97 protein-coding genes and 4 pseudogenes (1 of these 101 running past the window's edge) are annotated in these 114,632 nt (G+C 71.9%); 54 read left to right on the forward strand and 47 right to left on the reverse strand.

What is annotated here, in order from left to right:
- The 3 genes from ACIPXB_RS26455 to ACIPXB_RS26465 form a co-directional block, all read right to left on the reverse strand.
- Positions 1-147: helix-turn-helix transcriptional regulator (locus ACIPXB_RS26455; protein ID WP_401454001.1), on the reverse strand; the 147-nt coding region annotated here is incomplete at its 3' end.
- Between the two features lie 141 nt (positions 148-288).
- Positions 289-486: a hypothetical protein gene (locus ACIPXB_RS26460; protein ID WP_401453880.1), complete on the reverse strand. Its 198-nt coding sequence runs from the start codon at positions 484-486 to the stop codon at positions 289-291.
- Between the two features lie 44 nt (positions 487-530).
- On the reverse strand, positions 531-7,742 hold the full coding sequence (locus ACIPXB_RS26465; protein ID WP_401453881.1) for a polymorphic toxin-type HINT domain-containing protein: 7,212 nt from the start codon (positions 7,740-7,742) through the stop codon (positions 531-533).
- Between the two features lie 443 nt (positions 7,743-8,185).
- Here ACIPXB_RS26465 and ACIPXB_RS26470 point away from each other — a divergent pair, with 443 nt between their 5' ends.
- The gene (locus ACIPXB_RS26470) at positions 8,186-13,129 is read left to right on the forward strand and encodes an FG-GAP-like repeat-containing protein (RefSeq protein WP_401453882.1); all 4,944 of its coding nucleotides are present in this window, start codon (positions 8,186-8,188) and stop codon (positions 13,127-13,129) included.
- Between the two features lie 79 nt (positions 13,130-13,208).
- On the opposite strand, the gene ACIPXB_RS26475 is transcribed toward ACIPXB_RS26470, so the two are convergent.
- Positions 13,209-14,972 carry an acetyl/propionyl/methylcrotonyl-CoA carboxylase subunit alpha gene (locus ACIPXB_RS26475; RefSeq protein WP_401453883.1) on the reverse strand — a complete coding sequence of 588 codons (1,764 nt, stop codon included), beginning with the start codon at positions 14,970-14,972 and terminating at the stop codon, positions 13,209-13,211.
- Between the two features lie 388 nt (positions 14,973-15,360).
- Here ACIPXB_RS26475 and ACIPXB_RS26480 point away from each other — a divergent pair, with 388 nt between their 5' ends.
- Positions 15,361-15,852 (forward strand): hypothetical protein, encoded by a 492-nt coding sequence (locus tag ACIPXB_RS26480; protein ID WP_401453884.1) that lies wholly within the window; start codon positions 15,361-15,363, stop codon positions 15,850-15,852.
- On the opposite strand, the gene ACIPXB_RS26485 is transcribed toward ACIPXB_RS26480, so the two are convergent.
- The 5 genes and pseudogenes from ACIPXB_RS26485 to ACIPXB_RS26505 all read right to left on the reverse strand — a co-directional run.
- Positions 15,833-16,438: a Maf family protein gene (locus ACIPXB_RS26485; RefSeq protein ID WP_401453885.1), complete on the reverse strand. Its 606-nt coding sequence runs from the start codon at positions 16,436-16,438 to the stop codon at positions 15,833-15,835. The two genes, ACIPXB_RS26480 and ACIPXB_RS26485, sit on opposite strands and share 20 nt — an antisense overlap.
- A 41-nt stretch (positions 16,439-16,479) precedes the next feature.
- Positions 16,480-16,617 carry a morphogenic membrane protein MmpB gene (gene mmpB / locus ACIPXB_RS26490; protein WP_401453886.1) on the reverse strand — a complete coding sequence of 46 codons (138 nt, stop codon included), beginning with the start codon at positions 16,615-16,617 and terminating at the stop codon, positions 16,480-16,482.
- A 97-nt stretch (positions 16,618-16,714) separates the two neighbouring features.
- Positions 16,715-16,924, reverse strand: coding sequence for an acyl-CoA carboxylase epsilon subunit (locus tag ACIPXB_RS26495; RefSeq protein ID WP_401453887.1), 210 nt, complete (start codon positions 16,922-16,924; stop codon positions 16,715-16,717).
- Positions 16,925-16,943: 19 nt separating this feature from the next.
- On the reverse strand, positions 16,944-18,539 hold the full coding sequence (locus ACIPXB_RS26500) for an acyl-CoA carboxylase subunit beta (protein ID WP_401453888.1): 1,596 nt from the start codon (positions 18,537-18,539) through the stop codon (positions 16,944-16,946).
- A 245-nt stretch (positions 18,540-18,784) separates the two neighbouring features.
- A pseudogene (locus ACIPXB_RS26505) lies at positions 18,785-18,967 on the reverse strand (helix-turn-helix domain-containing protein); the annotation flags it as partial.
- 140 nt (positions 18,968-19,107) lie between these two features.
- Here ACIPXB_RS26505 and ACIPXB_RS26510 point away from each other — a divergent pair.
- The 5 genes from ACIPXB_RS26510 (at position 19,108) to hutH (ending at position 25,241) form a co-directional block, all read left to right on the forward strand.
- Positions 19,108-19,971 carry a biotin--[acetyl-CoA-carboxylase] ligase gene (locus ACIPXB_RS26510; protein ID WP_401453889.1) on the forward strand — a complete coding sequence of 288 codons (864 nt, stop codon included), beginning with the start codon at positions 19,108-19,110 and terminating at the stop codon, positions 19,969-19,971.
- A gap of 181 nt (positions 19,972-20,152) precedes the next feature.
- Complete coding sequence (locus ACIPXB_RS26515) at positions 20,153-21,325, forward strand: adenylate/guanylate cyclase domain-containing protein (protein WP_401453890.1); 1,173 nt, start codon at positions 20,153-20,155, stop codon at positions 21,323-21,325.
- A gap of 28 nt (positions 21,326-21,353) precedes the next feature.
- Positions 21,354-22,223, forward strand: coding sequence for an enoyl-CoA hydratase-related protein (locus tag ACIPXB_RS26520; protein ID WP_401453891.1), 870 nt, complete (start codon positions 21,354-21,356; stop codon positions 22,221-22,223).
- Between the two features lie 208 nt (positions 22,224-22,431).
- Positions 22,432-23,637 (forward strand): diguanylate cyclase domain-containing protein, encoded by a 1,206-nt coding sequence (locus ACIPXB_RS26525; protein ID WP_401453892.1) that lies wholly within the window; start codon positions 22,432-22,434, stop codon positions 23,635-23,637.
- A 65-nt stretch (positions 23,638-23,702) separates the two neighbouring features.
- Positions 23,703-25,241 (forward strand): histidine ammonia-lyase, encoded by a 1,539-nt coding sequence (gene hutH, locus ACIPXB_RS26530; protein WP_401454002.1) that lies wholly within the window; start codon positions 23,703-23,705, stop codon positions 25,239-25,241.
- Between the two features lie 114 nt (positions 25,242-25,355).
- Here hutH and ACIPXB_RS26535 read toward each other — a convergent pair whose 3' ends face one another.
- Positions 25,356-25,697, reverse strand: coding sequence for a hypothetical protein (locus ACIPXB_RS26535; protein ID WP_401453893.1), 342 nt, complete (start codon positions 25,695-25,697; stop codon positions 25,356-25,358).
- Between the two features lie 147 nt (positions 25,698-25,844).
- On the opposite strand from ACIPXB_RS26535, the gene ACIPXB_RS26540 reads away from it, so the two are divergent.
- The 4 genes from ACIPXB_RS26540 to ACIPXB_RS26555 all read left to right on the forward strand — a co-directional run bounded on the left by ACIPXB_RS26540 (position 25,845) and on the right by ACIPXB_RS26555 (position 29,672).
- Positions 25,845-26,147 carry a hypothetical protein gene (locus ACIPXB_RS26540; protein WP_401453894.1) on the forward strand — a complete coding sequence of 101 codons (303 nt, stop codon included), beginning with the start codon at positions 25,845-25,847 and terminating at the stop codon, positions 26,145-26,147.
- 120 nt (positions 26,148-26,267) lie between these two features.
- Positions 26,268-27,536: an Ig-like domain-containing protein gene (locus ACIPXB_RS26545; protein WP_401453895.1), complete on the forward strand. Its 1,269-nt coding sequence runs from the start codon at positions 26,268-26,270 to the stop codon at positions 27,534-27,536.
- Positions 27,537-27,589: 53 nt separating this feature from the next.
- The gene (locus tag ACIPXB_RS26550) at positions 27,590-28,558 is read left to right on the forward strand and encodes a GNAT family N-acetyltransferase (protein WP_401453896.1); all 969 of its coding nucleotides are present in this window, start codon (positions 27,590-27,592) and stop codon (positions 28,556-28,558) included.
- A 601-nt stretch (positions 28,559-29,159) separates the two neighbouring features.
- A complete protein-coding gene (locus ACIPXB_RS26555) occupies positions 29,160-29,672 on the forward strand; it encodes an NUDIX domain-containing protein (protein ID WP_401453897.1) in 513 nt (170 codons plus the stop codon).
- A gap of 3 nt (positions 29,673-29,675) precedes the next feature.
- Here the strand turns inward: ACIPXB_RS26555 and msrA are convergent, their stop codons facing one another.
- From msrA to ACIPXB_RS26570, 3 genes are all read right to left on the reverse strand, one after another.
- Positions 29,676-30,350, reverse strand: a complete 675-nt coding sequence (gene msrA / locus ACIPXB_RS26560; RefSeq protein ID WP_401453898.1) for a peptide-methionine (S)-S-oxide reductase MsrA — start codon at positions 30,348-30,350, stop codon at positions 29,676-29,678.
- Between the two features lie 111 nt (positions 30,351-30,461).
- Positions 30,462-31,547, reverse strand: coding sequence for a DUF4034 domain-containing protein (locus tag ACIPXB_RS26565; protein ID WP_401453899.1), 1,086 nt, complete (start codon positions 31,545-31,547; stop codon positions 30,462-30,464).
- A gap of 207 nt (positions 31,548-31,754) precedes the next feature.
- Positions 31,755-32,861, reverse strand: coding sequence for a hypothetical protein (locus ACIPXB_RS26570; RefSeq protein ID WP_401453900.1), 1,107 nt, complete (start codon positions 32,859-32,861; stop codon positions 31,755-31,757).
- A gap of 77 nt (positions 32,862-32,938) precedes the next feature.
- On the opposite strand from ACIPXB_RS26570, the gene ACIPXB_RS26575 reads away from it, so the two are divergent.
- Positions 32,939-34,099, forward strand: coding sequence for a cystathionine gamma-synthase (locus tag ACIPXB_RS26575; RefSeq protein WP_401453901.1), 1,161 nt, complete (start codon positions 32,939-32,941; stop codon positions 34,097-34,099).
- A 280-nt stretch (positions 34,100-34,379) separates the two neighbouring features.
- Here ACIPXB_RS26575 and ACIPXB_RS26580 read toward each other — a convergent pair whose 3' ends face one another.
- The 3 genes from ACIPXB_RS26580 to ACIPXB_RS26590 are packed head-to-tail and all read right to left on the reverse strand — an operon-like array spanning position 34,380 to position 35,682.
- Positions 34,380-34,718, reverse strand: a complete 339-nt coding sequence (locus ACIPXB_RS26580; RefSeq protein WP_401453902.1) for a hypothetical protein — start codon at positions 34,716-34,718, stop codon at positions 34,380-34,382.
- Complete coding sequence (locus ACIPXB_RS26585; RefSeq protein ID WP_401453903.1) at positions 34,715-35,137, reverse strand: sigma factor-like helix-turn-helix DNA-binding protein; 423 nt, start codon at positions 35,135-35,137, stop codon at positions 34,715-34,717. The genes ACIPXB_RS26580 and ACIPXB_RS26585 overlap by 4 nt, the downstream gene beginning before the upstream one ends.
- Positions 35,138-35,193: 56 nt before the next feature.
- Positions 35,194-35,682, reverse strand: a complete 489-nt coding sequence (locus ACIPXB_RS26590; protein ID WP_401453904.1) for a MarR family winged helix-turn-helix transcriptional regulator — start codon at positions 35,680-35,682, stop codon at positions 35,194-35,196.
- Between the two features lie 167 nt (positions 35,683-35,849).
- Here ACIPXB_RS26590 and ilvA point away from each other — a divergent pair, with 167 nt between their 5' ends.
- Together ilvA and ACIPXB_RS26600 are read left to right on the forward strand one after the other, a co-directional pair.
- A complete protein-coding gene (gene ilvA / locus ACIPXB_RS26595) occupies positions 35,850-37,082 on the forward strand; it encodes a threonine ammonia-lyase (RefSeq protein WP_401453905.1) in 1,233 nt (410 codons plus the stop codon).
- Between the two features lie 125 nt (positions 37,083-37,207).
- Positions 37,208-37,651: pseudogene (locus ACIPXB_RS26600) on the forward strand (ABC transporter permease); the annotation flags it as partial.
- 69 nt (positions 37,652-37,720) lie between these two features.
- Here ACIPXB_RS26600 and ACIPXB_RS26605 read toward each other — a convergent pair.
- The 4 genes from ACIPXB_RS26605 to ACIPXB_RS26620 all read right to left on the reverse strand — a co-directional run bounded on the left by ACIPXB_RS26605 (position 37,721) and on the right by ACIPXB_RS26620 (position 40,105).
- Positions 37,721-38,266 carry a GNAT family N-acetyltransferase gene (locus tag ACIPXB_RS26605; protein WP_401453906.1) on the reverse strand — a complete coding sequence of 182 codons (546 nt, stop codon included), beginning with the start codon at positions 38,264-38,266 and terminating at the stop codon, positions 37,721-37,723.
- A 188-nt stretch (positions 38,267-38,454) separates the two neighbouring features.
- Complete coding sequence (greA, locus tag ACIPXB_RS26610; RefSeq protein ID WP_401453907.1) at positions 38,455-38,952, reverse strand: transcription elongation factor GreA; 498 nt, start codon at positions 38,950-38,952, stop codon at positions 38,455-38,457.
- 109 nt (positions 38,953-39,061) lie between these two features.
- Positions 39,062-39,529, reverse strand: a complete 468-nt coding sequence (locus tag ACIPXB_RS26615; protein ID WP_401453908.1) for a hypothetical protein — start codon at positions 39,527-39,529, stop codon at positions 39,062-39,064.
- Between the two features lie 162 nt (positions 39,530-39,691).
- Positions 39,692-40,105 (reverse strand): DUF4307 domain-containing protein, encoded by a 414-nt coding sequence (locus ACIPXB_RS26620; protein WP_401453909.1) that lies wholly within the window; start codon positions 40,103-40,105, stop codon positions 39,692-39,694.
- Positions 40,106-40,217: 112 nt separating this feature from the next.
- On the opposite strand from ACIPXB_RS26620, the gene mca reads away from it, so the two are divergent.
- Complete coding sequence (mca, locus tag ACIPXB_RS26625; RefSeq protein WP_401453910.1) at positions 40,218-41,105, forward strand: mycothiol conjugate amidase Mca; 888 nt, start codon at positions 40,218-40,220, stop codon at positions 41,103-41,105.
- Positions 41,102-41,341: a hypothetical protein gene (locus tag ACIPXB_RS26630; protein ID WP_401453911.1), complete on the forward strand. Its 240-nt coding sequence runs from the start codon at positions 41,102-41,104 to the stop codon at positions 41,339-41,341. The genes mca and ACIPXB_RS26630 overlap by 4 nt, the downstream gene beginning before the upstream one ends.
- A gap of 336 nt (positions 41,342-41,677) precedes the next feature.
- Here ACIPXB_RS26630 and ACIPXB_RS26635 read toward each other — a convergent pair whose 3' ends face one another.
- Entirely contained in the window at positions 41,678-45,037 is a 3,360-nt protein-coding gene (locus ACIPXB_RS26635; RefSeq protein WP_401453912.1) for a tetratricopeptide repeat protein, read from the reverse strand.
- Between the two features lie 155 nt (positions 45,038-45,192).
- Positions 45,193-45,324 carry a hypothetical protein gene (locus ACIPXB_RS26640; protein WP_401453913.1) on the reverse strand — a complete coding sequence of 44 codons (132 nt, stop codon included), beginning with the start codon at positions 45,322-45,324 and terminating at the stop codon, positions 45,193-45,195.
- Between the two features lie 454 nt (positions 45,325-45,778).
- On the opposite strand from ACIPXB_RS26640, the gene ACIPXB_RS26645 reads away from it, so the two are divergent.
- Genes ACIPXB_RS26645 through ACIPXB_RS26655 form a run of 3 tightly spaced genes read left to right on the forward strand, consistent with a single transcriptional unit; the run spans position 45,779 to position 49,732 of the window.
- Positions 45,779-47,041, forward strand: a complete 1,263-nt coding sequence (locus ACIPXB_RS26645; protein WP_401453914.1) for a DUF3696 domain-containing protein — start codon at positions 45,779-45,781, stop codon at positions 47,039-47,041.
- Positions 47,031-48,056, forward strand: a complete 1,026-nt coding sequence (locus ACIPXB_RS26650; protein ID WP_401453915.1) for a hypothetical protein — start codon at positions 47,031-47,033, stop codon at positions 48,054-48,056. The genes ACIPXB_RS26645 and ACIPXB_RS26650 overlap by 11 nt, the downstream gene beginning before the upstream one ends.
- 35 nt (positions 48,057-48,091) lie before the next feature.
- Positions 48,092-49,732 carry a DUF262 domain-containing protein gene (locus ACIPXB_RS26655; RefSeq protein WP_401453916.1) on the forward strand — a complete coding sequence of 547 codons (1,641 nt, stop codon included), beginning with the start codon at positions 48,092-48,094 and terminating at the stop codon, positions 49,730-49,732.
- A gap of 497 nt (positions 49,733-50,229) precedes the next feature.
- On the opposite strand, the gene ACIPXB_RS26660 is transcribed toward ACIPXB_RS26655, so the two are convergent.
- A complete protein-coding gene (locus tag ACIPXB_RS26660; RefSeq protein ID WP_401453917.1) occupies positions 50,230-50,796 on the reverse strand; it encodes a Uma2 family endonuclease in 567 nt (188 codons plus the stop codon).
- Between the two features lie 214 nt (positions 50,797-51,010).
- On the opposite strand from ACIPXB_RS26660, the gene ACIPXB_RS26665 reads away from it, so the two are divergent.
- The 5 genes from ACIPXB_RS26665 (at position 51,011) to ACIPXB_RS26685 (ending at position 59,978) form a co-directional block, all read left to right on the forward strand.
- Positions 51,011-53,080, forward strand: a complete 2,070-nt coding sequence (locus ACIPXB_RS26665; RefSeq protein WP_401453918.1) for a thioredoxin domain-containing protein — start codon at positions 51,011-51,013, stop codon at positions 53,078-53,080.
- A 259-nt stretch (positions 53,081-53,339) separates the two neighbouring features.
- On the forward strand, positions 53,340-54,611 hold the full coding sequence (locus tag ACIPXB_RS26670; RefSeq protein ID WP_401453919.1) for a glycosyltransferase: 1,272 nt from the start codon (positions 53,340-53,342) through the stop codon (positions 54,609-54,611).
- A 110-nt stretch (positions 54,612-54,721) separates the two neighbouring features.
- Positions 54,722-56,320, forward strand: a complete 1,599-nt coding sequence (locus tag ACIPXB_RS26675; protein WP_401454003.1) for an ArnT family glycosyltransferase — start codon at positions 54,722-54,724, stop codon at positions 56,318-56,320.
- A 2-nt stretch (positions 56,321-56,322) separates the two neighbouring features.
- Positions 56,323-57,597, forward strand: coding sequence for a glycosyltransferase (locus ACIPXB_RS26680; protein WP_401453920.1), 1,275 nt, complete (start codon positions 56,323-56,325; stop codon positions 57,595-57,597).
- Complete coding sequence (locus ACIPXB_RS26685; protein ID WP_401453921.1) at positions 57,534-59,978, forward strand: galactose oxidase-like domain-containing protein; 2,445 nt, start codon at positions 57,534-57,536, stop codon at positions 59,976-59,978. The genes ACIPXB_RS26680 and ACIPXB_RS26685 overlap by 64 nt, the downstream gene beginning before the upstream one ends.
- Positions 59,979-60,058: 80 nt before the next feature.
- Here the strand turns inward: ACIPXB_RS26685 and ACIPXB_RS26690 are convergent, their stop codons facing one another.
- Positions 60,059-60,913: a hypothetical protein gene (locus ACIPXB_RS26690; protein WP_401453922.1), complete on the reverse strand. Its 855-nt coding sequence runs from the start codon at positions 60,911-60,913 to the stop codon at positions 60,059-60,061.
- Positions 60,914-61,146: 233 nt separating this feature from the next.
- Here ACIPXB_RS26690 and ACIPXB_RS26695 point away from each other — a divergent pair, with 233 nt between their 5' ends.
- A complete protein-coding gene (locus ACIPXB_RS26695) occupies positions 61,147-62,283 on the forward strand; it encodes a hypothetical protein (protein ID WP_401453923.1) in 1,137 nt (378 codons plus the stop codon).
- Between the two features lie 25 nt (positions 62,284-62,308).
- Here ACIPXB_RS26695 and ACIPXB_RS26700 read toward each other — a convergent pair whose 3' ends face one another.
- Positions 62,309-62,992 carry a hemolysin III family protein gene (locus ACIPXB_RS26700; protein ID WP_401453924.1) on the reverse strand — a complete coding sequence of 228 codons (684 nt, stop codon included), beginning with the start codon at positions 62,990-62,992 and terminating at the stop codon, positions 62,309-62,311.
- Between the two features lie 237 nt (positions 62,993-63,229).
- Here ACIPXB_RS26700 and ACIPXB_RS26705 point away from each other — a divergent pair, with 237 nt between their 5' ends.
- The gene (locus ACIPXB_RS26705; RefSeq protein ID WP_401453925.1) at positions 63,230-65,053 is read left to right on the forward strand and encodes a phosphoenolpyruvate carboxykinase (GTP); all 1,824 of its coding nucleotides are present in this window, start codon (positions 63,230-63,232) and stop codon (positions 65,051-65,053) included.
- Positions 65,054-65,252: 199 nt separating this feature from the next.
- Here the strand turns inward: ACIPXB_RS26705 and ACIPXB_RS26710 are convergent, their stop codons facing one another.
- The 4 genes from ACIPXB_RS26710 to ACIPXB_RS26725 form a co-directional block, all read right to left on the reverse strand.
- Positions 65,253-65,876 carry a hypothetical protein gene (locus ACIPXB_RS26710; protein ID WP_401453926.1) on the reverse strand — a complete coding sequence of 208 codons (624 nt, stop codon included), beginning with the start codon at positions 65,874-65,876 and terminating at the stop codon, positions 65,253-65,255.
- Positions 65,863-67,422 (reverse strand): substrate-binding domain-containing protein, encoded by a 1,560-nt coding sequence (locus tag ACIPXB_RS26715; RefSeq protein WP_401454004.1) that lies wholly within the window; start codon positions 67,420-67,422, stop codon positions 65,863-65,865. Before ACIPXB_RS26715 ends, ACIPXB_RS26710 begins: the two co-directional genes overlap by 14 nt.
- A 62-nt stretch (positions 67,423-67,484) precedes the next feature.
- On the reverse strand, positions 67,485-68,669 hold the full coding sequence (locus tag ACIPXB_RS26720; protein WP_401453927.1) for a toxic anion resistance protein: 1,185 nt from the start codon (positions 68,667-68,669) through the stop codon (positions 67,485-67,487).
- A 15-nt stretch (positions 68,670-68,684) separates the two neighbouring features.
- Complete coding sequence (locus tag ACIPXB_RS26725; RefSeq protein ID WP_401453928.1) at positions 68,685-69,758, reverse strand: hypothetical protein; 1,074 nt, start codon at positions 69,756-69,758, stop codon at positions 68,685-68,687.
- Positions 69,759-69,858: 100 nt separating this feature from the next.
- Between ACIPXB_RS26725 and ACIPXB_RS26730 the strand changes: the two genes are divergently transcribed.
- On the forward strand, positions 69,859-70,272 hold the full coding sequence (locus ACIPXB_RS26730) for a hypothetical protein (protein WP_401453929.1): 414 nt from the start codon (positions 69,859-69,861) through the stop codon (positions 70,270-70,272).
- Between the two features lie 63 nt (positions 70,273-70,335).
- Here ACIPXB_RS26730 and ACIPXB_RS26735 read toward each other — a convergent pair whose 3' ends face one another.
- From ACIPXB_RS26735 to ACIPXB_RS26760, 6 genes are all read right to left on the reverse strand, one after another.
- Positions 70,336-73,212, reverse strand: coding sequence for a hypothetical protein (locus ACIPXB_RS26735; protein WP_401453930.1), 2,877 nt, complete (start codon positions 73,210-73,212; stop codon positions 70,336-70,338).
- A gap of 144 nt (positions 73,213-73,356) precedes the next feature.
- Positions 73,357-73,737: a hypothetical protein gene (locus ACIPXB_RS26740; RefSeq protein WP_401453931.1), complete on the reverse strand. Its 381-nt coding sequence runs from the start codon at positions 73,735-73,737 to the stop codon at positions 73,357-73,359.
- Between the two features lie 82 nt (positions 73,738-73,819).
- Positions 73,820-75,031: a pyridoxal phosphate-dependent aminotransferase gene (locus ACIPXB_RS26745; RefSeq protein ID WP_401453932.1), complete on the reverse strand. Its 1,212-nt coding sequence runs from the start codon at positions 75,029-75,031 to the stop codon at positions 73,820-73,822.
- 191 nt (positions 75,032-75,222) lie between these two features.
- Positions 75,223-75,681: a protein-tyrosine phosphatase family protein gene (locus ACIPXB_RS26750; RefSeq protein ID WP_401453933.1), complete on the reverse strand. Its 459-nt coding sequence runs from the start codon at positions 75,679-75,681 to the stop codon at positions 75,223-75,225.
- Positions 75,682-75,732: 51 nt separating this feature from the next.
- A complete protein-coding gene (locus ACIPXB_RS26755; RefSeq protein ID WP_401453934.1) occupies positions 75,733-76,938 on the reverse strand; it encodes a hypothetical protein in 1,206 nt (401 codons plus the stop codon).
- Positions 76,939-77,016: 78 nt separating this feature from the next.
- Positions 77,017-77,565 carry a dihydrofolate reductase family protein gene (locus tag ACIPXB_RS26760; protein WP_401453935.1) on the reverse strand — a complete coding sequence of 183 codons (549 nt, stop codon included), beginning with the start codon at positions 77,563-77,565 and terminating at the stop codon, positions 77,017-77,019.
- A gap of 62 nt (positions 77,566-77,627) precedes the next feature.
- On the opposite strand from ACIPXB_RS26760, the gene ACIPXB_RS26765 reads away from it, so the two are divergent.
- Together ACIPXB_RS26765 and ACIPXB_RS26770 are read left to right on the forward strand one after the other, a co-directional pair.
- Complete coding sequence (locus ACIPXB_RS26765) at positions 77,628-78,104, forward strand: macro domain-containing protein (protein ID WP_401453936.1); 477 nt, start codon at positions 77,628-77,630, stop codon at positions 78,102-78,104.
- A 130-nt stretch (positions 78,105-78,234) separates the two neighbouring features.
- Positions 78,235-78,690 (forward strand): excalibur calcium-binding domain-containing protein, encoded by a 456-nt coding sequence (locus ACIPXB_RS26770; RefSeq protein ID WP_401453937.1) that lies wholly within the window; start codon positions 78,235-78,237, stop codon positions 78,688-78,690.
- A gap of 102 nt (positions 78,691-78,792) precedes the next feature.
- On the opposite strand, the gene ACIPXB_RS26775 is transcribed toward ACIPXB_RS26770, so the two are convergent.
- Together ACIPXB_RS26775 and ACIPXB_RS26780 are read right to left on the reverse strand one after the other, a co-directional pair.
- Positions 78,793-79,593, reverse strand: coding sequence for a hypothetical protein (locus tag ACIPXB_RS26775; protein WP_401453938.1), 801 nt, complete (start codon positions 79,591-79,593; stop codon positions 78,793-78,795).
- An 80-nt stretch (positions 79,594-79,673) separates the two neighbouring features.
- Positions 79,674-79,778 (reverse strand): annotated as a pseudogene (locus ACIPXB_RS26780) (transcriptional regulator); the annotation flags it as partial.
- Between the two features lie 109 nt (positions 79,779-79,887).
- Between ACIPXB_RS26780 and ACIPXB_RS26785 the strand changes: the two are divergent.
- Together ACIPXB_RS26785 and ACIPXB_RS26790 are read left to right on the forward strand one after the other, a co-directional pair.
- Positions 79,888-80,277, forward strand: a complete 390-nt coding sequence (locus ACIPXB_RS26785; protein WP_401453939.1) for an ATP-binding protein — start codon at positions 79,888-79,890, stop codon at positions 80,275-80,277.
- Positions 80,278-80,299: 22 nt separating this feature from the next.
- Positions 80,300-80,647 carry a peptidase inhibitor family I36 protein gene (locus ACIPXB_RS26790; protein WP_401453940.1) on the forward strand — a complete coding sequence of 116 codons (348 nt, stop codon included), beginning with the start codon at positions 80,300-80,302 and terminating at the stop codon, positions 80,645-80,647.
- A gap of 13 nt (positions 80,648-80,660) precedes the next feature.
- Here ACIPXB_RS26790 and ACIPXB_RS26795 read toward each other — a convergent pair whose 3' ends face one another.
- Positions 80,661-81,122 carry a nitroreductase family deazaflavin-dependent oxidoreductase gene (locus tag ACIPXB_RS26795; RefSeq protein ID WP_401453941.1) on the reverse strand — a complete coding sequence of 154 codons (462 nt, stop codon included), beginning with the start codon at positions 81,120-81,122 and terminating at the stop codon, positions 80,661-80,663.
- Between the two features lie 91 nt (positions 81,123-81,213).
- On the opposite strand from ACIPXB_RS26795, the gene ACIPXB_RS26800 reads away from it, so the two are divergent.
- The gene (locus tag ACIPXB_RS26800; protein WP_401453942.1) at positions 81,214-82,272 is read left to right on the forward strand and encodes a LysR family transcriptional regulator; all 1,059 of its coding nucleotides are present in this window, start codon (positions 81,214-81,216) and stop codon (positions 82,270-82,272) included.
- On the opposite strand, the pseudogene ACIPXB_RS26805 reads toward ACIPXB_RS26800, so the two are convergent.
- Positions 82,206-82,634, reverse strand: a pseudogene (locus ACIPXB_RS26805) (peptidylprolyl isomerase); the annotation flags it as partial. The gene ACIPXB_RS26800 and the pseudogene ACIPXB_RS26805 overlap by 67 nt on opposite strands.
- Before the next feature lie 369 nt (positions 82,635-83,003).
- Here ACIPXB_RS26805 and ACIPXB_RS26810 point away from each other — a divergent pair.
- The gene (locus ACIPXB_RS26810) at positions 83,004-83,459 is read left to right on the forward strand and encodes a hypothetical protein (RefSeq protein WP_401453943.1); all 456 of its coding nucleotides are present in this window, start codon (positions 83,004-83,006) and stop codon (positions 83,457-83,459) included.
- Between the two features lie 70 nt (positions 83,460-83,529).
- Here the strand turns inward: ACIPXB_RS26810 and ACIPXB_RS26815 are convergent, their stop codons facing one another.
- Entirely contained in the window at positions 83,530-83,727 is a 198-nt protein-coding gene (locus ACIPXB_RS26815; RefSeq protein WP_401453944.1) for a hypothetical protein, read from the reverse strand.
- A 187-nt stretch (positions 83,728-83,914) separates the two neighbouring features.
- Between ACIPXB_RS26815 and ACIPXB_RS26820 the strand changes: the two genes are divergently transcribed.
- Complete coding sequence (locus ACIPXB_RS26820) at positions 83,915-85,276, forward strand: carbohydrate-binding protein (RefSeq protein ID WP_401453945.1); 1,362 nt, start codon at positions 83,915-83,917, stop codon at positions 85,274-85,276.
- A 99-nt stretch (positions 85,277-85,375) separates the two neighbouring features.
- Here the strand turns inward: ACIPXB_RS26820 and ACIPXB_RS26825 are convergent, their stop codons facing one another.
- The 3 genes from ACIPXB_RS26825 to ACIPXB_RS26835 are packed head-to-tail and all read right to left on the reverse strand — an operon-like array spanning position 85,376 to position 89,251.
- Positions 85,376-86,386: a YdcF family protein gene (locus ACIPXB_RS26825; RefSeq protein WP_401453946.1), complete on the reverse strand. Its 1,011-nt coding sequence runs from the start codon at positions 86,384-86,386 to the stop codon at positions 85,376-85,378.
- Between the two features lie 4 nt (positions 86,387-86,390).
- Complete coding sequence (locus ACIPXB_RS26830; protein WP_401453947.1) at positions 86,391-87,965, reverse strand: amidohydrolase family protein; 1,575 nt, start codon at positions 87,963-87,965, stop codon at positions 86,391-86,393.
- Positions 87,966-87,970: 5 nt separating this feature from the next.
- On the reverse strand, positions 87,971-89,251 hold the full coding sequence (locus tag ACIPXB_RS26835) for an alanine racemase (RefSeq protein WP_401453948.1): 1,281 nt from the start codon (positions 89,249-89,251) through the stop codon (positions 87,971-87,973).
- 148 nt (positions 89,252-89,399) lie between these two features.
- Here ACIPXB_RS26835 and ACIPXB_RS26840 point away from each other — a divergent pair, with 148 nt between their 5' ends.
- Complete coding sequence (locus ACIPXB_RS26840) at positions 89,400-90,149, forward strand: IclR family transcriptional regulator (protein WP_401453949.1); 750 nt, start codon at positions 89,400-89,402, stop codon at positions 90,147-90,149.
- Complete coding sequence (locus ACIPXB_RS26845; protein ID WP_401453950.1) at positions 90,146-90,571, forward strand: RidA family protein; 426 nt, start codon at positions 90,146-90,148, stop codon at positions 90,569-90,571. The genes ACIPXB_RS26840 and ACIPXB_RS26845 overlap by 4 nt, the downstream gene beginning before the upstream one ends.
- Positions 90,572-90,654: 83 nt before the next feature.
- Here ACIPXB_RS26845 and ACIPXB_RS26850 read toward each other — a convergent pair whose 3' ends face one another.
- Complete coding sequence (locus tag ACIPXB_RS26850) at positions 90,655-91,992, reverse strand: M14 family metallopeptidase (RefSeq protein ID WP_401453951.1); 1,338 nt, start codon at positions 91,990-91,992, stop codon at positions 90,655-90,657.
- 109 nt (positions 91,993-92,101) lie between these two features.
- Positions 92,102-93,796, reverse strand: a complete 1,695-nt coding sequence (locus tag ACIPXB_RS26855; protein ID WP_401453952.1) for a chitinase — start codon at positions 93,794-93,796, stop codon at positions 92,102-92,104.
- 395 nt (positions 93,797-94,191) lie between these two features.
- Here ACIPXB_RS26855 and ACIPXB_RS26860 point away from each other — a divergent pair, with 395 nt between their 5' ends.
- The 14 genes from ACIPXB_RS26860 to ACIPXB_RS26925 all read left to right on the forward strand — a co-directional run bounded on the left by ACIPXB_RS26860 (position 94,192) and on the right by ACIPXB_RS26925 (position 105,629).
- On the forward strand, positions 94,192-95,055 hold the full coding sequence (locus tag ACIPXB_RS26860) for a hypothetical protein (protein ID WP_401453953.1): 864 nt from the start codon (positions 94,192-94,194) through the stop codon (positions 95,053-95,055).
- Between the two features lie 112 nt (positions 95,056-95,167).
- A complete protein-coding gene (gene cpaB, locus ACIPXB_RS26865) occupies positions 95,168-95,875 on the forward strand; it encodes a Flp pilus assembly protein CpaB (RefSeq protein WP_401453954.1) in 708 nt (235 codons plus the stop codon).
- Positions 95,876-95,882: 7 nt separating this feature from the next.
- A complete protein-coding gene (locus ACIPXB_RS26870) occupies positions 95,883-97,199 on the forward strand; it encodes a CpaE family protein (RefSeq protein WP_401453955.1) in 1,317 nt (438 codons plus the stop codon).
- Positions 97,196-97,579 (forward strand): TadE/TadG family type IV pilus assembly protein, encoded by a 384-nt coding sequence (locus tag ACIPXB_RS26875; RefSeq protein ID WP_401453956.1) that lies wholly within the window; start codon positions 97,196-97,198, stop codon positions 97,577-97,579. Before ACIPXB_RS26870 ends, ACIPXB_RS26875 begins: the two co-directional genes overlap by 4 nt.
- A gap of 59 nt (positions 97,580-97,638) precedes the next feature.
- A complete protein-coding gene (locus tag ACIPXB_RS26880) occupies positions 97,639-98,172 on the forward strand; it encodes a TadE/TadG family type IV pilus assembly protein (protein WP_401453957.1) in 534 nt (177 codons plus the stop codon).
- Positions 98,169-99,533 (forward strand): CpaF family protein, encoded by a 1,365-nt coding sequence (locus ACIPXB_RS26885; protein ID WP_401453958.1) that lies wholly within the window; start codon positions 98,169-98,171, stop codon positions 99,531-99,533. Before ACIPXB_RS26880 ends, ACIPXB_RS26885 begins: the two co-directional genes overlap by 4 nt.
- Positions 99,530-100,468, forward strand: coding sequence for a type II secretion system F family protein (locus ACIPXB_RS26890; RefSeq protein ID WP_401453959.1), 939 nt, complete (start codon positions 99,530-99,532; stop codon positions 100,466-100,468). The genes ACIPXB_RS26885 and ACIPXB_RS26890 overlap by 4 nt, the downstream gene beginning before the upstream one ends.
- A 34-nt stretch (positions 100,469-100,502) precedes the next feature.
- Entirely contained in the window at positions 100,503-101,393 is an 891-nt protein-coding gene (locus ACIPXB_RS26895; RefSeq protein ID WP_401454005.1) for a DUF5936 domain-containing protein, read from the forward strand.
- Positions 101,394-101,398: 5 nt separating this feature from the next.
- A complete protein-coding gene (locus ACIPXB_RS26900) occupies positions 101,399-102,712 on the forward strand; it encodes a sensor histidine kinase (RefSeq protein ID WP_401453960.1) in 1,314 nt (437 codons plus the stop codon).
- Entirely contained in the window at positions 102,709-103,404 is a 696-nt protein-coding gene (locus ACIPXB_RS26905; protein WP_401453961.1) for a response regulator, read from the forward strand. Before ACIPXB_RS26900 ends, ACIPXB_RS26905 begins: the two co-directional genes overlap by 4 nt.
- Positions 103,405-103,514: 110 nt before the next feature.
- A complete protein-coding gene (locus ACIPXB_RS26910; protein WP_401453962.1) occupies positions 103,515-103,715 on the forward strand; it encodes a hypothetical protein in 201 nt (66 codons plus the stop codon).
- Positions 103,712-104,359: a pilus assembly protein TadG-related protein gene (locus tag ACIPXB_RS26915; protein ID WP_401453963.1), complete on the forward strand. Its 648-nt coding sequence runs from the start codon at positions 103,712-103,714 to the stop codon at positions 104,357-104,359. Before ACIPXB_RS26910 ends, ACIPXB_RS26915 begins: the two co-directional genes overlap by 4 nt.
- A 30-nt stretch (positions 104,360-104,389) precedes the next feature.
- Positions 104,390-104,974, forward strand: coding sequence for a hypothetical protein (locus ACIPXB_RS26920; RefSeq protein ID WP_401453964.1), 585 nt, complete (start codon positions 104,390-104,392; stop codon positions 104,972-104,974).
- Positions 104,975-104,978: 4 nt separating this feature from the next.
- Positions 104,979-105,629, forward strand: coding sequence for an OmpA family protein (locus ACIPXB_RS26925; protein WP_401453965.1), 651 nt, complete (start codon positions 104,979-104,981; stop codon positions 105,627-105,629).
- Here the strand turns inward: ACIPXB_RS26925 and ACIPXB_RS26930 are convergent.
- Positions 105,619-106,158: a TetR/AcrR family transcriptional regulator gene (locus ACIPXB_RS26930; protein ID WP_401453966.1), complete on the reverse strand. Its 540-nt coding sequence runs from the start codon at positions 106,156-106,158 to the stop codon at positions 105,619-105,621. The genes ACIPXB_RS26925 and ACIPXB_RS26930 overlap by 11 nt on opposite strands.
- Before the next feature lie 98 nt (positions 106,159-106,256).
- On the opposite strand from ACIPXB_RS26930, the gene ACIPXB_RS26935 reads away from it, so the two are divergent.
- Complete coding sequence (locus tag ACIPXB_RS26935) at positions 106,257-106,682, forward strand: nuclear transport factor 2 family protein (RefSeq protein ID WP_401453967.1); 426 nt, start codon at positions 106,257-106,259, stop codon at positions 106,680-106,682.
- A gap of 137 nt (positions 106,683-106,819) precedes the next feature.
- Positions 106,820-111,697, forward strand: a complete 4,878-nt coding sequence (locus tag ACIPXB_RS26940; protein ID WP_401453968.1) for a DUF6531 domain-containing protein — start codon at positions 106,820-106,822, stop codon at positions 111,695-111,697.
- A 16-nt stretch (positions 111,698-111,713) separates the two neighbouring features.
- Here ACIPXB_RS26940 and ACIPXB_RS26945 read toward each other — a convergent pair whose 3' ends face one another.
- Positions 111,714-112,292 carry a TetR/AcrR family transcriptional regulator gene (locus tag ACIPXB_RS26945; RefSeq protein ID WP_401453969.1) on the reverse strand — a complete coding sequence of 193 codons (579 nt, stop codon included), beginning with the start codon at positions 112,290-112,292 and terminating at the stop codon, positions 111,714-111,716.
- Positions 112,293-112,441: 149 nt separating this feature from the next.
- Between ACIPXB_RS26945 and ACIPXB_RS26950 the strand changes: the two genes are divergently transcribed.
- Positions 112,442-114,037: an MDR family MFS transporter gene (locus tag ACIPXB_RS26950; protein ID WP_401453970.1), complete on the forward strand. Its 1,596-nt coding sequence runs from the start codon at positions 112,442-112,444 to the stop codon at positions 114,035-114,037.
- Between the two features lie 313 nt (positions 114,038-114,350).
- A protein-coding gene (locus tag ACIPXB_RS26955; RefSeq protein ID WP_401453971.1) for a polysaccharide deacetylase family protein crosses the window boundary here: on the forward strand, positions 114,351-114,632 show its 5' portion. 555 nt of this gene lie beyond the right edge of the window; only the first 282 of its 837 coding nucleotides appear in the window; its start codon is at positions 114,351-114,353; its stop codon lies off the right edge, out of view.

Below are 114,632 nucleotides of genomic sequence, written 5' to 3' on the forward strand. Positions count from 1 at the left end.
ATGAAGGGTCTCCATACGGACTGTTCCGCCCTGTTCCACCTTGCGTACCGTGCCCGGTGACACGCCTGCGGCGTGGGCCAGTTCCTCCTGGCTCATCCCGGCCCGACGTCGGTACTTGCGGACGTTGTCAGCCAGCTCCGTAGTCATCCGCTCACCACCTCCAGCGCCACGGTACGCCGGTAGGGCGTATCAACCGGGGGCTATCCGGCAGATACCCGCCCGGGGCAGTAACTCACACGAAGCCAGAACGGCCCGCCGGGAGTCCGACGGGCCGTCCTGAAGGGCGCGCTAGTAGGTGATTTCCTCTCCTGCCGAATTCCACACCCTGGTCCAGCCGGATGTCACCCCCGGCTCTCCGATGATCAACCGGTCCGGGCGGTGGAGGAACGTGCCGGGCGTCCGACCGTTCCAGTCCGGCCACTCGATGGTGATGCGGTCTCCGGGAGCCAGCACGACTTCATTCGCGGCCGGCTCGAACTGGATCACCAAAGGCTCCGGTCCTTCAGCGACTACATCGAATCTGATCATTGCTACTTCATGTTCTCCAGGTAGAAACCGAGAAGGTCTCGCCGATGCGCTGCGCTGGGGTTCGGTCTACCCACGCCGCGTGCGGCACGGTAGTCGTTCGCCTGGACGATCGCATCGAAGTACTCGTAGAACACCTTGATGTCGTCCCGGGTGAACGTGGAATCGTTCACCTTCTTCAGGTACTTGGGAGTCGCGAACATAAGGCTGTCCGGCCCGTTGTCCCACAGGTTGGCGCCCTCGTGCTCGCCGGTCTTGTGGCGCGGTCCGCGCCCCAGCTCGGTGAGCGTGGTGCCGTGCTTCTCCGCAACGGCGACGGCCGCGTTCCGGGCCTGCTCGGTCAGCTGCGAGACAGTCGGGACCTTCGGGCTCGGGCTGTCTCCCCCTGCGGGGCAGTTGTGGACGAGTGCGCCCTGCTGTCCGGCCACCACGTAGTAGGTGTGGAGGCCCGCGACGGTCAGGTTGAACACCGTCTTCTGCTCGCTCCAGCGCCTGACCTCGACGACCTGAACCCAGGAGCCGGACGAGGTGCGGAGCCAGTCGCCCGCCTTCAGGTCGGTGGCGTCCATCCACTGGTCCAGCGCCGCCGACCAGAACGGGTGGTTCCCGGTGGCCGTGATCTTCTTAGTGGCGTTGCCGGCGAGGCCGTCGGTGTCGATCGTGATCTCAGCCAGATCCTTCTGGCCGCCACTGACGAGGTGCCCGACCACCGGTTGCGCTTCGGTGGCGCCCGCTTCCGCATCCGTGGACACGACTTCGTCGCCGATCTCGACCTCTTCGATCGGCTTCGTCGAGCCGTCGGCCATCAGGACGGCAGTGCCGGGAACGAAGCTGTTCTCGCAAGCGGACGGCTTCGTCGTGTTGCCACCCTTGCGGGGACTGTCAGCCTTCCTCGTCTCGGCGGACTTGGACGACTTGCCGTCACCGTCAGCCTTCCTGGCCTTCTGTGCCGAGGCCTTGCCCTGCCTGGCCGCCGTCGCCTTGGCCTCGTCGGCCCTCTTGGCGGCTGCGGCTGCTGCCTCCTGGGCAGCCTTGCGCGCCGCTGCGGCTTCCTCCTCCAGTTTTCTCGCGCGCTCGGCCGCTTCCTCCATCTGGCGTTTCCACTCGGCCAGGTCCTCGGCGTACTTCGCCATGGCCTGCTCGTAGCGTTGGACGCGCGCCAGGATGTCTCTTGCCAGCGCCAGCTTCTGTGACCAGCTGTTGAAGGCTTCCCACGCCCGGTCCAGGGCCTTCAGGATCCGCTTCGCGCGGCCCGCGAAGGGAAGCGCCGCGTCGAGAGCCAAGCCCGCACAGGCACCCCATGAACCGCTCAGGCAGTCACGGATGTCGTTGTAGCCCGAGACGTCCTTCAGGATGCCGATCGCGACTTCGAGCGCGATGTCCAAGGCGCTCTTGCCCTGGATCATGCGGGCCCAGGCCGCCTCCGCGTCCGTGAAGTCCTTGACCGGCATCACGGGGGGTGCGATCGACAGACCGCTGGGGTCACTGAACGTCACCGGCGAGTTGTTCGCGTAGGCGTACGGGTTCTGCTGCTTGGGTTCGTTGTAGTCGACGATCGGGTCAACCGAGAGGAACCGGCCGGTCGCCGGGTCGTACTCGCGGGCGCCCAGGTGGACGGTACCGATGGACTCGTCGATGTCTCCACCGACGAAGCCCTTCTTGCCCGGCCACACCGACGGGGTCGCGCCACGCACTTCGCCGTACGGCGTGAACTTCCGGCGGGTGACAGCCCCGGTCGAGGCTTCCACCGAGGTGGTCGCCGTGCCGTTCTTGTCGCTCATCAGGTACGACGTGGAGGTCACGCCGTCCTTGACGGTCTTGACCATCACCGGGCCGGCCGGGTGGGCGTAGTAACGCGTGCCCTCCAGCTTGCCCGCAGCGGTCAGCTTCACCTCGGTGCCCGGCAGGTACAGCGTGGTGCCGGTCGCGTCCCGCTTGATCAGGCGGTTGCCGCCGGCGTCGTACACGAAGGACGTGGTGTCCGTGCCCTTGGTGACCTTTTCCAGCTGACCCGACTCGTTCCAGTCCAGGGTCTGGGTGTCGCCCTGAATGGTCCGGGTCCTGGTGTTGCCCGCCGCGTCGTAGGTGTACGACTCGGTGCGCGAACCGCCCGGACCGGTCGTGTCGACCTTCCTCAGCCCGTTGGCTCCGGGCTGGCCGGGGGTGCCGTAGGTGTAAGTGCGGGTGACGTCCTTGGTGAAGTCACCGGTGGGAGAGTGCTGGACCTCCTTGGTGCGGTTGCCCGCCGCGTCGAAGCTGTACGAGCTCCAGTACGGGTTCACCCCGCCGACCTGCGGCTTGGAGCCGGGGCCGGACGCGTTCGGCTGGGCCGCGCAGTCGTCCGTCGCGGTCCAGGCCTCGTTCATCCGGCGCATGTAGTCGTACGCGAAGCACTGCACGTCCGGAACTGCGGTCGCCGACTCCTTGTCGCTGACCTTGAGGATGTTGCCGACGGCGTCGTACTCGTACGACGTGTCGTTGATCGTGACCGGCGACCGCTCCTGGCTGTTGACTGTCCTGGTCAGACGGCGCGTCTGCTCGTCGAAGAAGTTCGTCGTGTAGACCTGGGAGAGGGCCGGGCCCGACTCGGTGCGCAGGACGTCGCCCATGGGCGAGTAGTGGACCTTGCCGACGAAGGTCTTGCCCTGGATGCCCATGACCGTGGGCAGCTCGAAATGGTTGTACTGGATGGTGGTGCGCTCGGCGGGCAGACCGGCCACGGCCGGCTGCATGGTCCAGTTGGTGAGACCGGTGTTCGGCCGGTACCCGCTGCTGAAGGAGTACGTACCCCCAAGGGCACCTTCCGACGACGGGATCGTCACCTTGGTCCCGGTCGGACGGTACTCGGTGTCGTACCCGGTGACCTCCTGGGTGTACGCCTTGCCGTCCACGTAACGCGTCATCGCCACCGGCAGGCCGATGGCACCCGGCAGGGTGTCGTACGTGGTCGACGTCAGCTTCGGACCCGTGACCGAACCCTCGTGCGTGGCGATCACACGGCCGAGTGCGTCGTACTCGGGAGCCACGACCTTGCCACGGGCGTCTGTGACCGACTCGACTCGGTCGCCCTTGCCGTAGACGGTCGTAGCCGTTCCCTTGTCAGGGTCCGACTGCTTGGTCACGCGGCCCCGGATGTCGTACTCGAACGCCCACTTGTCGCCCGCCTGGTTGACGACCGACTCCAGCAATCCGCTCTGGTTGTAGGTGTAGCGCGTGGTGTCGTACGCACCCGTAGGGGAGTCCGACTTGAAGAAGCGGAGCTCCGTCTTGCGGCCCGCGCCGTCCAGGAAGGCCCGGGTCGGGGTCTCGCCCTTCGGCGGGTCGACGGTGATGTTGTCGCCGCCGTACGACGTGGTCGTGCGGGAGGTCTCCTCGCCGAACTTCCGCGAGATCTGCGCGACGGAACGGCCGGAGCCGTCGTACTCGGTCACCGTCGAGGACGGGACCTGGTTGTCCTTCGGGGCGAACTGCGTGCCCGAGGCCTCGCCGGCCGCGTAGTAGCCGCCGTTGGTCTTCCAGAGCCGGCCCAGGCTGTTGTAGAAGGTGTCCGTGATGACGCGGCCGTCGCCCAGGGCCTCCATCTGGGTCTGGCGGATCCGCAGGCTGCTGTCGTAGATGTCGTAGCTGGTGCGGTAGGTGCCGTCGTCCAGCAGGGCCTTGTTGGTGATGACCACCGGCCCGTCGGTGCGGACGTCGTACGTGAAGATGCCGTCCGGCGAATCGCTGTTCGGGTCGCGGTCCGGGGACCAGACCCTCGCAAGGCGCCCGAGGGCGTCGTACTCCATCACCTGGCGGCGGCCGTTGGTGTCCTGCTTGGCCAGGATCGAGCCGCGGCCCTGGTCGGTCTCCGTGGTCTGGGTGTGGCCCGCGTGGTTGGTCGTGACCACCTTGGTGGTGATCTGGCCCGCCGCCGGGGTGTAGTCCAGCTTGGTGACCTTGCCGAACACGTCCGTGGTCGTCTTCGGGCGGCCGTACGCGTCGAACGTCGCGCTGCCGTCCACCTGGTAGGTGGGCGTGCTGCCGTTGTAGCCCGTGAGGGACTCGGTCTGCTTGACGTTGCCGGCCGCGTCGTAGGACATCTTGATGTCCGACGTCACGTCCGCCGGGCGCGCCACCGTGGCGTCACACGCCTTGGCGACCGTCTCCACCCGCTTCTGGCGGGCGATGATCCAGCGCGTCTCGTCCGAGTCGTACTCGTAACGGGTGCAGCTGTCGTCGCCCGGGTCCGCGACGTCGCCCTTGTTCGACACCCACTGCGCGAAGCCGCGGTTGTCGTACTTGGTCTCCATCGCCGTACGGCGCCAGCCGCGGTTGTCGGAGAGCAGGATGCGGGAGCCGACGTTCGTCGTCTGCTGGACGAAGGCCTGCTGCGGCTCGATGTCCTCCTCGGACGTCTCGCCCGGACGGGCACGCGTCGCCGTCGGGCCGTGCAGCCACGGGGTGTACGTCGTCGCCGCCTCGAGGGCCCCGCCCTCGCCGTTGTAGGCCAGGACCTCGCGGGTCTGGCCCGCGAAGAGGCGGTGGTCGTCGAGCTCGATGCCCTCGGAGTCCTTGACCTTGACCGACTTCTTGCCACCGGACGGGCCGGCACGGTCGCCGTCCAGGCCGCGGAAGAACAGGGTCTCCGTCATGGAGCGCTTGTCGGGGGCCTCACCGATGTACGTCCTGACCCGCTCGTAGCCGCGCCACTGCGACCACGTGCGCGTCTTGGGGCGCATCATCTCGGTCTCGTCGTCGTACGCCCACGCAGGCTTGCCGACGAACTCGTACGTGGTGACCCGCGGCGGCGAGTTGCCGTTGCGGTCCTCCTCCCGGACCCAGTCCACGATGTGCTTGTGGAACCAGTCGGTGGAGTAGATCTTGTTCTCGCGCTTGGGGTCGTTCGGGTCCGGGAGTTCGGAGATGACCGGGTAGCAGCGCAGGGTGTTGTTCTCCGGCGAGGCCGGGATCACGCGCGGATCGGCCGCCCGGCACTCGGTGGGCGCGTAGTTCGCGTGGATCGACGAACCGGTCTCGGTGTCGATGACGTTCACGCGGTAGCGCTTGAACGGCGGCTTGCCGTCACCCAGGCCGTCGACGCGGTTGTCGAGCTGCGTGCCGCGGAACTTCACCGGCGGGAGCTCGATCGGCGTGCCGTTCTTGCCGACGTGGCGGATCTCGGACAGCCACAGCGGGTAGTCCGTGCCGTCACCGGTCATCGGGAAGTCCTGGACCAGGTTCCAGGTGTCGACCGGCTTGTGCGCTGAGCCGTTCCAGACGAAGGTGCTGACCTCGGTCAGACGCTTGCGGGAGAAGAAGGTCGGGGTGAACCGGCCCTTGCACTCCTCGCCCGCGGCGCACAGCTGGTCGCCCGGGGTGTCCGGCCACATCTTGGCGATGTTCCAGTCCACCTCCGGCTTCAGCTTCGCCGGGTCGCAGTCGAAGTCCTTGGTCGTCAGGCAGCGCTCGGCGACGGTGAAGTTCACCTGGGCCGGGGCCGGGGCGAACAGGTTGTCGCTGCGCAGACCGTAGGAGACGTGGTCCAGCCAGCCGGACCGGTCGTAGGACCGGGCGGTCGAACCGCCGGCGATCTTGTAGTTCGACCCGTAGTGGTTGACCTCCTTCTGGTACCAGTAGGTCATCGCGTTGCCGCGCGGGTCCACGACGTAGTCGAGGTTCCACCGGTAGGTCTGGTTGCAGACCGCGTCGGCGAACGTCGACTTGTAGCAGGGCTCACCGGGGTGGTTGGCGTAGACCGGGACGTTCCAGGCCGAGTTGGTGAGCGGCTTGCCGTCCGTCCAGCCCGGGACCTTGTTCAGACCGAAGTAGAACTGGATGCCCTGCGGGTTGGTGAACCGCCAGTGCTCACCCTCCTTGTCCCCGTTGTCGGCGCCCTGGAGCAGCTCGACGCGGGAACCGTCGTCCTTGGCCGGACGCCACTTCTTGGTCGTGTCGTCCAGGACGAGCTGGGTGGAGCCGCCGTTGAGGGACATGGTGACCATCGGCGCGCCGTGGCACAGGTCGCCGGTGTCGTCCTTCGGGTTGTTGTACCCGGAGTCCTTGCGCTTGTCCTGGCTGCACGGGACGTAGCCCCGCTCGATGAAGTTCGAGGCCAGGTCCCAGCCGTCGCCGACCCAGGAGGTCTGCTGCTGGGAGGCGTTCGTACGGCCGTCGATCTGCGCGCTGGAGTAGCCCAGCGACAGCGACGGGCTCGGACCGCCCAGGGAGGCGGGGATGTCCAGCGGGTAGGACCACGAGAAGTCACCCGCGGAGCCGCCGGCCTGCCAGGAGCCCGAGGCGCTCAGCGAGGTGGCCTTGTACGTGCCGTTCGCGCCGCTCGCTCCGGGGGAGGCGGCCAGCGTCATCCCGGCCGAGGCGGGGGCGGCGAGACCGGCTGCCGCCGGGGCATTGAGGAACGACTTGCCCACCGGCTTGACGGGCGCGGCCTTGGCCGGCGCGTCGAAGGTGGCGACCAGCTTGCCGGTCTTCGCGTCGTTGCGGGTGCTGACGGGGGTGCTGCCCTGGCACTCGGGGCGCTCCGGGGTGGTCAGCGCACACGTCGGGATCGCCGTGAAGGTCAGCCGGGAACCCCAGCTGCCGCCGTACGCGTTCTTGAAGGCGTTGTAGTCCAGCTCCACCGAGACGGGGGCGGCCGAGGCGCCCGGGTCCGTCCGGTCCACCGAGACGAGGACGCTGTTCGCGAGCCCCGCGCGCTGGGCGACGGCCCGGTCGTGCAGGGCGACGTTCAGCTTGACGTCGGCGGGGGCGGGGGCGGCCTGCGGTGCGGCGTCCGCGGCCGGGGCCGAGCCGTCCGCGGACCGCTTCGCGGCCGCGGGGGCGGCGGCCGGCGGGGCGACCGCGGCGACCGACACCGGGAGGGTGCCGGCCTTGACCGGACGGCCGGCAGCGGAGCCGGCATCCCGGGCGGCGGGCGCGGCGGCCGGGCCGTTAGCCGATTTGAGCTGGGCGGCCGGCGCAGCCGGGGCGTTCGGGAGGCTGACTTCAGCCGATCCCGGCGCGGGCCATGCGATCGCCGGGGCGCCCTTCCACGCCTTCTTCTGCGACTCGGCGGGGCCCGGTGCGGGCTTGCCCTTGACGTTCGAGCCGCTGACCTTGGTCAGCTTCTGCTTGCCGGGCAGCGCGGGCCCGGAGGCCGCTGCCGCGTCGATCGCGGTCAGCCCCGTGGTCATCATGACGACGGCGAGCACCGGTACGGGCCACCGCCAGACACGTCTCAAAGGCGCACGCATGGCGTGCGCCCGGGGTCGTATCAAAATCGAACACTCCCGTTCCTGTTCCGCGGTTCACAGGTTTCCGCGGTAATGGGCAATCCCGCCGAACTTACAGCGCAGGTCGCGGAATCGGGAAAGGAGGGGGCGGCTTCTGAACGGTGGAGCGTCTCTCCATTTGTGCAGGTGAGAGGGGTAACCGGAATAGATGATTCGGAATTATGTATTCCGCGTAAGTGTGTGATAAAGGGGCCTCGGCTGGTGCCGGTCAGGTTCGGGAGGGAAGGGGATTCGGTTCGGTTGTCGGTCCGTCCGGCTGCTACAAATCAATCGAACGGTGGTGATTTTTGTCGCGTGGCTGAAAACCGGCCATCGATGCACTGTTCGACCGATGCTTTTCGGCCGGTCCCCCCCCGGGGGTGCCGCCGGAACCGACACCGAGGACTCAGCCAGTGAGACCCTTCCCGACGCGACCCCGCGTCGCGGGGCCGCCCTCCCGGAGGGCACCCGTATTCATCCTGGCGACCGCGCTGGTCGCCACCCTGGTCGGCGCGATACCCGCCGCCGCGGCGGACCCCGCCGGCTCCGCCGCGAAGTCCGCCGAGCCCGCGTCCACGGCCGCCAAGGCGGACGCGGCGGCCACGGCGTCCGCCGACGCCAAGCGCACCGGCAAGCGCGTTGAGGTCGTCGCGCAGCGCAGCGAGGACGAGGAGGTCTGGGCCAACCCGAACGGGACCTTCACCTCCGAGAAGTCGGTGCTGCCCACCCGCGTGCACCGCGACGGCAAGCTGGTCGCGGTCGACACCGGTCTGCAGAAGCGCAAGGACGGCCGGATCGCCCCCAAGGCGACCCGTACCGACCTCACCTTCTCCGGCGGCGGTGACGCCCCGCTGGTGACGATGCGCAAGAACGGCCGCGACGTCGTCCTGACCTGGCCGCGCCCGCTGCCCACCCCGACCATGGAGGGCGACACCGCCACCTACGCCGAGGTCATCAAGGGCGTGGACCTGCGGGTCACCGCGGACGCCATCGGGTTCTCGCACCAGCTGGTGGTCAAGAACCGGGAGGCTGCGGCCGACCCGGCGCTCTCCTCCGTCACCTTCGGCCTCAAGGGCAACGGCCTCACCGTCCGCAAGGAGGCGAACGGCGAACTGCGCGCCGTCGACCCCGCCGGCCAGACGCTGTTCAGCTCGGCCCAGCCGCAGATGTGGGACTCGGGCGCCACGCAGCAGGCACCCGCCGGTGCCGCCCCCGTGGCCAAGTCCATGACGGCCTCGCGCGCCGCGTCCGCGGACAAGCCGGCCACGCCCGCCCCGTCGGCCCTCTCGGCCGACCCGGTGCCCGCCGTCGACGGCATCGCGCTCGGTACCCGCCAGGCCGACCTCGGCGTGGAGCTGAAGGGCGACAAGCTCACCCTCACCCCGGACCGGAAGCTGCTCACCGCGGCCGACACCGCCTTCCCGGTCGTCATCGACCCGGTGTGGCGCGACGACTGGAAGTCGGCCTGGGCGATCGCCTACAAGCACAACGGCATCGCCGGCTCCGCGGACAAGAGCTACTGGAACGGCGGCACTCTGAGCAAGGAGGCCCGGGTCGGCTGTGCCAGGGACGCGCAGCTCGGCAACTCGGTCGTCTGCGCCAAGACGTTCTTCCAGGTCGGCATGGGGGCTCTGCGCGGCAAGCAGATCCTCGGTGCCACCCTGCGCATCGAGCAGAAGTCCGCGGGCTCCTGGAGCTGCAAGTCCGGTGACATCCAGGTCTGGGACACCAATTCCATCGACACCACCACCACCTGGAACAGGCAGCCCGCCTGGAAGCGGCTGGTGGACTCCTCCGGCCAGTCCTACGGCGGCCGCAACTGCCCGGGCGACGGCAACACCGTCGAGCTGAACGTGACCTCCGCGGTCGCCGACGCCGCCCGCTGGGGCTGGCCCGCCTGGACCCTCGGCCTGAAGTCCGCCAACGACACGGTCGACGTCTCCTGGCGCAAGCTGAACCCGGACAGCGTCCGTATCTCCACCGAGTACAACACCCCGCCGTACCCCATCAACGACCGCTGGTCGGAGCCGTACGTCGCGTGCGAGGGCGGCTACATGGGCACGTCCGACGAGGTCGTGCTGCGCGCCTGGGTCGGCGACGCCGAGAACAACGGCCTCCAGGCCGAGTTCCACTACTGGAAGGCCGACGACTACGGCACGGTGAAGACCCCGAAGGTCCCGGTCGTCAGCGGCAACGCCGCCATGCTGCGGATCCCGGCCTCCGAGCTCACCGGAAGCTCCTACCGGTGGGACGTGCGCGGCGTCGACGACGCCGGCGGCACGGGCCCGTGGGCGGGCCAGTGCGTGTTCAGCATCGACCGCTCCCGTCCCGGCTCGCTGCCCGGCGTGACGTCGGCCCAGTTCCCCTCGGACGACAAGCCCGGGGCGACCCCCGGCCTCGCGCGCACCGAGGGCACCTTCACCTTCGACCCCGGCACGGACACCGACATCACCCGGTACCAGTGGCACACGCTGACCGACCCGACCGTCCGTACCGTGGACGCGACCGGCCCCGGCCGTACCGGGACGATCAAGTACACGCCGTTGGCGGCGGGCCCGCACGGCCTCATCGTCTGGAGCATGGACGCGGCGGGCAACCGGTCCAACGCGAAGGCGTACCGCTACACCGCCAAGCGCCAGCCCACGCGCGACAAGCACGGCGACACCAACGGTGACGGCGCGACCGACATCTGGAGCGTGGACCCGGGCGACGGCCAGCTGTGGACGGTCCCCGGACGCGGCAACGGCGCCTTCGGCGAGCCCCGCAAGGTCGGCAAGCCCGGTAAGGACAACTTCGCCAACGCCACCTCGCTGACCCAGTGGGGCAGCTGGGACGGCGACTTCTACGAGGACCTCCTTGTCCTGCGCCCGGTGCCCGGCAAGCCCGACAGGAAGAACATCTACGTCTACCCGGGCGCCGGCGACAGCGACCTGGCGAGCAGCGACTCGGACCGCCTGGAGCTGCAGGTCTTCGACGACGCGCAGCGCAAGTGGGACCGGGCCGACCAGGTTCTGGCGATCAGCAGCATCGACGACGACGACGCCAACGGCAAGGTCGACGAGAACGACGCCCCCGACCTGCTCGTCAAGGCGGGCACCGAGCTCTGGCTCTACACCGGTACAGCGACCGGCGAGCTCAACGTGAATGGCGGCCCGTACCTGCTCGGCAACGCCGACTGGCAGGACATGACCCTGGCCGCCCCCGGCGACCTCAACGGCGACGGCCTCCCCGAGATCTGGGCCCGCGCCAAGACCACCGGCAAGATCCACCAGTACAACAGCCGCAAGACCACCGACACCGCGGCGCCGCTGGCCATCGACCTTGCCGTCTACGCGGACCCGGCCGTCCGCGCCGGTTCCATCGGCACCGGCTTCACCGGCACCGCCTGGCCGCACCTGACCAGCGTGGGCGACTTCGAGAAGGACGGCTACCCCGATCTGTGGTCCCGTGACACCAGTGGCGTCATCAGCGAGTTCCAGGGTCGCCCGCTGACCAACGGCTCCGTCTTCGGGCCCGCCCGTCAGATCGCCTCCAGCGGCACCCCGTGGACCACCTGCGAGGACGTCCCCTCGGCGGTCTCGGCGACGGCCAAGCACAAGCTGTGCGGACCGATCCTGGCCAAGTTCAAGGCCAAGGGCGGGGTCGCGGGCTTCGGCAAGCCCTCGGGCAACGTCACGGACACCGCCGACGGCGGCCGCTTCGTGCACCTGCGGGGCAACGGCCTCGGCGCCGACAACGCGTCCATCTACTGGCACCCGAGCACCGGTGCCTGGATGGTCATCAACGGCATTCGCGAAAAGTGGATGAGCCTGGGCGCTGAGAAGGGCGTCCTGGGCTACCCGACCTCCGACGAGGACAAGACCTTCGACGAGGTGGGCTGGTTCTCCACGTTCGCCGGTCCGTCCGGCAACGGCGCCATCTACTGGTCGCCCGAGTTCGGCGCCTGGGCGACGTACGGCGGCATCTACGAGAAGTACTTGAAGACCGGCGGGCCGGGCGGCCCGCTCGGCTACCCGACCTCCGACGAGACCGGGCACGCCGACGGTGTGGGCCGCTACAACACCTTCCGCCGCTCCAAGGAGACCTCCGACACCGGATCCATCCACTGGACCCCCCAGACCGGCGCCTGGTCGGTCCGGGGCACGATCCGCAAGAAATGGCTCGAGCTCGGCGCCGAGAAGAGCTGGCTGGGCTACCCGAAGTCCGACGAGTACGGCATCTACGGCGGCCCCCGCGAGGACTTCCAGGGCGGCTACATCCGGCACAACAGCACCACCCACGTGAGCGTCGAGCACCACTTCGGTGACCGGACAGCCGATCAGCGCACCGAGCTCATGGGTGACTTCAACGGTGACGGCCGTGCCGACCTGGCCACGGTGTACGACCACGGCAACGAGACCACCGCACTCTACGTCCAGGCCGCCAAGGCGGACGGTGGGTTCGGGGCACCGGCCCTCGCCTTCAACAGCGGGGCCTGGAACTTCTCCTACGCCAACTCCCAGTGGGTCGCGGGCGACTTCAACGGCGACGGCCGCGACGACCTGGCCGCGCTGTACGGGTACCCCGGTGGCTCCAACGGCATGTTCACCTTCCTGGGCAAGGCCGACGGCACCTTCACGTCCCTTCCGCGCAGCGCCTACACAGGCGCCGGCAACTGGGAGGCGACGAAGGCCAAGCTCACCGCCGGTGACTACAACGGTGACGGCCGCGACGACGTGGCGTTCTTCTACGACCACGGCGGCTCGACCGGTGCCCACACGTTCCTCTCGAACGCGGACGGCACCTTCCAGCACTCATTCCCGAGCTGGCGCTCCGCCCAGGGCGGCTGGTACTGGAACGAGTCCAAGCAGGTGTCCGGCGACGTCAACGGCGACGGCCGCGACGACATCATCGCGATGTACGGCTTCGGCAACGGCACGGTGACCGCGTACACGCTGCTCGGCAAGTCCGACGGCGGGTTCGCCGCCCCGGTCGCCTCCTGGTCCCGTACCCCGGGCAACTGGGACTTCGGGCGGAGCAAGATCACCGCAGGTGACTACAACGCCGACGGCCGCGCCGACCTGGCGGTCATGTTCAACTACGACAACGACCGCGCGGCCCTGTTCACGCTGACCGGCAAGCCGGACGGCGGGCTGAACGAGGACTTCCAGAGCTGGAGCACTCCGGAAGGGGTCTGGAACTCGTCCCTGGCCGGGCTGCCGGTCTCCGGTGACGTCGACAAGGACGGCCGCGACGACATCGCCATCATGTACGACCACGGCGACGGCCGGAGCACGACCAACACCTTCCTGTCCCGGCCCGACGGCGGCTTCCTGCCTCCGAAGCCGAGCTGGGAGGCGGCACCCGGCACCTGGTAGTGCCGGTCGCCACGACTGAATGACACGAAGCCCCCGCCCGGAACCGGGCGGGGGCTTCCTCATGCCGTGCGCTGCGCGATCAGTCCTTGATCTCGCAGATCGTCGCCCCCGACGTCACCGAGCCGCCGACCTGGGCGGTCAGGCCCACGACGGTGCCCGAGCGGTGGGCGTTGAGGGGCTGCTCCATCTTCATGGCCTCCAGGACGACGACCAGGTCGCCCTCGGAGACCTCCTGGCCCTCCTCCACCGCGACCTTGACGATGGTGCCCTGCATCGGCGAGGCGAGGGTGTCGCCGGAGGCGGCCGGGCCGGACTTCTTGGCGACGCGGCGCTTGGGCTTGGCCCCGCCCGCGGCGGCGGTCCGCGCCAGCGTCATGCCCAGCGAGGACGGCAGGGAGACCTCGAGGCGCTTGCCGCCGACCTCGACGACGACCGTCTCGCGGCCCGGCTCGTCCTCGGTCTCCTCGGACGCGGGGGCCACGAACGCCGGGATCTCGTTGACGAACTCGGTCTCGATCCAGCGGGTGTGGACCGTGAACGGGTTGCCGTCGGCGGGGGCGAACGCGGGGTCGGCGACGACCGCGCGGTGGAAGGGGATGGCGGTGGCCATGCCCTCGACGTTGAACTCGGCCAGCGCGCGGGCGGCGCGCTGCAGGGCCTGCTGGCGGGTGGCGCCGGTGACGATCAGCTTGGCCAGCAGCGAGTCCCAGGCGGGGCCGATCACGGAGCCGGACTCCACGCCCGCGTCCAGGCGCACGCCGGGGCCGGTGGGCGGGTTGAAGACGGTGACGGTGCCCGGGGCCGGCAGGAAGCCCCGGCCCGGGTCCTCACCGTTGATGCGGAACTCGAAGGAGTGCCCGCGCAGCTCCGGGTCGCCGTAGCCGAGGGCCTCGCCGTCGGCGATGCGGAACATCTCCCGTACGAGGTCGATGCCGGTGACCTCCTCGGTGACCGGGTGCTCGACCTGGAGGCGGGTGTTGACCTCGAGGAAGGAGATGGTGCCGTCCATGCCGACGAGGAACTCCACCGTGCCGGCGCCGACGTAGCCGGCCTCCTTCAGGATGGCCTTCGAGGCGGCGTACAGCTGCTTGTTCTGCTCGGCGGAGAGGAACGGCGCCGGAGCCTCCTCGACCAGCTTCTGGTGGCGGCGCTGGAGCGAGCAGTCGCGGGTGGAGACGACGACCACGTTGCCGTGGGAGTCGGCCAGGCACTGGGTCTCCACGTGGCGGGGCTTGTCGAGGTAGCGCTCGACGAAGCACTCGCCGCGGCCGAACGCGGCGACGGCCTCGCGGACCGCCGACTCGTACAGCTCCGGGACCTCTTCCAGGGTGCGGGCGACCTTCAGGCCGCGGCCGCCGCCGCCGAAGGCGGCCTTGATCGCGATCGGCAGACCGTGCTCCCGGGCGAACGCGACGACCTCGTCGGCGCCCGAGACCGGGTCCGGGGTGCCGGCGACCAGCGGGGCGCCGGCGCGCTGGGCGATGTGCCGGGCGGCGACCTTGTCACCGAGGTCCCGGATGGCCTGCGGCGGCGGGCCGATCCAGGTCAGGCCCGCGTCGAGGACGGCCTGCGCGAAGTCGGCGTTCTCGGAGAGGAAGCCGTATCCGGGGTGGATGGCGTCGGCGCCGGAATCGGCGGCGGCCTGCAGGACCTTCGCGATGTCGAGGTAGCTGGCTGCCGGGGTGTCACCGCCCAACGCGAAAGCTTCGTCTGCCGCGCGGACGTGCAGAGCGTCCCGGTCCGGATCGGCGTAGACGGCGACGCTCGCGATCCCGGCGTCCCGGCAGGCCCGGGCAACGCGGACAGCGATTTCGCCACGGTTGGCGATGAGCACCTTGCGCACGATGGCTCCCTCCTTGAAACAAGCTGAGTTTAGGGACAGCCGACACGGCCTTTCGACCCGTCTCCAGAGGTGAGCTTGCCCACACAGAGCGTGATTCGAGGCTCGTTCAAGTCTCGAAAACCCTTGTGGCGCCCCAGGTCAGGGGGTTCCCCGACTGCACAGTAACCCCGTCGTGTGGCCAAGGTCTCTGTCTGCCGGAACATCGGGCCGCGCCGAATCTTTGTGGAGTCCCTACGAACGGTCCATCCATTCTTTGCCCTACCGTCCCCGGGCGGCGACCCCAGAACCGCTGCGGAGCCCCGTGTCGCACCCCTTGTCCCCCGGATTACCCGTTAGTAGCCTCCGTGGCGTCACGTCGAACACGCTTGTGTGGAGGGGTGGGGCTGTCGTGCTGCGCAGAATCGTGGCCGGGGTGGCCGCGGCCGTGCTCGTCGCGGAGGCGGCGGTGCTCGTGCTCGTCCACATCGTGCTGGGCGCGACGACCGCGAACCAGTCGATGTCGATCGCGGGCAGCGATCCGGATGTCATGTCCAAGGCAACCTATGTCCTGGGTGCCGGCATGGGCGGCTTCCTGACGCTGTGCGCCGTCCTGCTCGTCGTCGCCGCCGTACGCGACCGCGCGCCCGGCCGCCTCGCCCGCGTCGTCCTGATCGCCGCGGCGGTCACCCACGGCTTCCTGGGGGCCGTGGTGGCCGCCCTGGTCGGCTGGGGCGCGTTCGCCGCCCTGATGGTGATCCTGTGCCTGCTGGTGCTCCTCCTGACGCTCTACCCGAAGCGGGAGCCGGGTCCGGGGCCGGGACCGGAGCCGGGCCCGGGGCAGGCGGCCGGGCCGCCGCCCGGCCCCGTGCCGGGGGTCTCCGTCACGCCCACAAGTCCGTGACCGGCACACCCAGTTCGCCGAGCAGCGAGCGCAGCAGCGGCATCGACAGCCCGATGACGTTGCCCGCGCACCCGTCGATCCCGTCGATGAACGACGCCGACAGACCGTCCAGCGTGAACGCGCCCGCCACGTGCAGCGGCTCGCCGCTCGCCACGTACGCCGCGATCTCCGCGTCCGTCACCTCGCCGAACCGCACCGTCGTGGACGCCGTCGCCGAGACCTGACGCCCGCTCGCGGTGTCGATCACGCAGTGGCCGGTCCGCAGGACGCCGGCCCGCCCGCGCATCGACTTCCAGCGGGCCGTGGCCTCCTCGGCGTCGGCCGGCTTGCCCAGCGCCTCGCCGTCCAGCTCCAGCACCGAGTCGCAGCCGATCACCAGTGCCCCGGCGGCCTCCGGCAGGCCCGCCACCACGCCCGCCTTGGCCTCCGCCAGCGCGAGCGCCAGCTCGGACGGGGTGTCCGCGTTCAGCGCGTCCTCGTCGAAGCCGCTGACGATCACGTGCGGCGACAGCCCGGCCTGCCGCAGCAGGTTCAGCCGGGCGGGGGAGGCGGAGGCGAGGACCAGGGCGCGCGGTTCGGCAGTCATGCCCGTCATCGTAGGGGCCGGATCGGGCGCCGGAACAAGGCCTATCGGATGCCGCCCACGCCCAGGACGTACACCACGACGAGCATCGCGAGCGCGAGCACGACGACCATCCGCCGGAACATGGACTGCGCGTCGCGCATGTCCTTCGGCGGCTCGTTCTTCGGGTCGGACCAGAGCATGCTCCGATCCTGGCCCCGAAGACGCCGGTGGCGCCTGAGTACGGGTACTCAGGCGCCACCCGGACCTCTTCCGGTCCCGAGTGCGTACGGCCGCGCCCTACGCCGGCCAGTACGTACGGCCCCACGCCGCCGGCCCCGGGTGCGGCAGCCGGCGCCGCGCCACCTGGGCCGGATCCGCCCACGCGTCCGCCACCCGGTCCGCGCCCGACGGCGCCGACGCCAGCGCCGCCGCGCGCGCCTGGACCACCGCCAGTGCGGCGGCCAGCTCCTCCGGGGTCGGGTTGCCCTTGACGACCTTGATCACCACAGCGTCCTCCTGACAGGGACTAGAGGGGGATGTTGCCGTGCTTCTTCGGCGGCAGCGCCTCCCGCTTGGTCCGCAGCTGCCGCAGGCCCTTGACGATGTGCGCCCGGGTCTCCGACGGCATGGTCACCGCGTCGACGTAGCCGCGCTCGGCCGCGGTGTACGGGTTGAGCAGCGTGTCCTCGTACTCGGTGATCAGCCGCGCGCGGGTCGCCTCGGCGTCCCCGGCGGCCTCCGCCTCGGCCAGCACGCGCCGGTGCAGGATGTTCACCGCGCCCTGCGCGCCCATGACGGCGATCTGCGCGGTCGGCCAGGCGAGGTTGAGGTCCGCGCCGAGGTGCTTGGAGCCCATGACGTCGTACGCGCCGCCGAAGGCCTTGCGGGTGATGACGGTGATCAGGGGGACGGTGGCCTCGGCGTACGCGTAGATCAGCTTGGCGCCGCGCCGGATGATTCCGTTGTACTCCTGGTCGGTGCCCGGCAGGAAGCCCGGCACGTCGACGAACGTCAGCACCGGGATGTTGAAGGCGTCGCACGTACGGACGAACCGGGCGGCCTTCTCGGAGGCGTTGATGTCCAGGCAGCCGGCGAACTGCATGGGCTGGTTGGCGACGATGCCGACCGGGTGGCCCTCGACCCGGCCGAAGCCGGTGACGATGTTCGGCGCGAACAGCGACTGGGTCTCCAGGAACTCGCCCTCGTCCACCACGTGCTCGATCACGGCGTGCATGTCGTACGGCTGGTTGGCGCTGTCCGGGATCAGCACGTCGAGCTCGCGGTCGGTGTCGCTGACCTCGGTGTCCGCCTCCTCGGGGAAGGCGGGCGGCTCCGAGAGGTTGTTCGAGGGCAGGTAGGACAGCAGCGACTTGACGTACTCGATGGCGTCCTTCTCGTCGCCCGCCATGTGGTGGGCCACCCCGGAGGTGCTGTTGTGGGTGCGGGCGCCGCCCAGCTCCTCGAAGCCGACGTCCTCGCCGGTGACGGTCTTGATGACGTCCGGACCGGTGATGAACATGTGCGAGGTCTGGTCGACCATCACCGTGAAGTCGGTGATGGCGGGGGAGTACACCGCGCCGCCCGCGCAGGGGCCCACGACCAGGCTGATCTGCGGGATCACACCGGAGGCGTGGACGTTGCGGCGGAAGATCTCGCCGTACATCCCCAGCGCGCTGACGCCCTCCTGGATCCGGGCGCCGCCGGAGTCGTTGATGCCGACGAGGGGGCAGCCGGTCTTCAGGGCGAAGTCCATGACCTTCATGATCTTCTGCCCGTAGACCTCGCCGAGGGCCCCGCCGAAGACGGTGAAGTCCTGCGAGAAGACGGCCACCGGACGCCCGTCGACGGTCCCGTACCCGGTGACGACGCCGTCACCGTAGGGGCGGGTCTTCTCCAGCCCGAAGTTGGTCGAACGGTGCCGGGCGAACTCGTCCAGCTCGACGAACGAGCCCTCGTCCAGCAGCAGCGCGATCCGCTCACGGGCCGTCAGCTTGCCCTTGGCGTGCTGCTTCTCCACCGCGCGCGCGGACCCGGCGTGCGTGGCCTCGTCGATGCGTCGCTGCAGATCCGCGATCTTCCCCGCGGTGGTGTGGATGTCGATCGGCTCGGAGGGTTGTGACATCGGGGTCCCGGCTCCCTGCGTGGTGTCAACTGCCTGGTCAATTGATTGACTACTGCTGGCTACTGGTGCGTAGCGTATCGGCGGCCACGTCGCTCGGCAGTGCGGCGTTTGACACACCTGCTGTGGCTTGCTTGGCCTGCCCGGCCCCCTTAGGGAGCGGGTTCCCGCCCTCGCGGGCGGGCCTTCCTGTTTCGCCGCGCGCCGCCCCGACGGGGACGATGATCAGCTCGCGTCCGTACCAGGCCGAGCATCGCCGCGGTCTGCGCGTAGCCGATGCGCTCATGGCGGGACCGGGCCTCCGAGCGGGCGGCGAGTGCCAGATCGTAGACCTTTCGCACACAGCCGAACGTCCGTGACAGCTCCGCCGCCTGGGCATCCGTCGGGTAGAAGCGGAACTTGAACGCACGCTTGACCGAAGAACCTCCCACCGTGGTGGAAGCTAGGGGCAGTCACGATCCGAACACAAACCGGGACGACGTGTCACGCGGGGGCGCGCACCGCGGGCTCCGGTCCGATGGTGCGCTGCCTTCCCGGCCGCCGGCCAGGGTCTCCACGCAAGGGAAATTCGATGCCATCAGATGCCTCAGCCGGACCTTCCGCCGCGCGCTGGTCGAGCCTCGACCGGCCGCCGCTGAACGCCGCCGCCCTCCAGCGGGCGCTCGTCACCCCGGACAGCCTGTGGACCTCGGTCGAGGTCGTCGCGGCGACCGGGTCCACCAATTCCGACCTCACCGCGCGGGCCGCGGAGCTGCCCGAGGGGGCCGTGCTCGTCGCCGAGGAGCAGAGCGCCGGGCGGGGGCGGCTGGACCGCAGCTGGGTGGCGCCGGCGCGGTCGGGGCTGTTCCTCTCCGTGCTGCTGCGGCCCGGTCCCGACGTGCCGCAGGAGCGCTGGGGCTGGCTGACCCTGCTCGCCGGGGTGGCCACCGCGGGCGCGCTCTCCCGGGCGGCCGGCGTCGACACCGCACTCAAGTGGCCCAACGACCTGCTGGTCACCGTGGACGGCGAGGAGCGCAAGGCCGGCGGGATCCTCGCGGAGCGCACCGGGGACGGGGTGATCATCGGCATCGGGCTCAACGTCACGCTCACGGAGGACGAGCTGCCGGTCCCGGGGGCCGGTTCGCTGCTGCTGGCGCAGGCGAAGGTCACCGACCGCGAGCCGCTGCTCAAGGCCGTCCTGCGGTCCCTGGAGCAGTGGTACGCCGACTGGCGGGAGGCCGGCGGCGACCCGGCCGCCAGCGGGCTGCAGGAGACGTACGCGGCCGGCTGCTCGACCCTGGGCCGCCATGTCCGTGCCGAGCTGCCGGGCGGCCGCGAGCTGACCGGCACGGCGGAGGCCGTGGACTCCGACGGGCGCCTGGTCGTCCGTACGGCCGAAGGCGAGCGGGAGGCCGTGGCGGCCGGTGACGTCGTCCACCTGAGGCCGGTGCGGTAGGCGGCCGAAGGGGTGTGCGGGCGGGTCCGGCCCCGGACGCGGGTCCGGGGCGCGGACCCGGGCCGGGGACCAGGGAGTGAGCTACGGCACACCTGCCGTATGGTTTAGGCGATCGGCGGATGATCCCGGTGATCACCCGGTTCGGCAGGGCAGTGCGTACGGAATGGACAGGAGGCGGCCCTTGACCGTCGACGACACGTCCCCCGGGGCTGCTCACGGCCGGGGCTCCGGTTCCTCGGGGCCGAGCACACCCATCGGGCGGGACCAGCACACGCCCCTGCACGAGGTCGACCACACGGCCCACCCGACGGCGGATCCGCTCGCCATCCGGCTGGAGCAGCTGATCCTGGGCGCCGAGCGCCGCTACACCCCGTTCCAGGCGGCCCGCAGCGCGGGCGTCTCGATGGAGCTGGCGTCCCGCTTCTGGCGCGCGATGGGCTTCGCCGACATCGGCCAGGCCAGGGCGCTGACGGAGGCGGACGTACTGGCGCTGCGGCGACTGGCGGGTCTGGTGGAGGCGGGGCTGCTGAGCGAGCCGATGGCCGTGCAGGTGGCCCGGTCGACGGGGCAGACCACGGCACGGCTGGCGGAGTGGCAGATCGACTCCTTCCTGGAGGGGCTGACGGAGCCGCCGGAGCCGGGGATGACCCGCACGGAGGTCACGTACCCGCTGGTGGAGCTGCTGCTGCCGGAGCTGGAGGAGTTCCTGGTCTACGTCTGGCGGCGGCAGCTGGCGGCCGCGACGGGCCGGGTGGTGCAGGCGGCCGACGACGAGGAGATGGTCGACCGGCGGCTCGCGGTCGGCTTCGCGGACCTGGTGGGCTTCACCCGGCTGACCCGGCGGCTGGAGGAGGAGGAGCTCGGCGAGCTGGTCGAGGCCTTCGAGACGACGGCGGCGGACCTGGTGGCCGCGCACGGCGGCCGGCTGATCAAGACCCTGGGCGACGAGGTGCTGTACGCGGCGGACGACGCCCGGACGGCGGCGGAGATCGCGCTGCGGCTGATCGAGACGATGGAAGCGGATCCGACCATGCCGGAACTGCGGGTGGGCATGGCGTTCGGGACGGTGACGACCCGGATGGGCGACGTCTTCGGGACGACCGTGAACCTGGCGAGCCGGCTGACCTCCATAGCGCCGAAGGACGCGGTGCTGGTGGACGGGGCGCTGGCGGAGGAGCTGGTGCGCACGGGGGACGCGCCGCGGTCGGAGAAGCAGGCGGAGGAGGAGGCGGCCGAGGAGGGCGTGGCGCCGCACCGTTTCGCGCTGCAGCCGATGTGGCAGCGGCCGGTGCGCGGGCTGGGGGTCGTGGAGCCCTGGTTGCTGACGCGGCGGGAGCCTAAGATCCCCGGGTAACGTTCGTTAACCGGGGAGGTTCGTCGCCATGTCGGAGCAGCCGAAGCAGCCGCAGCAGCCGCAGCAGCCGCAGCAGCCGGTGCAGTTCGGGGAGCCGGAGCGGCCGGAGGAGCGCTTCGGGGAGTTCGTCGCCGTACGGCGGTTCGCCGACGGGGTCGTGGAGCTGGCGCTGGACCGGCCGAAGGCGATGAACGCGGTCTCCACGCAGATGGCGCGGTCGATCGGGGCGGCGTGCGCGGCGCTGTCGGCGGACGCCTCGGCGCGGGTCGTGGTGGTGACCTCGACGCACGAGCGGGCGTTCTGCGTGGGCGCCGACCTCAAGGAGCGCAACGCGATGTCGGACGCGGAGCTGGTGCGGCAGCGGCCGACCACGCGGGGCGCGTACGGGGGCGTGCTGGAGCTGCCGATGCCGACGATCGCGGCGGTGCACGGCTTCGCCCTGGGCGGCGGCTTCGAGCTGGCGCTGGCGTGCGACGTGATCGTCGCGGACGAGAGTGCGGTCGTGGGGCTGCCGGAGGTCTCGGTGGGCGTGATCCCGGGCGGCGGCGGTACGCAGCTGCTGCCGCGACGCGTGGGCGCGGCCCGGGCGGCCGAGCTGATCTTCACGGCGCGGCGGGTGGAGGCCGCGGAGGCGCTGGCCCTGGGGCTGGTCGACTCGGTGGTCCCGGCGGGCACCGACCGTACGGAGGCGCTGGCGCTGGCCACCCGGATGGCGGCCAACTCCCCGGTGGGCCTGCGGGCCGCGAAGCGGGCGCTGCGGCTGGGCCACGGCATGGACCTGGCGGCGGGCCTGGAGATCGAGGACGCGGCGTGGCGCACGGTGGCGTTCTCGGGCGACCGCGCGGAGGGCGTGGCGGCGTTCAACGAAAAGCGCAGCCCGAACTGGCCGGGCGAATAACCCACCCGCTCGGGCCCGGCCGCTGCGCGCCCCGGGGTCGGGCGTCCGACGGCCGGGCCAGGCCACGCGGCCGGCCGCCGGCCGCCCCGGGGCCGGGCCCCCTGTCACCGCCCGGCTCGGGCCGGGTTGCCGGGCCCGCGGTTGGGCGGGGGCGTCGGACGCCGCGTTCTGTGGCGCCAAAACGGACAAAGCTGCCTAGCCTTGGGTGATGGGAGTGGATGGGCGGCTGCGGGCCGTCGTCGGGCTCGCGCAGGCCATGGCCGCGGCGCGGGCGCCGCGGGACAGTGTGCGGGCCGCCGCGCGCGGGGCGCGGCTGGCCATGGACGGGTCCTTCGCCGCGATCTCCGCCTGGGAGCGGGAACACGGCCGGCTGCGGGTGCTCGTCAACGAGGGCGAGCGGCGCGAGGGCGAGGCGGAGTTCCCCGCCGACGAGTCGTACCCGGTCCACGACTTCCCCGAGATCACCGAGTTCCTGCACGAGCGCTGGGCCGGCGGCGGCGGGCCGCACGCCTGGGTGGAGAGCGTCGTCGACGACCGGCCCGGCCGCCGCGGCGAGACCCTGCGCCGCCGCGGCCGCGGTACGTGCGTCGTCGCGCCCCTCGTGCTCAGCGGCCGGGCCTGGGGCGAGCTGTACGTCGCCCGCGACGAGGGGCTGCCGGACTTCGACGAGGACGACGCCGAGTTCGCGGGTGTCCTCGCCGCCGTCGTCGCCGCCGGCCTCGCGCAGAACGAGCGCCTGGAGGAGGCCCGGCGGCTGGCCTTCACCGATCCGCTGACCGGGCTCGCCAACCGCCGCGCCGTCGACGTACGCCTGGACGAGGCGCTGGAGGAGCACCGGCGCGGGCGGGCCGTCGTGAGCCTCGTCGTCTGCGACCTGAACGGGCTCAAGGCCGTCAACGACACCCTGGGCCACGCCATGGGCGACCGGCTGCTGGAGCGGTTCGGCTCCGTGCTGAGCCTGTGCGGGGCCATGCTGCCCGGCACGCTCGTCGCCCGGCTCGGCGGCGACGAGTTCTGCCTGGTCAGCGTGGGCCCGTCCGCCGACGAGGTGGTGCGCGTCACCGAGGAGCTGTGCGTACGGGCCGCCGAGCTGGAGCTGGGGGAGGGCGTGGCCTGCGGTGTCGCGTCCACCGGGGACCCGATCGGGCCCGTGAAGTCCTCCCGGCGGCTGTTCCGGCTGGCCGACGCCGCCCAGTACAAGGCCAAGGCGGCGCGCTCGGGCAAGCCCGTCGTGGCGGGCCGGGACACCGCCGTGGTGCGGCTCGCCGACGCCCCGCAGCCCGGTACCGGCGAGCGCCGCCGCTTCCGCGGCCGCGGCGGGCCGACTGACGGGCCGACTGACGGGCCGGGGGGCGGGCCGAGCGAGGGGCCGGGCAACGGGCCGGGCGAGGGGGCCCGGTGGCGGAACGAGTGACGGACCAGGCACGTGGCCACCTAGTGACATGAAGGGATTCAGTCCGTAGGGTGCTGAATATGGATATGCACACTGTCGTGGTGGGGACGTCCGGTACCACCGCCGAGGACGTCATCGCCGTGGCCCGTGGCAACGCACGGGTCGAGTTGTCCGCCGAGGCGCTGGCGGCGCTCGCCCGCGCCCGTGAGATCGTCGACGTGCTCGCGGCCAAGCCCGAGCCCGTCTACGGGGTGTCCACCGGCTTCGGCGCGCTGGCCACCCGGCACATCTCGCCCGAGCTGCGCGCCCAGCTCCAGCGCAACATCGTCCGCTCGCACGCCGCCGGCATGGGCCCGCGCGTCGAGCGGGAGGTCGTACGGGCCCTGATGTTCCTGCGGCTGAAGACGGTCGCCTCCGGCCACACGGGCGTGCGCCCCGAGGTCGCCCGGACCATGGCGGACGTCCTGAACGCGGGCATCACCCCGGTCGTCCACGAGTACGGCTCCCTCGGCTGCTCCGGCGACCTCGCCCCGCTCTCGCACTGCGCCCTCGCCCTGATGGGCGAAGGCGACGCCGAGGGCCCCGACGGCACCGTCCGCCCCGCGGGCGAGCTGCTCGCCGCCGCCGGCATCGCCCCCGTCGAGCTGCGCGAGAAGGAGGGCCTGGCCCTCCTCAACGGCACCGACGGCATGCTCGGCATGCTGGTCATGGCCATCGCCGACCTCCAGAAGCTCTACACCTCCGCCGACATCACCGCCGCCCTCTCCCTGGAGGCGCTGCTCGGTACGGAGAAGGTGCTCGCCCCCGAGCTGCACGCCATCCGCCCGCACCCCGGCCAGGGCGCCTCCGCCGCGAACATGGCCGCCGTCCTCAAGGGCTCGGGGCTGACCGGTCACCACCAGGACGACTCCCCGCGCGTCCAGGACGCCTACTCCGTGCGCTGCGCCCCGCAGGTCGCCGGCGCCGGCCGCGACACCCTCGCGCACGCCGCCCTCGTCGCCTCGCGCGAGCTGGCCTCCGCCGTCGACAACCCCGTCGTCCTGCCCGACGGCCGGGTGGAGTCCAACGGCAACTTCCACGGCGCGCCCGTCGCGTACGTCCTGGACTTCCTGGCCATCGCCGCCGCCGACCTCGGCTCCATCGCCGAGCGCCGCACCGACCGGCTGCTCGACAAGAACCGCAGCCACGGCCTGCCGCCGTTCCTCGCGGACGACGCCGGTGTCGACTCCGGTCTGATGATCGCCCAGTACACGCAGGCCGCCCTGGTCAGCGAGATGAAGCGGCTCGCCGTCCCGGCCTCCGCCGACTCCATCCCGTCCTCCGCCATGCAGGAGGACCACGTGTCCATGGGCTGGTCGGCGGCCCGAAAGCTGCGCACCGCGATCGACAACCTGACGCGGATCGTCGCCATCGAGCTGTACGCCGCCACCCGCGCGATCGAGCTGCGGACCGGCCTGGTCCCGGCGCCCGCCAGCCAGGCCGCCATCGAGGCCGCCCGCGCGGCCGGCGTCGAGGGCCCCGGGCCGGATCGTTTCCTCGCCCCTGACCTGGCCGCCGCCGACGCGTTCATCCGTACGGGTGCACTCGTCGCCGCCGTGGAACCGGTCACGGGGCCGCTCGCCTGACGGACGCAAACGGCAGCGCAAACGCGCGGCATACGGCGGAGGGCCGCACCCGTGAACCGGGTGCGGCCCTCCGCCGTTCGTCCGGGCGGCCATCCCGAGGATGGCCGAAAAGCGCTACAGGGCTCGCGCCCGGCGCGCGGAGAACGCCACGAAGGCGGCCCCGATCCCCAGGCACATCGTGCCGCCCAGGACGTAGGGCGTGGTGTCCACGCCACCGGTGGCGGCGAGTGTGAGCTGCGTCTCGTCGGTGGTGGCGGTGGTGGCGGCCGTAGTGGTGGCCGCGGTGGTGGCCGCCCTCGGATCCGCCGTCCCCGCGGGCGCGTTGGCGCTCGCGGGCGCCACGGGGCCGCCCGGTGTGTCACCGGGAGCCGTGGCATTGGCGGAGGGGACGAACCAGAGGGCGCCGAGCAGGGTGGTCGCCCCGAGGGCGGTGAGCAGTGGTCGACGTGCGGACACGGTTCGATCCCCCTTGTGGCAGCAGCGAATTGGCCGTGTGGGCCGATGCTAATGAAAGGGGCGGGTCGCGGGAAAGTCAGGGGTTCCTTCAGGCTTACTCTCCGTCGTATGGACACAGCTGAGACATCACGCTATGTACGGCTTCGGGTGGACTTGGTTCTGGAGGTACCGGATCCGGATGCACTCACCGGAGCCGCCCTCGACCACATCCAGGCCGACGAGTTCATGCCGGACGAGGAGCGCGCCCACGCCGAAGCGGCCGTCCGCAAGGACGAGTCGGAGGCCCTCGCCTACCTCATCGACCCCACCGACCTGGTCGTCGACGTGCCCGGAGTCGAACTCGCGCAGGCGTCGTGGAGTACAGAACCGGTCGAATACGACCCCGAGTCCCTGGAGTGGGACCTGGACGAGGAAGATGGGGTGTTCGAGGAAGAGAGTGACAGCGCCTGACCGTGGGCTGGCCCACATCCGCAGCGGGTGTGGAACCGAACCGGGGTGTTTCCGCGTTGTCAGGACCAGGCAGGGGGCGATGCCCCCTGCCCGGGGATGAGTTTCGGGGTTCCGGCAACGATGGAGTGGCGTGTGAGGACGGACAGCAGGCGGCGGAGGAGGGCCCTCACGGCCGTGTCCGCCGTGCTCGGCGGCGTACTGGTGCTCTCGGCGTGCGGGGGAGGCGACGAGGAGAAGCCCAAGGGCGGCGAGGCCAGCAAGTCCCAGGCGGACGTCGACGCGGCCGCGGCCAAGGACGCCTCCAAGGCCCGTATCACCGTCACGCCCAAGGACGGCGCCACCAACGTCGGCATCAACGACTCGGCCACCGTCGCGGTCAGCGACGGCACGCTCACCAAGGTCGAGCTGAAGACTTCCGAGGGCGCCGCGGTCGCCGGCAAGATAGCCGCCGACGGCAAGAGCTGGAAGCCGGACGCCGCGCTCAAGCGCTCCACGAAGTACGCGCTGACGGCCACCGCCAAGGACGAGTCGGGCCGCGAGGCGCACGAGAACTCCTCCTTCACCACCATCTCGCCCGAGAACAGCTTCATCGGCTCCTTCACCCCCGAGGACGGCTCCACGGTCGGCGTGGGCATGCCGGTGTCGATCACCTTCAACAAGCCGATCAAGGACAAGAAGGCCGTCCAGTCGGCGATCACCGTCACCTCCACCAGCGGCCAGGAGATCGTCGGCCACTGGTTCAACGAGCAGCGCCTGGACTTCCGTCCCGAGAACTACTGGACCGCGAACTCCACCGTCACGCTGAACATGAAGCTGGACGGCGTCCAGGGCGCCCCCGGCGTCCAGGGCGTCCAGAACCGCACCGCCACCTTCAAGATCGGCCGCGCGCAGGTCTCCACCGTCGACGCCAAGACGAAGAAGATGACCGTCACGCGCGACGGCCAGGTCGTCAAGACGATCCCGATCTCCGCGGGCTCGCCCGAGAACCCGACGTACAACGGCCAGATGGTGATCTCCGAGAAGTTCAAGGAGACCCGGATGAACGGCGCCACCGTCGGCTTCACGGACAACGACGGCAAGGGCGAGTACGACATCAAGGACGTCCCGCACGCGATGCGGCTGTCGACCTCGGGCACCTTCATCCACGGCAACTACTGGGGCGCCGATTCGATCTTCGGCTCGGCCAACACCAGCCACGGCTGCGTCGGCCTGAACGACGTCAAGGGCGCCGGCGACCCCAACCAGCCGGCCGCGTGGTTCTACGACAACTCGCTGCTCGGTGACGTGGTGACGGTGACGAACTCGCCGGACAAGACCATCAAGCCGGACAACGGCCTCAACGGCTGGAACATGAACTGGGCCGAATGGAAGGCCGGTTCGGCGGTCTGACGCCCCGAAAAAGGCCCGCGCCGACACCCGGCGCGGGCCGTAGGGTCCGGAGCATGACCATCACACAGCTCTCCGTACCCCCCACCGACCCCGAGGTCGACGCCTGGCTGGCGGTGCTGGACGCCGTCCGGTCCGCCGACCGTCCGCTGTGGCCGGCCCCCTCCCGCGTGGAGGTGGCCGGCCGTTTGCGTGTGCCCTCCGTCCGCGGCCGGTCCGTGCAGTGGGCCGCCGGGGACGAGGGGATCGCGGCGCTGCTGCTGTTCAGCGACGAGGAGAACCGGCACTCCGCCTTCATCGACGTCCTCACCGTCACCCCGCACGCCCGCCGCCGCGGCGTGGCCACCGCGCTGTGGGAGGCGGTCCGCGCCGAGCTCCTCGCCCACGGCCGGACCACCGTCAGCGCGATGATCGACGACGACGGGCCCGGCGAGGCCTTCGCCCGCGCCCAGGGCTTCGCCCCCGTCCTGCCGATGGGCTGGTACGTGCAGCAGGTGCCCCAGGGCCCCACCGGGCCCGGCGACGCCGGCTGGACCGCCCCCGCCGGCTACACCTGCGCCACCTGGTCCGGCCCCGTCCCCGACGCCCACGCCGAGGCGTCCGCCGCCGCCCACAACGCCATGGACGACGCCCCCTCCGGCGACATGGAGGAGATCATCCCGACCTGGAACGTCGAGCGCCTGCGCGCCGTCCAGCAGCTCGTCGTCGACCGCGGTGGCGAACTGCTCACGGTCGCCGCCGTCACGCCCGACGGCGAGCTGGCGGCGTACACGGAGCTGATGCTCCCCCACCCCGGCGCGCACCGCGCCCTGCAGTACGACACCGTGGTCGTCCCCGCCCACCGGGGCCGGGGCCTGGGCCGCGCCGTCAAGGCCCGCATGCTGGCCGGGGTCCGCGGCTCGCACCCGGCCCTGCGCGAGATCGCCACCACCGTCGCCGACGAGAACGGCCCGATGCGCGCGGTCAACGCGTCGCTGGGCTACGTACGCGAGCGCGGGACCACGTACTACCAGCTGAAGCTCTAGGACCGCGGGCCGCGGGCGGTCCTGTCCGGTGCCCGGACCACTCGCGTGCCGCCCGCCCGGTCGTGCAGGAGCGGGCGGTGCGGGCGGTCCCGGTGGGACAGGAGCATGACGATCAGCACGTCGTCCCGATGAAGCAGTCGGCTTGGCACGCGCAGGCCGGGACCGCATGAGCGCCGGCCCGGGTGTGCCCGCGCTGTCAGCCCGGCTGCACGCCATGGAGGCCCGAGGGCTGGCGCAGCTCGGAGAGGCCGCCGCTACTCTGAGGGCTCTGGGCCGGGCACGCAAGGAACTGGCCCGGACGCCCGAGACGCCGCCTTCGTCTTGGCTCAGCCCGTTCGACGCCGCCGCGCTCGCCAGCGAGGCCGCGGTCTCCATGAACGACCTCGGCATGCTGCCCGCGGCCGGCGAGGCCGCCGAAGAAGCCCTCGCCCTGCGTACCGGCAACCGCGCCCGGAGCAGTTGGGTGACCTCGCCCGGCTCTGGAGCCGTACCGCCGGGAACGGGCCGTGGTCGAGTTCCTGGACTGCCTGGAGGCGGTGAACCAGCAGCGCGCGCTGCTCCTCGCCGGGATCGGTGCGCCCCACACCGGAGGTGCTGTCGCATGACCACGCGGCCCGAGCCCGGCACGGCCGAATGGGACCATCTCGCCGAGGGCAACGCGAAACAGGCCCGCAAGCGCGTGTCTGCGGACGTGCTCTTCCGGGACGAGGCCGGGCGCATCCTCCTCGTCAAGCCGACGTACAAGGAAGCGTGGGACCTTCCGGGCGGTATGGCGGAGGCCAACGAGTCCCCGCAGGATGCCGCCGAACGAGAGCTGCGTGAGGAACTGGGCCTCGCCGTTCGTCCGGGCCGACTCCTGTGTGTGGACTGGGTCCCGCCGCACGGTCCCTGGGACGACCAGCTCGCCTTCATCTTCGACGGCGGCACGCTCGACCGGTACCAGAGTGCCGACCTGCGCCCCCGGGACCACGAACTGTCGGAGTGCGCGTTCCTCACCCCGGAAGACGCACTGCTCCGGCTCCCGCCCCGTACCCGGCGCCGGGCCGCACAGGCGCTTCACGTCCTGGCGGGACGGCGGCCCGGCTACCTGGAGGACGGTGAGCCGGGCCGCTGACGCTCACTCCCCGCGCGCCGGGGCGACGCCGATCGGGCAGGAGACGCCCGTGCCGCCTATGCCGCAGTAGCCCGCCGGATTCTTGTCGAGGTACTGCTGGTGGTAGGCCTCGGCCGGCCAGAAGGGGCGCTCCGTGGCGTCGGCCGGGAGGATCGCCGTGGTGATCTGGCCGTAGCCCGAGCCGGTCAGGACCTGCTGGTAGGCCGCACGGGAGGCCTCGGCGGCCGCCTGGTGGGCCGGGGAGTGGGTGTAGACGGCCGAGCGGTACTGGGTGCCCACGTCGTTGCCCTGGCGGAAGCCCTGGGTGGGGTCGTGGGACTCCCAGAACAGCTTCAGCAGCGTGTCGTACGAGACCTGCGCGGGGTCGAAGACCACCCGCACGACCTCCGTGTGCCCGGTCATGCCGGAGCACACCTCCTCGTACGTGGGGTTCTCGGTGAATCCGCCCTGGTAGCCCACCAGGGTCGTCCACACGCCCGGGACCTGCCAGAACTTCCGCTCGGCGCCCCAGAAGCAGCCGAGGGCGAAGTCCGCGACCTCCAGGTGCTCCGGGTAGGGCCCGGTCAGGGGGTTGCCGAGGACGGTGTGCCGCGACGGCACCTCGAACATCGGGGTCGGACGGCCCTTCAGGGCCTGCTCGCGGGTGGGGAGCTCGGGCGTACGGCGGTACGTGAACATGGTTGGCCTCCTCGGTACCTGACAACGGCGGAGGGGGGACCGGGATTCCCCGGTCCGCCCCTGATCCGTCCCTGATCCGTATCTGTTCCGTCCCCGATCCGCCGGGTACCGCTAGCCGCGGGTGCTGCCGCGGGCCGCCAGGGCGCGGGCGCGGTCGAAGGCCGCGACCGGGCCCGCCTCGTCGTCCCGCCACGGCGCCGCGCCGCAGTACGGCCCCAGGTGCCGGAACTGCTCCAGCGCCGCCGCGTGCGCGCCCGCCTCCACCAGGTGGTGCGCGAGCAGGTGCCGCAAGCGTGGCAGGTCCTCGTGGTCCTGCGGTACGGAGTCCAGGCGGCGCGCGATGTCCTCCAGCCGCGCCCGGGCCTGGGCGCCGGACACGCCGCTGCGGCCGGCCCGCTTGCCGGCCTCGCACAGGGCGTCCAGGTAGACGCCCGGCAGCAGGCTGCCGGACGGGGCCTGGGTGACGGCGCGCACCGCGAAGTCGAACATCAGCTCGTCGGAGCCGTGCCACTTGGCGCACCAGTACTGCAGGGCCTGCCAGTGGGCGGCGACGTGGTGCGGGGCGCGGGCGGTCAGGTTCTGCCACAGGTCGCGGAACTGGCTGTGCGAGTACGACATCGCGCGCGAGGCCATGATCATGGCGACCCAGGGGCCCGGGTCGTGCGGGGCGCGGTCGGCGGCCTGCTGGGCGGCGGCCATCGCGGCGGGCAGCATCGCGCGGAACTGGCGCATGTCCGCGTCGGGCACCTGGTGCGCGTACGCGGAGCCGCGGACGGCCCAGGCCTCGTGGATCAGCATGAGCGCGTACACGGTGCCGGCGTCGCCGTCCTCGGGCCGGGCGGTGCGCCAGTCGGTCAGCCACCGGTCGTCACGGCAGGCGATCTGCGTGAGCAGTTCGATCCGCGACCAGCGCTCGTCCCAGTCGGTCCCTGCCGCGTCGACGTACGCGGCGACCGCCGGCCAGTCCCCGTCGCCGGCGGCGTCGACCGCCTTGCGCGTCTCGGCCTCGCGCGCCCCGTCGGGCTCCGGCCCGGCCCGGCGGGGGTCGAGCTGGTCCCGGGGGACGAGTCCGTGGGCGGCGGGGTCGAACCGCGTCCGTATCCACCGCTCCGCGGCGAGGTTGGCGGGTCCCTTGCGGAAGGCCCAGGCCAGGGCGGCGCACAGGAGGGCGAGGACGATGACGAGAGTGACGATCACGGCGGGAATCATGCGGCCTGGATGTCGCTTACAGCAACTCTATTGGCCAGGGGTGGGGGCGGGGTGAGGGTGTGGTGGGGGGTGTGGTGGGGGCGGGGTGGGCCTTACGGCGTCCCGCCCCGGCCCCGTAAGGCCCTACAAGGCCCCGTCAGCCCCGTCAGCCCCGTCAGCCCCGTCAGCCCCGTCAGCCCCGCCACGCCCCGCCCGTTACCCGTGCAGCGTGGCCGGCGTGCCGCCGTTCGCCTCGTAGCCCGCGACCGCCAGGGCGCGGAAGACCGCGTACGCCTCCGCCGGGTCCGGCTGGTGGGTCCAGGGCAGGGCGCCGACGTAACCGTCCACGTGCCGCAGCTGCTCCATCGCCTCCGCCCACCGCTCGCTCTGGACCAGGAAGAAGATCAGCAGGTGCCGGACGTGGGCGAGCATCGGGTCGTCCTGGCGCGCCGTGTGGACGGCGTACAGGGCGCCCTCGACCGCGCGCGTGATGACCGCGCTGCGGAAGAAGCTCTGCACGGTGGTGACCTCCGGCAGGTGCTCGAACACCGCGAACAGCGGCAGCGCCGCCAGCAGCGAGCCCTGCGGGGCGCGCGCCGCCGCCGCGTGCGCGAACGCGTCCGCCTTCTCGCGCGAGCCGTGCCACTTCTCGCACCAGTAGTGCAGCGCCGCCAGGTGCGCGCCCATGTGCTCCGGCGCCCGGTCGATGATCTTGGCCCACAGCGCGTCGAACTCCGCCTCCGGGTACGCCAGACCGCGCGCGATCGCGAGCTGCGTGATGTACGGGATCGGGTCGCCCGGCGCCAGCAGCGCGGCCTCGCCGCTCGCCGTGCGCGCCTCCTCCAGGATGATCCGGAAGTCCGCCGAGGCCGTCCCGGAGGGGCTGCGCCACGCCTGCTGCACCAGCAGCTCCGCGTACACCTGCGCGGCCCCCGCGTCCTTGGGGGCGTCCATGCGCCACGCCTTCAGCCAGGGCGCGCCCACGCCCGGCGACTGCACCAGTTCCAGCGCGGCCGCGCCCGCGAACGCCTGGACGCGCTGCCAGCGCAGCTCGCCCTCGCGCGGGGTGCCCGCCAGCAGCTGTGAGGCCGCCTGCCACTGCCCGCTGCGCTGCACGTTGCCGAGGGCGTCCATCAGGTCCTGGTCCCGCCCGGGGACCCGGATGTCGAGCTGCTCCTGCCGCACGAAACCGTAGTTCTCGGGGTCGGCGGCGTCCGGGCTGCCGGCCGGGACCAGGCGGACGGCCCCGCGCCTACGGCGTATCACCGGGGCGAGGGCGGCCAGCAGCAGGCCCATCGCGATCAGGAACCACAAAATCTCCATGTGACCAGCGAACCAGACGAAGGGGCCGCTGAGCCAACAGGGGGCCCGTTACCGCCCCGGCGATTAGGCTCTGCCCCATGAGCGACGACAGCCACGAGCACCAGAGCTTCGAGACCCGCGCGATCCACGCGGGCAATACGGCGGACCCCCTGACCGGCGCGGTCGTGCCCCCGATCTACCAGGTTTCGACGTACAAGCAGGACGGGGTCGGCGGCCTGCGCGGCGGGTACGAGTACAGCCGCAGCGCCAACCCGACCCGCACCGCCCTGGAGGAGAACCTCGCGGCGCTGGAGGGCGGCCGGCGCGGCCTCGCCTTCGCGTCCGGGCTCGCCGCCGAGGACTGCCTGCTGCGCACGCTGCTCGCCCCGGGCGACCACGTGGTGATCCCGAACGACGCGTACGGCGGCACGTTCCGCCTGTTCGCCAAGGTCGTGCAGCGCTGGGGCGTCTCCTTCGACGTCGCCGACACCTCCGACCTGGCCTCGGTGCGGGCGGCCCTGAGGCCCAACACCAAGCTGATCTGGGTCGAGACCCCCTCCAACCCGCTGCTCGGCATCACCGACATCACCGCCGTCGCCGAGATCGCCCGCTCGGCGGGCGTGAAGCTGGTCGTCGACAACACCTTCGCCTCCCCCTACCTCCAGCAGCCCCTCGCCCTCGGCGCGGACGTCGTCGTGCACTCGCTGACGAAGTACATGGGCGGCCACTCCGACGTCGTCGGTGGCGCGCTGGTGACGGCCGACGCGGCGCTCGGCGAGGAACTGGCGTACCACCAGAACGCGATGGGCGCGGTCGCCGGTCCCTTCGACTCCTGGATCGTGCTGCGCGGCATCAAGACGCTGGCCGTGCGCATGGACCGGCACAGCGAGAACGCGACCCGCGTCGCGGAGATGCTGACCCGGCACCCGAAGGTCACCAGGGTCCTCTACCCGGGCCTGCCCGAGCACCCGGGCCACGAGATCGCCGCCAAGCAGATGAAGCACTTCGGCGGCATGATCTCCTTCCAGGTCCAGGGCGGCGAGGAGGCGGCGGTCGAGGTCTGCAACCGCGCGAAGCTCTTCACGCTGGGTGAGTCCCTGGGCGGCGTCGAGTCCCTGATCGAGCACCCGGGGCGGATGACGCACGCGTCGGTCGCCGGTTCCGCGCTGGAGGTCCCGGGCGACCTGGTCCGCCTGTCGGTGGGCATCGAGGCCGCGGACGACCTGATCGCGGACCTGGCGCAGGCGCTCGGCCAGTAGGCCGCCCGGGCCGTCGGCGGGCCCCGGTGGCCACCCGGCCGGGCCCGGTGGCCGCCGGCAGGACCCGGTGGCCCCGGTGGCCCCGGTCAGCGGGACCTCGGTCGTCGGCTCCACCGCGACGCCGCCGGAGGGGCGGGGCGCCCCGGTCCTCCGGCGGCCACCGGCCCTCCGGCTGCTGCTGCCCCTTCGGCGGCTGCCGGCTGGCAGCGGCCACCGGCCTTCCGGCGGCCACAGCTCTCAGCGGCCACCGGCCTTCCGGCGGCCACCCGCCCTCCGGCGGCTACCAGCCCTCCAGTGGCGGGGCGATCCGGCTCGGTGGTACCTCCCAGGGCTGGACCAGCGCCGCCCACACCGCGAACGCCACGACCGCCGCGAACAGCAGGGTCCACGCCAGCCGGCGCAGGATCCGGCGGCGGCGCAGCAGCCGGATGCCGCGCGCGGCGGCGCCGGCCGCCAGTCCCGCCGGGACCGCCGGGTGCCGGCCGTCCAGCAGCCGCCGTACCTCGGCCTCCCGGTCCGTCCCGCGCCCGCGGCCCGTCCCGCGACCGGCGCCTCCGCCGCCCGCGCCCGCGCCGTTCGCCGTCCGGCCGTTCGGCGCCTCGTCCGTGCCCCCGCTCACACCGCCGCCCCGTGCGGACGTACGCCGGCCATCGCGCGGTTGAGCAGCACCCGGACCCGCTCCGGCGGGACTCCGAGCAGGGCCGCCGTCTGTTCCTCCGCCACGCCCTCGTAGACGCGCAGCACCAGCACCAGCCGCTCCGGCGGCGCCAGTGCCGCCAACACCCCGCCCCGGCCGCGGTGGTGACGCCACGCGTTCCGGGCGAATGCCGCGCACAGCTCCGCGCGCGTGGCGGCGTACGGATCGTCGCCCCGCAGCCGGCGCCAGTCGGCGTACGTGCGCGCCAGCGCGCCCGACAGCAGCCGCCGCGCGGCGCTCCCGTCCTCCTCCGGCTCCGCCGTCAGCAGGGTCGCGACGTGCAGCAGCCGCCCCGCCGCTCCCGCGACGAAGGCCTCGAACTCCCCGTAGAGCTGGTCCACAGGCTCATACTGCGGGTTCGCTCACTACCCGGGTCAAGAGGTGGGGAGCCCTCCGCTCACGAGCTGGGACCGGCCTCCGCGACCGCGCCCATCAGGTCCGACAGCGACAGGTTGAAGCGGGTCAGCAGCGCCGTGAAGGATTCGCGCTCCTGCTCCGTCCAGCCCTCGGTCACGCGCGCCATCAGCTCGCGCCGCGACGAGCGCACCTCCTCCAGCCTCGCCAGGCCCCGCGGCGACAGCGCCAGCACGACCGCCCGCCCGTCCTCGGGGTGCGAGGTGCGCTTGACCAGGCCGGTGTCGACCAGCGGCGCGACCTGGCGGGTGACGGTGGAGGAGTCGATCCCCATACCGCCCGCGAGCGCCTTGACGCCCATCGGACCTTCCAGATCCAGCCGGTTCAGGAGCAGGTAGGCGGCGCGGTCCATCGAGTTGCGGGCCTGGCCGACTCCGCCCAGGCGCGTCTGCTCGGCCCGGCGGGCGAACACCGCCACCTGATGCTGGAGCGCGTCGAGCAGGAGGTCGGAATTGGCCGGGTTGGAGGGCATGGCCGTGGGCTCTCTTCGGGTGGGTCCGACAGGGTTGGGGGACAGAGTACGCCGCTGCGCTGCGGCTCGTACGCCTCGTGCGCCAACTGGTACGGCCGGCGTCCGGCCCTCCTCGTACCGATTCCGTATGGCGAGAACTCGCCCCCGTCGGCTGCGAGACTTGCGGCATGACCTACCGTGTGCCGCGCCCCGTCCCCCAGGTGATCCTCGACGACGTCCGGGGCGCCCAGAAGATGCTCTCGGGCGTCTCGCGGGTGACCCCGATGGAGGGCAGCCGGCACCTGTCCGCGCAGGTCGGCGCGCCGGTGCACCTCAAGTGCGAGAACCTCCAGCGCACCGGCTCCTTCAAGCTGCGCGGTGCGTACGTGCGGATCGCCGGCCTGCGGCCCGAGCAGCGCGCCGCCGGCGTGGTCGCCGCCAGCGCCGGCAACCACGCGCAGGGAGTGGCACTGGCCTCCGCCCTCCTGGGGGTCCGTTCCACCGTTTTCATGCCGGTGGGCGCCCCGCTGCCGAAGGTCTCCGCCACCCAGGAGTACGGCGCCGAGGTGAGGCTGCACGGTCAGGTCGTCGACGAGACGCTGGCCGCCGCGCAGGAGTACGCCGAGAAGACCGGCGCGGTCTTCATCCACCCCTTCGACCACCGCGACATCATCGCGGGCCAGGGCACGGTGGGCCTGGAGATCCTGGAACAGTGCCCGGAGGTGCGCACGATCGTCGTCGGCATCGGCGGCGGCGGGCTGGCCGCCGGGATCGCGGTCGCGGTCAAGGCGCTGCGCCCGGACGTACGGATCATCGGCGTACAGGCGGCGGGCGCCGCGGCGTACCCGCCCTCGCTGCTGGTGGGCCACCCGGTGTCCATCGACGAGCCGGCGACCATGGCGGACGGCATCAAGGTCGGGCGGCCCGGCGACGTCCCGTTCGCCATCATCGCCGATCTCGTCGACGACGTCCGTACGGTCTCCGAGGACGCGCTCTCCAGCGCTCTGCTGCTGTGCCTGGAGCGGGCCAAGCTCGTCGTCGAGCCGGCCGGCTGCAGCCCGGTCGCGGCCCTGCTGAGCGAGCCGGAGCTGTACGGGGCGGGCCCGGTGGTGGCGGTGCTGTCCGGCGGCAACGTGGACCCGCTGCTGCTCCAGCGCGTGCTGCGGCACGGCATGGCGGCGGCCGGGCGGTTCCTGTCGATGCGGCTGCGGGTGGCCGACCGGCCGGGGGCACTGGCCGGGCTGCTGGGGGTGTTGTCAGTGGTGGATGCGAACGTGTTGGACGTGAGCCACGTACGGACCGATCCGCGGCTGGGGCTCACGGAGGTGGAGGTGGAGCTGCACTTGGAGACCAAGGGGCCGGAGCACTGCACCGAGGTCGCGCGGGCGCTGCACAGCGCGGGGTACCGGGTCATGGACTGACCGCCTGACCGCCTGACCGCCTGACCGCCTGACCGCCTGACCGCCTGACCGCTCGGGGCCGGGGCCGTTCCCGCCCGGGCCCCGGGGCCAACGGCGGGCCGGGCAGGACCCGTTGTGCACTGGACGGCGCGGTCCTGACCGGCCGGACCCTGGCCGACCTGGTCCAGACGACGCTCACCCTCGTCGCCCTCGTCGCCCTCGTCGTCGTCGCCCTGATCGTCGGCCGGCGCACCCACACCAGCGCCGGCGAGGTGCTGGCGGGCTTCGCCCTGCTGCTCCTGCTGGGGTACGCGTTCTCGTGGATCGGCGCCCTGATCGGCCTGTCGGTGCGCACGCCCGAGGCGGCGACCACGGGCCGCGCCCACGACGCGGTCAGGTACCAGCGGCCACGGCCCACATCCAGGTGGATGCGGTAGGCCAGCGTTCAGGCCGCCCGCGAGCTCTTCGGCAACCTGCCGCCGGGCTACCCGGTACCGGACGCCTGGCCGATGCAGCACCCCGTGGTGGCATCGGTCCTGTGGTCGGTCCTGATCGTGGTGGTCTTCCGGACCCTCGCGGTCCGCAAGTAACGCTCGGCGACCGCCTGACCCGGGCCCCCGCGCCCGGGCGGGCCGGGTGCGGTGGCTGCGAGGAGGGCGTCAGGGGCGGTCCAGGCCCCACGTCTGCAGGGCGAAGGGCCGGCCCTTCTCCTCCCCCTTGATCAGCGGTACGTCGAGCAGGCGGAAGCCCGCCTTGGTGGCGACCGCGACGCTGGCGGCGTTCTCGGCCTCCAGCTCCAGGATCACCTGCTCGGCGCCGAGCTCCTCGAAGGCGTACGCGGCCATCAGCCGTACCGCCCGCGCGGCCAGCCCCTGGCCGCGGTGCGCCGGGCCGACCGCGTAGCCGATCTCCGTGCCCTCGGGGGCGCGCTTGAGCATCGCCTCGCCCAGCGGGGCGCCGCCGTCGACGGTGATGGCGAGCAGGATGGCCGTGCCCTGCGCCCGCAGCGTGCGGGCCCGCTCCAGGCGGGTGCGGGCGGCGTCGTCGTCGAAGGGGGAGACGATCGGCGTCCAGTACGCGATGTCGGGGTGGTCGAACAGGTCCGGCATCGCGGCCAGGTCCGCCTCCGTCCAGTCGCGCAGGACCAGCCCCTCTCCCGTGAGCTCGATCCGGTCGGGGAAGGGTGACGTGGTGCTGCTGCTCATGGTGGGGGACCTCCCTGGCGTGGTCAGGACGAGGCAGGATAACCAGGGGCGGGCCCCCGCCCGCACCCGGATTTCCGCCGCCGGGACCGCCCGGGACCGCCCGGGACCGCCTGGGACGGCGGCCGGCATGCGCGGAGCCCCCGCCGGACCGGTCCGGCGGGGGCTCTGGCGTCGGTTGCGGGGCCTGGTCAGCCGGTGAAGGGCTTGACGTCCAGGATCTTGACCGAGGCCTTCTTGCCGTTCGGCAGCTCGTACTCGGCGTCCTCGCCCGTCCGCTTGCCCATCACTCCGGTGCCCAGCGGGGACTGGGGGGAGTAGGTCTCGAAGGCCGAGGACGCGTACTCGCGCGAGGCCAGCAGGAACTCCATGGTGTCGTCCAGGTCGCCGTCGAAGGCGATGGTCACGACGGTGCCGGGCGCGACGACGCCGTCGGACGCGGGCGCGGTGCCGACCTTGGCGTTCTCCAGGAGCTGCGTCAGCTGGCGCACGCGGAGCTCCTGCTTGCCCTGCTCCTCCTTGGCGGCGTGGTAACCGCCGTTCTCCCGCAGGTCACCTTCTTCACGGGCGGCAGCGATCTTCGCGGCGATCTCCGTGCGTGCGGGACCAGACAGGTACTCCAGCTCGGCCTTGAGCTGGTCGTACGCCTCCTGGGTCAGCCAGGTGACGCTCTCGCTCGTCTGGGTCACAGGTGCTCCTCGTCGGTACAGGGGACTACGTGGTCGCCGTCAGTGGGCGAAACCACGAGCCTAACAATTCGGGCCGAAAAGGGGGAGGAGACCAGACGTGTGAACTGTGTCAGAGATGCGTATGCACGAGCTCTGCCAGTGCCGCCCGCGCGGGCGGCCCGCTCCGGACCCCGGGCGTGCCGCTCCAGGACGTCCCGCCCATCAGCCAGGCGGCGACGTCGTCCGCGTCTCCGAGCCGGTCCAGCCCGGCGCGCAGGAGGGTCCGCTGGGTGGGGGTGAGGCCGCCCGCGCCGGCCGCCGGGATCCCGTCGGGGAAGGCGCGGGCGCCCAGGGCGAGGGAGATCCGGCCGCGGGTGCCGGACCACGGGGCGAAGAAGCCGTCGGCGGGCGGCAGCAGCCGGGGCAGGACCGCGAGCACCGCGGGGAGGACCTCCGCGAGGTCCGCCGCGCCCGCCACCGCCGCCTCCAGCAGGGTCAGCGGGAACCACGGGTCACCCAGCCACGCCTCGGCGGCGTCCGGGTCGGCCAGCGCGGCCGCTGTTCTGGTGGCGGCCGAGGCAGGGCAGGGCGGTGGCATCGCCCGCCGCGAGGCGGCGCAGCACGCCGGGGAGCGCGGGGTCGGGCCCGTGGCCGCTGTCCAGCGACGCCCAGTCGGTGGCGTCGACCAGCCGCGCGGGATCCGGGAGCTGCGCGGGATCCGGGGGCTGCGCGGGATCCGGAAGATCCGCGGGAGTCACCCTCAGCGGGCCGTGCCGGCCGGCTGGCAGCCGACCAGCTCGATCATCGTCGCGCGGGCCTTGGTCTTCAGGACCACGAGCTCGTCCACGCGCCGGGAGTTCTGGTCGAAGGTGTAGTCGGCGCGGCCGACCTCGTCGTGCGAGCGGTCCTGCGAGCTCAGCGTGCACACCCCGGTGACGCCGGCCTCCTTGCGGACCTCCAGGTGGACCTGCACCTCGGAGTCGGAGACCACCTCGAACTTGATCACCTCGGCGCTCACCGACTGGCCGCCGACGTAGTCCCAGCCGATCCAGCCGACGACGCCGAGCAGGGCGACGCCCAGCACCGAACCGACGATCTTGAGCTTGCGGTCCGCGCGCTCGTCCGCCGACCGGCCGTAACGGCCCTCGGGCAGTCCCTCGCGTACGGCGCTCATCGATCGCTCCTCGAGTCTGGGGGCCGGGCTGGTGCCACCCCGGAATTTTTCCGCCCCCCGATTCGGTCACTATAGAAGCCGACCATCGCGCCGAATCACAGAGGATCCTGTCTTGACCGAGCAGCTTCGACTGATGGCCGTCCACGCCCACCCCGACGACGAGTCGAGCAAGGGCGCGGCCACCATGGCCAAGTACGTGTCCGAGGGGGTGCCCGTGCTGGTGGTGACCTGCACCGGCGGCGAGCGCGGCTCGATCCTCAATCCCAAGCTCCAGGGCGACAAGTACATCGAGGAGCACATCCACGAGGTCCGCGCCAAGGAGATGGACGAGGCGCGCGAGATCCTCGGCGTCGAGCAGGAGTGGCTGGGGTACGTCGACTCCGGCCTGCCCGAGGGCGACCCGCTGCCGCCGCTGCCCGAGGGCTGCTTCGCGCTGGAGGACGTCGACGAGGCGGCCGGCCGGCTCGTAAAGAAGATCCGCGCGTTCCGTCCGCAGGTCATCACGACGTACGACGAGAACGGCGGCTACCCGCACCCCGACCACATCATGACCCACAAGATCTCGATGGTGGCGTTCGACGGGGCGGCGGACACCGAGAAGTACCCGGAGGCGGAGTTCGGCCCGGCGTACCAGCCGCAGAAGCTCTACTACAACCAGGGCTTCAACAAGCCGCGCACGATCGCGCTGCACGAGGCACTGCTGGACCGGGGCATAGAGTCGCCGTACGGGGAGTGGCTGGAGCGCTGGAAGGAGTTCGAGCGCACCGAGCGGACGCTGACCACGCACGTGCCCTGCGCGGACTTCTTCGAGATCCGTGACAAGGCGCTGATCGCGCACGCCACGCAGATCGACCCCGACGGGGGCTGGTTCCGGGTGCCGATGGAGATCCAGAAGGAGGTCTGGCCGACGGAGGAGTACGAGCTGGCGAAGTCGCTCGTCGACACGTCCCTCCCCGAGTCCGACCTCTTCGCGGGCATCCGGGAGAATGCGGAAGCATGAGCGCTACGCAGGCAGCAATCACCCAGCTCGTTCCGCTGGCCGCCGACACCTTCGACAAGAACAAGGTGACGCCCGGCATCCTCGGCTTCCTCGTCTTCGCGGCCCTGGCCGTGGGCGTGTGGGCCCTGATGAAGTCGATGAACCGGCACATGGGGCGCGTGAACTTCGACGAGGCCCCCGAGCCGGCGCGAGCCGGGACCGCGTCGCCGGCGCAGTCGGACGCCACCACCTCCTGACGCCCCGCGGGGCTCCGCCCCGGCCAGCGGGGCTCCGGCCCCCGGCCCGCGGCGTTCGGCCGGCCGTTCAGCGCCTCGGGCGCGCCCATCCAGCCTCGCCGGTGTGTGAGGCGCGGGGTGTGGGGCGGAGCCCCACCCGCGAGCCCGGCCGGCGCCTGAGGCGTGCGGTGGCCTCGGCCACGGCTGGTTCCGGCGGGCGGGGGCGCTGCTCCTGAGCCCTACGCCTCAAACGCCGGCGGGGCCGGCTACGCGGCCCCGGGGCGCGGCCCCGCCCCCCTCGGGCGCCGGCGAAGCCGGTACGCGGGACGCAGGGCCGACGGCGGGGTGTCGTGGCCGTTACGTCGGCCGGGGGACGCCCAGGACCTCGCGGGAGTGGCGGTCCGGGATCAGGGACAGGCGCCAGCCCGGCCAGTCTTCGCCCGGGGCGGTGCCCCGTGACAGGAGCACGCCGAACGCGTCCAGGCATTCCGACAGGCGGCGGTCCCGCGACGGGTGGGGATCCGTCCGCAGGGCCGCCAGCTCGGCGGCGGCCGCGTCGGACCCGGCCGACCCGGCCCCCGCTGCCGCGGACCCTGCTGCCGCGGACCCTGCTGCCGCGGACCCCGCTGCTCCGGACCCCGCGGCCCCGGCGTACGGCAGCAGCGTGCAGCGCAGGAAGCGGGCCCAGTCGCCGCCCCGCCGGTCGTCGTACGACGCGAACAGCCGGCCCGCCTCCTCGCACAGCGCCACCGCCGCCGGCACCCGCCCGTTGCCCGCGTCGATCACCGCCAGTTCCAGGCACGTCCAGCCCTCCCCGTGCGCCAGCCCGATCCGCCGGAAGTCGGCCCGCGCGTCCACCAGCAGCTGCCGCGCGAAGCCGGAGTTGCGCAGGTTCCCGGTCAGCGCCGCCCGCTGGTCCCGGGTGACCCGCCCCGAGTGGTGGCGGGCGCACGCCAGCCCGTACCCGTCCCGCATCCGCGAGAACATCGTCCGCGCCCGCTCCAGCTCCCGCACCGCCGGATCCCGGTCGCCGGACTCCTCCAGCGCCTGGCCCAGGTGGTACAGCGTCCACGCCTCGCCCCGCGCGTCCTCCGCCTCCCGGTGCCGCGCCAGCGCCTCGCGCAGCCGCTCCAGGCCCCCCGCCGCGTCCCCGGCCACCACCCGCGCCCGCCCCAGCTGGGTCAGCGCCCACGCCTGGCCGCGGCCGTCGCGCGTCCGCCCGTACAGCTCCAGCGCCAGCCCCAGCTCCGCCTCCGCCCGCGCCACGTCGCCCGACCGCAGGAACACCTGGCCCAGCTGGAAGTGCGCCCACGCCTCGCCGTGCACGCTCTCGTTCTCCCGGTGCAGTACCAGCGACCGCTCCAGCAGGCCCGCCGCCTCCGACAGCCGCGACAGGTCCCGCTCCACCGCGCCCAGCGCGTGCAGCGCCCACGCCCGGTCGCCCGCCAGCTCCGGCGGCTCCTGGAGGGCGATCGCCTCCCGGATCCGGCCCGCCGCCTCCGTCAGCTGCCCCTGGTGGTGCAGCGTGATGCCCAGCGACACCAGGGCCCGGGCCGCCCCCGCCTCGTGGTGCGCCTCGAAGTACTGGTCCACCACCGACGTCAGCGTCGTGTGCGCCGTGTCCAGGTCGCCCAGCTGGCGCGCCGCGATGCCCGTACGCCACCGCACCGACCGCACCAGCACCCCTTCCTCCCCGGCCCCGGCCCCGGCCCCGGCGCCGTCCCCGTCACCGGCCCCTGCCCCCGCCCCTGCCCCGGACTCTGCCGACGCCCGCTCCACGGCCCGCGCCAGCTCGTCGATCTCACCGAGCCGGTACAGGTCGCCGCGCAGCAGACAGAAGTCGCACAGCGCGCCCAGCAGGTCCAGCACCACCCGCCGGTCCACGCCCTCGGTGTGCCGCAGCGCCGCCGTGATGAAGCTCGACTCCTCCTCCAGCCAGCGCAGCGCCGCGTCGAGCGAGCTGAAGCCGTGCCCGCCGAACTGGTGCGCGCGGGTCGACGTCTTCCCGTCGACCATCCGGATCACGGCGTCCGCGAGCTGTGCGTACGTACGGATCAGCCGCTCGTGCGCGGCCGCCGCCCCCGCCCGGTCCTCGTCGGCCGCCAGCCGCTCCGCCGCGTACGAGCGGACCGCGTCGTGCATCCGGTACCGCTCCCCGCGCACCCGGTCGATCAGCCCGGCCCGGCACAGCTCGTCGAGCCCGCGCCGCGCCGCCGCCTGCGGTACGTCGGCCAGCGCGGCCGCCGCCGCGACGCCGAGCGAGGCCCGCCCGGCCAGCGGCAGCCGGCGCAGCAGCAGCCGCCGCTCCTCCGGCAGCCGCGCGTACGCCCGGCCCAGCGCCTGCTCGAGGGCCCCCTCCGGCGCCCGCACCCCGTCGTCCCCCGCGCCAGCGCCCAGCGGCGCCAGGATCCGCAGAGCCAGCGGCAGCCCGCCCCCGTCCGCCACCAGACCCCCGACCCAGTCCCCGTCCCCCTCCCCCTGCGCACCCTGTTCGCCGGCCACCGCCGCCGCCCGTACCAGCTCCGCCGCGTCCGCCGGCCCCAGCCGCTCCACCGGCAGGTGGTGCACCCACGCCGCCAGATCCGCCGGCAGTTCCAGCGGCTCCCGCGCCGTGACCAGCACCAGGCTGTCCGAGTGCTCCGGAACCAGCGCCCGGACCTGGTCCGCGTCCGAGGCGTCGTCGAGGACCACCGTCACCGGCAGCCCGTGCAGGTGCTGGAGGTACAGCTCGCCCAGGTGCCGCACCTGCTGCTCCTGCGACGACCGCTCCCGGAACAGCAGCTGCTCGCGCGGTGCGCCCAGCCGGTTCAGAAGGTGCAGCAGCGCCTCGCGCGTCGGCAGCGGCGAGAGCCCGCCCGGCGAACCGCCCCGCAGGTCCACCACGCACGCCCCACGGAACTGGTCGCGCACCTGGTGGGCCGCGCGCACCGCCAGCGCCGTGCGGCCCGCCCCCGGTTCGCCGTGCAGGACCACCACCACCGGCCGGGTCCGCGTGCTGGCGCGCGCCGCCCGTACCCACTGCGCGATCCGCGTCAGCTCCTCCCGGCGGCCCACGAACGGCCCGGCGGGCTCCGGCAGCTGCCCGAAGGACTGCTCCAGCGCGTGCCGCCGGCGCGCCTGCGCACTGCGGTCCGACCCGCGCAGCCGCGGCCCCGCCGCCGCCCCCGCCGAAGCCGGCGGCCGCGCGGTGCGCGCCGCCGCCACCAGGCGCTGCTGCTCCAGGAACGGCCGCACCCCCCGTACCTCCAGCGCCGACAGCCACTGGAGCCGCAGCTGCTGCGGACCGCCCGGCTGGCCCAGCGCCCCGGCCCTGCGGTGCGCCGCCGGTACGTGCGCCGCGGTCACCTTCGCCACCGTGGCCGCCGCCCCGGCCACGCCCACGACGGCGCCCGCGGCCAGCGCCGTACCGGAGGCGACGCCCAGCGCGAGGTCCGCCCCGAACGCGGCGGCCGCCGCGACCCCCGTCACCAGCAGCGCCGTCGAGGTGTTCGCCCGCCGAAACGATTCACCCAACGACCGCTCCCCGGCCGCCGCCTCGTCCAGAGCCCGTACGTACGCCTCGTACTCCTCGGCGGCGCTCGCGGCGAGCGCGTCCAGCGCCTCCCGGCCGCGCGCCAGCAGCGCCGCCTTGTCGATCCCCGCGCCGGGCCGCCGCGCCTCCTCCTCCACGGCCCGCACCAGCATCTGCTCGGCCTCGCTCCGATGACTCTCCCGCACCAGCAACCTCCTCCGATCGGGGTCCCCAAGTGTGCGCCGGTGCAGGCCCGAGTGCGAAGCAATCTGAGCTGGATCAGAGGAAGTTGACACACCGATCGCGCTCCCGGGCAGCTGCGGGACAGCCGCCGGGCAGGCGCGGGACGACTTCTCCGTTCCTACACGTCCCCAAGATCGACCGTGACGAGCTCCTCGGCCATACGGCGGATCACGGGCTTCGGCTCGGCCGTCCGGTACATCCGTACCGCACGCTCACGCAACTCCAGCGGGTACTTCCTCGGTGCAGGCATCGACTGGTCTCCTCTCATGAGACCCATCTGACCCTCTGTCACCCATCCCCGCATCTCGGGGGAACCTCAACCCGACACCAGCCGCATCAAGGGGGCCGAGCTGTTGCCAGCCGCAGGCAATGTCGACCGTACCCCTTCCATCAGGTCCAAGGGCGGGCCAGGCCGCAGCCCGGGGGAAGCTGATCGGCCTGCTGCCCTTCCTGGCGCTCAGGCCCACAACCGGGCGGAGCGCCTCTGCCGCCCAGGGGAGGGCTGTTGTGCGGAGGCTGGGGTCCCGTCATCTGGAACTCCGAGGCAGACGTCGGGCATCTCCGTAGGTGGAAGAGCGAAACTCGGGTGCGGAGCTACCACCGTCTGAGAGTATTACCGTGGCTAGGCTGGCGGGCTGCTGTAGCGGTGTTCGCTGAGTTCGGCACGGCCTCGCCAGACATGGTTCGACTGAACGGGAGCCCAGGTGTCGTTGGAACGGTTCTCGCTGGAGAACTATCGCTGCTTCAGGGAGAGGCAGGAGGTGGAGCTTGGAAAGATTACGGTGGTGCTGGGCCGGAACAATTCCGGCAAGAGTGCCGTTGTGCGAGCGCTCCCGCTCCTTTCCCTCGGTATCCACGGCGACTCCCCGTACCCTCTGGACCTCGACCTGATCCAGGGCTTCACTCCTTCGTTCGCCGATCTAATCCATGGCTCGTCACCCCATGGGCACATTCGCCTGGGAGCGTCGATCGGGCGCGAGGACGGCGAGACCGTCAGCGCCACCGCCGAGGTCCAGAACATCGCCAACCAGGGAATGCAGCTGGTCTCCTCAGTGCAGATCTCCTGCGGGACGGAGGTCGCGAACCTCTCCTGGATGCCCGGCATCGACGCCTACTCCCCGGAGAAGCGCGCGTATCTTGTCGACGGCCAGGAGGCTAAAGTCGGATTTCGCGGGCTGCTGCCTGATCCGGCCGACTGGCCGGACTCGGTCGGCGGTGTCAGCGGCGTCACTGGGCTAATTCGGGAAGGTCTCGACGAGATCCGGTATCTGGGTCCGTTCAGGAAGAGCCCGGAGCGTTTCTTCCGGTCTCCGGCCAGAACCCTGGGCAGCGTCGGCTATCGGGGCGAGAGGGCGCTCGGCATGCTCGCCGCGGACGAGGTCTACGGGCGTGGTCTGATCGGCCGTGAGGTGAACACCCTGCTGGAAATCATCCTGCCCGGGTGGCGCCTCGAAGTCACCGACGTCGGCTCCGGGATGTACATCCCCAAGCTGCGTTCCCTGCGCGACCCCGATCTCGTCGTCCACATCGACGACGTCGGCACCGGTGTGGTCCAGTTCCTGCCGATCGTGATCCAGCGGGCCGCGGACCGCGTGGAACCGCCCGCCGGGCCGGTGATTGAGATCGTGGAGGAGCCCGAACTCCATCTCCATCCTTCGGCGCACGCCGCGATCGCCGATCTCTACATCGACGCCGTGCAGGAGTCGCAGGTGCGCTTCCTGGTGGAGACACACAGCGAGAACTTCCTCCTCAGGCTGCGCCGACGGGTCGCGGAGCGGAAGCTGGCGCCGGAAGATGTGAAGATCTACTTCGTCGAGCAGGCGGAGGGGGCTGCCATCCTGCGGAAGATCGAGGTGGACGCCCTCGGCAACCTCGACTACTGGCCGCGGGGGGTCTTCGCGGAGGACTTCGAGGAGGTGCGCGCCCTCGCGGACGCGCAGGCGAATCGGATCGACGATGCGCGTTGAGATTCCCGTCGACCTGCTGAAGGGCCGTCAGGGCGACGAGAACGCAGAGCTCATATTGAAGCTGATCGCGTTCTTCAGGGAGGCGCGGCACGAGTGGGCGATCTCCCCGCGTGATGTGGACGCCGTCCATACGTTCCTGGAGCGTCACCTCCCGGTCCTGGCGCAGAGCTACCTGCTACTCGCGCAGAAGGCGAGCATGGCGCAGGCCTGGGCGCCGCACGAGGGGACCGCGGGCATGGTCAGGGTGACCGGCGAGACGCTCACGGCGGACATCCGTGACCTGGAGCGGCCAGCCGTGCTGGTCGTGGAGAACGCGATCTATGACTGGCAGATGATCGAGGCGCTCGCGCGCCTGCTCGGCTGCGAGGATGTCATCGACGCTAAGGCGGGGAGTCGCCTCGGTGTGTACAACGGAGGTGGCAAGGACGGGGCGACCGTGCACGCGGTCGACCAGGCCGCGCAGTTCTCCCGTACCAAGCGTGTGGTCCTCGTCATCGACAGCGACAGCTTCCACCCCATGGACCGGACCGACAATCACGAGAAGGCCGAAGCCGCGGCCCGCGAAGGCGTGAGTGCGCACGTCCTCAGCTTCCGGGAGATGGAGAACTACATTCCCAACCGGGTTCTGGCCCGGCAGCCGAAGAAGACCGTCGGAATGTCCTCCATGGCCAAGCGCTTGGAGTCCCTCAAGACTTTCTCGCCCGCGCAGCGAGCCCACTTCGACATGAAGCACGGATTCAAGGGGAAGCAGCAGAAGGGTGCCGACCAGAAGGGGCGCCACTCCAAGAAGGCGGGGGCCACCTACGTCATCCCGCCGCGCCACGGTGATCTGTACGACGAAGTGGCGGAGCAGGATCTCATCACCCTCCAGGAGGGATTCGGAACGGACTTGCCGGGCCTGTTCCTGCAAGAGGTGATGCGCGGCGGCATATCGGAGCGGGACCTGGACGGCCTGGGCCCCGGAGCGAAACAGGAATTGCGATCGATGTTCGAAACGATTCGGGGCGTGATCTGAGCATGGGAGACATCGAGGTGGTTAAGGATATCTCCGTGGTGCCGGAGGTTCACTTCCTGGAGCAGGTCCTGGAGCGGATTGCGCAGGGCGAGCTGCGGGTGCCGAAGTTCCAGCGCCCGTTCCTGTGGCGCCCCGAGCAGATGCTCCAGCTCTTCGACAGCATGGAGCGCGGCTACCCGATGGGCAGCCTACTCATCTGGGAGACCACCATGCCGCTCGAAAGCCTCGACACCATCGGTGGGCGCAGGATTCCGCCGGCACCGGAAGGGGCGAAGGTCGCGTACGTCCTGGACGGCCACCAGCGGCTCTCGACGCTCTTCGGCGTCCTCCACCGCTCGGCCGACGCCCCGCGGTCCGCGCGCCAGGAGGACTGGATGTGGTGGGTCTACCGGCCGCTCGTCCGGTCGGAACACGACGGCGTGCGCTACCGCCACCAGAAGAGCGGCGAGCCGGTGCCCAGCCACTACCTCCCCATGCGGTCCGTACTGGGGACTCTGGACTTTCTCGAATACGCACGGACGCTGTCCGACGTCTCCCACTCCCGCGATGAGGCCGACCGCCTCACCAAGGAGAGCGAGCGCATCGCGAAGCGGGTGAAGAACTACAAGGTCTCCGTGGTGCGTATGGAGGGCGGCACTCTCCAGCAGGCCATCGAGGTCTTCTCCAGGATTAACAGCAGCGGCCAGAAGATGCGTCCCGACCAGATGGTCTCCGCACTGACCTACGGGACCATCGGCTCGGAGACGCTCAGCGACAAGATGGAGGAGATCAAGGGGCGGATCGCCGCTTCGGGCTTCGGCGAGATCCCGATCATGACGATCTTCCAGACCGTCCTCGCGCTGTCCGGCGAGGAGGACGTATATGGGGACACCTCCTGGGAGACGATGGCCCGCAAGGTCCAGGGTCAGCTCACGACCGCGGTGGAGGACACCGACCTGATCCTCCAGCAGGTGGTCGAGTTCCTGCGGGAGGAGGTCCGGGTCCCGCTGGCTCGCCTGGTTCCCTACAACATCCAGATCATGCTGCTCGCCGTCTTCTTCCACTTCTCCGACAAGGTCGAAGTGGAGCAGCGGGGCAAGCTTCGGCACTGGTTCTGGACCACGTCCCTGGCGGGCACCTTTGCCGGGTCCACCACCACCCAGGTCCGGAAATTCATTACGGAGATGAAGGCCTTCGCCCAGGGCAAGGGCGGGCTCAGCTACTCCGCTGAGCGGGCCCGTTCCTTCCCCGAACGCTTCGACTTGCGCAGCGCGCGCGTGCGCGCCTACCTCCTCTGGGACCTACAGACGTTCCCGGACCGGAAGAACCTCGACGGCGGCACCGCCAACGTGCTGGAACAGCTGGCGACGGCGCACAGCGAGACCTATCGACACGTCATCACCCAGAGCGGGGTCCCCGGGGCTTCCAGTCCCGCCAACCGGATCGTCATGACGACGCCGCCGGGTGTGTCGATCCGGCAGGCGCTCATCAGGCTCGCGGAGGACGGGCAGACTGACATTCTGGACTCGCATGGGGTCAGCCTCGCGTCCATCGAGCACCTCAAGGCCGACGAGTTCACCGAGTTCATCCTCGCCCGGCAGCACGAACTGGCGGCGCGGGAGCGGCAGTTCATCGAGAGCTTGGGTATCAAGTCGGCAGACAAGGAGGTCGGCGAGGCCGACATCGACACCGAGTGAGGGGCAGCGAGTCCAGGCTTGTGCAGCCTCGAAGGCACAACGCGGCTTTCCTGCCCTGGAGCGGCCAGCATGGCGATCACCACATACCTGAGACCTGCTTGAACCGACCTGGCTGTGCGGGCTGCCTCTCCATCGTCCCGCGCAGCCAGGATCTTCACACGAGCTTCTACGCTCGACTCGTGAGGTCCGCCTACCTTTCCGTGCCCCCCGTATGGCCGCCGACGGTGACGTCAGCCCGTTAGCTTTGATGAACTGCAACTGGATACCAAGACTCGGCTCGCTTCTTTTGGACGGCTGCCCTGTTGGCGCGGCCGTCCGCCCACGTGCCCTTGGGTAGTTCTTGACCGGGCGCGGCTGAACGATCGTGTACGAACTGGAGTCGCATCCGCACGTGGCGAATCTGGTCCGTAGTCGGAGAATGTCCTGATGAGTCCGCGAAGCACCGTGAGGCATGCGCGGACGCTCAAGCGTCGATAGCGAGGCGACTTCTCCGTACCTTACGAGAGCCCAAGATCCACCGTGATGGAGAAAGGTGCGGTGGCCTTCACTGTGCCGGTGAACATCTCGCCGTCCCTATAAGCCTTGGTGGCAGGGTCGAGGACGTAGGTGTAGACGATCGGGACACCGGTGGCGGCCTGTTCGACCCGCCAGTAGAAGGGGATGCCGGCCTTGGCGTACTGGTCCACCTTCACGATCCGGTCGGTGGTCTCCGAACCGGGCGACACGACTTCGACGACCAGGAGTACGTGCTCGGGGCGGGTAGGCGTGAGGTCGATGGTCTCCGCCCGGTAGACGGTGACGTCCGGGCGGCGGTTGGTGAGCGGAACGTCCTGCAGGCGGACGTCGAAGCCCGTGTCCGCGTTCCAGTCCGGGCCCGCGGCGGCGTCCAGGGCATTGGCCAGGACCCGAGCCAGCCGGTTGTGCCGCTTGGAGGCGCTCGGGCTCACGACGACCATCCCGTCCACGATCTCGATGCCGGCGCACTGCTCCTCGGACCAGGAGTCGTACTGTTCGGCGCTGATCTGCGTGTGCATCCAGGCGGGCGCCACCATCTCGGCGGACATGGTGTACCTCCTTCGAGGAGCCTCGGCAGGTCCAGCGCTGCTGCGCCCAGCCTACTGTTCCGAGGTGTCGTGCCGCCCGACCAAAGCTTTGATACCGATTCTGAGGAGAAGGAGCTGCCCACCACGCGATGGCCTGCACGTGCAATTCAGCCGAGCGGGGTGGGCTCGCGAGGGTTTCGCCGGTCGTGCCAGGCGTTGTGAGAGGCTGGGCCGTATGAACCGGCTGGCTGGTGTGACCTCGCCTTATCTGCTTCAGCATGCTGACAATCCGGTCGACTGGTGGCCGTGGGAGGCCGGTGCGTTCGAAGAGGCCCGCCGGCGCGGCGTGCCGGTGTTCCTGAGCGTCGGCTACAGCGCCTGCCACTGGTGCCACGTCATGGCCCACGAGTCCTTCGAGGACGTGGAGACCGCCGCCTATCTCAACGAGCACTTCGTGTCCGTCAAGGTGGACCGCGAGGAGCGACCCGATGTGGACGCCGTCTACATGGAGGCCGTCCAGGCCGCCACGGGGCAGGGCGGCTGGCCCATGTCCGTGTTCATGACGCCGGACCAGGAGCCGTTCTACTTCGGGACCTACTTCCCGCCCGAGCCGCGCCACGGCATGCCGTCCTTCGCGCAGGTCCTCGAAGGCGTGCACACCGCCTGGACGGGCCGCCGCGACGAGGTGGCGGAAGTCGCGGCGAAGATCACTCGGGATCTTGCCGGGCGGCAGTTGAGCACCGGGGACGGCGGGGCGCCCACCGAGGAGACCCAGGCCCTGGCGCTCCTCCAGCTGACCCGGGACATCGACCCCGCGAGCGGCTGGTTCAAGGGGGACACCAAGTTCCCGCCGTCCATGGTGATCGAGTTCCTGTTGCGCCACCATGCGCGGACCGACTCCGTGGCCGCGCTGGAGATGGCGGAGGGGCTGTGCGGCGCGATGGCCCGTTCGAGCCTGTACGACCAGGTGGGGGGCGGGTTCCACCGGTACGTGCTCACTCCCCCCGGTGGTGGGACCTTGGTACCCCACTTCGAGAAGATGCTCTACGACAACGCCCTGCTCTGCCGGGTGTACGCGCACCTGTGGCGGGTCACCGGGTCCGATCTGGCGCGGCGTGTGGCGCTGGAGACCGCCGACTTCATGGTGCGGGAGCTGCGGACCGGGGAGGGTGGTTTCGCCTCCGCGCTCGACGCCGACTCCGCGGACCCGGCCACCGGTGAGCACGCCGAGGGCGCGTACTACGTCTGGACGCCGGCGCAGCTGCGGGAGGTCCTCGGTGAGGCGGACGGTGCGCTGGCCGCCGCGTACTTCGGGGTGACCGAGGAAGGCACCTTCGAGCACGGCGCGTCCGTGCTCCAGCTGCCCCAGGAGGGGCCCGTCGTCGACGGTGCGCGGATGGCGGGCATCCGCGAGCGGCTGCTGTCGGCCCGCGCCGGGCGGCCCGCCCCGGGCCGCGACGACAAGGTGGTCGCGGCGTGGAACGGGCTGGCCATCGCCGCCCTCGCGGAGTGCGGGGCGTACTTCGAGCGGCCCGACCTGATCGAGCGGGCCACCGAGGCCGCCGATCTGCTGGTGCGCGTCCACTTCGACGCCGCCGCCGGGCGCGCCCGGCTGGACCGGACCAGCAAGGACGGGCGGTCCGGCGCGCACGCGGGAGTGCTGGAGGACTACGGCGACGTGGCGGAGGGGTTCCTGGCGCTGGCCGCGGTCACGGGCGAGGGGGTGTGGCTGGAGTTCGCCGGTCTCCTCACCGATCTGATCCTCGACCGGTTCACCGCGCCGGACGGCACGCTGTACGACACCGCGCACGACGCCGAGCAGCTGATCCGCCGGCCGCAGGACCCCACCGACAACGCCGCGCCCTCCGGCTGGACGGCGGCCGCCGGCGCGCTGCTGTCGTACGCCGCGCACACCGGCTCGCAGGCGCACCGCACGGCGGCCGAGCGGGCGCTCGGGGTGGTGCACGCGCTGGGGCCGCGCGCCCCGCGCTTCATCGGACACGGGCTGGCCGTCGCCGAGGCGCTGATCGACGGGCCGCGCGAGGTGGCGGTCGTGGGGCATCCGGAGGACCCGGCGACGGCCGCGCTGCACCGGACGGCGTTGCTGGGGACGGCTCCTGGTGCCGTGGTGGCGGTCGGAAGGGCTCCGTCCGCAGACGCGGGTGCACCGGAGTTCCCCCTGTTGCACGAGCGCACGCTCGTACGCGACCTGCCCACGGCGTATGTGTGTCGGCACTTCGTCTGCGCGCGCCCTACGACAGATCTGGTCGAGTTGGCCGGGCAGTTGGGCACGGTTCAGACCTGAAAAGTCGGGAGTAGCGTCAATTCCGGTTGCTGAAAGGCTGGTTGGGAAACACGTTTTTTATCTGACGGGCGACTGAGGTTCACGTTCTCTGCCTAATCTCGGGGTTCGGGAAGATTTCGCGTACCGAGAACGCGCGCACTGGGGGGTGCGCGTGCTGGGGGAGGCAGGCGCCGGGCCGGGGGGCCCGCAGCGCGTCTCCGGGGGGTTTCAGACGTCGCCGCGCTCCGTGCCGGGCCGCGGCATGCCTGTGGGGGACTTGTTGTACACCTCTGTGTTCGTCGCTGCCGTTTCGCTCGCGCTCTTCTGGATGGCCGCCTTCACGCTGTGGTGGCAGATGCATGCCTGGCGTACGCCGGAGACCCTGGCCGCGACCCGCTTCGACCGTCCCGACGGCGGCGGCCGGCTGGCGTTCTCGCTGCTGCTGCCGGCCCGCCACGAGCAGGCCGTCCTGGAGCACACCATCGAGCGGCTGCTGGAATCCAGCCACCGCGACTACGAGATCATCGTGATCGTCGGCCACGACGACCCCGACACGGCCGCCGTCGCCGAGCGCGCCGCCGCCTGCGCGCCCGAGCGGGTACGGGTCGTCGTCGACCACCACGAGACCAAGAACAAGCCGAAGGCCCTCAACACCGCGCTCCCGCACTGCCGGGGCGACATCGTCGGGGTCTTCGACGCCGAGGACCAGGTCCATCCCGAGCTGCTCGCCCACGTCGACCACGCCTTCCGCGCCACCGGCGCCGACGTCGTCCAGGGCGGGGTCCAGCTGATCAACTTCCACTCCAGCTGGTACAGCCTGCGCAACTGCCTGGAGTACTTCTTCTGGTTCCGTTCCCGGCTGCACCTGCACGCCGAGAAGGGCTTCATCCCGCTCGGCGGCAACACCGTGTTCGTCCGTACGGAGGTGCTGCGCGAGGCCGGCGGCTGGGACCAGAACTGCCTGGCCGAGGACTGCGACCTCGGGGTCCGGCTCTCCTCCGCCGGCAAGAAGGTCGTCGTCGCCTACGACTCGGACATGGTCACCCGCGAGGAGACCCCGGGCTCGCTGGTCAGCCTGCTCAAGCAGCGCACCCGCTGGAACCAGGGCTTCCTCCAGGTCTACCGCAAGAAGGACTGGAAGCAGCTGCCCGGCCGCGGCCAGCGCTGGCTGGCCCGCTACACGCTGATGACCCCGTTCATGCAGGCCGCCTGCGGGGTGATCATCCCGCTGAACGTGGCCGTCGCGCTCTTCCTCGACGTGCCCGTCGGGATCGCGATCATCACCTTCCTCCCCCTGATCACGGCGATGGTGACGTTCGTCTTCGAGATCGTCGGCCTGCACGACTTCGGGCGCCAGTACGGCCTGCGCATCCGCTTCGTGCACTACCTCAAGCTGATCGTCGGCGGCCCCTTCTACCAGGTGATGCTCGCCGGCGCCGCGATCCGCGCCGTCTGGCGCGAGCAGCGCGGCCGTAACGAATGGGAGCTGACCAGTCACGTCGGCGCACACCTCACCGAGGCTCCGCAGACCCGAGAGGACATCCACCAGTGACCGCCACCCTGCCCACGGCCACTGATCCCCAGTCCCAGTCCCCGTCCCCGTCCCAGGACGCGTCCGCGTCCCCGGCCGCCGTCACCACCGGCCACCTCCCGGCCCGGCGGCTGCCCGGACACGGCTCCGCCGGCCCGGCACCGGCCTCCGCCAGAGCCCTGGTGCGGTTCCGCAGCTCACGGCCCGACCTGATCCTGTGCGCCGTCCTGGTCGTCGCCATCCTGCTCGTCCAGGGCTGGAACATCACCCACTTCCCCGCCCTCTCCGACGACGAGGGCACCTACCTCGCGCAGGCCTGGGCGGTCCAGCAGGGCGAGGGCCTGGCCCACTACACCTACTGGTACGACCACCCGCCGCTGGGCTGGATCCAGGTCGCGGCCCTGACCTGGCTGCCGTCGCTGCTGGTGCCCGAGTCCATGACGGTCGCCCCGATGCGGTTCTCGATGCTCGCGGTCTCGGCTGCCAGCGCCGTACTGCTGTACGTCCTGGCGCGCCGGCTGTGGCTGCCGCGCTGGGCCGCCGGGCTGGCGACCGGCCTGTTCGGGCTGTCGCCGCTGTCCGTCGTCCTCCAGCGCGAGATCTTCCTCGACAACCTCGCCGTGATGTGGATGCTGCTGGCGTTCTGCCTGGCCGCCTCGCCCCGCCGGCACCTGTGGCACCACTTCGCGGCGGGACTGGCGGCCGCGACCGCCGTCCTGACCAAGGAGACGATGCTGGTGGTGCTGCCGGCGCTGCTGGTGACGATGTGGCGGCACAGCCACCGTGACACCCGCAAGTTCGCCGTCACCGGCGCCATCACCGCCTGCGCGCTCATCGGGTTCGCCTACCCGCTGTACGCCCTCCTCAACGGTGAGCTGTTCCCCGGCCCCGGCCACGTCTCCCTCATCGACGGCATCACGTACCAGATGGGCCGGCCCGGTTCCGGTTTCATCCTCGACCCCGGCTCCGGCTCCCACGGCGTCTTCCAGTCCTGGCTGTACTACGACACCGTGCTGCCGCTGGGCGGCCTGGCCGGCGCCGCGCTGCTGCTGGTCACCTTCCACTGGTCGGTCACCGCCCGCGCGCTGGCCGGACCCGCGCTCGCCGCCGTCATCCTGGCCGTGGTCGCGCTGCGCCCCTCCGGCTACCTCCCGGCGATGTACGTCATCCAGGCGATGCCCTTCCTCGCCCTGGTCCTCGCCGGCGGCGCCGCCAGCATCACGCACGCCGTGCTGCGCCGGCGCCGTGGCCGTGCCGAGGGCCGCGCCCTGGTGTGGACCCGGTACGCGCTGGTCGCGGTCCTCGCCGCGGCTGCCGCCACGTACGTGCTGCCGCGCTGGTACGAGGGCAACCGCACCGCGCTGACGGCCGACGCCAACGGCCCGTACCGGCAGGCCGCCGACTGGCTCGGCAGCCAGGTCGCCGACCCCGCGAACACCCGCGTGCTCCTCGACGACGCGCTGTGGCTCGACGCCGTCCACCACGGCTTCGAACCCGGCCCCGGCGCCATCTGGTTCTACAAGGCCGACCTCGACCCGGCCGTCACCGCCACGCTGCCGCGCGGCTGGCGCGACATCGACTACGTCGTCTCCTCGCCGACCGTGCGACGGGACGCCGCCACCCTGCCCACCGTCAAGGCCGCTCTGGAGCACTCGACCCCGGTCGCCGTCTTCGGCACCGGCGAGGACCGCATCGAGATCCGCCGGACCGACCCCGACAGCGGGAGCTGACCATGAGCGAAGACCTGCGGACCGACCCCGCCCTCGACGAGGCCGGTGTCGCGGCCGCCGTGGAGGCCGTCGAGCCCCCGGCGCACGGCAGCATCACGCTGATCATCCCCACCTTCAACGAGGCGGGGAACATCCGCGAGCTGCTGCGCCGGCTCCGCTCGAGCATCCCCGCCCACCTGCCCTGCGAGGTCCTCTTCGTCGACGACTCCACTGACGACACTCCGGAGGTCATCGAGAAGGCGGCCGCCGACTGTCCCTTCCCCGTGGCGGTCCTGCACCGCGAACGGGCCGTCGGCGGCCTCGGCGGAGCCGTCGTCGAAGGCGTCAAGCGTGCCGCGTCCGACTGGGTCGTCGTCATGGACGCCGACCTCCAGCACCCGCCGCAGCTGGTCCCCGAACTCGTCGGCGAGGGCGAGCGCACCGGCGCCGAACTCGTCGTCGCCTCCCGCTACATCAGCGGCGGCAGCCGGGCCGGCCTGGCCGGCGGCTACCGCATCGCCGTCTCGCGCGGCGCCACCTGGCTCACCAAGGGGCTCTTCCCGCGCGCCCTGCGCGGTATCAGCGACCCGATGAGCGGCTTCTTCGCCCTGCGCCGCTCCGTGATCACCCCCGAGGCCCTGCGCCCGCTCGGCTACAAGATCCTGCTGGAGCTCGCGGTGCGCTGCCGCCCCGCCAAGGTCGCCGAGGTGCCGTTCGTCTTCCAGGACCGCTTCGCCGGGGAGTCGAAGTCCACGGCCAAGGAGGGCCTGCGGTTCCTGTCGCACCTGGCGGCCCTGCGGACCGCGACCGGGCCCGCCCGGATGATCGGCTTCGGGCTGATCGGGCTCTCCGGCTTCGTACCGAACCTGGCCGCGCTGTGGCTGCTCACGGGCGCCGGGATGCACTACCTGCCGGCCGAGATCCTCGCCAACCAGGCCGGGGTCCTGTGGAACTTCGTCCTCATCGAGGCGCTGCTCTTCCGCGACCGGCGCCGCCATCGCCACTGGGCGGACCGGCTGGGGCGGTTCGCCCTGCTCGCCAACGCCGACCTGCTGCTGCGGATCCCGCTGATCGCCGTGCTCGTCGACCGGTTCGGCATGGCCGTGCTGCCCGCGACCGCGCTCGCGCTGGTCACCACGTTCGTCCTGCGGTTCGCGGCCACCGAGGCGCTGGTCTACCTGCCGTCGAGCCGATACGCCGCCGTACAGCCGAGCCGCACAGAGAGGAAGATCCCATGCGACGTACCCTCCGGCGCCGGGGAGGGCGGCGGGCCGCCCTGCTCGCCGTCGGGGCGATGACCGGGGGCCTGCTGCTCACCGCACCGCAGCAGGCCAGTGCCGGACCGCCCAACCTGCTCACCAACCCCGGCTTCGAGACCGCCGGCGCACCCGGCTCCGACATGCCCTCCTGCTGGTCCAAGTCCGGCTGGGGCGACAACGACTTCACCTTCGCGACCGTCGCCGGCGCCCACTCGGGCAGCAAGGCGATGCGCGTCTCGCTCACCCGGCGCGTGGACGGCGACCGCAAGGCGCTGGTCACCGAGAACGCGGCCTGCGCGCCGACCGTCACCCCGGGCAAGCAGTACGACCTGTCGGCCTGGTACACCTCCGACACCCCCGACGTGTCCGTGACCGTCTTCCGCCGCGAGGCCGCCACGGGCACCTGGACCTACTGGACCGATCTGCAGAACCCGCCGGTCAGCGCGGCGTGGGCGCGTACGGAGGTGCGTACGCCGGCGGTCCCGCCCGGCACCGACAAGATCGCCTGGGGCCTGTCCGTGTACGGGGTGGGCACCCTGACCACCGACGACTACGCGATGGAGGAGGTCGGCGCGGCCCCGCCGACGCCCACCTGCACGGGCACCCCGCAGGAGTGCGCCAAGGGCAAGTGGGAGGTGATCCCGGCCGCGAACCCGGTGCGCTCCATGCACGCGGTGGTCCTCAAGAACGGGAAGGTGCTGCTGATCGCCGGTTCGGGCAACGACATCGCCCAGTTCAACGCGGGCACCTTCACCTCCGCCGTCTACGACCCGGCGAACGGCTCCTTCAAGACCATCCCCACCCCCGTCGACATGTTCTGCGCGGGCCACGTGCAGCTCTCCGACGGCCGGGTGCTGGTGATGAGCGGTAACAAGGGCTACCCGTCCGCCGACGGCACGATCGGCTACCAGGGGCTGAAGGACTCGTACACCTTCGACCCGGCGACCGAGACGTACACGAAGACCAACGACATGAACGGCGGCCACTGGTACCCGTCGGCGACCATCCTCGGCAACGGTGACGTGATCTCCTTCGGCGGTCTGAAGGAGGACTCCACGGGCAACGTGACCGCCGAGAAGTTCTCGGCGGCGCAGCACAAGTGGCTGCCGATGAACGAGGTCAACCAGACCTGGTCGTACTGGGGCCTGTACCCGTCGATGATCCTGATGCAGGACGGCCGGCTGTTCTACTCGGGCAGCCACACCTTCGGCAACGGCACCCCGGGCACCGGCGCCTCCGTCTACGACTACGACGCCAACACCATCACCGACGTGCCGGGCCTGCGGAACAAGGACCAGCGCGACGAGTCGGCGAGCGTGCTGCTGCCGCCCGCCCAGGACCAGCGGGTGCTGACGATCGGCGGCGGCAACAACGAGACCAACCCGGCCGCGAACCGCCTCACCGACATCATCGACCTGAAGAAGCCGAGCCCGGCGTACGTCGCCGGCCCCGACATCCCGCTGGGCCTGGTGGACCAGGGCGCCGGCAAGCGGCCGCAGACCGGCGCCGAGGGCAAGATGTACGTCTCGGCGGTGCTGCTGCCCGACGGCAAGGTGCTGGAGACCGGCGGCGCCCTGCACGACCGGGCGGACCCGGTCTTCGAGGCCTCGCTCTTCGACCCCGTGACCAACACCTACCAGGCCGGCATGGCCACCGACCCGATCCCGCGCACGTACCACTCGGCGTCGTTCCTGATGCCCGACGGACGCGTCATGTCGGTCGGCGACAACCCGGGCAACGGCACGTACAACCACGCCGTGTCGATCTACACCCCGCCGTACCTCTTCAAGGGGCCGCGGCCGCAGATCACCTCGGTGATCGACACGCAGTGGGTGTACGGCGACACCCAGCGGATCACCGTGAACCGGCCGGTCGCCAAGGCGGAGCTGATCCGTCCGGCGGCGGTCACCCACTCCTCCGACCCCAACCAGCGGTTCGTGGACCTGCCGCTGACCGTGGTCGACGACACGACCGTCGACCTCAACGTCACCAGCAACCCCAACCTGGCCCCGCCCGGCTGGTACATGCTCTTCGCGGTCGACGCGAACGGCATCCCGCCGATCGCGCAGTGGGTGCACCTGGGCGGGCCGTCGGCGGCGGCGCTGAGCGTGGCCAACACCGACGCCCGGACCCCGGCCGCCCACGTCCACGAGTTCGCGGACAAGCTGCCGGCGCCGAAGGCCAACCCGGGCAAGCGGGACTCCGTACCCGTGGCGCCGAGCGTCGCGGGCTGCGACCGGCACTACGGCACGGCCAACGTGTGCGTGCCGACGGTCTTCCCGGCGGAGGTCAAGAAGACGACCAGGGCCCGCTGCGACTGGCTGGCCACCCACACGTACCCGGCCCGGATGAAGGTCAACGGCAGCGACCCGCTGCGCCTGGACCCGGACGGCAACGGCGTGGCCTGCGACAAGGCGTAGGCCCCGGCGCACCGGCCCGGGGCGTCGCGTCGGCGGCGTCCCGGGCCGGTCCTCACCTGCCGGTCCTCACCTGCCGGTCCTCACTGGGCCATCACGGGATACGTGCTGCTGTTGTCGCCGGGGTTGATGTCGCCCGCCACCCGCATGGTGGCGCGGATGACGCCCTGGCCGGCCTTGTCCACGTGCGCGAAGACCGGGAGTTCCTTCTTCTCCCCGGCCGCGAGCGTGCCGCCGGTGCAGCGGTAGCTGCGGACCTTGCCGTCGGCCCCGGCCGCGCCGAGCGCGCACGTGAAGCCGCTGAAGATGCCGGGGTCCGGTGGCTTCCTGATCGACAGGGATCCGTCGGTGGTCACGTCGACCACCACGTTCTTGGCCTCCGCACCGGAGTTGAAGTACGGCACCCAGTAGGTGCGGTTGGTGCCGACGGGCGGGTGGAACTCGCCGTTGACCGTGCCCAGCGACGCGTTCTTGGGCGAGCCGGCGGGGTTGGCCGGGTCGGTCCCGGCGACACAGACGTTGTTGCTCCAGCCGCTGAAGTCGTAGGTGTCCCGGGTCGGGATCGCCGGGTCCGTGCGCGGGACCCTGGTCTGTACGGCCCCGCAGTAGGCCACTCCGGGCTTGATGCCGGGCAGGGACTTGGTGACCATCCGCCCCGTCCCGGGCGAGCCGCCGCCGTACCACCTGCGTACCTTGCCGGCTTCGTTGTTCGGATTGTCCTTCTCGAAGACGACCACCCAGAACCCGTCCTCGCCGTCGGTGTTGTCCCTGAACCTGATGTAGGCGGTCGATCCGTCCGTCCAGACGCGCTGCACGGTGGGGGCCGGCGGGTTCCCGGCGTGCGCCGGTGTCGCCAGGCCGGCCGCGAGACCGCAGGTCATTCCGGCCGCCGCGCAGAGCCGGAGGATTCTTCTCGTCCGTGTCGCGATGGACGCCATCGGATGTCCCTTCGGGTGCCCCCTTTCCGGATCTCCCACGCGCCGGGCCCCCGTCCCGCCCCCGACCCCGCTCCTTCCCATGCTGCTCCGGGCCGGTGGCCGTGTCGATCGGAGCCGGTCGCCGGGACCGGCTCGGGGAACCCCAGGGGGGCATCCGCGCGGCAGGGCAAGAGAACCCGTTTGACGGCCCGTCATACCGGGGTGCCGGGCGGCCCCGCTCCTACGCTGGGCCCATGCCCGAGACCGCCGCCCCGGCCACCGTGCGCCGCCGTGTCCTGCCCCGTTGCCGCCGCCTGGCCGCGCTGTTCGCCGGCGGTCTGCTGTGCTCGGCGGTGCTCGCCGCCGCGCCCGTGCCCGCCGCGCCCGTGCCCGCCGCGCCCGTGCCCGCCGCGCCCGTGCCCGCCGCGCCCGCGCCCGCCGTCCCCGTGCCCGCCGTCCCCACGCCGGGCGCGAGCGAGGCCGTACGCATCACCGAGTTCACCCCGCCCACCGCCGGCAGCGGTCCGCTCGGTATCACCGCCGGGCCCGACGGCAACGTCTGGTTCACCGAGAACGGCATCAACCGCGTCGCCCGGATCACCCCGCGCGGGCGGATCACCGAGTTCCCGCTGCCCACCCCGGACGCCTTCCCCGACGACATCACCGCAGGCGCCGACGGCAACCTGTGGTTCAGCGAGCCCTCCCTGAACCGGATCGGGCGGATCACCCCGCGGGGCAAGGTCACCGAGTTCCCGCTGCCCACCGTGGACGCCTTCCCGTTCGGCATCACGCGCGGGCCGGACGGCAACGTGTGGTTCACCGAGAACGGGTCCAACAGCATCGGGCGGATCACCCCGCGCGGCAAGGTCACCGAGTTCCGGCTGCCGACGCCCGACAGCCTTCCGTACCGGATCACGGCGGGCCCGGACGGCAACCTGTGGTTCACGATGCCCTTCGTGAACAAGATCGGGCGGATCACCCCGAAGGGGAGGGTGACCGAGTTCGCGCTGCCGAACCTCCAGGGCGCGCCGTTCAACATCACGGCCGGTCCGGACGGGAACCTCTGGTTCACCGACGGCGGCGGGCTCGACCACGAGATCGTACGGATGACGCGGTACGGAACGGTCACCCGGTTCCCGCTGCCCACCCGCAACGCCGGCCCCATCGGGATCACGGCCGGCCGGGACGGGAACCTGTGGTTCGCGGAGTCCAACCTGGACCGGATCGGGCGGATCACCCCGCGCGGCGTGATCACCGAGTACCCGCTGCCGGGCTCCGCCGAGGGGCGCAGCCCCTTCCACATCGCCCCGGGCCCGGACGGCACCCTGTGGTTCACCGAGCTCATCGGGAACAAGGTCGGCCGGGTCAAGCCCGGCGGCCGGGCCGGCTGACGGCGTACGCGACGTCCCGTACCGACTACGCGTGCTGGTACGCCGCCAGCGCGATGCCCACGAAGTGGGTGATGAAGGCGACCAGCGTCAGCGAGTGGAAGACCTCGTGGAAACCGAAGAAGCGCGGTGAGGGGTTGGGCCGCTTCATGCCGTAGATGACCCCTCCCACGCTGTACAGCAGCCCGCCGACGATCACCAGGACGAGGACGGCGATCCCGCCGGTGCGCATGAAGTCGGGCAGGAAGAAGACGGCCGCCCAGCCCATCGCGATGTAGCAGGGCGTGTACAGCCAGCGCGGCGCCCCGACCCAGAACACCCGGAACGCGATCCCGGCGGCGGCCGCGAGCCAGACCGCCCACAGGAGCGTGCGGCCCGTGGAGTCGGGCAGGAGCAGGACCGTCAGCGGGGTGTAGGTGCCCGCGATGATCAGGAAGATGTTGGCGTGGTCGAGGCGGCGCAGCACCGCCTCCCCGCGTGGTCCCCACGTGCCCCGGTGGTAGATCGCGCTGATGCCGAAGAGCAGGCACGCGGTGAGGACGTACACCGCGCACGCGACCCGCGCCCGCGTCGAGTCGGTGAAGGTCATCAGGGCCAGGCCCGCGACGAGCACGGCGGGGAACATCCCGGCGTGCAGCCACCCGCGCATCAATGGCTTGCCGACGACCGTGGCGGCCGGGGCGTCAACGGCTTCCGAAGTCATGGCGCTCATGCTACCTACGCGCGCGTAGGTTTCCGGGAGCGCACCGAGGGCACATTTACCGATTGTTCGCTTTGCCGAAGATTGACGCGAGTGGCGATGCTCACGTGAGAGGCCCTCTGGACATATGCGCACACGCACCGGATGATCAGATGAGTGCGGTCGGCACCGGATGAGCGGAGCGCGTAGCGTCCGGGTCGCAGCCCCCACGGGGCATACACCAAACAAACCCCTCAACAAGGAGCAATCGTGGCGCGCGACAACGCGGCTCCCACTTCCGTCCCGACGAATCACCCGGGCCTGATCGCCTGGGTGGAGGAGATCGCTGCCCTGACCGAGCCGGACGCCATAGTCTGGTGCGACGGTTCCGAGGCCGAGTACGAGCGCCTGTGCGAGGAGCTCGTCGCCAAGGGCACCTTCACGAAGCTGGACCCGGTCAAGCGCCCGAACTCGTACTACGCCGCCTCCGACCCGACCGACGTCGCGCGCGTCGAGGACCGGACCTTCATCTGCTCCGAGAAGGAAGAGGACGCGGGCCCGACCAACCACTGGAAGGCTCCTTCCGAGATGAAGGAGATCTTCGCGGGGGAGAAGGGCATCTTCCGCGGCTCCATGAAGGGCCGGACGATGTACGTCGTCCCCTTCTGCATGGGCCCCCTCGGCTCCGACCTCTCCGCGATCGGCGTCGAGATCACCGACTCCGCGTACGTCGCCGTCGCGATGCGCACCATGACCCGCATGGGAGCGCCGGTCCTGGAGGAGCTCGGCACCGACGGGTTCTTCGTCAAGGCCGTCCACACCCTCGGCGCCCCGCTCGCCGAGGGCGAGGCCGACGTCCCCTGGCCGTGCAACACCACCAAGTACATCTCGCACTTCCCCGAGACCCGTGAGATCTGGTCCTTCGGCTCCGGCTACGGCGGCAACGCCCTGCTCGGCAAGAAGTGCTACGCCCTGCGCATCGCGTCCGTCATGGCCCGCGACGAGGGCTGGCTGGCCGAGCACATGCTGATCCTCAAGCTCACCCCGCCGCAGGGTGCGCCCCGCTACGTCGCCGCCGCGTTCCCGTCCGCCTGCGGCAAGACCAACCTCGCCATGCTGGAGCCCACGATCCCCGGCTGGACGGTCGAGACCATCGGCGACGACATCGCCTGGATGCGCTTCGGCGAGGACGGCCGCCTCTACGCGATCAACCCCGAGGCCGGCTTCTTCGGCGTCGCCCCCGGCACCGGCGAGCACACCAACGCCAACGCCATGAAGACGATGTACGCCAACACGGTCTTCACCAACGTCGCGCTCACCGACGACGGCGACGTGTGGTGGGAGGGCATGACGGAGGAGACTCCCGCCCACCTCACCGACTGGAAGGGCAATGACTGGACCCCGGAGAGCGGGACCCCGGCGGCCCACCCCAACGCCCGCTTCGCCGTCCCGGCCGCCCAGTGCCCGACGATCGCCCCCGAGTGGGAGGACCCCAAGGGCGTCCCGATCTCCGCGATCCTCTTCGGCGGCCGCCGCGCCTCCGCCGTCCCGCTGGTCACCGAGTCCTTCGACTGGAACCACGGCGTCTTCATCGGCTCGAACATCGCCTCCGAGAAGACCGCCGCCGCCGAGGGCAAGGTCGGCGAGCTGCGCCGCGACCCGTTCGCCATGCTGCCGTTCTGCGGCTACAACATGGGCGACTACATGGCCCACTGGGTCAAGGTCGCCGCCGACAAGGACCAGAGCAAGCTCCCGAAGATCTACTACGTGAACTGGTTCCGCAAGAACGACGCGGGCAAGTTCGTGTGGCCCGGTTTCGGCGAGAACAGCCGCGTGCTCAAGTGGATCGTCGGCCGCCTCGACGGCACCGCCGAGGGCGTCGAGACCCCGATCGGCATCCTGCCGACCAAGGACTCCCTCGACCTCGACGGCCTGGACCTGCCCGCCGAGGACCTGGACTTCCTGCTCACCGTCGACAAGGAGGTCTGGCGCGAGGAGGCCGCCCTGGTCCCCGAGCACCTGAACACCTACGGCGACCACACTCCCAAGGAGCTGTGGGACCAGTACCACGCGCTCGTCGAGCGCCTCGGCTGAGCCGGAACACGCCCTGAAGAAGGGCAAGCCCTGAACAAGGGCCGATGAACGTGGGAGCCCCCGACCAAGCGGCGCCCACCGCTGTGGGAGCCCCCGACCAAGCGGCGCCCACCGCACCACACCCGGCCCGTCCGGCCACGAGCATCCGCTCACAGCCGGACGGGCCGGGTGCCTTTTCCCGTACGGGGCGGCGCCGCGCTCAGGAGCGGCCCCGGTCCTCCAGGTATGTGGTGTGCGTCTCCTGCCGCCGGGCCTCCGCCTCGCGCAGGGTCGCAGCCCACCGCTCCGCCTCCTCCAGCAGGACCGCCAGCTGCCGCTCCAGATGCCGCTCCGGCGACTCCGCGCCACCCGGCAGCCGGTTCCACCAGCGCGTCCGCAGGTAGGTGTCCACGCACTCGGGCAGGTCCTGGCGGATCGCCCGCGACAGCGCGTGCACCGCCTCCGGGTCGGCGGCCACCACCTCCGGCGCCCAGCCGGGGTCGAGCAGCGCGCCGTACAGGCCCATCAGGGGGTCCAGCTTCTGCGACGCCGCCGCCGGCAGCGACTCCACCGCCTCCAGGTACTCCTGGAACCGGCCCAGGTCGTCACGGAGCGCGCCCAGTTGCTCCTCCACGCCCGGCTCGGGCAGGACGGGCACGTCCGGCGGGGCGATCAGCGCGCCCGCGCCGTACAGCCCCGCCACCACCAGCCACCAGAACGGGCCCGCCACCCCGGCCACGGTCAGGCCGAGGCCCGCGACCCCGCCGGCGCAGCCGGCCAGGTTCTTCTTCGACTCCAGGTAGCGCAGGACCGCGCCACCGCCGCCTCTGTCACTGGTAGCCACGGATCTCCTCGAAGGCCCCGTCCAGCGAACCGTTGCCGGAGGTGGCGTCGAAGAGCCGGCCACCGGTCAGTTCGGTGATCTTGGTGAGTTCCTTGCGGTCCGAGTCCCCGAACAGCACCGCGAACACCGGGGTCTTCTTCTGCGCGTCGGGCAGGCCGGCGTAGAAGCGGTCGAACTCCTTGGCGTCGTCGCCGCTCTTGCCGTCCGTCATCAGCACGATCGAGGTGAACGCGTCCGCGTTGCCCTTGCCCAGGTGCTGGTACGCCGCCTTCAGGCTGCCGTACACGGCCGTGCCCCCTTCCGGCTCCAGGGACTTCACGTCGCGGCGGATCCCGTCCAGCGCCGGACCCGGATTGCCCGGCTCGACGACGTGCGTCAGGACCTTCTTCACCTTGTCACCGAACGGCAGCAGCGTCACCTCCTCGCGGTCGCGGAACCGCTCGCCGGTGCCCGAACTCCCCGTACCCGTCAGGTCCGTCAGCGCCGTCTTCAGCCGGCCGATCCGGTCCTCCTCGGACATCGAGCCCGAGGTGTCCAGGACGTACACCGTGCGCGAGGGCCTGCGCAGTTCGTTCTCGTACGACGCCAGCAGCCCGTCGGCGACCGGACGGCTGCCCGGGAACGGCAGCTCGCGCCGCTTGTCGGCGGCCAGCCCCGCCGCCGGGGTCACCCCGGGGACCACCGGGCGGCGGAAGGTCCGGTCGGTGATCGCCTGCTGCGCTCCGGCCCCGCGCAGGTACTCCGTCAGCGCCCGGCCCGACTCGCGGGCCCCCTGCGGCGCGGAGGTCAGCAGCGTCAGCGGGTAGTGCGCGGTGACCACCCCGTCCGTCGGCCGGACCACGGTCAGGTTCGTCTTCGCGTCCCGGTTCATCGACAGCAGCACGGACTCGTAGTTGACGAGGGCGTCGACGTCACCGCGCCGCGCGTACGCGGTCGCCAGCCAGCCCGACGAACCCGAGGTCAGCTTCTGCCCGGTGAAGAACTCCTTCAGCCGCGGGCCCGCCGCCTTCACGTCCGCGTCGGTGAGCGCCGACTGCGCGCCGGACAGCCCCGACGCCACCGAGACCAGCGCCGAGAAACCGGAGTTGGAGCGCACCGGGTCGGTCATCCCGTACGTCAGCTTCCCGCCGGCCACGGCCTGGTGCACCGCCGACCAGGTGACCTCCTCCGGCTTCCAGCCCAGCCGCGCCAGTGCCTCCGGCTTGATGCCCAGCGCCACCGGCGAGGACATCACCGGCGTCTCCGAACTCAGCTTCCCGGCCGCCTCCGGCCGCAGCCGCAGGTAGTCGTTGGACGACAGCCAGATCGCGTCGTACGTGCCGTCGGCCCTGCCCGAGGCGACCTGCTCGACCGCGTCCAGCGTGCCGGTCCAGGTCAGGTTCACCGACACCCCGGTGGCCTTCTTGGCGTCGGCGAGCACCTGGTCCATGTCGGCGAGCTCACTGGAGGCCAGCACCCGCAGGGTGCCCTCCTTGTACGGCGCGCTCTTCGACGCCTCGGGCTTGTCCCCGTCGGGGGACGGCGACGTACAGGCGGCCGCGCCCATCAGGCCGGCGGCGAGCGCGACGGCCGCCGCCAGCCGGCGGCGCACATGCGCGGAACGAGGGCTCACAGGGTGCCGCCTTCCAGGCTGGAGGAGGTGCGGGTGCGGGCCAGGTACGCCGAGGCCGCCTGGAGTTCGCCGGTCAGCGCCTCCACGGTGGCGGCCATCGACTCCGTCGCCTGCACCTTGTACGTGTCGATCGCGTCCAGCGTCTTGTAGATCTGCCCGAACGCCGTCCGCAGCGTCTCGGTGCCCACCGCCGGGTCGGCGGCGATCCGCTGGATCTCCCCGCTCTGCGTGGACAGCATCTCCGCGTTGCCCCGGATCAGGTCCTCGGTCGTCCCGCGCAGCGCGTTGACCTGCTCGGCCACCGTGCGCTGGTTGTCCAGCGCCGCCGCCAGCATCACCGCGATGCGCAGCGCCGAGACGGTCGTGGTCGCGGCCCGGTCGACGCCCTTGATCAGCTCGTCGTTGTTGCGCCGTACGACGTCCATCGCCAGATATCCCTGCGCGCACACCGCGAGCTGGGTCAGCAGGTCCTGGTGCTTCTGCCGGACGGGGAAGAGCACGTCCGCGCGCAGGGCGTCGGCCTGCGCCGGATCGGCGTACTCGGCCTCGGCGACGCGCTGCTCGACGGCCGCGTCCAGCGCCTCGGTGAGCACCGCGTACTCCTGGAGCTTGCCCATGGTCTCCCACAGCCGCGCCCGCTCGGTGTGCAGCGCGGCGTTGTCGCGGCGCAGCTCGTCCTGGCCGCTGCGCAGCGCGCTCACGATCCGGCTGAGCGTGGTCTGCGAGGAGGCGTACTTCGCGACGTGGTCGCGGAACCGGTTGCCGCCGGGCAGCTTCGCCAGCAGCTTGCGCGCCCCCTTGGCGGGCGACTCCCGCGGGTCGAGGTCCTCGACCGTACGGCGCAGCTCCACCAGGGACCCGGCCACGCGCGCCTGCGCGTCGCCGCCCTCGGAGCCCAGCGAGCGCACGGCCCGGTCCAGCATCCGGTTGGAGGCCTGCGCGGCGCTGCGGATGTCGGCGGAACCGAGACCGGCGATCTCGCCGAGGCGGGTGGTGAACTCGGGGGAGCGGGCGTCGAGTCCGGCGAGCGAACCCACGTACTCCCCGGCCCGGCGGGCCATCTCCTCGCGCACCCCGTCCTGCAGCGGGACCAGGCCGGCGGCCTGCTCCTTGCGGACGGGAGCGACGGGCTCCGGGGGGCTGAGGACGAGCGGGGCGTCCCCGGGAGGTGTCAGCGTCATGGTGGTGCGTTCCCCCTAGCCCTTGGCCCGCTGCGCGAGTGCCATCAGGATCTTGACGTTGGGCGTGTTCACCTGGCGGATGCCGGCGAGCTTCTGGTTGAGGAAGCCGGCGTGCGCATCGGTGGCCTTGGCGAACTCGGCCAGCCCGTCCTTGGGGCGGTAGCCGTGCTTGATGGCCAGCTCGCGCAGCTTCGGGTCGGTGGCGAGCAGCGCCCCGAGCTTCTTCGCCGGCTCGCTCAGCGGCACGAAGGTGTGCTCCGTGTTGACGGTGGTGTCCGGGTAGAGCACCACCATGTCGCCCGGCTCCTGCTTCTGCATCAGCAGCGAGGCCACCTGCGACTCGTACGCCAGGATCAGCGGGTCACCGGCGCCGCTTATGAACGCGCGGAACGGGTCGTCGGTGCTCTGCGCGAGCGACCCCTGCACGCTGATCAGCTTGTGCATCAGCGGGGCGGTGCGCTCGATACCGGCGTCGTCGGAGACGATCGTCTTGTTGTTCTGGACGTTGGAGGTCGCGGCGAGGAACAGCGCGCCGGAGTTGGACGTGGTGGGGTCGGTGGTGCGGATGAACACCGTGCCGGCCAGCTCCGCGTACGAGGACGAGCCCGGCAGCTGCTGCCAGGTGCGGCCCTCGGAGACGGCCTTGAGGTAGGGCTCCATCAGCAGGGTGCCGGTGTTGCCGCTCATCTTGACCAGGCCGTTGTCGGCCAGCACCTTCGCGGCGTTGCCGCGGGCGATGACGACCAGTGGCGAGTAGAACGGCTTGGCCGTCTGCGCGCCCTTCAGGTCGACCTTCGCCTCGATCTCGGCGGCCGGTTCGCTGCTGCTGGGGAACGCGAAGCCGTACTTCTCCAGGGGCAGCTGATCCATCGCCCAGGAGCCGGACGTCTCCGTCGTCACGGTGAAGTCCTTGTCGGCAAGGGCCTTCTTGACCTCGGGATCGTCGAAGAACGCCGCCTTCTCCGACCCGATCACACCGTGCACGGTCGTCGTTGCCGTGCCTTCGCCCTTCAGCAGGTTGGTGGCCAGGATGGTGAGAACACCACCGAGCAACACCACCGCGAGGGCAATTCCGAGTATGCGTCTCACGGGTGCAGCGTGCTCGCGGAAACCCACATTCCGCGCTGAGTTGGGTGAACGTCGGGTGACGAGCTCGTCCCACTTCGAAGGCCGGAGGATGATGGGGAACATGACGCACGTGCGTGGCTGGGTGGCGGCGCTGATGGCGCTCGCGGCACTGCTGGTGTTCGGCCCCCTGGGACTCTACCTGTGGGCGAACGGCGGCCCCCGGGAGGCCCCGGGGCCTGCGGCTTCGGTCTCGGTGACGGGTTGCCGAATCGATCCGGCAACCCGCCGGGCGCTGGCCCGGGTCGAGGTGGTCGGCGACGGCACCGGACCGGCCGCGCGCGCCGTACGGGTGAGCTTCCGTCAGGGCGAGAGCGGCCCGGTGACCGAGACCCTGGTCGAAGTCCCGCCCGTCCCCGCGGGCGAGGTCGCCGAGACCGAGGCGATCGGCCCCGCCTGGCCCCGCTGGACGCCGGGCCTGGTGCCGTGGTGCGCGGCCGCGACGACGGACCCCGCCCCGCCGTCACGGGGACGCTGAAAGCCCGGTGCCCGGCCGGATGACCGGCCGGGCACAGAGGTGGGACGCGGGGGCCTTCCGGCGCTAGGAGGTGTAGTAGCCGGCGATGTCGGCGATGAGGTCGACGGCGCCCGCGTTGTTGTAGAAGCTGACCTTCCCGTTCACGACGGGGACGATGACGAGGTTCGGGATGGTCTGCCCGGCGGTGAAGTTGAGGTTGGACGCGGTGGTGCGCGGGGTGCCGTTCGGGTAGACCGACACGTGGCTGGCGGTGGTCGGGTCGGTGGCGGTGACGTTGAGGACGACCGCCGTGACGCCCGACGCCGGGATGCCCGCCGTACCGGTCACCTGGAGGGCGACGCTGGTACCGCCCGCCACCTTGGCCTTCGGCGCGCCGAGGCCCTCACGGGTGTCCATGAGCCGGGTCGGGGCGACGGGCTTGTAGCCGGAGCCCGTGCCGTCGGTGGTGTAGTAGCCGGCGACGTCCGCGATGAGGTCGACGGCGCCCGCGTTGTTGTAGAAGCTGACCTTCCCGTTCACGACGGGGACGATGACGAGGTTCGGGATCGTCTGCCCGGCGGTGAAGTTGAGGTTGGACGCGGTGGTGCGGGCGGTGCCGTCCGGGTACACCGACACGTGGCTGGCGGTCGTCGGCTCGGTCGCCGTGACGTTCAGGACCACGGCCGTGACCCCGGTGGCCGGGATGCCGGCCTTCCCCGTGACCTGGAGGGTGACGTTGGTACCGCCGGCCACCTTGGCCTTGGACGCGCCGAGGCCCTCACGGGTGTCCATCAGCCGGGTGGGCGTGATCGGCTTGTACGTGGAACCGGTGCCGTCGGTGGTGTAGTACCCGGCGACGTCCGCGATCAGGTCCACGGCGCCCGCGTTGTTGTAGAAGCTGACCTTCCCGTTCACGACCGGGACCACGACCAGGTTCGGGATGGTCTGCCCGGCGGTGAAGTTGAGGTTGGACGCCGTACTGCGCGGGGTGCCGTTCGGGTAGACCGACACGTGGCTGGCGGTGGTCGGGTCGGTGGCGGTGACGTTGAGGACGACCGCCGTGACACCCGACGCCGGGATCCCCGCCGTACCGGTCACCTGGAGGGCGACGCTGGTACCGCCGGCCACCTTGGCCTTCGGCGCGCCGAGACCCTCACGGGTGTCCATCAGCCGGGTGGGCGTGATCGGCTTGTACGTCCCCAGGCCGGAGGCCGGGGCCGGCGTCACCGTCAGCGTGCCGCGCGGGTACGAAAAGCCGGCCGCGGTCACGGTGACGCTCCAGTGGCCGGCGGGCGCGGTACGCAGGTCGACGGTGGCCTTCAGCGTGCGGCCGTCGTCGGAGACCGAGGTGGTCGTGGCCGTCAGCGGCGCCGGACCGCCGGTCAGCTGGACGGTGGTACTCATGCCCAGCGCCGTGCCCTGCACGGTGAGGGTGGCGACCGAACCGCTCTGCGCGGTGGCCGGCGTGACCGTCCCGACGCTCACCTCCTCGGGGCCGCAGGGCGCGTAGTCGCAGACGAGCGCGGCGCGGTACGCCGTACGGTCCGTGCCGTCCGGCAGCGCGAGGGCGAACACGCTCCGGTCGCCGGCCTGGCAGCTGTACGGGGACGCGTGACCCGTGCAGAGGTTGCGGCCGGTGTCGTTGTAGAGCGCCGGCTCGGGGGTATGCGTCCCGCCGTCCGTGGCGGTGATCTCGGCCTTGAACGAGTCACCCTGAACGCTCGGCAGGACGGCGCACACGCCGGTGCGCTCCTCGGAGAGCGTGCCGGTGAGCGGGCCGTACCCGTACGCGACCGAGGCCGGCCGTGCGCACTCGGGCCCCGGACCGGACGCCGTGGAGATCCGCCAGGCGTCGAGCTTGTAGGAGGCGGGCAGGGTCCAGTTCTCCGGGACCTGGGTGACGACCTGGTAGCCGGTGGAACCGGTGGCCGAGCACGCCCGGGTCTTCTGGTGGCAGACGATCCCGCCGTTGTCGCTCATGACCAGCTGGTGCGTGGCGTCGAGGGCGTCCCGCGGGTTGAGGATCAGCCGGTCCGTGGCGGCGGCCGTGGTGATCCGGTGGCAGCGCAGGCTGCCGTTCCCGCCGGACGTGCCGGACACGGCCGGGGCGCCGACTGCCGTCGCGGCGGAGGCGGCGCAGCCCTTGGCCGTGGCGGTGACGTCGCGGCGGTCCAGGGTGTGGACGCGCGGGGCGTCCTGGCCCTCGAGCAGCACGGTGTAGGCCTTGCCCTCGGTGAAGGAGCAGCTCGTGAGACCGTCCGTCCGCAGGGACTGGCCGGGGGCGGGGTGGTTGTAGCAGCTGGGCGGCCCGTTGCCGTCGGTGTCGACGAGACTGATCTCGTAGTCCGGCCACAGCTCGTCGCCGTCCGGGCGCGCGTAGCGGATCCGCAGGAGCTCGGAGCCGGAGTGCGCGTCGGCCGGGATGGTCAGGCAGTGCGAGAAGACGCCGTTGCCGGTCTCCAGGCGTACGGCCGCCGCGTCGTCGGCGAAGCTCCCGGCGGGCAGGACCTGGCAGCCGTTGCCGGCCATGTCCGTACGGACGAAGTGCACGCCGTACGGGCCGGTCGCGGACTCGTCCCCGGCGCGCACCAGCGCGCGGAACGGGGCCGTGCCGGTCAGGGCGCAGCCGCCCCGGCTCAGCTCCTGGGCGGTGCACTGGGCGGTGCCGTTCCTGTCGACCACCTCGGCCCGGACGGTGACGCCCGCGCCGCCGCGCGAGGTGAGGGCGGCGATCCGGGCGCCCTGCGGGCTCGGCAGCTCCAGGCAGTGCGTCTGCCCGGCGGTGGCGAACGTTCCCGCGTGCCGGCCCTCGGTGACGGCGACGCAGTCCTCGGCGACCGGCGCGGCCGCGGCGGTGCCCGCCGGCAGGAGCAGGGTGGCGAGGACGGTGGCGAGGACGGTGAGCAGGCCCGTCAGAACGGCGGAAAGCGGACGTCTCGGCGACGCCGGAAACGTTGGCATGAACCCCCCAGGGTGGTGTGCGACGAGCGATGGTCGCACATCGTGCGAGCACGGGTCACAGGGGTATCCACCCAGGTGGGGATGGGTGGATATGGGGGGCGATGGCTCCCGGTCCGAGGCCTCCGCGGCCTCGGACCGGGGCCGTCAGTGGGCGCCGGCCAGGTCGAGGGCGGCGGTGTGCGCGTCCATGCGCTCGGCGGCGAGGATCGCGGCGGCGGTGTCGGCGCGCGAGGCGGCGACCACCAGGGCGCGGGCGGCGAGATCGTGCGCGCGCCGGTGCAGGGCCGCGGCTTCGGCGCCCTGCGGGACGGTACGGCGTACGGGCTGCGCGCCGCGCAGCCGCGCCACCTGGGCGGCGATCTGGCCGCCGGCCTCGTCCAGACCCAGCTCGTCGGTCACGGCGAGCAGGGCGGAGAGGTGCCCGGCGAGCTGGATGTCCAGCTCCTCGCCGCGGCTGCGGTGCGGGTAGTCGGCGCGGCCGCCGCCCATGCGGTGGACCGACTTCGTGCGGATCGGCTCGTACATGGGGATGGCCTCCTGCGTCGTCAGGAGACCATCCTACATTGGATCCGGTCTAAAGTTGAGCTGTATCCGATTGAAGGCCGTATCAGGGCTGGCTGTAACCGTCCAGGAAGGTGCCGATCCGGGTCACGGCATCGGCCAGGTCCGGGGCGGCGGGCAGGGTCACGATCCGGAAGTGGTCGGGCTCGGACCAGTTGAAGCCGGTGCCGTGCACCACCATGATCTTCTCGGCCCGCAGCAGGTCCAGGACCATCTGCCGGTCGTCCTTGATCTTGTAGACGGCCGGGTCCAGGCGCGGGAAGAGGTACAGCGCGCCCTTCGGCTTCACACAGGTGATGCCGGGGATCCCGGTGAGGATGTCGTACGCGGTGTCGCGCTGCTCCAGCAGCCGCCCGCCGGGCAGCACCAGGTCCTCGATCGACTGCCGCCCGCCCAGCGCGGTCGCCACGGCGTGCTGCGAGGGCATGTTCGCGCACAGCCGCATGTTGGCCAGGATCGTCAGCCCCTCGATGTAGGAGGAGGCGTTCTTCTTCGGCCCGCAGACCGCCATCCAGCCCGCGCGGTAGCCGGCCACGCGGTAGTTCTTGGACAGCCCGTTGAAGGTCAGCGTCAGCAGGTCCGGGGCGATGGCGGCGGTGTTGGTGTGCGTGGCGCCGTCGTACAGGATCCGGTCGTAGATCTCGTCCGAGCAGACGATCAGGTTGTGACGGCGGGCGATGTCCGTCAGCCCGCGCAGCATGTCGTCGTCGTAGACGGCGCCCGTGGGGTTGTTCGGGTTGATGATCACCAGCGCCTTGGTGCGGTCGGTGATCTTGCGCTCGATGTCGGCGAGGTCCGGCATCCAGTCGGACTGCTCGTCGCAGCGGTAGTGCACGGCCGTGCCGCCGGCCAGCGAGACGGAGGCGGTCCACAGCGGGTAGTCCGGTGCCGGGACGAGCACCTCGTCGCCGTCGTCGAGGAGTGCCTGCATGGACATCTGGATCAGCTCGGAGACGCCGTTGCCGAGGTAGATGTCCTCGACGTCCAGTGCGATGCCCTTGGTCTGGTAGTGCTGCATCACCGCACGGCGTGCGGACAGCAGCCCCTTCGCGTCCCCGTAGCCGTGGGCGTTGCCCAGGTTGCGGAGCATGTCCTCAAGGATCTCCGGCGGGCACTCGAAGCCGAAGGCCGCGGGGTTGCCGGTGTTGAGCTTGAGGATGCGATGACCTGCCGCTTCGAGCCGCATGGCCTCTTCGAGGACGGGGCCGCGGATCTCGTAGCAGACATTGGCGAGCTTCGTTGACTGGATCACCTGCATGACGGGAGCTTACGGGGCCGGGGGCCCGCCCGCTTCGGCATTCCGGCCGATCGGGCCGTGCCGAAATGTCCAGATTGACGGGACGGGTGGGTGGGGGCGGCGGCCGCCCTTGGAAACGGGGGCGGAGGTGGGCCCGGACCTGCGGAATGCCTGGACGGTGTACGGGCGCCCCGGCGCGGATGTTGCGCTCGTCACGCGGAGGCGTCGGGCGGCCCGAACCGCCGCACGTACCGCGCCTGCCAGGGGGTCTCGACGGCGCGGGGGTGGTAGTGCCGCCGTACGAACGCCACGGCCCGCTCGACCGGCACCCCGTCGAGCACGGCGAGGCAGGCCAGCGCGGTGCCCGTACGCCCCCGCCCGCCACCGCAGGCCACCTCGACCCGCTCACCGGCGGCCCGCTCCCAGACCTCGCGCAGGGCGGCGTACGCCTGGCGATGGCTGCTGGGCACCCAGAAGTCCGGCCAGCGCAGCCACCGCACCTCCCAGGGCGTAGCGCCGAGGTCGGGCTCCCTGCCCAGCAGGAGCAGCCCGAACCCGGGCACGGCCCCGTCGGGCACCCCCCACCGCACCCCCCGCCCCCGCACCAGCCGCCCGGAAGGCAACCGCAACACCCCGGGGCCGGCGGGGTCCCAGGCGTCGGCGGCGGTCATGCGTCCACGGTACGGGGTGAGGGGCGGAGGCGGGCCTTTTCGGTTTCGGGGTCAGCGTTCGTAGTTCGTCAGGACGCAGCCGTCCACCTGGGACTTCTCCAGGCGGTAGCCCGACGGGGCCTTGAAGCCCGGTTCGCAGTTCAGGTAGAGGAACTGGAGCTGGTAGAGGCCGTGGCGGACCGACTTGTCGTTGGTCTCCACCACGATGTTCTCGCCGACCATCAGCTTGCTGACCGTGGCCTTCAGGCGGCCGTCCTTCAGGTCCTCCTGCTGCGCCGCCTTCGCCTTCTGCTGGAGCGTCTTCATGTCGGAGACCGTGCTCAGCCAGTTCAGGTTGTGCGCGCGCCGCTCCCCGCCCAGATCGCCGCAGATCGCCCGGTCCTTGATGCCCCACGCGCTGGGTGCGCCGTCGACGGCCGGGGCGTAGTCGATCGAGCTGACCGCGACCGCGTCGGCGGCCGTGGACATGTTCGTGCAGTCCACGGTGTGCGGGTGCACCAGCTGCTTCAGCTCGTTCAGGCTCGACGCCTTGGGCAGGCCGAGGCTGCCCTGGGCCGGCTGGCCCGGCTTCTCGGAGGCGTCGGGGTTCTGCGGGTGCTCGAAGTTCGGGCTGCCGGAGCCGTCCGAGCTGTTGACGAAGTCGCTCAGCATGCAGTGCTCCACCAGCGCGGCCTCCCGCTTGTAGCCCTCGGGAACCCGGGACATCGGGTTGCAGGTCAGGATCCGCAGGTCCGACCTGGACAGGAGCAGGGCCGTCTTGGTCGAGGTCGGCGTGACGGCGAAGTTCTTGCCGACGAAGACGCGGCTGGTCTGGCCGTACGTACCGTTGCCGGCCGCGATCTTGTCCATGACGTGCTGCTTGTAGCGGGTCTGGAACTCCTTCATGTCCGAGGTCATGTAGAAGATGAGCTCCCCGCGCTCGACCCGGTCGCTGCACACGCCGCGCTGGGTCACCGACCACTTCCCGACCGTCGTGAGGTCGGTGAGGGGCAGGCGCGAGTCCTTCGGGTTCGTGCTCAGGTCCTCGCACGAGACCGTCTGCTGCTGGACGTAGCGCTGCGCGTCGGCCAGGGAGGTGATGCCGTCCGTGCCCGACCCCGCGGCCGCGCCGCCCGCGGCGGCCGGTTGCGAGGGGGCGGCGGCGGGCGTGGTGCCCGGCCTGGCGCCGGGCTCCTTGTCCTCGCACGCGGTGAGCGTGGCGAGGGCGACGAGGGTGGCGGCGGTGGCGAGGGCCCGCTGGATCCGCTGGAGGCGCATGGCTCGCTTTCGTGAGGGACGGGCGTATGGCGTGCACATGCTAGGCGGGGCGGGTCTGCTTGATCAAAGTCCGTGTGCTCAGCGGCCGGTGAGCGTGTACGTCGTCTGCATGAACCCGGCGTCCAGCACCTTCGCGGCGGTGAGCCGCAGGTCGAGGTCGGCGTCGAGCTCGCCGAAGGGGCGGATGCCGGAACCGATCAGGACGGGGGCCGTGGTGAAGGTGAGTTCGTCCAGCAGCCCCTCGCGCACGAAGGTCTGGATCAGCCGGCCGCCGTCGACGTAGACGTTCTCCGCGCCGGAGGCGGTCAGGTGGGCCAGCAGGTCCGCGAGCGTGCGGTGGACGGTGACGCGCTCGTCGTCGGTGGTGAGGGTGGTGCTGAGGACGGCGACGCGCTTGCCCTCGTACGGCCAGAAACCGAAGGTCAGGACCTTCTCGTAGGCCTTGCGTCCCAGGGCGACGGTGTCGATGCCCGCCAGGAACTCCAGGTAGCCCGTGTCGCCGGCCAGCGCGCCGCGCGTGGTGAGCCACTCGATGTCGCCGTCGGGACGGGCGATGAAACCGTCGAGGCTGACGCCGATGCTGACGGCCGTCCGGAACGAGCGGTCGGTGGGGTGGTCGGTTGCCATGGCTGGTCGGCGCCGCCTTCTGCCTCGGAGGGGATGTCAGTGGGAGGTTGGAGGATAGGCAGATGGAGCCGTTGAGAGTCATCCGGGGGGATGCGACGAGTCCCCAGGCCAAAGGGCCGAAGATCATCGCGCACGTGTGCAACGACCTCGGGGGGTGGGGAAAGGGCTTCGTACTGGCGCTGTCGAAGCGCTGGTCCGAGCCGGAGGCCGCGTACCGGGCCTGGCACCGCGGGCGCAGCGGGAACGACTTCGCGCTCGGCGCCGTACAGGTGGTGCAGGTCCGGGCGGACGTGTGGGTGGCCAACATGGTGGGCCAGCGCGGCATACGCACCGGCAGCAGCGGGCCGCCGATCCGGTACGAGGCGCTGGAGCGGTGTCTCGACGCGCTGGCCGGGCACGCGCTGGAGCTGGGGGCGTCCGTCCACATGCCGCGCATCGGGTGCGGTCTGGCGGGGGGCACGTGGGCCCGGGTGGGACCCCTGGTGGAGCGGGCGTTGTGCGAGCGGGGGGTCGCCGTCACCGTCTACGACGTCGGGTGAGGGGAGACGCTGGGGACTGGTATGCGGAATTGCGTGTGGGGGGTGCGGGGCTGTGGAACGATGGCGCCCCCGCTCGGTGACACCGCACTCCCGAGCCGGGCATCTCCGCGCCGCCGAAGGGAACTTCCGCATGCCTTCCGCCCTGCCGTCCGCCGTGACGTCCGCATCCCGCCCCACCCGCCCCACCCGTCGCACGGTCGTGCTCGCGTACGGGTGCATATCCGCCGCGCTCCTGGTCTCCGCCGTCGGCTGCGGCACGTCGTCCGCGCCGAAGGCGGACGCCAAGCCGGCGCCCACGGTCACCGTGACGGCCACCGCCACCGTGACGCCCGAACCGGTGGCTCCCACGGCGACGGTCACCGCGACCGCGACGGTGACCGTCACGGCGCCCGCGCCGACCGTCACGGTGACGGTCACCTCGTACGCCCTGTCCACGACCGGCGGGAGCGGCGGCGGTGGGGACGGCAGTGCCTATTACAAGAACTGCACGGCGGCCCGGGCGGCCGGCGCCGCCCCCGTGCGCCGCGGCGAGCCGGGCTACGGCCGCCACCTCGACCGGGACGGCGACGGCGTCGGCTGCGAGTAGGCCCGTCCTGCCCGTCCTGCCCGTCGGTCACGTGCGGTCGGCCGCCAGCCACCGCCGGCCCTGGTGTTGCCGCGGAGGTGCCCGCCTCGGTCCCGGTCGCGGTCAGCCTCCCGCGCGGGCCGCCAGGGCCTTCGTGAGCAGACTGCCTGCCACGATCAGGGCCACCCCCAGCCACCACATGTCGTCGAAGATCAGGACGGCGATCCCGATGGGCACCAGCAGCCCGGCCAGCGGCAGGAGCAGCCCCGCCAGGTGGGGCGGCTCCGGCCCGGGCTGCCCGGCCTCGCGCAGCGCGCGGGCGCGGACCACGTCCGGGTACCAGGCGGTGAAGCGCAGCGCCGCCACGATCGCCAGGATCTGGATGATCCATCCGGTCCAGATGTTGTTCGGGTTGCGCAGCACCAGATCGCCGTACGCGCCCGCGACGGCCGCGACCAGGAAGGCCAGCCCCCACACCCCGGTGATGACGTAGTTCGTCCGCAGGAACGCGGGCGAGTCCCAGTGCGCCCGGTCGACCTGCTCGCGCGCGTACTGGAGGGTGAACGGCATCCGGACCGCCATCGAGCCGAACGCGATCAGGAAGAGGGCGATGTTGGAGACCTCGCCGGCGTACGTCTCCAGCCACCGCCGGGTGCCGTCGCTCGCGAAGGCGCCGACGACGGCCATGCCGGCGAAGAAGACCAGGTCGGCGATCTCCAGCAGCTTCCAGGAACTGCCCCGGTGGACGATCCGCCCGGCGGCCACGAGCACGATCGTGGTCACCAGGGCGAGGACGACCGCGATCTCGAACCGGCCGGGACCGACCAGCAGCGAGAAGATGATCCACGGGGCCATGCCGATGACGGGGTTCTCCAGGAACCCCGCGACGGCACCGCGGCCCGTGGCGGGTGCCTCGGGCGTCACACCTCCAGACTGCCCGGGGACGCTCCATCGGGCCATTCGGGCGCCGACGGACCGGTTCTGCGTACGGCTGAAGCTGCGGGGTCCGCCGCGTACCCGGCTTCCGCGCCCAGTTCCTCCCGGGACACCCCCGCCTCCGTACGCCACAGCTTGATCTGGTTGCCGCAATACCGCCACGCCTCGTTCATCGCGCCTGTCCTCCCCGGGTACCGCCTGGGTACAACGGACAGCACCCCCGGTGCCGTTGCTCGTGCGGCCCTTACCCGGCGCGGGAGGCTGCGGACCGCAGAGGAGACCGTGGACACGGCGGTGCTGCTGCTCAGCGAGCTGATGGCGAACGCCACCCGGCACGCCCGGGTGCCACCCGGCCGGGAGGTGTGGATGCGGGCCGCGTGGGCGGACGACCGGCTGCGGGTGGAGGTGCTGGACGCGAACCGGGCGCTGCCCGTGGTCCGGGCCGCCCGGGCGGCGGACGAGGGAGGGCGGGGGCTGGCGATCGTCGCCGCGCTGGCGGGGGAGTGGGGGCGTACCCGCGGGCGTGCGGGATCGGGAAGGTGGTGTGGTTCGAGCTGGCGGCGCCGCGCGGGGAGTTGCTCTGATCGGGTGGTCTCGGCGTGCTGGGCTGGCATGTCCACCGGGACGCTCGCGATCATGATCGGCGTCTCGGCCCGGTCGGGCCATCCCTGACGCTCCCCCCACGGAGGCTTCCATGAAGCTGCGTTCCCTGGCGTTCGCCGCCGCCGTCTCGCTGACCTCGTTGTTGATGCCCACCAGTGCCTCGGCGGCCGGCGCCGTGCCGGCCTGTCCCGGGGGTTCGGTCTGCTTCTACTCCAAGGCGGACTACCGCGGCCAGAGCTGGGAGTGGACGCGGCACAGCGGTTACCGGGACATGCCGGCCGGGCTGCACGACCACGTCGGGTCGTTCGTCGCGGGCACCGACGCGTGCTTCATCAACTGGGGGCCGAAGGAGACGCGGTCCGTCCACAACGGCGACTGGCGCCGTGACTACCAGGGCGACTTCGGCGGGCGGATCGACGGCGTCGGGCCCACCTGTTAGCCCGCCAGGCGGCTCAGTCCGCCAGGGCGGGCGTCCGCTCGATGATGACCAGGGGGATCTCGCGGTCCGTGCGCTCCTGGTACTCGTCGTACTGGGGCCACAGGCCCGTCATCACGCCCCAGTACGTCTCCCGCTCCTGCGGCGTCGCCGTGCGGGCCTTCGCCGCGCAGACCTCCGCGCCGACCTGGACGCGGATCTCCGGGCAGGCCAGCAGGTTGCGGTACCACGCGGGGTGTTCGGGGGCGCCGCCGTTGGAGGCGACCACCAGGAGGCGGTCCTCGTCCTCGCCGTAGATGAGCGGGGTGCGGACCGCCCGGCCCGAGACGCGTCCCACGGTGGTGAGGAGGAGGGTGGGGACGCCGTGCCAGATGTGGCCGTCCGTGCCGCCGGTTTCGACGTACGAGCGGACGTGGTCGAGCTGCCAGCCGGGGCGCGGGTCGGTCGGGTGGTCCCAGTCGACGTCGGTGGAGTGCATACCGGGTGAACGACGGACGACCGGCAGGCGTCACGTTCCTTCTGGCTCCCGACCGTAGCGCGAGGGGGCAGGTCTGGACCAAGCTCGGGGGATGGACTTGGAGTTGAGGCACCTCAAGACGGTCAGGGCCATCGCCGACGCCGGAAGCCTGACCAGGGCGGCCACCGCCCTCGGGCTCGCCCAGCCGGCGCTCAGCGCGCAGCTGAAGCGGATCGAGCGGGTGCTGGGCGGGGAGCTGTTCACGCGCGGCCGGGACGGGGTGCGGCCCACCCCGCTCGGCGAGCTGGTCGTGGAGCGGGCCCGGGTGGTGCTGCCCGCGCTGTGCGAGCTCCAGGAGGAGGCCGTGCGCTTCGCGCGGCAGGGGACCGAGGGGTACCGGCTCGGCGGGACGCACGGGCCGCTGCTGGGCGGGGTCGTCGACCGGATCGCGCGCGGCGAGCCGGGGGCCGGGGTGGCGACGTACACCGCGTGGTCGGAGACGGAGATCGCCCGGCAGGTCGCCGAGGGGCGGCTGGACTTCGCGCTCGTCGGGGTGTGCGGGGAGAGCGCGCCGCCCGAGCCGGGGCGGCTGGCGTGGCTGGAGGTGGCGCGGGACCCGGTGCTCGTGATGCTCGCCGAGGACCATCCGTTGGCGCCGCGCGCGGAGATCGGGCTGGCGGAGCTGGCCGCGGAGGCGTGGACCGACGTACCCGGCGACGGCTGCTTCGGGGACTGCTTCGCGGCGGCGTGCGTGCGGGCCGGGTTCACGCCCGCCTGCGTGTACGAGACGGATACGGCCTCCTGCGTGCACCTGGTGCAGGTGGGGCGGGCCGTCGGGCTGTGCCGGGCGACGTTCCCCGCCACCCCGGGGCTGGTGACCCGGCCGCTGGCCGGGGCGCCGCTGGTGTGGCGGCACCTGCTGGGCTGGCACCCCGCGGCGCGCGCGGCGGCCCGGGCCGCGGCCGTACTCGACCACGCCCGGGCCGCGCACGCGGAAGCGCTGGCCCGCTCAGCGGCAGCGGTTCAGGAAGCGGCTCAGAGGAGCTCGGCCTTCTCGATGACGACCGGCTCGACGGGGACGTCGGCGTGCCCGCCCGCGCGGCCGGTCTTGACGGCGGCGATGGAGTCCACGACGTCCTGGCCCTCGGTGACGGCGCCGAAGACGGCGTAGCCGAAGCCCTGCATCGTCTCGGAGGTGAAGTCGAGGAAGGCGTTGTCCGCGGTGTTGATGAAGAACTGCGAGGTCGCGGAGTGCGGGGCGCTCGTGCGCGCCATCGCGACCGTGTACTTCTTGTTCTTCAGGCCGTTGGTGGCCTCGTTCTGCACCGGCGCCTGGGTCGGCTTCTGGTTCATGTCGGCGGTGAAGCCGCCGCCCTGGTTCATGAAACCGGGGATGACCCGGTGGAAGATCGTTCCGTCGTAGTGCCCGGCCTGCACGTACGAGAGGAAGTTCGCGACGGTCAGCGGCGCCTTCTCCTCGTTCAGGTCGATCACGAGGGCGCCATGGTTGGTGGTCAGCTTGACCTGGGGCATTGCGGTGTCCGGTCCCTTCTCGGGGTGAGGTTTTTTACGCTCCAGCTTCGCAGACGCCTCCCTTGAGTCGATCAGTCGGCAGGCTTCACACTCGGTGACATGCGACGACGTGGGGTGAGGGCCGGCGTGGCGGTGGCGGCGCTGGTGGTGCTGTCGGTGGCGGGTTGCGAGGGCGGGACGGCGGCGGGGGGTTCCCCGGGCGGGGCGTCCGGAGGGGCGTCAGGCGGGGCGTCCGGAGGGTCCGGGCCGCGTGCGTCCGGGACCTCGGCCCCGGGTGGTGGCAGTGCGGGTCAGGGGGGTGGCTCGGCCCGGCCCTCGGCGACGCCCGGGGGCAAGTTCCCGGGGACCCTGCCGGTCCCGGGCAGGACGGTGGACAAGGACGGCCTGAAGGCCCCGCGCGACAAGGTCTGGCCGTACGAGGACGGGCTGCCGGGCGGCATCAACGACGTCGGGCCGCTGGACCCCTTCCGCCCGGCCGGGAAGTCGGGCGGGTTCATGATCACCTGTATGCCGAAGATCCACGACGGTACCGGCGTCTACCTCACCCCCTCGAACGGGCGGGCCTCCTTCAAGGCGCACGCCGTCCTGGCCGAGTACCGCTACCCCGAGGAGCCGGCGGTGAACGGCAGGCTGCCGGCCCGCTCGGCCTGGCGGAAGGCGCCGGCGGTGGTGATCAGCCCCTCCTCCGGGACCCTGGAGAGGGGGGCGAAGATCCCCCTGGTGGTCAGCGGCCGCTTCTCCCTGGGCGACAAGAAGTTCTTCCTGGTCGTGGAGAACGGGGACCGGAGCAACAGCATCACGATCCCGTTCGAGTGCTTCCGCTGAGCGGCGGCCCGACCGCGCTCCCCGGCCCCTCCGCCCGGGCGCGCGGAGGGGCCGGGGCCGTACGTGCGTACTACGGCAGGTAACGCTCGATGACCTGCGGCCCCTCCTTCTCGATCAGCTTCCGGGCCTTCTCCACCCGCTCCGGAGTCGGGTCCGCGCCCGTCGCCATGACGAGGTCCTCGGGGTCGTAGGCGCGTTCCCCGCCGGTCCACAGCTTGGCCGGGCGGGCCTTGCCCCCGGGCTGCTGCTCGTCGCCTTCAGTGGCCATGTCGTACCTCCCTCGGATGCCCCCAGGCCCCCATCCTGCGACGGCCCGCGCATGAACGCATGTCGGCCGGACGGGTGGCGGGGCCATAACGCGAAGGGAGGGGCCAACTGGCAGCTCCCGCGCCCCGGTCGGGGATTCCTAGGGTTTCGGCAGACCCCCACCGAACCTCCGACCGAGGAGATCCCCCATGCTCAAGCGACACGCCCGCGCGGCGTGTACCGCCCTCGCGGCCGCCGGTCTGCTGCTCGCCGGTACGGCCGGTACGGCCGGCGCGAGCGCCGCCGCCGCGGCCGCCGGCGACGCCCCGTCCGCGGCCGTCACCCTGCGCACCGCCGACGCGCAGCCCGAGCTGCTCGCCGCCCTCCAGCGCGACCTGGGCCTGGACCCGGCCCGCGCCCGGGCGCGGCTGGCCAACGAGGCCGCGGCCGGGGCCACGGCCGCCCGGCTGCGGGCGGACCTCGCCGGGTCCTTCGCGGGGGCCTGGGTGGACGGCGACCAGGCGCAGACGCTGACCGTGGCCACCACCCGGGCCGCCGACACCGCCGCGATACGCGCCGCCGGGGCGCTCGCGAAGGTGGTCCCGCACGCGCTGGGCACGCTGGACGCCGCCAGGGCCGCCCTGGACGCGGGCGCCACCGCCGCGACCCCGGTCCGCTACGTCGACCAGCGGGCGAACGTGCTGGTGGTGGAGGAGACCGAGGCGGGCGCCGCGGCCCGGCTGCTGGCCGCCGCCAAGGTGCCGGCCGGCCTGGTACGGGTGGAGCGGACGGCCGAGGCACCGCGTCCGCTGTACGACCTGCGGGGCGGGGACGCGTACTACATGAACGGCAGCGGCCGCTGCTCGGTCGGCTTCCCGGTGACCCGCGGGACCACGCAGGGCTTCGCCACCGCCGGGCACTGCGGGCGGGCCGGGACGACGACGACCGGGTTCAACCGGGTCGCGCAGGGCTCGTTCCAGGCGTCGGTGTTCCCGGGCAGCGACATGGCGTGGGTGGCCGCGAACTCCTCCTGGACCGCCACCCCCTACGTCAAGGGCAGCGGCGGTGCGAGCGTGCAGGTCACCGGCTCGGTGCTGCAGCCCGTCGGGGCCTCGGTGTGCCGCTCCGGCTCGACCACCGGGTGGCACTGCGGCACGATCCAGCAGCACAACACCTCCGTCACCTACCCCGAGGGCACGATCTCGGGCGTCACGCGCACCACGGTGTGCGCCGAGCCCGGGGACTCCGGCGGCTCGTACATCTCCGGCAGCCAGGCCCAGGGCGTGACCTCGGGCGGTTCGGGGAACTGCTCCAGCGGCGGCACCACCTTCTTCCAGCCGCTGAACCCGCTGCTGTCCGCGTACGGGCTGACGCTCAAGGTCACCGGCTCCGACCCGGGCCCGGGCCCCGGCCCCGAGCCGGAGCCGGGCGGCAGCTGGAAGGCGGGCGCGGTGTACGCCGCGGGCGACACCGTGACGTACGGCGGCGGCAGCTACCGCTGCCTCCAGGGCCACCAGGCGCAGACGGGCTGGGAGCCGCCGAACGTGCCGGCGCTGTGGCAGCGGGTGTAGCGGCCCGTACGGAACCCCCACGGGGCGGAGGGGCCGCGGCTGCCGGGGGGCAGCCGCGGCCCCGGCCGTTCCCGGCCCGGGGTTCAGCGCGGCGGCGGCTCAGTGGGACAGCAGGGCGACCAGTACGCCGAAGGCGGCCAGGATGCCGCAGATGATCAGGTTGACCCCGCGGTGCTCCCAGAAGACGGCGACGAACTCGCGGATGGTGGCGCTGGGCCAGAAGTAGCGGGCGGTGGGCGAGCCGAGGACCTGGCCGTCGACCCCGGCCTTGCGGGCCATCATCGCGGCCCGGAAGGCGTGGAAGTTGTTGGTGACGACCACGCACCGGTAGCCCGGGACGGCCTCCGCCATGATCGTGCGGCTGAAGGCGAGGTTCTCCTCGGTGGTGCGGGAGCGGTCCTCCAGGCGGACGTGTTCCTCCGGGACGCCCTGGGCGATCAGCCAGTCGGCCATGGCACGGGACTCGGCCAGCTTCTCGTCCTCGCCCTTGCCGCCGGAGGTGAGCAGCACCGGCACCCGGCCGCCCCGGGCGAGCTGGGCGGCGTAGATCTGCCGGCCCTTCTCCAGGCGGGAGGCCAGCAGCGGCGGCACCCGCTCCCCGCCGATCAGGCCCGAGCCGAGCACGACGACGAAGTCGACGTCGCCGCGGACCCGGATGCGTCCGTAGAGGTAGGCGTAGCCGAGGAAGCACAGGAAGACGAACGAGACGTAGACGCTGATCAGGGTGAGCGCCGCGACGACGCCGTCGAGGACGAGGGAGCCGGAGAGCTGAACGGCGATCAGCAGGCCGATCATCCCGAAGATGGCGAGACCGGCGAGCATCGAGAGCAGGTTGGCGGGCCGGCCGCCCTCCTTGCGGATCATCGTGACGCCGTTGGCGATCAGGAAGACGCCGAGGGCGACGACCCCGAACAGGGGCAGCGCGAAGACGGCCACGAGGACGAACTGGGCCAGCCAGAAAGGCAGTTTGGCCACCTGCCACAGCAGGGCCAGCGAGGTGAGGATGAACGTCAGGCCGAGCAGGACGGCGTTCTGGAAGCGCCGGCGGTCCTTGCGGACGCTGACGCAGAAGACGAGGAAGAGCAGGAGCGCGGGGGCGAAGGCCGACATGTGTTCATCGTATGGGCGGCGCAAGGGGCGTCCGGCGGACGGAGCGGCCGGCCAGGACGTCCGTGCGGCGCCCGTCGCGGATGACGGGGCGGCCGTCGATCAGGACGTGCGGGATGCCGGCGGGCAGCGCGCGCGGGCGTGCGTACGTCGAACCGGCCGCGATCTCGCGGGGGTCGAAGAGGACCAGGTCGGCGCGGAAGCCGGGGCGGAGCAGGCCCCGGTCGGGCAGCCGCAGGCGGGCGGCGGGGCGGCCGGTCAGGTGCGCCACGCACTCCTCCAGGGTGAGCACGCCCAACTCGCGGACGTAGTGGCCCAGGTAGTGCGGGAAGGTGCCGTACGCGCGGGGGTGCGGTTTGGCGCCGCGCAGGATGCCGTCGGAGCCGCCGGTGTGCGCCCGGTGGCGCATGATCGTGCGGACGTTCTCCTCGTGGCCGACGTGCTGGAGGACGGTCGTGGCCAGCCGGTCCTCGATCAGCAGGCGGCGGGCGCTCTCCCAGCCGTCCAGCCGCCGGCCCACGTGGTGGGCCAGCGCCGGGTCGCCGGTGCCGGAGATCTCCACCGCTCGCCAGTCCACCGGCACCCCGTGGCAGCCGTCCGAGCCCTGTACCTCCAGCGCGTGGCGGATCCGGTCGGCGCTCGCGGGGTCGGCGAGGCGGGCCAGGACCGCGTCGGGGCCGCCCTCGCCGGCCCAGCTCGGCAGCAGCGCCACCAGCGTGGTGGAGCCGGCGGTGTACGGATAGGTGTCGAAGGTCAGGTCCGCGCCGGCCGCCAGGGCCCGGTCCAGGAGGGTCAGCAGCTCGCCGCCCCGGCCCGCGTTCTCGGCGAAGTTCATGGTGGCGTGGGCCAGGTGCAGGGCGCAGCCCGCCGTGCGAGCCAGCTCGATCATCTCGGCGTAGGCGCGCAGGGCGCCGCGGCCGTAGCTGCGGTGGTGCGGGCAGTAGTAGCCGCCGTAGGAGGCCACGACCCGGCACAGCGCGGTCAGTTCGGCGTCGTCGGCGTACATGCCGGGGGTGTAGGTCAGCCCCGAGGACATGCCGACGGCGCCCTGGCGCAGGCCCTCGGCGACGAGCTCCCGCATCCGGTCGACTTCGGCGGCGGTGGCCGGGCGGTCGGTCCAGCCCACGACCTGGGCGCGGACGGTGCCCTGCGGGACGAGGTAGGCGGCGTTGACCGCGATGCCGCGGTCGAGGCGGTCCAGGTACTCCCCGACGGTCCGCCAGTCCATCCCGACGTCCGCGCCGTCCCCGTTCCAGCCGGCGATGGCGGTGCGGACCTCGCCGAGGGTGCGCTCGTCGGCCGGCGCGTACGACAGCCCGTCCTGGCCCAGGACTTCGAGGGTGACGCCCTGGGCGGCCTTCGCGCTGTGGTCGGGGTCGCGCAGCAGCGCGAGGTCGCTGTGGGCGTGCATGTCGATGAACCCGGGGGCCAGCGCGAGCCCGTCGGCGTCCAGGGTGCGCCGGCCGCCCGCGCGGATCCGGCCGATCTCCACGATGCGGCCGTCGTGGACGGCGACGTCGGCGGTGTACGCGGGGCCGCCGGTGCCGTCGAGGACACGGGCCCCGCGTACGACCAGGTCCACGGCGGCTAGAAGAACGTACGGATCAGGTCGCCGACGGTGCCGTCGGCGTCGACGACGGGGATCAGCGGCCACTTCTCGAAGATGGTGCAGGGGTGGGACATGTCGAGCGCCACCCAGTCGCCGACCTCCAGGGCCGTGCCGGGCTCGGTCTCCAGCCAGGCGTGCTGGTCGGAGAGCTTGACCACGCGCACGCCGGTCGCCGGGCGCTCGGTGCCGCCCTGGGCGTCGCGCACCAGCTCGGCCTCGGGGAGCCCGAGGTCGTAGGCGATGTCCCGCTTGCCGGCGTTGACGAAGGCCTGGGTGGGGGAGGGCCGGGAGACCACCTGGGTCCACAGCCGGAACGCCGGGCGCAGCCCGCCCTCCTCGGGGACCCGGTTGAAGGGGGTGAGCCGGGTGTACCAGCCGTGGTCGTGGGAGACGTACGCGCCCGAGCGCAGCAGCTTGAGCACCGGGCGGGACAGCCGCGGGAGTTCGGCGAAGACCTCGGCCACGGAGTCGAACCAGGCGCTGCCGCCCGCGCTGACGACGATCTCCGGTACGTCGGCGAAGCGGCCGTCCTTGTCGAACTCGACGGCGAGCGCGGTGAGCCGGCGCAGCCAGGCGGCCACCCGGTCGGGGTCGGCGTCGGGCACCTCCGCCTCGTAGCCGGCCACGCCGACGAGCCGGAGGGTGGTGGTGGCGGCGACGGCGTCCGCGACGGCCCGGCAGTCCTCCTCCGTACGGGCTCCCGTACGGGCGCCCTCGCCGGCGCCGAGCTCCACGACGACGTCGAGCGGGCGGGTGGTGCGGCCGGCCAGGGCCCGGTCCATGAGCTGGACCCCGCGCACGGAGTCGACGTAGCAGACGAAGGTGAGGCCGGGGTCGGCGGTGAGCTCGGCGGCCACCCAGTGCAGGGCGGCGGTGTCCACCAGCTCGTTGGCGAGGAAGATCCGCTGGATGCCGAAGGCGCGGTAGACGCGGGCCTGGTGGGGGACGGCGGCGGTGATGCCCCAGGCGCCGTGGGCCAGCTGGCGCTCGAAGAGCTGCGGGGCCATGCAGGTCTTGCCGTGCGGGGCGAAGGCGAGCCCGTGGCGGGCCGCGTAGGTGCCCAGGGCGGTCAGGTTGTGCTCCAGCGCCTCGGCGTCCAGGGTCAGCACGGGGGTGGTGAACCCGCCGGTGAAGAGGTTGCGGCGCTGGGCGGCGAGCTCGCCCACCGTGAGGGCGGCGGCCTCGGCGTCCGGCGGCAGGCCCTTGAAGCGGTGGTCGAGGGGTTCCCGGGCGAGGTCCCGTACTGCTGCGCCGGTCATGGGTGCCTCCTGTGGTGCGCTGGTCGTACGCGACGCGCTCGTTGCGCTGGGTGCAACGGTCGTTGCGTGAGGTGCTCGCCGCTGTCTAACATCCCGCGTGACGGCGGGTCAACGCCGACCGCTGCCCGCCGGGAAGGGACCGACCGCCATGAGCCAGTCGCTCGACCGGGCCCTGCGCATCCTGCCGCTGCTCGCCCGCGGCGCCGCCGGGCTCGGCGAGGTGGCCGGCGCCCTCGACGTGCACAAGAGCACCGCCCTGCGCCTGCTGCGCACGCTCGACGAGCACGGGTTCGTCTACCGGCAGAACGACGGCCGCTACCGGCTGGGTTCCCGGCTCTTCACGCTGGCCGCCGAGGCCGTCGAGGGCCTGGACCTGCGCGAGATCGCCCACCCGCACCTCGTGGCCCTCAACCAGGCCACCGGCCACACCGTGCACCTCGCCCTGCACCAGGACGACGAGGTCCTCTACGTCGACAAGGTCGACAGCCGCTATCCGGTACGGATGTACAGCCGTATCGGCAAGCCCGTCCCGCTCACGGTCGCCGCCGTCGCCAAGGTGCTGCTGGCCGACCTGCCGGAGGCCGAGCGCCGGGCGCTGGCCGCCCGGATCGACTACCCGCGCTACACCGCCCGCTCGACCCCCGGCGCCGAGGCCTTCCTGCACGAGCTGGACCTCGTGCGCGAGCGGGGCTGGGCCACCGACCTCGGCGGGCACGAGGAGAGCATCAACTGCGTCGGTGCGCCCGTGCGCGGCCCCGGCGGGCGGGTCGCCGCCGCGATGTCGCTCTCCGCGCCGAGTGTGGTCGTCAGCGGCGAGGAACTGCTCGGACTGCTGCCCCTGGTACGGCGCACCGCCGATGCCATCAGTGAGGACTACTCAGGAGAGGACGGCGCGTGACCGACACGAGCGGCACCGAGAAGACCGCCATCACCCCCGCCACCCACACCGCCCCGCCCGCCGCCTTCTCGCACGGCGTGCGCAAGGGCAACCTCCTCCAGGTCGCCGGCCAGGTCGGCTTCCTGCCCGCCGTCCCGGGCCGGCCGCCCACGCCCGCCGGGCCCACCCTGCGCGAGCAGACGCTCCAGACGCTGGAGAACGTCCGCGCGGTGCTCGAGGCGGGCGGGGCCGGCTGGGACGACGTGATGATGATCCGCGTGTACCTCACCGACACCGGTCACTTCGCGGAGATGAACGAGATCTACGACGCCTACTTCGCGGAGCAGGGCCTGAAGCAGGCGCCGGCGGCCCGGACGACCGTGTACGTCGGGCTGCCCGCCGGTCTGCTCGTCGAGATCGACGCGCTCGCCGTCCTGGGGTGACGCGCGAGGGGCGCCCCCCTGGCGGTGGGGCGCCCCGTGGCACGTACCAGCGGACCCGCTCAGCCGAAGAGCGGATCAGCGGGTCACGGCGTCGTGCAGTACTGCGCCTCCTTGCCGATGGAGCGGTACATGCAGTCGGCGTTCTCCAGCAGCTGGAGCACCGCGTCCTTGTTGCGCGCGGTCTCGCGGTCGATCACCTCGTCGGGCGGGTAGAAGCCCCCGCCGCCGCTCCTCGGGTACATCTCGAAGGTGTACCCGAAGATCTTCTGGTCGCCCCACAGCCAGTCGTCGATCGTGCCGTCGGTGATGTAGAGGTCGCTCGCCTGCTCCGGGGTGTAGCCGTTGCTCGCGGCCATGTTCTGGCCGATCTTCTTGAAGGCCGCCAGGTCGTCGGCCGTCAGGCCGGGCGCGGTGTCGTTGTAGGTCCAGCCGTACGGCCACAGCACGAGCTCGCTGTACGTGTGGAAGTCGATCGCGGCCTTGATCTGCTGCTTGCCGCCGACCACCCGGCCGCGGACGAAGTCCGAGACGGCCTTGACCTCGGGCGCCGACTCGGCGGCGGGACCGCGGTAGGTCTCGGAGCTCTTGCTGCCGCTGGAGCCGCCGCAGCAGCCCCACTTGTAGTTCCAGTTGCGGTTCTCGTCCGTGCCGACGTACGAGGAACCGGCGTTGGGCTGGCGGTTCTTGCGCCAGGAGCGGTAGGAGCCGGTGGCGATGTCGTACTCGCCGCCGTCGGGGTTGAGGTCCGGGATGATCCAGATCTCGCGGCCGTTGACGGCGTTGGTGATGCGCGACTCCGAGCCGTACTTCGAGCCGAACTCCTTGAGCAGGTACAGCGCCATCTCGACGGTGAGGTGCTCGCGGGCGTGCTGGTGGTGCGTGAACAGCACCTCCGGCTCGTTCTCGTCGGTCGCCACGTTGTCACTGATCTTGATCGCGACCAGGTCGCGGCCCTGGTACGACTTGCCGATCACCTTCTTGCTCATGATGGCCGGGTACTGCGCGATGCGCTGGTCGATCTCGGTCATCATCTCGGCGAAGTTGTGGTAGCGGGAGTCGGCCGAGGGGAAGTCCATGGGCGCCGCCGTCAGGCCCGGCAGCGACCGGTCGGGCGGGCCGGGGAGGGCTTCCAGCTTGTAGCCGAGCGAGCGCAGCTTCTTCGCCTGCATGGTGTCGGCGCTGACCACGACCGCGTGGTCGTCCACCTCGTCGACGGAGACGCCGTGGGCGAGGAGCGCGGTGCGGTCGGCAGGGGTCGAGGGGCCGTGGATCTCGTACTGGACGATGGCCTCGTCCTGGGTCGCGGTGGACGGGGTGGGCGGCGATGAGGCCGTCGCGCTCATACCGTAGGCGGGTGCGCCGAGGGCGAGCGCCAGCAGGGCCGCGACGGTGGCGGTCCTCCTGCGAGTGCGTAGCCGCATGCGATCTCCTGGGTGTGGAGTGTGGGGGTAGCCGTGCGGACGCGCACAGCGTGCGCTTCTGACATGGCCCGGTCAAGAGGTCCGAACCGGCCACCCCCACACGTACCCGCTACGGCAGGTTGTGCACGTGCGGACCCACCGCGTTGGACCACGCGTTGCCGGCCTTCGCGTCCCAGTTCGTCGACCAGGTCATCGCGCCGCGCAGCCCCGGGTAGGTCTTCGACGGCTTGAAGGATCCGCAGTTCGTGCCGCGGGTGAGGCAGTCCAGGGCGTTGTTCACCACGGCCGGCGACACGTAGCCGCTGCCCGCCCCGCTGGGCGAGGCCGGGACGCCCAGGCCCACCTGGGACGGGGCCAGGCCGCCCTCCAGCTGGATGCAGGCCAGGGCCGTGAGGAAGTCGACCGAGCCCTGCGAGTAGACCTTGCCGTCGCAGCCCAGCATCGAGCCGCTGTTGTAGTACTGCATATTGACGACGGTGAGGATGTCCTTGACGTTCAGCGCCGTCTGGAAGTAGGCGTTCGACGTCGACTGCATGTCGATCGTCTGCGGAGCCATCGTCAGGACCAGCGAGGGGCCCGCCTTCTGGGACAGCGAGCGCAGCGCCTGGGTCATGTAGGTGGCGTTGAGGCCGTTCTCCAGGTCGATGTCGATGCCGTTGAAGCCGTACTCCTGCATCAGCGCGTACGCCGAATCGGCGAGGTTGTTCGCCGAGGCCGCGTCGTTGACCGTGATGGTCCCCCGCTCGCCGCCGATCGACAGGACGACCGACTTGCCCGCCGCCTTCTTCGCGGCGATGTCGGCCTTGAACTGGGCCACCGTGTAGCCGCCGAGGCCCGCCGAGTCGAGGTTGAAGGCGATCGCGCCGGGCGTGGCGGTGGCGTCGGCGAAGGAGACGGCGATGATGTCGTACTGGGCCTGGACCTCGGAGAGCTTCTGGACGGTCGCGCCGTTGTTGAAGTTCTGCCAGTAGCCGGTGACCGCGTGCCGGGGCACGGCCGGGTTGCCGGGATCGCCGCCGCCACCGGTGGTCCGGCCCGGCACGGGGGCCGAACGGGGGCCTTCACCCGCCTGGTTGTACGCGCTCACCTGGAAGGAGTAGGCCGTGTCGGGGGTCAGTCCGCCGAGCGTGGCGGTGGTCCCGGAGACGGTGGCGACCCGCGCGCCGTCCCGGTGGACGTAATATCCGTCCGCTCCGCTGACCGCGTTCCACGAAAGGGTGAGCGCGTTCGGGCTCTGGCCGGAAACCGCGAGTCCGGACGGCGCGCCCGGGACCGAGGGGCCGGGGTCGGTGCCCCCGCCGCCGTCCGGGCCGAAGACGGAGAAGGCGTCCACGTGGTAGGCGGGCTGCCCGTACCAGCCGTGGGTGTAGACGGTGACCTGGGTGGTGGAGGGGCCGGTGGTGAAGGTGGTGGACAGCTTCTGCCAGCCGCCGCCGCTGCCCGGGGTCCAGGTGGAGACGTCCTGGGTGCCGGTGCCGCTCGCGCCGAGATAGACGTAACTGCCCTGGACCTGCGTGCTCAGCGTGTACGTGGAGTTCGGCTTGACCGTGACGGTCTGGCTGCACCGGGCGTTGTCGGACCCGGCCGGGGTGGCCTTGAGGGCGCCCGCTCCGGCGAACACCGGGCCGGCGACGGCGGCGCCGCTGCCGGCCGTGCAGCTCCAGTTCGACAGACCCGACTCGAATCCGCCGTTGCGGGCGACATCGACGTCGGCCGCCCGCGCCGTGCCGGCGGTCAGGGCGGTCAGTCCGGTGGCGGTGAGAGTGGCGGCGCCCAGCAGGGCGAGGGAGCGTATGCGATTCACGAAGGGCTCCGGTGGGGGGAGTTGGGGATTTCGTGGTGAGTGGGACGCGGGGCGACGGGTAGGGGCGTGGGAGGTGGGGAAGTGAAGTGGGGGACCCCGCGCCCAAGTTGGTCCAGACCAATCCGTCTGTCAAGAGTCTTCGCAAAGTGGCTGGAAATGACTGATCTCCGGATCTGCGTTGTCTGCGTTGTCCGCATTTCCCGCGGGTTCTCCGCACCCTGTGATCGCATGGGCACCCACAGGAATCGACAAGGCCCTGCCCGACCGGCGATGACGTGGATATGGTGCTGGGGCAGGAGGGGAGAGCGTCGATCGTTCGCGGTCGCGCAGCGGGTGCGTGTACGTGGCGGCGACGCGAAACGTCCGTGGCGCAAGGGGTGAACGGGGGAATTCGCGTGCCGACCGCCATCGCTGTCACCAGCGCCGATCTGGTGCTGCCCGCCCCCGACCGGCACACGCCGGCCGCCGCCGTGCTCACCGGCCCCGACCGGACCGACCTGGCGGGCTCGCTCGCCGAGACCGCCACCCTGCTGGAGCGGTACGGGCACGTGGTCACCGTCGTCCCCAGCTGGCTGCCGCCCGCCACCGCGCGCCGGCTGCACACCGTACGGTCCCTCCTGGAGAGCGACCGGATCGCCCTCCTGGAGACCGATCTGCCCCCGTTGGGCACCGCCCTGCTGGTACGTCAGTTACGCCAGCTCACCGTCTGCGACTTCAGCCCCGGCGTCATCGCCTCCGCCGCCCGGCTGCTCTCCCACTACGTCTACGCCGGCGCCCTGCTGGGCTCGGTCGCCAAGCTCGACCGGGTGCCCGTGGGCCTGCGCGCCCACGCCCGGTCCTGGTCACCGGGCGCGCTGTTCGCCGTACTGGCCCATCCGACGCCGCACCTCGCCAAGCTGGGCACCCCGGCGGCCCAGCTGCCGCCCGGACCCGGCTTCGCCACCCACCTCACCTTCGCGCGCGGCCAGCTCACCTCCGACTGGGTCACCGCCGAACTGGCCGGCGCCTGGCAGGTCCAGGGCGTCCTGGAGAACCCGCTGCCGGACGACTCCGCCTCCTGGTGGGCCACCGGCAGACTCGTCGAGTTCGCCGCCGCCATCCCGGACCTGACGGTCCTCTACCAGCTCGTCGCCTCCGTCCGCCGGGAACGGTGCCGCTGGTGCGGGCTCGAACTCATCGGCGACCGCTGCGGCTTCTGCGCGGCGCGGCAGTCACCGGCGGCCCCGGGCGCACCGGCGCCCGCGGCCGCCGCTTCCTGACCCTGGCCTCCGACCCTGGCCTCCGACCCTGACCCTTCATCTCGCCCCCGACCTCTGACCCCGACGGACAGACCGCACCGCCCGACCCCCGAACGACGAGGTAGTACGGCCCATGAACTCACGCCAGCGCCGCGGCGTCATCCTGCTGCTCCTGTCGGTCCTGTGCGCCCTGGCGGCGTTCGCCGGCGTCCTGTCGGTCATCGGCGACGTCAACGCGAAGGTCGGGCGGGAAGTGGTGGCGTACGAGGTCAAGAACGGCATAGCGCCGTACGCCCCGCTGAAGGCGGCCGACTTCGACGAGGTCAGGATCCCCCAGCGGTGGCTGCCGCCGAACGCCGTCACCGACCTGGCGGCCCTGCGCGAGAAGACCACGCTCGTGCCGCTGAAGAAGGGCAGCCTGCTCCAGAGCGACATGCTCGTGGACCGGCCCACGCTCCAGCCCGGCGAGCAGGAGATGGCCATCATGATCGACGCGGCCACGGGCGTCGCCGGAAAGATCACCCCCGGTGCCCGGGTCAACATCATCGCCACCTTCCAGGGCGCCAAGGAGACCGACCCCGACCGGTCGGTGATCATCGTGGCCAACGCCCGGGTGATCGGCGTCGGCCAGCTCACTCCCGTGGAGAAGACCAGCGGCGACCGCAAGGGCCCGGACGAGGCCGTGCCGATCACGTTCGCCCTCGACACCAAGGACACCCAGCGCGTGGCGTACGCCGAGTCCTTCGCCGAACACGTCCGGCTGGCCCTGGTGGCACCGGGCGGCGAGGGCCGGCAGCCCGCCCCGAACGAGCGCACGTACACCCTCGACGGGGACAAGTGAGGCCCGGATGACGACCCGAATCCTCCCGGCGGCCGGCGAGGCGGACGCCGCCCGCTCCCTGGTGACCCTGATCGGCCAGCTGCCCGACGCCGAACCGGCCGCCCCCGTCCCCGACTCCACCACCCTGCTGGACACCCTGGGCCGGCTGGCCGCCGAATCCCTCGACGAGCTGCCCGAGGTGGTCCTGGTCCACGAGCGCATCGGGCCGGTCCCCGCGCTCGACCTGATCCGCGAGGTCGCCCTGCGCTTCCCGGCGGTGGGCGTCGTCCTCGTCACCTCCGACGCCGGGCCCGGACTGTTCGCGGCCGCCATGGACTCCGGCGCGCGCGGCGTCATCGGGCTGCCCCTGTCGTACGAGGAACTCGCCGCCCGCGTCCAGGCCGCGGCCCAGTGGTCGGTGGGCGTACGGCGGCACCTGGGGCGGGGCGCGGAGGTCTTCACCGGGCCCGGCGGCAGCGTGGTCACGGTGACCGGAGCCAAGGGCGGGGTCGGCACCACCCTCACGGCCGTCCAGTTCGCGCTGGCGGCGGCCGCGTCGGGGCGGCGCACGGCCCTGGTCGACATGGACCTCCAGGCGGGCGACGTGGGCTCGTACCTGGACGTGCAGTTCCGCCGCTCGATCGCGGACCTCGCCGGCATCCAGGACATCTCCCCGCGGGTGCTGGGCGACGCCGTCTTCGAGCACGGGACGGGGATCGCGCTGCTGCTGGCGCCGGCGGAGGGCGAGCGCGGCGAGGAGGTCGACGACCGGGCGGCACGGACCATCGTGACGGCGCTGCGCAGCCGCTACGAGCTGGTCGTCATCGACTGCGGCACGCAGCTGACGGGCGCGAACGCCTCGGCGGTGGAGATGGCCGACGTCGCGGTGCTGGTCACCACGCCGGACGTGGTGGCGGTCCGGGCGGCCAAGCGGATGGTGCGGATGTGGGAGCGGCTCCAGGTGCGCAAGGCCGAGGACACCGCGATGGTCGTCAACCGCTGGTCCAAGCACACCGAGATCCAGCCCGCGCTGATCGAGAAGATCACCAAGGCGCGGGTGGCGCGGACCCCGGTCCCGGCGGCGTTCAAGGAACTCCAGGCGGTCGTCGACGCGGGCCGCGTCCAGGACCTCGACAACCGTTCCGCCGTCAAGCAGGCCCTGTGGACGCTGGCGGGCGAACTGGGCCTGCTGGCCACCCCCGACACCGCGGCCCCCGGCACGTCCGGCAGCACCCCGGGCACCACCCTGGCCCTGCGCGTCCCGGGCCCGGTGGCCCGCCGGCGCGGCGCCGACCGCACCGCCCGCACCACCCTGGGCCTGCGCCGCCGCAAGGACCCCCGGTGATCCGCCCCGGACGCCGGGCGGCGGGCGGGGACCGCGGCCAGGTGGCGGTGGAGTTCGTGGGCACGGTCCCGCTGATCCTGCTGCTGGTCGCGGCGGTGTGGGAGGGCGTCCTGATCGGCTACGCGTTCTCGCTGGCGGGCAACGCGGCGGACGAGGCGGCGAGGGCGGGCGCGGTCAAGGGCGACGGTGCGTGCCAGGCGGCCGCCGTGGAACACGTCGGCGACTCGTGGAACCCCAAGGCGCTCTGCGGCCCGGTGGCGAACGGGGTCTACAAGGCCACGGTGGACCTGACGCTGCCGATCATCTACCCGGGCATGCTCGACCTGGACCTCACGATCACGGGCACGGCCGGATCCCCGATGGAACGGGAGACCAACTGATGGCCGCCCGACCGACGCCGCCGCGCCCCACCTCAGACCCGTCGGCACCCGCCTCTGCCGTGCCAGCACCCGCCCCGGCTCCGTCGGCATCCACCCCAGCCCCGCCGGCGTTTGAGGCGCTGGGGGTACCCCCAGCGGTAGCTGGGGGAGGTCCGGGGCGGAGCCCCGGATACGGGAAGGGGCGGGGTGGGGAAGGAGCCGCCCGCAGGGCCCCCCACCGCACCCCGACCGGCCCACGCGACCGAGGCCAGGTCGCCATCGAATACATCGCCTTCGTCCCGATCCTCCTCTTCGTCGCCCTCGCCGGCATCCAGCTCGGGGTCGTCGCCTACGCCGAGGAACAGGCCGGCACCGCCGCCCGCACCGCCGCCCGCGTCCAGGCCCGCGACGGCGAGGGCGGGGTCGAGGCCGGCAAGGCGGCCCTCAGCGACTGGCTCGCCGACGACGCCACCGTGGACGTGCCGCCCGGCGGGGACGCCATCACGGCCACCGTCACCGTCCGGGTGCCCTCGGTCCTGCCCGGCCTCGACGGCCACGTGGCCACCCGTACCGCCGTGATGCCCAACGACGACCCCAAGGAGGCCCGCCCGTGAGCCTGCGTTCCCGGGTCGGCACGCCCGACGACCGCCACAGCCCCCGCGAGGACGGCCGCCTCGTATCGTCCTACCGCGCCAAGCTGCTGGAGGAGATCGACCTCGCCGAGATGTCCGCGCTCGCGCCCGCCGAGCGCCGCGCCCGGCTGGAGCGCGTACTCGGGCACATCATCAGCCGCGAGGGTCCGGTCCTGTCCACCACCGAACGCGGCCAGCTCATCCGCCGCGTCGTCGACGAGGCACTCGGCCTCGGCGTGCTCGAACCACTCCTCGAGGACGCCTCGATCTCCGAGATCATGGTCAACGGCCCTGACCACATCTACGTCGAACGCGGCGGCCGCGTCGAGCAGCTCCCCCTCCGCTTCGCCTCCCACGACCAGCTGATGCAGACCATCGAGCGCATCGTCTCCACCGTCAACCGCCGCGTGGACGAGGCCAATCCGATGGTCGACGCCCGCCTCCCCAGCGGCGAGCGCGTCAACGTGATCATCCCGCCGCTGTCGCTGACCGGCGCCACCCTCACCATCCGCCGGTTCCCGCGCGCCTTCACCCTCCACGAGATGATCGCCCTCGGCTCCCTCGACGAGCAGATGCTGCTCCTGCTGTCGGGCCTGGTCCAGGCGAAGATGAACGTGATCGTCTCCGGCGCCACCGGCACCGGCAAGACCACCCTCCTCAACGCCCTCTCCGGCCTCATCCCGGAGGGCGAACGCATCATCACCATCGAGGACTCGGCCGAACTCCAGCTCCAGCAGGCCCACGTCATCCGCCTGGAGTCCCGCCCCGCCAACGTCGAGGGCAAGGGCCGCATCACCATCCGCGACCTCGTCCGCAACTCCCTGCGCATGCGCCCCGACCGCATCATCGTCGGCGAGGTCCGCGGCGGCGAGACGCTCGACATGCTCCAGGCCATGTCCACCGGCCACGACGGTTCCCTGGCCACCGTGCACGCCAACAGCGCCGAGGACGCGCTGATGCGCCTGCAGACCCTGGCGTCCATGTCGGAGGTCGAGGTCCCCTTCGAGGCCCTCCAGGACCAGATCAACTCCGCCGTCAACGTCGTCGTCCAGCTGACCCGCTTCGGCGACGGCTCCCGCCGCGTCACCGAGATCTCCATCCTCGACTCGCACGGCCGCGAACCGTTCCGGATCACCACCGTCTGCCGCTTCGTGGCCAGCCCCATGGGACCCGACGGCCGCGTCCACGGCTCCTTCGACCACTACCCGGTGCCGCGCCGGATCGCCGACCGCCTCTACATGTACAACCAGCCGGTCCCCCCGGCCTTCGGGGTCGCCCTGTCCGACGACCAGCTCACGACCCGCACCACGGCGACCGGAACGCACAGGGGGACGATCCTGTGAACCCCCTCGTGCTCCTCACCCTCGGCGCCACCCTGCTCGCCTGCCTGCTCGTCGTCGCCGGCACCCACGCGTACGCCGCCGGCCGCGCCCAGCGCGCCGCCCTCATCGAGCGCCTCTCCGCGTCCGGCGCCCCCGCGCCCGCCGGGCGCCGGCGCCGCTTCCACGCCGTCGACCGGCGGCTGCGCCGGACCCGCGCGGGCCGGTTCATCGAACGGAAGCTGGCCACGACCGGCCTGGACCTCACGCCCGGCGAGTTCTTCGTCTACATGCTCGCGGGCATCGCCGGCGTCTGGCTGCTCGCGGCCTCCTTCCTGGCCCCGTTCTTCGGCCCGGTGGCCGGGCTCATCGGTCTGTGGGCCGCCAATGCCTTCCTGACCTGGCAGCGCGTGCGCCGCACCGAGCGGTTCATCAACCAGCTCCCCGAGCTCGCCCGGATCCTGGCCAACGCCACCCAGGCCGGCCTGGCCCTGCGTACGGCCATCGGGATGGCCGCCGAGGAGCTGGAGGCACCGGCGGGCGAGGAGCTGTCGCGGGTCGCCGACCGGCTGGCGGTCGGCCACTCCATCGAGGAGGCGCTGGGCGAGCTCGCCGAGCGGCTGCCCTCGCGCGAACTCGTCGTGCTCGTCTCCACCCTCGTGCTGTCCGCACGGGCGGGCGGCGCGATCGTCGGCAGCCTGCGCAACCTCACGGTCACCCTGGAGCAGCGCAAGGAGACCCGGCGCGAGATCCGCACGCAGCTCTCCCAGGTGACGGTGACGGCGTACCTCGTCCCCGCCATCGGACTGGGCTCGCTGCTGCTGGTGGACGCGATGATGCCGGGCGCGCTGGACCGGATGACCGGTGCCTTCGTCGGCCAGACCGCCGTCCTGATCGCGCTCGGCCTGTTCACGCTCGGCTTCGTCCTCATCCGCCGCCTGTCGAAGATCGACGTCTGAGAGGCCGCCGGACATGACCCTGACCCCGGACACGATCGCCGTCCTGCTCGCCCTCGCCGTCGCGGTGTGCGTGTTCGGCGTCTTCCACGGCATCCGCCTCTACCGCGCGGACACCGAACTCCCCACCGATCTGGCGCTCGCCCTGGAGGTCGGCGCCACCCGCACCACGGCCGTCGGCTCGGTCGTCGACCGCATGGGCATCCGCTGGGCGCCGCTCGTCCTGCGCCTGATGGGGTCCAAGCGGGTCGCGGCCAAGCGCCGCCAGATCGACATGGCCGGCAACCCGGCCGGTCTGACCATCGACCGGTACGCGGCCCGGCGCGCCGTCTACGGCGCGCTCGGCGCGCTCGGCGCGTTCGCCATGCTGATCAACGGGCAGCTGGTGCCGGCGCTGCTGATGGTGGCGTTCGGGCTGTTCTGGATCGAGGTCGGCCTCTGGTCGGCGATCCGGGTCCGCCGCGACCACATCGAGCGCACCCTGCCCGACTTCCTCGACGTCCTCGCCGTGGTCGTCAGCGCCGGGCTCGGCTTCCGGCAGGCGCTGGAGCGGGTCGCGGGCAAGTACGAGGGGCCGTGGGCGGACGAGATCCGCATCACCCTCCAGCAGATGGACATGGGCGTCAGCCGCCGCCAGGCCTTCGACGACCTGCGCCGCCGCAACGACAGCGAGCAGGTCGCCCAGTTCGTCACCGCCCTCCAGCAGGGCGAGGAGCTGGGCTCGCCGATCGTGGAGACGCTGATCGCCATCGCCGAGGACATGCGCCGTACCGACGCCCAGAACGCGCGGCGGCGGGCGGCCCGGGCGGTGCCGAAGGCGACGTTCGCGGTGACCATGTTCATGCTGCCGGGCACGCTGATCCTGCTGGTCTGCGGGTTCGTCTACGGCGCGAACGTCGACTTCGGCGCGATCCTCGGGGGCGGGTGAGGACGATGACGACGGCCACCGTGCGGGCGGCCCCCGCGCCGCTGCGACGCCTGCGCCACCCGGCGCAGGGACCGGGAGACCCGTCCCTGACCCTCCAGTCCCTGACCCTCCAGGCGAACGCCCTCCAGGCCCTGTGCCGCCAGGTGTTCGGCTTCCGGCTGGCGATGCTCGCGCTGGGCGCCCCGGTGGCGCTGGGCCGTACGGCGCCGGGCGGACCGCTGTGGCTGGTGTCCGCCGCGATCCTGCTGACGTTCATGTTCAGCTACGTGCTGTTCCGCGACTGGGAACGGTGGGGGCCGCGGCTGCTGCGGCACCGCTGGGCGCTGGCCGTGGACATGGGGTTCAGCGCGCTGCTGCTGGTCACGGCGACGCCGGAGTCCCCGCTGGGGCTGGTGTGCGGGTGCACGCCGCTGCTGGCCGGGCTGGTGTACGGCTGGCGCGGCTCGGCGCTGTACGCGGCGGCGCAGGCGGTGCTGGTGGCCGGCGTGTACGCGCTGGACGCCGCGTCGCCGGTCACGGTCACCGGCGCGATGGTCCTGCCCGGCCTGTGCGTGATCGCGGGCGCGGCCGGCGCCTGCCTGCGGGGGCTGCTCTTCCGCTTCGGTACGGCCGGCCGGGCGCTGACCGAGACCCGGGCCCGGCTGGCGGTGGCGGAGGCGGTCGCGGCGGAACGGGCGCGGCTGGCGCGGGAGATGCACGACTCGGTCTCCAAGACCCTGCACGGGGTCGCGCTGGCCGCAGAGGCGCTGGCGGCGGGCGGTACGGCGGATCCGCGCGAGCTGCGCGCGCAGGCCCGCCTGATCGCGGGCGCCGCGCGGCGGGCCGCGGCGGAGTCCCGCGACCTCCTGGCCGACCTGCGGGCGGACCTGGACGCGCCGGTGGTGTCGCTGGCGGGCGAACTCCGGTGCAGGGCGGGGGCCTTCGCGTCGGAAGCGGGCCCGGGCCTCGCGGTGGAGGTCGAGGTGGACGCGGGCCTGCCGCCGGTCCCGGGGGCGGTGGCCCGCGAGCTGTCGTGCGTGGTCGGGGAGGCCCTGGAGAACACCCGCCGCCACGCGGGGGCGAGCCGGGTGGCGGTGTCGGCGACGGCAGACGGCGACCACCTGACGCTCCTGGTCCGCGACGACGGCCGGGGCCTGGGCGCGGTGGCGCTCGCGCCGGACGGGGACGGCCGCTTCGGCATCCTGGGCATGCGGGAGCGCGCCGAGGCCGCCGGCGGCCGGCTGACCCTCGGGGCGGGCCCGGACGGCGTCGGCACGGAGGTCCGGGTGGACATCCCACTGGCGGCGCTGGCGACGCAGGCGGCGGGCGGTACGGCATGACGTTGCTACCGCTGCGCGTGCTGATCGCGGACGACAACCCGGTGGTCCGGGCGGGCCTGGCGGCGTTGCTGTCGGCGCACCCCGGCCTGGTGGTCACGGCGGTGGCGGCGGACGGCCGCGAGGCCCTCCGCCTGGCCCGCCTGCACCGCCCGGACGTGGTCCTCCTCGACGTCCGCATGCCGGGCGTCGACGGCATCTCGGCCCTGCCCCACCTGACCCAGCTGGCGCCGGTCCTGATGCTGACGTACAGCCGCGAACCGGAGGTGGTCCGCGAGTCGCTGCGGCTGGGCGCGGGCGGCTACCTGGTCCATGGCGAATTCACGCCGGACCAGCTGATCGCGGCGGTGCGCGACGTGCGGGAGGGACGGGCGAACTTCACGACGACGGCAGCGAGCACGCTCCTGGCCGAACTCCGCACGCACTCTTCGCAGCCGCAACGCTATGTGTCACAATCCCAGGGCGAGCCCGCCAATCGAGCGTCGTTCGGGTTGAGTTCACGTGAGGTGGAGATCATGGATCTCATCGCATCCGGGATGAGCAACCAGCAGATCGCGGCCGTGTGCTTCATCAGCGAGAAGACGGTGAAGAACCACATCAACCGCATCTTCGCGAAGCTCCACGCGACGGCGCGCAGCGAAGCGATAGCCCGCTGGCTGGGAACCGCCCACCGAGGGACACCGGGCCATGCGTAGCCGCCGCGGGGAGTGGGTCCGCAATTGGGCCCACGGACCCTTGGACCCTTGGACCCGCCCGCCATACCGTCCGCAAATCGGAACCGGCCCCGGCCCGGGAGGGAACCCCCATGTCACACAACACGCTGGCCAGGATGAGGAAGCGGTACGCAGGGCGGGGTCGCGGGGATCGCGGCCAGACCGCGTTCGAATACCTGGGGATCATCCTGGTGGTCGTGGTGATCATCGGGGCGATCGTGGGTACGGGTATCGGCGAAGCCATCACGGACAAGATCAAGACGGCAGTCACCAACATCAAAGCAGGGTCGTGACCGTTGGCCGACGCTATGGGGACCGGGGACAGGCCTTCCCGATCTACGTCGTGGTGGTCGCGGGACTCCTCTTCGCCGCGTTCGCTTTCTTTGTGATTGGTCAGGCCTCGGTTACGCGTAGCACCGCACAAGGTGCAGCAGACGCAGCTGCCTTGGCGGCGGCTCGCGAAGCCAGAGACAACCTGGCTCCCGGCCTGGATCTGGTCGTGCTCAAGCCGGAGGAGTGGAAGGGGGTCCTTGACGGAAGGCTCTTCGACGCCAGGGGGGCCTGCAGGACGGCGGAGGAATTCGCGGCGAGGAACGAAGCTGTGGCCTCCTCCTGCAAGCCGGGTCCGCTTCGCTTCGCGGTCGAGGTGGAGACGAACCGCACGGTGGGTGACTCCGTGGTTCCCGGCACAGGTGCTATGCACGGAACGGCCAATGCCACCGCCGAGATCGTGCCGCTCTGCCGACTTGGTCCCGTGTCGGGAAGTTCGCCCTCACCGACGCCCTCGCCATCGGCATCGCCAGGTGAGACTCCCCAGCAGCCTGGGCCCGTGAAGATCGTATGCAGGGAAGGCGACGACATCATCTTCGATCCCCTGAAACCCAAACCATGGAGCACGTTGGCCAGGGCGCTCTTCAGCGTGCGACTGGTCGACTGACAGCGAACGAGAGACAAGGAAGCGGCGTACATGAGCATTCGGCACACGGTGAAGGTCCGCGGGGGAGCGGTCGCAGTGATGGCGACCGTGCTGACCCTCTCGCTGGCCGGGTGCGGCGGCGACAGTGACGGGGCGAAGCCGAAGGAACAGCAGAAGAGCTCCGCTGCCTCTCAGGGTGCACAGCAGCCCGTTCCCAACGGGGGCCAGAGCGCCGCACCTCTTGAAGTTCTCGCCACGGTGAATGGTGAGAGCGGCATGGTGCTCACGATCAACTCGGCTCAGCGCGATGCAGGTGGATTTCTCACCATCAACGGTCAGTTGAAGAACACAGGCAGTGAGACCTATGTGAAGACCACGCCGTGGCGTGGCAACGAACTCAAGGACAGCGGCACCTCGGTCGCAGGCGTCACCTTGGTCGACAAGCCCGGCAAGAAGCGCTACTACGTGCTGCGTGACACGGATGGCCGGTGTCTGTGCACCACAGGTCTCGCCACGATCGAGGGTGGCAAAACAGTCCCCTTCTTCGCCCAGTTCCCCGCACCCCCCGCCACCACCACCGACGTCGAGTTCAGCCTCCCCACCTTCGCCACGGCCACCATCAAAATCTCCGGGTGACCCCATGACCACACGGACCCAACACCAACGCCACCGCGCGGCCGCCGTGATAGCGGCGTCCGCGCTCGTCTTCGCCGGGGCGCACCTCGTCGGTGCGGCCAGCGCAAACGCCGATGAGAAGCCGACCGCGCCCCCCGGCACCGAGCCCTCCGCATCCGCTCCCGTGCCCATCGACTCCAATTCGCCCGGCCTCAAGATCCCCCAGGGCGGCACCCTCGCACCGCCCAAGGTGCTCGACATCGCCGAGGTCGTCGAGGACCTCGGCGGCGAGCAGCGCCGGCAGGAGACCAATCAGAGCGTCATGATGGCGCTCCAGGCCGAGGTGCTGTTCCCTGAGGACAGTTCCATCCTCAACGCCCAGGCCACCGCCCGGATCCAGGCCATCGGCCAGGAGATCAACCAGCAGAAGGCCACCCGCGTCCGGGTGTTCGGGTTCACCGACGACCAGGGCAGTTACGAGCACGGCAAGGAGCTGTCCAAGAAGCGGGCCGACTCCGTGCAGGCCGAGCTCGCCAAGACCGTCACCGACCCGGGCGTGATCTTCGACATCCGCGGCTACAGCGAGGACTACCCGATCGCCGACAACACCACCGAAGAGGGCCGCAAGAAGAACCGCCGCGTGGAGATCACCTTCCCGCGCACCGTCAACCCGTAGGGGACAGCAGGCGCGCCGCCATCTCCCGGGCCCGCAGGGCCGGCGCCGGTCCGGGGGTGAGGGCGGCCACCGTCGTCGCGCCCTCGACCAGGATCAGCAGGTCGTCCGCCAGGGCCGGCGAGGAGCCGGGCAGGCCGGCCAGCAGGGCGTGCAGCTCCGCCTTGTGGCGGTGGACGACGCCCAGGACCGGCTCCGGGCCGCCGGCGCCCAGTTCGCCGTACGCGTTGAGGAACGCGCAGCCCCGGAAGTCCGGCTCCGCGAACCAGTCCGCCAGCCAGTCGAAGACCGCGAGGACCGGCCGCTCCGCCCCGGTCACCGCCTCCCGCAGGGAGCCGAGCCAGCGCCGGTCGCGCCGCTCCAGGTACGCCGTGACCAGCGTGTCCTTCGCCGGGAAGAGGCGGTACAGCCGCTTGAGGGGCACCCCCGACCCGGCGCGGATGCGGTCCATGCCGACGGCCTGGATGCCCTCGGCGTAGAACAGCTCCTCCGCCGTGTCCAGCAGCCGGGTACGGGCCTCTTCGTCGTCCATGCAGGCAGCGTAACCGAGATGCCCTTGCCGTGAGAACGATCGTTCTCTAAGGTGATGGAGAACGAGCGTTCTCGCCCCCTTCTCCCCGGAGGTCTCCCGTGACCGATGCCGTACGCCCGCCCGTGCCCCCCTTCACCGAAGAGACCGCCCGCATCAAGGTCCAGGCCGCCGAGGACGCCTGGAACAGCCGCGACCCCGAGCGGGTCGCCCTCGCCTACACCGAGGATTCCGTCTGGCGCAATCGCGACCGTTTCCTCACCGGCCGCGCCGAGATCCGCGCGTTCCTCGCCGACAAGTGGGACCGGGAGCTGGACTACCGGCTGCGCAAGGAGCTGTGGTCGTACACCGGCAACCGGATCTCCGTCCGCTTCGAGTACGAGTGGCACGACGCCGACGGCCAGTGGTGGCGCAGCCACGGCAACGAGCAGTGGGAGTTCGCCGACGACGGGCTGATGCGCCGCCGCGAGGCCAGCATCAACGACGTCCCGATCCGTCCCGACGAGCGGCGCCTCGGGCGGGACTGACGGGGCGTACGCCATCCCCCCGCACGTCCGCGTAGCGGTCCGCGTAACGGTCCGCGTGACGGTCTGTCCCGGTCGACCTTTTGAGCCATGTGATCCAATGGCGTTTTGGACGCGGTGCTCACGGGGGTTTCAGAGGCATGGCGATAACGGTTCCGGACTGGGCTGACACTCTGCTGGATCTGGTCGGGGTGAACTGGCCCAACGTCGACGAGGACGCCTACCGCGACATGGCGGACGCCCTGCGGGAGTTCGCCGAGGACCTCGCGGACGACGGGCAGCTCGCCAACAACCACTTCGCGCGGCTGCTGTCCTCCGGCGAGGGCGAATCCATCAAGGCCCTCGGCGAGCACTGGAACACCGTCAAGGGCAAGCACCTCAAGGACATCGTGTCCGCGGCGCGGACGATCGCGGGTGCCCTGGACATGGCGGCCGGGGCGATCGAGGCCATGAAGGTCAAGGCCGTGGCCGAACTGGGCCTGCTCGCGGCCCAGACGGGGCTGGCCATGGCGCTGATCCCGGTGACGGGCGGGCTGTCCGCGCTGCTCGGCGCGGGCGCCATCGCCTTCACGAAGAAGCAGCTCCTGAAGCTGCTCACGGAGGCGGCCGAGGAGGCCGTCGCACTCATCGTCGCGGCCATGACGGAGCCGGCCGTCGCCGCCCTGGAGGGGATGGCCGCCGACCTCGTCGTCCAGCTCGGCGCGGTGGCGATCGGCCTCCAGGACGGGGTCGACGTCGACCAGACCAAGCAGGCGGGCAAGGACGGCTTCAACGACGGTGTCCAGTCCGGCAAGGAGTCCCTCAACCTGGCCTCCGCCGGCGGCAGCGGCGGTGGCGGTGGCGGGAGCGGGCTCTCGGACCTGTTCATCGACCACGACGAGCACGACCGAGCCCACGGCAAGCTGTCCGGGGTCAGCACCAACATCCACGGCAGGACCACCTCCAAGCTGACCAAGGCCAAGACCGCGCACGGCCGTACCCGGGGCCGTGATTCGATCGCGCAGGCCATCGACCCGGTCGCCGACAAGGCCGTCGCCGCCCTGATGAAGGCCACGAAGCAGGTCGGCGACCACGTCGGCAAGACCCTGCCCAAGGCCGTCAAGCAGATCTCCACCGACCACAAGAACAACGACGACGACCTCGCCGCCCGCCTGGCCCGCGCCAAGGCGAAGGACGCCAAGGAGGGCAAGGGCGGGGGCGGTTCGGGCGGCAGCGGCCGTCCCGGCGGGAAGCCGAACGGTCCCGGCGGCCACAAGAAGCCCGACGACCTGAACAAGGCCAAGGACGAGACCCGCCGCAACAGCATCCCGGAGAAGGACACCCACTGCGAGGGCGACCCGGTCGACGTCGTCACCGGCGAGATGATCCTGACCCACACGGATCTCACCCTCCCCGGCACCCTGCCCCTGGTCCTGCGCCGCACCCACCTCTCCGCCTACCGCTACGGCCGCTGGTTCGGCCGCAGCTGGGCCTCCACCCTCGACGAGCGCATCGAGCTCGACCCCGTCGGCGGGGGCGCCACCTGGGCGCGCGAGGACGGCTCCGTGCTGGTCTACCCGCGGCTGCCGCTGCCCGGCGGAGAACCCGTCCTGCCCGTCGAGGGCCCGCGGCTGGCCCTCGCGCACGGCGGCTCGTACGAGGACCAGACCACGTACACGGTCACCGACGTGCGGGCCGGCCTCACCCGCGCCTTCACCGGCAGCCCCTACCAGGCGTCCCCCGCCTACTGGCTGACCTCCATCGAGGACCGCCACGAGAACCGGATCGCCTTCTCCCGCGCCTCCGACGGCTCACCCACCGCCGTCACCCACAGCGGCGGCTACACCGTCCAGACCCTCACCCGCGACGAGCGGATCGCCTCCCTCGCCGTGCGCGGCCCGGACGGCCCCGTCACCGTCATGACGTACGGCTACGACGGCCGCGGCAACCTCGCCGCGATCACCAACTCCTCCGGCCGGGCGCTGCGCCTGACCTACGATGCCGCCGACCGCATCACCTCGTGGACCGACCGCAACGACTCCACGTTCCACTACGCCTACGACACCGCCGGCCGCGTCGTGCGCACCACCGGCCCGGACGGCTTCCTCACCGCCGCCTTCGCCTACGACCCCGTCGCGCGCGTCAACCGCTACACCGACGCCACCGGCGCCACCAAGGTCTTCCACTACAACGAGCACCTGCAGATCGTCGCCGAGACCGACCCGCTCGGGCACACCGTCCACAGCCAGTGGGACGCCTACGACCGCCTGGTCGCCCGGAGCGACGCGCTCGGCCGCACCACCACCTACACCTACGACGCCCACGGCAACCTGGTCCGCATCGTCCACCCGGACGGCACCACCGCCGTCGTCGAGTACAACGCGCTGCACCAGATGACCTCGGTCACCGGCCCCGACGGCGCCACCTACCGCCAGGAGTACGACGAGCGCGGCAACCCCACCGCGTTCCTGCGGCCCGACGGCACCGCGACCCGCCTCACCCACGACGCCTCCGGCCACCTCACCGGCGTCGGCGACCAGCTCGGCCCCAAGGACCTGCTGCGCGTGGACGCCGCGGGCCTGCCGCGCGCCGTGCGCGACCAGCGCGGCGGCGTCACCCACTACGAGCGCGACGCGTTCGGCCGGGCCGTGCGCATCACCGACGGCCAGGGCCGCACCACCGAGCTGGAGTGGACGGTGGAGGGCCACCTCGCCCGCCGCATCGACCCCGACGGCTCCGAGCAGTCCTGGACGTACGACGGCGAGGGCAACTGCCTGGTCCACACCGACGCCGCCGGCGGCCGGACCCGGTACGAGTACACCCACTTCGACCTGCTCGCCGCCCGCACCACCCCCGGCGGCGCCCGCCACACCTTCGGCTACGACGGCGAGCTGCGCCTCACCGAGGTCGTGGGTCCGCAGGGCCTGACCTGGACCTACACGTACGACGCGGCCGGCCGGCTCACCGGCGAGACGGACTTCGACGGCCGCACCCTCGGCTACGCGCACGACGCACTGGGCCGGCTGACCGCCCGTACCAACGGCCTCGGCGAAACGATCCGCTTCGAGCGCGACGCCGCCGGCCGCGTCGTGACCCGGGACGCGGCGGGCGCGGTCACCCGCTTCCGTCACGACACCACCGGCCGCCTGGTCCACGCCGCCGGCCCGGACGCCGAACTGACCTGGGAGTACGACGGGTCCGGCCGGGTCGTGCGGGAGACCACGAACGGCCGCGCCACGGCCTTCGCGTACGACGTGACGGGCCGGCGCGTGCGCCGCACCACCCCCTCCGGCGCGGTCAGCTCCTGGGAGTACCCCGCGACCGGCCGGGCCGCCCACCTCGACGCCTCCGGGCACCGCGTCACCTTCGAGTTCGACGCCGAGGGCCACGAGACCAGGCGCCGCATCGGCGACGCGCTCACCATCGAGCACGCCTACGACGACCTGGGCCGCCTGACCGGCCAGCTCGTCCGGGGCCCCGGGGAGCGGACCGTCCAGGAACGCTCGTACACCTACCGCCCCGACGGCAGGCTCGCCGCCCTCGGCGACCGGCTGGCCGGCGCGCGGGCCTTCGACACCAGCCGCGAGGGCCGTGTCACGGGCGTGAGCGGCGCGAACTGGACCGAGCGCTACGCCTACGACGAGGCCGGCAACCAGACGCAGGCCCTGTGGCCGGGCGAGGACGCCGCCACCGGCCCCCGTGAATACACCGGCACCCGGCTCGGCCGGGCCGGATCGGTCCGCTACGAGTACGACGCGCAGGGCCGTGTCGTCCTGCGGCAGAAGACCCGCCTCTCGCGCCGGCCCGACACCTGGCGGTACGCGTGGGACGCCGAGGACCGGCTGGTCGGGGTCACCACCCCCGACGGCACCCGCTGGCGCTACCGCTACGACCCGCTGGGCCGCCGGATCGCCAAGCAGCGGCTGTCGCCCGACGGCTCGGAAGCGGTCGTGGAGCAGGTGGACTTCACCTGGGACGGGGACGTGCTGTGCGAGCAGCGCTCCGGCGCCCCCGGCTCGCCCGAGGCCATCGCCCTGACCTGGGACCACGACGGGTTCAAGCCGGTCGCCCAGACCGAACGGCGGCTGCTGGACCAGGGCGAGGTGGACCGCCGGTTCTTCGCGATCGTCACCGACCTGGTCGGTACGCCCCGCGAACTCGTCGACGAGCGGGGCGAGATCGCCTGGCGGACCCGGGCCACGCTGTGGGGCACCACCACCTGGAACCGCGACGCCACGGCGTACACGCCGCTGCGCTTCCCGGGGCAGTACTTCGACCCCGAGTCCGGGCTGCACTACAACCACCACCGGCACTACGACCCCGAGTCCGGCCGCTACGTCTCCCCGGACCCGCTCGGCCTGGTCCCGGCGCCGAACGCCTTCACGTACGTGGACGACCCCACGACGTGGGTGGACCCACTGGGCCTGTCGGGCTGTCCGCACAAGGGGGACGACAAGCCCAAGCACCACGTGGTGCTGGGCGTGAACAGCGACGGCAAGCACTCCGACGACCTGGCGAAGTGGCTGCGCGAACAGGGCGGGGACGGCGCGGGGGCGCACACGTACAACGGAAAGCCCTACGACGGCATCCTGCAGGGCGGGCCGTGGTGGATGCTCAACGTCAAGGCGGGCATCAGCGACCGTGAGGGCACCCGGCTGTCGATCATCCTGGACGGCATGTTCGGTGCCGACGGCAAGCCGATGAAGGTGGACACGCCGGAACGGATCGCGGAGGCGTTCCAGCAGGCGGCCGCCCACGGCAACAACTTCAGCCTGGGCAAGCAGAAGGACTGGCCCACGCCCGGCAACGGAACGGCCTGGGAGATGAGCCAGGTCGCCCTCGCCGTACGGCAGTACGAGGGCACCGTCGACGACCCGGACTTCGACACGCCCGCGGGCCGGGGCTGGCACGAGATCGACTGGTACACCCGCGACGGGGACGGCTTCCGGAAGATCGAGGGCGTGGACCGGCCGGACATCTCGATCCTCGACCCGGCCAGCGAGGAGAACCGGCCCAAGGAGACGCGCCGCCGCCGGTGATCCCGGCGGCTCCGGCCTACTCCTGGTGGTGGGCCTGGGTGATCAGCTCCGTGGCGACCTCGAGGGCGGCCAGCCGGGTCTCCTCGGGATCGCCCTCCACGTGCTGGAGGAACATCATCCCGGCGTGCAGCGTGAACAGGGCGCTGACGCAGCGGACCTGGTCGGTCTTGGGGCCGTCCTCGGTACGCAGCAGCTCGACCAGGGCGAACAGCCGCTCCTTGACCGTCCGGCCGATGCTGAGGTCGCGCATCGTCGCCTGGTTCTCCTGCATGAACCGGTACAGCGAGGCGCCGGCGGCCATCGCCTCGCTGTAGCGCCGCAGCACCTCCTGCTTGGTCTCCAGGGTGCGCGGCTGCCCGCCGGCCCAGGTGATCAGCTCGTCGATGGGCCGGGTCACATCGTCGAAGATGCTGATCAGGATCTCTTCCTTGGTCTTGAAGTGGTAGTACAGCGCCGCCTTCGTGACCCCCAGCCGCTCCGCGATCTCGCGCAGCGAGGTCTTCTCGTACCCCTGCTCGGCGAAGAGCTCCAGCGCCACGTCCTGGATCCGCTGGCGTGTGTCGCCGCGCCTCTGCTGCGGACCGCTGCTGGTCATGGCACTCCCCATTTGCTTACTTGACGCCCGGCTAGTTACCGGTCTACCGTCCCCATTGTAATGAACTAGCCGGGCGGCAAGTAAGTGTCAGTGCGGCAGCGACAGCGGTAGCGGTAGCGGCAGGTGGCGGGCGCCACGGGGAGTGGAACATGGGCGAGACGGTGAAGACGGCGGACCTCGCGGAGGGGGTGAAGCCGCGCAGCGTACGCGTCGTCCTGATGGCGCTCATGATCGCGATGCTGCTGGCCATGCTCGACAACATGATCATCGGCACCGCCATGCCGACGATCGTCGGCGAGCTCGGCGGCCTGGACCACCTGTCCTGGGTGGTCACCGCCTACACCCTCGCCACGGCCGCCTCCACCCCCATCTGGGGCAAGGTCGGCGACATGTACGGGCGCAAGGGCTCCTTCCTCGTCTCGATCGTCATCTTCCTGATCGGTTCCGCGCTCAGCGGCATGGCCCAGGACATGGGCCAGCTCATCGGCTTCCGCGCGGTGCAGGGCCTGGGAGCCGGCGGTCTGATGGTCGGCGTCATGGCGATCATCGGCGACCTGATCCCGCCCCGCGAGCGCGGCAAGTACCAGGGCATGATGGCCGGCGTCATGGCGCTGGCGATGATCGGCGGCCCGCTGGTCGGCGGCACCATCACCGACCACCTGGGCTGGCGCTGGTCCTTCTACATCAACCTGCCCCTCGGCGCGGTCGCGCTCGCCATGGTCACGGCCGTCCTGCACCTGCCGAAGAAGGAGCGCGGCACGAGCCGGATCGACTACCTGGGCGCGGCGCTGCTGACCCTCGCCATCACCTCCACCGTCCTCGTCACCACCTGGGGCGGCAACGAGTACGCCTGGGGCTCGGCCGAGATCCTCGGCCTGACCGCGGTCGGCGTCGTCTCCCTCGCCGCCTTCCTGTACGCCGAGACCCGCGCCGCCGAGCCGGTCCTGCCGCTGCACATCTTCCGCAGCCGCAACTTCACGCTCATGTCGGTGATCGGCTTCCTGACCGGCTTCGCGATGTTCGGCGGCGTGCTCTACCTGCCCCTCTTCCAGCAGTCGGTGCAGGGCGCCTCCGCCACCAACTCGGGCCTGCTGCTCCTGCCGATGCTGCTGTCGATGATGGCCGTCTCGCTGATCGCGGGCCGGGTCACCACCAGCAGCGGCAAGTACAAGGTCTTCCCCATCGCGGGCGGCGCCCTGATGGTCGTGGGCCTCTACCTGCTGGCCACCATGGACACCGGCACCACCCGCCTGGTCTCCGGCCTCTACATGGCGGTCCTCGGCGCCGGGCTCGGCTTCCTGATGCAGATCACGATGCTGGTCGCCCAGAACAGCGTCGAGATGAAGGACATGGGTGTGGCGTCCTCCTCGGCCACCCTCTTCCGGACCCTCGGCGGCTCCTTCGGCGTCGCCCTGATGGGCTCGCTGTTCACCTCCCGGGTACGGGAGACCATGACCGAGCGGCTCGGGGAGGCCGGCGCCGGGGCGGCCGGGGGCAGCGCCCAGCTGGACGCGGCGAGCCTGGCCAAGCTCCCGGACGCCATCCGGGAGGCGTACCAGCACGCGGTGGCCGCCGGTACGCACGCGGCCTTCCTGCTCGGCGCGGCCGTCGCGGTGCTCGGCTTCGCGGCCGCCTGGTTCGTCAAGGAGGTCCCGCTGCGGGGTGCGGGCCCCGCCCCGGCGCAGGCCGGCCCGGACGACGGGACCCCGGTGGCGGCGAACCGGCCGGAGCCGGTCGCCCACTGACGGCACGCCACGAGGCCCCCGGCGGACGCGCACGCGTCCGCCGGGGGCCTTCCGCATGTGATCTTCGCCTCGGCGATCGCCGGTGGCCGGACGGGCGTCGCCTGGACGGTGCCGCGACCGGGGAGGATGAACACGAGCCCGCGTGGGCAGAGTTACGTGGGTTCTGTCCCGTTTCCCCTGAGGTGCACATCGGCATCTTCACGGACCAAAATCCCCTTAAGAGATCTTTAACGGCAAATGGCGCGGAACCCACGGCCGTTGAGGGACGTCCTGATGCACAGACACTCAAGGCGGATGGGGGAGTGGACCGTTCATGAAGCGTGACGACTTGCAGGGAACCAGGGCCCGGATAGCCATCGCGGCGGCGGCCGCGGCCACGCTGGCCGGCGCGACGTGGGGAGCGGTGGCGCTCACCGGTACCGCGGGCGGCACCGAGGCCCCGCAGCAGAACCTGACCCGCCCGAAGGACGACGGCTCCGGAGGCGGTGACGGCAAGGGCGGGCCCCAGCCCGGCGGCTCCGGACCGTCCGGCCCGCAGGTCCCCGACAGCATCGCGCACGCCTCCGAGGCCGGGGGCGACGCCGTGAACATCACC

Source organism: Streptomyces sp. NPDC090022, from assembly GCF_044748145.1.
GTDB lineage: Bacteria > Actinomycetota > Actinomycetes > Streptomycetales > Streptomycetaceae > Streptomyces.

Bases quoted from the DNA above. Each gene is read 5' to 3' on its own strand.
- ACIPXB_RS26485 (WP_401453885.1), bottom strand. From the start codon at position 16,438: ATGACTGCCGAACCGCGCGCCCTGGTCCTCGCCTCCGCCTCCCCCGCC.
- mmpB (WP_401453886.1), bottom strand. From the start codon at position 16,617: ATGCTCTGGTCCGACCCGAAGAACGAGCCGCCGAAGGACATGCGCGAC.
- ACIPXB_RS26500 (WP_401453888.1), bottom strand. From the start codon at position 18,539: ATGTCACAACCCTCCGAGCCGATCGACATCCACACCACCGCGGGGAAG.
- ACIPXB_RS26510 (WP_401453889.1), top strand. From the start codon at position 19,108: ATGCCATCAGATGCCTCAGCCGGACCTTCCGCCGCGCGCTGGTCGAGC.
- ACIPXB_RS26520 (WP_401453891.1), top strand. From the start codon at position 21,354: ATGTCGGAGCAGCCGAAGCAGCCGCAGCAGCCGCAGCAGCCGCAGCAG.
- ACIPXB_RS26525 (WP_401453892.1), top strand. From the start codon at position 22,432: ATGGGAGTGGATGGGCGGCTGCGGGCCGTCGTCGGGCTCGCGCAGGCC.
- hutH (WP_401454002.1), top strand. From the start codon at position 23,703: ATGCACACTGTCGTGGTGGGGACGTCCGGTACCACCGCCGAGGACGTC.
- ACIPXB_RS26545 (WP_401453895.1), top strand. From the start codon at position 26,268: ATGGAGTGGCGTGTGAGGACGGACAGCAGGCGGCGGAGGAGGGCCCTC.
- ACIPXB_RS26550 (WP_401453896.1), top strand. From the start codon at position 27,590: ATGACCATCACACAGCTCTCCGTACCCCCCACCGACCCCGAGGTCGAC.
- ACIPXB_RS26555 (WP_401453897.1), top strand. From the start codon at position 29,160: ATGACCACGCGGCCCGAGCCCGGCACGGCCGAATGGGACCATCTCGCC.
- msrA (WP_401453898.1), bottom strand. From the start codon at position 30,350: ATGTTCACGTACCGCCGTACGCCCGAGCTCCCCACCCGCGAGCAGGCC.
- ACIPXB_RS26570 (WP_401453900.1), bottom strand. From the start codon at position 32,861: ATGGAGATTTTGTGGTTCCTGATCGCGATGGGCCTGCTGCTGGCCGCC.
- ACIPXB_RS26575 (WP_401453901.1), top strand. From the start codon at position 32,939: ATGAGCGACGACAGCCACGAGCACCAGAGCTTCGAGACCCGCGCGATC.
- ACIPXB_RS26590 (WP_401453904.1), bottom strand. From the start codon at position 35,682: ATGCCCTCCAACCCGGCCAATTCCGACCTCCTGCTCGACGCGCTCCAG.
- ilvA (WP_401453905.1), top strand. From the start codon at position 35,850: ATGACCTACCGTGTGCCGCGCCCCGTCCCCCAGGTGATCCTCGACGAC.
- ACIPXB_RS26605 (WP_401453906.1), bottom strand. From the start codon at position 38,266: ATGAGCAGCAGCACCACGTCACCCTTCCCCGACCGGATCGAGCTCACG.
- ACIPXB_RS26615 (WP_401453908.1), bottom strand. From the start codon at position 39,529: ATGCCACCGCCCTGCCCTGCCTCGGCCGCCACCAGAACAGCGGCCGCG.
- ACIPXB_RS26620 (WP_401453909.1), bottom strand. From the start codon at position 40,105: ATGAGCGCCGTACGCGAGGGACTGCCCGAGGGCCGTTACGGCCGGTCG.
- ACIPXB_RS26630 (WP_401453911.1), top strand. From the start codon at position 41,102: ATGAGCGCTACGCAGGCAGCAATCACCCAGCTCGTTCCGCTGGCCGCC.
- ACIPXB_RS26640 (WP_401453913.1), bottom strand. From the start codon at position 45,324: ATGCCTGCACCGAGGAAGTACCCGCTGGAGTTGCGTGAGCGTGCGGTA.
- ACIPXB_RS26650 (WP_401453915.1), top strand. From the start codon at position 47,031: ATGCGCGTTGAGATTCCCGTCGACCTGCTGAAGGGCCGTCAGGGCGAC.
- ACIPXB_RS26660 (WP_401453917.1), bottom strand. From the start codon at position 50,796: ATGTCCGCCGAGATGGTGGCGCCCGCCTGGATGCACACGCAGATCAGC.
- ACIPXB_RS26665 (WP_401453918.1), top strand. From the start codon at position 51,011: ATGAACCGGCTGGCTGGTGTGACCTCGCCTTATCTGCTTCAGCATGCT.
- ACIPXB_RS26680 (WP_401453920.1), top strand. From the start codon at position 56,323: ATGAGCGAAGACCTGCGGACCGACCCCGCCCTCGACGAGGCCGGTGTC.
- ACIPXB_RS26685 (WP_401453921.1), top strand. From the start codon at position 57,534: ATGCGACGTACCCTCCGGCGCCGGGGAGGGCGGCGGGCCGCCCTGCTC.
- ACIPXB_RS26690 (WP_401453922.1), bottom strand. From the start codon at position 60,913: ATGGCGTCCATCGCGACACGGACGAGAAGAATCCTCCGGCTCTGCGCG.
- ACIPXB_RS26695 (WP_401453923.1), top strand. From the start codon at position 61,147: ATGCCCGAGACCGCCGCCCCGGCCACCGTGCGCCGCCGTGTCCTGCCC.
- ACIPXB_RS26700 (WP_401453924.1), bottom strand. From the start codon at position 62,992: ATGAGCGCCATGACTTCGGAAGCCGTTGACGCCCCGGCCGCCACGGTC.
- ACIPXB_RS26715 (WP_401454004.1), bottom strand. From the start codon at position 67,422: ATGGGCGCGGCCGCCTGTACGTCGCCGTCCCCCGACGGGGACAAGCCC.
- ACIPXB_RS26720 (WP_401453927.1), bottom strand. From the start codon at position 68,669: ATGACGCTGACACCTCCCGGGGACGCCCCGCTCGTCCTCAGCCCCCCG.
- ACIPXB_RS26730 (WP_401453929.1), top strand. From the start codon at position 69,859: ATGACGCACGTGCGTGGCTGGGTGGCGGCGCTGATGGCGCTCGCGGCA.
- ACIPXB_RS26735 (WP_401453930.1), bottom strand. From the start codon at position 73,212: ATGCCAACGTTTCCGGCGTCGCCGAGACGTCCGCTTTCCGCCGTTCTG.
- ACIPXB_RS26740 (WP_401453931.1), bottom strand. From the start codon at position 73,737: ATGTACGAGCCGATCCGCACGAAGTCGGTCCACCGCATGGGCGGCGGC.
- ACIPXB_RS26745 (WP_401453932.1), bottom strand. From the start codon at position 75,031: ATGCAGGTGATCCAGTCAACGAAGCTCGCCAATGTCTGCTACGAGATC.
- ACIPXB_RS26750 (WP_401453933.1), bottom strand. From the start codon at position 75,681: ATGACCGCCGCCGACGCCTGGGACCCCGCCGGCCCCGGGGTGTTGCGG.
- ACIPXB_RS26755 (WP_401453934.1), bottom strand. From the start codon at position 76,938: ATGCGCCTCCAGCGGATCCAGCGGGCCCTCGCCACCGCCGCCACCCTC.
- ACIPXB_RS26760 (WP_401453935.1), bottom strand. From the start codon at position 77,565: ATGGCAACCGACCACCCCACCGACCGCTCGTTCCGGACGGCCGTCAGC.
- ACIPXB_RS26765 (WP_401453936.1), top strand. From the start codon at position 77,628: ATGGAGCCGTTGAGAGTCATCCGGGGGGATGCGACGAGTCCCCAGGCC.
- ACIPXB_RS26770 (WP_401453937.1), top strand. From the start codon at position 78,235: ATGCCTTCCGCCCTGCCGTCCGCCGTGACGTCCGCATCCCGCCCCACC.
- ACIPXB_RS26790 (WP_401453940.1), top strand. From the start codon at position 80,300: ATGAAGCTGCGTTCCCTGGCGTTCGCCGCCGCCGTCTCGCTGACCTCG.
- ACIPXB_RS26795 (WP_401453941.1), bottom strand. From the start codon at position 81,122: ATGCACTCCACCGACGTCGACTGGGACCACCCGACCGACCCGCGCCCC.
- ACIPXB_RS26800 (WP_401453942.1), top strand. From the start codon at position 81,214: ATGGACTTGGAGTTGAGGCACCTCAAGACGGTCAGGGCCATCGCCGAC.
- ACIPXB_RS26815 (WP_401453944.1), bottom strand. From the start codon at position 83,727: ATGGCCACTGAAGGCGACGAGCAGCAGCCCGGGGGCAAGGCCCGCCCG.
- ACIPXB_RS26820 (WP_401453945.1), top strand. From the start codon at position 83,915: ATGCTCAAGCGACACGCCCGCGCGGCGTGTACCGCCCTCGCGGCCGCC.
- ACIPXB_RS26825 (WP_401453946.1), bottom strand. From the start codon at position 86,386: ATGTCGGCCTTCGCCCCCGCGCTCCTGCTCTTCCTCGTCTTCTGCGTC.
- ACIPXB_RS26835 (WP_401453948.1), bottom strand. From the start codon at position 89,251: ATGACCGGCGCAGCAGTACGGGACCTCGCCCGGGAACCCCTCGACCAC.
- ACIPXB_RS26840 (WP_401453949.1), top strand. From the start codon at position 89,400: ATGAGCCAGTCGCTCGACCGGGCCCTGCGCATCCTGCCGCTGCTCGCC.
- ACIPXB_RS26850 (WP_401453951.1), bottom strand. From the start codon at position 91,992: ATGCGGCTACGCACTCGCAGGAGGACCGCCACCGTCGCGGCCCTGCTG.
- cpaB (WP_401453954.1), top strand. From the start codon at position 95,168: ATGAACTCACGCCAGCGCCGCGGCGTCATCCTGCTGCTCCTGTCGGTC.
- ACIPXB_RS26870 (WP_401453955.1), top strand. From the start codon at position 95,883: ATGACGACCCGAATCCTCCCGGCGGCCGGCGAGGCGGACGCCGCCCGC.
- ACIPXB_RS26900 (WP_401453960.1), top strand. From the start codon at position 101,399: ATGACGACGGCCACCGTGCGGGCGGCCCCCGCGCCGCTGCGACGCCTG.
- ACIPXB_RS26905 (WP_401453961.1), top strand. From the start codon at position 102,709: ATGACGTTGCTACCGCTGCGCGTGCTGATCGCGGACGACAACCCGGTG.
- ACIPXB_RS26910 (WP_401453962.1), top strand. From the start codon at position 103,515: ATGTCACACAACACGCTGGCCAGGATGAGGAAGCGGTACGCAGGGCGG.
- ACIPXB_RS26920 (WP_401453964.1), top strand. From the start codon at position 104,390: ATGAGCATTCGGCACACGGTGAAGGTCCGCGGGGGAGCGGTCGCAGTG.
- ACIPXB_RS26925 (WP_401453965.1), top strand. From the start codon at position 104,979: ATGACCACACGGACCCAACACCAACGCCACCGCGCGGCCGCCGTGATA.
- ACIPXB_RS26930 (WP_401453966.1), bottom strand. From the start codon at position 106,158: ATGGACGACGAAGAGGCCCGTACCCGGCTGCTGGACACGGCGGAGGAG.
- ACIPXB_RS26940 (WP_401453968.1), top strand. From the start codon at position 106,820: ATGGCGATAACGGTTCCGGACTGGGCTGACACTCTGCTGGATCTGGTC.
- ACIPXB_RS26945 (WP_401453969.1), bottom strand. From the start codon at position 112,292: ATGACCAGCAGCGGTCCGCAGCAGAGGCGCGGCGACACACGCCAGCGG.
- ACIPXB_RS26950 (WP_401453970.1), top strand. From the start codon at position 112,442: ATGGGCGAGACGGTGAAGACGGCGGACCTCGCGGAGGGGGTGAAGCCG.